The organism is Actinomadura sp. 9N407, from assembly GCF_044326315.1.
In the GTDB taxonomy this organism is placed as follows: Bacteria; Actinomycetota; Actinomycetes; order Streptosporangiales; family Streptosporangiaceae; genus Spirillospora.
On record NZ_JBIRAW010000002.1, the window covers coordinates 282,066 to 394,865 of the forward strand.

At 72.5% G+C, this 112,800-nt stretch carries 103 protein-coding genes (2 of these 103 running past the window's edge); 29 read left to right on the top strand and 74 right to left on the bottom strand.

Annotated elements, in window-relative coordinates; all coding sequences use genetic code 11:
- The 8 genes from ACH34Q_RS04000 to ACH34Q_RS04035 all read right to left on the bottom strand — a co-directional run.
- Nucleotides 1–326 carry the 5' portion of a RidA family protein gene (locus ACH34Q_RS04000; RefSeq protein WP_395981338.1) on the bottom strand. It extends 61 nt beyond the left edge of the window, so the window shows 326 of its 387 coding nt (coding positions 1–326); its start codon is at nt 324–326; its stop codon lies beyond the left edge, outside the window.
- Complete coding sequence (priA, locus tag ACH34Q_RS04005) at nt 323–1,078, bottom strand: bifunctional 1-(5-phosphoribosyl)-5-((5-phosphoribosylamino)methylideneamino)imidazole-4-carboxamide isomerase/phosphoribosylanthranilate isomerase PriA (protein ID WP_395981339.1); 756 nt, start codon at nt 1,076–1,078, stop codon at nt 323–325. Before priA ends, ACH34Q_RS04000 begins: the two co-directional genes overlap by 4 nt.
- Before the next feature lie 78 nt (nt 1,079–1,156).
- Nucleotides 1,157–1,813 (bottom strand): imidazole glycerol phosphate synthase subunit HisH, encoded by a 657-nt coding sequence (gene hisH / locus ACH34Q_RS04010; protein ID WP_395981340.1) that lies wholly within the window; start codon nt 1,811–1,813, stop codon nt 1,157–1,159.
- Nucleotides 1,810–1,980, bottom strand: a complete 171-nt coding sequence (locus ACH34Q_RS04015; RefSeq protein ID WP_395981341.1) for a hypothetical protein — start codon at nt 1,978–1,980, stop codon at nt 1,810–1,812. Before ACH34Q_RS04015 ends, hisH begins: the two co-directional genes overlap by 4 nt.
- 2 nt (nt 1,981–1,982) lie before the next feature.
- The gene (hisB, locus tag ACH34Q_RS04020; RefSeq protein WP_395981342.1) at nt 1,983–2,576 is read right to left on the bottom strand and encodes an imidazoleglycerol-phosphate dehydratase HisB; all 594 of its coding nucleotides are present in this window, start codon (nt 2,574–2,576) and stop codon (nt 1,983–1,985) included.
- Nucleotides 2,573–3,688: a histidinol-phosphate transaminase gene (locus ACH34Q_RS04025; RefSeq protein ID WP_395981343.1), complete on the bottom strand. Its 1,116-nt coding sequence runs from the start codon at nt 3,686–3,688 to the stop codon at nt 2,573–2,575. Before ACH34Q_RS04025 ends, hisB begins: the two co-directional genes overlap by 4 nt.
- The gene (gene hisD / locus ACH34Q_RS04030) at nt 3,685–5,013 is read right to left on the bottom strand and encodes a histidinol dehydrogenase (RefSeq protein ID WP_395981344.1); all 1,329 of its coding nucleotides are present in this window, start codon (nt 5,011–5,013) and stop codon (nt 3,685–3,687) included. The genes ACH34Q_RS04025 and hisD overlap by 4 nt, the downstream gene beginning before the upstream one ends.
- A gap of 84 nt (nt 5,014–5,097) precedes the next feature.
- A complete protein-coding gene (locus ACH34Q_RS04035; RefSeq protein WP_395981345.1) occupies nt 5,098–5,913 on the bottom strand; it encodes a PhzF family phenazine biosynthesis protein in 816 nt (271 codons plus the stop codon).
- A 231-nt stretch (nt 5,914–6,144) separates the two neighbouring features.
- Here ACH34Q_RS04035 and ACH34Q_RS04040 point away from each other — a divergent pair, with 231 nt between their 5' ends.
- Together ACH34Q_RS04040 and ybaK are read left to right on the top strand one after the other, a co-directional pair.
- Nucleotides 6,145–6,807 (top strand): LON peptidase substrate-binding domain-containing protein, encoded by a 663-nt coding sequence (locus tag ACH34Q_RS04040; RefSeq protein ID WP_395981346.1) that lies wholly within the window; start codon nt 6,145–6,147, stop codon nt 6,805–6,807.
- Nucleotides 6,808–6,873: 66 nt separating this feature from the next.
- Complete coding sequence (gene ybaK / locus ACH34Q_RS04045; protein ID WP_395981347.1) at nt 6,874–7,431, top strand: Cys-tRNA(Pro) deacylase; 558 nt, start codon at nt 6,874–6,876, stop codon at nt 7,429–7,431.
- On the opposite strand, the gene ACH34Q_RS04050 is transcribed toward ybaK, so the two are convergent.
- Nucleotides 7,315–7,902, bottom strand: coding sequence for a hypothetical protein (locus ACH34Q_RS04050; protein WP_395981348.1), 588 nt, complete (start codon nt 7,900–7,902; stop codon nt 7,315–7,317). The genes ybaK and ACH34Q_RS04050 overlap by 117 nt on opposite strands.
- 143 nt (nt 7,903–8,045) lie before the next feature.
- Here ACH34Q_RS04050 and ACH34Q_RS04055 point away from each other — a divergent pair, with 143 nt between their 5' ends.
- Nucleotides 8,046–8,753: a DUF6882 domain-containing protein gene (locus tag ACH34Q_RS04055; RefSeq protein WP_395981349.1), complete on the top strand. Its 708-nt coding sequence runs from the start codon at nt 8,046–8,048 to the stop codon at nt 8,751–8,753.
- Between the two features lie 176 nt (nt 8,754–8,929).
- Here the strand turns inward: ACH34Q_RS04055 and dnaE are convergent, their stop codons facing one another.
- Nucleotides 8,930–12,460 carry a DNA polymerase III subunit alpha gene (gene dnaE / locus ACH34Q_RS04060; protein ID WP_395981350.1) on the bottom strand — a complete coding sequence of 1,177 codons (3,531 nt, stop codon included), beginning with the start codon at nt 12,458–12,460 and terminating at the stop codon, nt 8,930–8,932.
- Between the two features lie 124 nt (nt 12,461–12,584).
- Entirely contained in the window at nt 12,585–13,472 is an 888-nt protein-coding gene (locus ACH34Q_RS04065) for an AraC family ligand binding domain-containing protein (protein ID WP_395981351.1), read from the bottom strand.
- Nucleotides 13,473–13,790: 318 nt separating this feature from the next.
- Between ACH34Q_RS04065 and ACH34Q_RS04070 the strand changes: the two genes are divergently transcribed.
- Genes ACH34Q_RS04070 through ACH34Q_RS04080 form a run of 3 tightly spaced genes read left to right on the top strand, consistent with a single transcriptional unit; the run spans nt 13,791 to nt 15,293 of the window.
- Nucleotides 13,791–14,216, top strand: coding sequence for a chorismate mutase (locus ACH34Q_RS04070; RefSeq protein ID WP_395981352.1), 426 nt, complete (start codon nt 13,791–13,793; stop codon nt 14,214–14,216).
- A 10-nt stretch (nt 14,217–14,226) separates the two neighbouring features.
- Nucleotides 14,227–14,985, top strand: coding sequence for an AzlC family ABC transporter permease (locus tag ACH34Q_RS04075; protein ID WP_395981353.1), 759 nt, complete (start codon nt 14,227–14,229; stop codon nt 14,983–14,985).
- A complete protein-coding gene (locus tag ACH34Q_RS04080; protein ID WP_395981354.1) occupies nt 14,982–15,293 on the top strand; it encodes an AzlD domain-containing protein in 312 nt (103 codons plus the stop codon). Before ACH34Q_RS04075 ends, ACH34Q_RS04080 begins: the two co-directional genes overlap by 4 nt.
- A 15-nt stretch (nt 15,294–15,308) precedes the next feature.
- Here ACH34Q_RS04080 and ACH34Q_RS04085 read toward each other — a convergent pair whose 3' ends face one another.
- The 3 genes from ACH34Q_RS04085 to ACH34Q_RS04095 all read right to left on the bottom strand — a co-directional run bounded on the left by ACH34Q_RS04085 (nt 15,309) and on the right by ACH34Q_RS04095 (nt 17,352).
- Nucleotides 15,309–16,238 (bottom strand): RluA family pseudouridine synthase, encoded by a 930-nt coding sequence (locus ACH34Q_RS04085; protein ID WP_395981355.1) that lies wholly within the window; start codon nt 16,236–16,238, stop codon nt 15,309–15,311.
- A complete protein-coding gene (locus ACH34Q_RS04090; RefSeq protein WP_395981626.1) occupies nt 16,238–16,873 on the bottom strand; it encodes a signal peptidase II in 636 nt (211 codons plus the stop codon). Before ACH34Q_RS04090 ends, ACH34Q_RS04085 begins: the two co-directional genes overlap by 1 nt.
- Nucleotides 16,874–16,950: 77 nt before the next feature.
- The gene (locus ACH34Q_RS04095; RefSeq protein WP_395981627.1) at nt 16,951–17,352 is read right to left on the bottom strand and encodes a TraR/DksA family transcriptional regulator; all 402 of its coding nucleotides are present in this window, start codon (nt 17,350–17,352) and stop codon (nt 16,951–16,953) included.
- Between the two features lie 915 nt (nt 17,353–18,267).
- Here ACH34Q_RS04095 and ileS point away from each other — a divergent pair.
- Together ileS and ACH34Q_RS04105 are read left to right on the top strand one after the other, a co-directional pair.
- Nucleotides 18,268–21,501 (top strand): isoleucine--tRNA ligase, encoded by a 3,234-nt coding sequence (gene ileS / locus ACH34Q_RS04100; RefSeq protein WP_395981356.1) that lies wholly within the window; start codon nt 18,268–18,270, stop codon nt 21,499–21,501.
- Nucleotides 21,502–21,707: 206 nt separating this feature from the next.
- Entirely contained in the window at nt 21,708–22,544 is an 837-nt protein-coding gene (locus tag ACH34Q_RS04105) for a DUF1707 domain-containing protein (protein ID WP_395981357.1), read from the top strand.
- A gap of 70 nt (nt 22,545–22,614) precedes the next feature.
- Here the strand turns inward: ACH34Q_RS04105 and ACH34Q_RS04110 are convergent, their stop codons facing one another.
- The 19 genes from ACH34Q_RS04110 to mraZ all read right to left on the bottom strand — a co-directional run bounded on the left by ACH34Q_RS04110 (nt 22,615) and on the right by mraZ (nt 45,028).
- Nucleotides 22,615–23,952, bottom strand: coding sequence for a hypothetical protein (locus ACH34Q_RS04110; RefSeq protein ID WP_395981358.1), 1,338 nt, complete (start codon nt 23,950–23,952; stop codon nt 22,615–22,617).
- A gap of 145 nt (nt 23,953–24,097) precedes the next feature.
- Nucleotides 24,098–25,036 carry a DivIVA domain-containing protein gene (locus ACH34Q_RS04115; RefSeq protein ID WP_395981359.1) on the bottom strand — a complete coding sequence of 313 codons (939 nt, stop codon included), beginning with the start codon at nt 25,034–25,036 and terminating at the stop codon, nt 24,098–24,100.
- A 49-nt stretch (nt 25,037–25,085) separates the two neighbouring features.
- Nucleotides 25,086–25,370 (bottom strand): YggT family protein, encoded by a 285-nt coding sequence (locus ACH34Q_RS04120; RefSeq protein WP_395981360.1) that lies wholly within the window; start codon nt 25,368–25,370, stop codon nt 25,086–25,088.
- A 23-nt stretch (nt 25,371–25,393) separates the two neighbouring features.
- Nucleotides 25,394–25,936, bottom strand: coding sequence for a cell division protein SepF (locus ACH34Q_RS04125; protein ID WP_395981361.1), 543 nt, complete (start codon nt 25,934–25,936; stop codon nt 25,394–25,396).
- A 134-nt stretch (nt 25,937–26,070) separates the two neighbouring features.
- A complete protein-coding gene (locus ACH34Q_RS04130; RefSeq protein ID WP_395981628.1) occupies nt 26,071–26,775 on the bottom strand; it encodes a YggS family pyridoxal phosphate-dependent enzyme in 705 nt (234 codons plus the stop codon).
- 16 nt (nt 26,776–26,791) lie between these two features.
- Nucleotides 26,792–27,637: a peptidoglycan editing factor PgeF gene (pgeF, locus tag ACH34Q_RS04135; protein WP_395981362.1), complete on the bottom strand. Its 846-nt coding sequence runs from the start codon at nt 27,635–27,637 to the stop codon at nt 26,792–26,794.
- 71 nt (nt 27,638–27,708) lie between these two features.
- On the bottom strand, nt 27,709–29,208 hold the full coding sequence (gene ftsZ / locus ACH34Q_RS04140; RefSeq protein WP_395981363.1) for a cell division protein FtsZ: 1,500 nt from the start codon (nt 29,206–29,208) through the stop codon (nt 27,709–27,711).
- Between the two features lie 491 nt (nt 29,209–29,699).
- A complete protein-coding gene (locus ACH34Q_RS04145; protein ID WP_395981364.1) occupies nt 29,700–30,476 on the bottom strand; it encodes a cell division protein FtsQ/DivIB in 777 nt (258 codons plus the stop codon).
- Nucleotides 30,477–30,571: 95 nt separating this feature from the next.
- Nucleotides 30,572–32,002 carry a UDP-N-acetylmuramate--L-alanine ligase gene (gene murC, locus ACH34Q_RS04150; RefSeq protein WP_395981365.1) on the bottom strand — a complete coding sequence of 477 codons (1,431 nt, stop codon included), beginning with the start codon at nt 32,000–32,002 and terminating at the stop codon, nt 30,572–30,574.
- Between the two features lie 22 nt (nt 32,003–32,024).
- A complete protein-coding gene (gene murG / locus ACH34Q_RS04155) occupies nt 32,025–33,116 on the bottom strand; it encodes an undecaprenyldiphospho-muramoylpentapeptide beta-N-acetylglucosaminyltransferase (protein ID WP_395981366.1) in 1,092 nt (363 codons plus the stop codon).
- 142 nt (nt 33,117–33,258) lie between these two features.
- Complete coding sequence (ftsW, locus tag ACH34Q_RS04160; protein ID WP_395981367.1) at nt 33,259–34,518, bottom strand: putative lipid II flippase FtsW; 1,260 nt, start codon at nt 34,516–34,518, stop codon at nt 33,259–33,261.
- A 4-nt stretch (nt 34,519–34,522) separates the two neighbouring features.
- A complete protein-coding gene (murD, locus tag ACH34Q_RS04165; protein ID WP_395981368.1) occupies nt 34,523–35,989 on the bottom strand; it encodes a UDP-N-acetylmuramoyl-L-alanine--D-glutamate ligase in 1,467 nt (488 codons plus the stop codon).
- Nucleotides 35,986–37,047: a phospho-N-acetylmuramoyl-pentapeptide-transferase gene (gene mraY / locus ACH34Q_RS04170; protein ID WP_395981369.1), complete on the bottom strand. Its 1,062-nt coding sequence runs from the start codon at nt 37,045–37,047 to the stop codon at nt 35,986–35,988. Before mraY ends, murD begins: the two co-directional genes overlap by 4 nt.
- Nucleotides 37,044–38,465 (bottom strand): UDP-N-acetylmuramoyl-tripeptide--D-alanyl-D-alanine ligase, encoded by a 1,422-nt coding sequence (gene murF / locus ACH34Q_RS04175; RefSeq protein ID WP_395981370.1) that lies wholly within the window; start codon nt 38,463–38,465, stop codon nt 37,044–37,046. The genes mraY and murF overlap by 4 nt, the downstream gene beginning before the upstream one ends.
- Nucleotides 38,462–40,072, bottom strand: a complete 1,611-nt coding sequence (locus tag ACH34Q_RS04180; RefSeq protein WP_395981371.1) for a UDP-N-acetylmuramoyl-L-alanyl-D-glutamate--2,6-diaminopimelate ligase — start codon at nt 40,070–40,072, stop codon at nt 38,462–38,464. Before ACH34Q_RS04180 ends, murF begins: the two co-directional genes overlap by 4 nt.
- Before the next feature lie 93 nt (nt 40,073–40,165).
- Nucleotides 40,166–42,367, bottom strand: coding sequence for a penicillin-binding transpeptidase domain-containing protein (locus tag ACH34Q_RS04185; RefSeq protein ID WP_395981372.1), 2,202 nt, complete (start codon nt 42,365–42,367; stop codon nt 40,166–40,168).
- Between the two features lie 253 nt (nt 42,368–42,620).
- Nucleotides 42,621–43,349, bottom strand: a complete 729-nt coding sequence (locus ACH34Q_RS04190; RefSeq protein ID WP_395981373.1) for a hypothetical protein — start codon at nt 43,347–43,349, stop codon at nt 42,621–42,623.
- Entirely contained in the window at nt 43,346–44,326 is a 981-nt protein-coding gene (rsmH, locus tag ACH34Q_RS04195) for a 16S rRNA (cytosine(1402)-N(4))-methyltransferase RsmH (protein WP_395981374.1), read from the bottom strand. The genes ACH34Q_RS04190 and rsmH overlap by 4 nt, the downstream gene beginning before the upstream one ends.
- 270 nt (nt 44,327–44,596) lie before the next feature.
- Nucleotides 44,597–45,028, bottom strand: a complete 432-nt coding sequence (gene mraZ, locus ACH34Q_RS04200; protein ID WP_395981375.1) for a division/cell wall cluster transcriptional repressor MraZ — start codon at nt 45,026–45,028, stop codon at nt 44,597–44,599.
- Nucleotides 45,029–45,615: 587 nt separating this feature from the next.
- On the opposite strand from mraZ, the gene ACH34Q_RS04205 reads away from it, so the two are divergent.
- The 3 genes from ACH34Q_RS04205 (at nt 45,616) to ACH34Q_RS04215 (ending at nt 50,617) form a co-directional block, all read left to right on the top strand.
- Nucleotides 45,616–46,608, top strand: coding sequence for an AAA family ATPase (locus tag ACH34Q_RS04205; RefSeq protein ID WP_395981629.1), 993 nt, complete (start codon nt 45,616–45,618; stop codon nt 46,606–46,608).
- A 158-nt stretch (nt 46,609–46,766) separates the two neighbouring features.
- Entirely contained in the window at nt 46,767–48,032 is a 1,266-nt protein-coding gene (locus ACH34Q_RS04210; RefSeq protein ID WP_395981376.1) for a DUF58 domain-containing protein, read from the top strand.
- A complete protein-coding gene (locus tag ACH34Q_RS04215; protein WP_395981377.1) occupies nt 48,029–50,617 on the top strand; it encodes a DUF3488 and DUF4129 domain-containing transglutaminase family protein in 2,589 nt (862 codons plus the stop codon). The genes ACH34Q_RS04210 and ACH34Q_RS04215 overlap by 4 nt, the downstream gene beginning before the upstream one ends.
- A gap of 55 nt (nt 50,618–50,672) precedes the next feature.
- Here the strand turns inward: ACH34Q_RS04215 and ACH34Q_RS04220 are convergent, their stop codons facing one another.
- The 6 genes from ACH34Q_RS04220 to ACH34Q_RS04245 form a co-directional block, all read right to left on the bottom strand.
- Nucleotides 50,673–51,095, bottom strand: a complete 423-nt coding sequence (locus tag ACH34Q_RS04220) for a DUF3040 domain-containing protein (RefSeq protein ID WP_395981378.1) — start codon at nt 51,093–51,095, stop codon at nt 50,673–50,675.
- 150 nt (nt 51,096–51,245) lie between these two features.
- The gene (locus tag ACH34Q_RS04225) at nt 51,246–52,508 is read right to left on the bottom strand and encodes a DNA polymerase IV (protein WP_395981379.1); all 1,263 of its coding nucleotides are present in this window, start codon (nt 52,506–52,508) and stop codon (nt 51,246–51,248) included.
- Nucleotides 52,509–52,528: 20 nt separating this feature from the next.
- Complete coding sequence (locus ACH34Q_RS04230) at nt 52,529–53,287, bottom strand: methyltransferase domain-containing protein (protein ID WP_395981380.1); 759 nt, start codon at nt 53,285–53,287, stop codon at nt 52,529–52,531.
- Between the two features lie 65 nt (nt 53,288–53,352).
- Nucleotides 53,353–53,775 carry a transcription antitermination factor NusB gene (gene nusB / locus ACH34Q_RS04235; RefSeq protein WP_395981382.1) on the bottom strand — a complete coding sequence of 141 codons (423 nt, stop codon included), beginning with the start codon at nt 53,773–53,775 and terminating at the stop codon, nt 53,353–53,355.
- A complete protein-coding gene (gene efp, locus ACH34Q_RS04240) occupies nt 53,775–54,332 on the bottom strand; it encodes an elongation factor P (protein WP_395981383.1) in 558 nt (185 codons plus the stop codon). Before efp ends, nusB begins: the two co-directional genes overlap by 1 nt.
- A gap of 80 nt (nt 54,333–54,412) precedes the next feature.
- The gene (locus ACH34Q_RS04245; RefSeq protein WP_395981384.1) at nt 54,413–55,489 is read right to left on the bottom strand and encodes a M24 family metallopeptidase; all 1,077 of its coding nucleotides are present in this window, start codon (nt 55,487–55,489) and stop codon (nt 54,413–54,415) included.
- Nucleotides 55,490–55,656: 167 nt separating this feature from the next.
- On the opposite strand from ACH34Q_RS04245, the gene ACH34Q_RS04250 reads away from it, so the two are divergent.
- Nucleotides 55,657–57,162 carry a flavin monoamine oxidase family protein gene (locus ACH34Q_RS04250; RefSeq protein WP_395981385.1) on the top strand — a complete coding sequence of 502 codons (1,506 nt, stop codon included), beginning with the start codon at nt 55,657–55,659 and terminating at the stop codon, nt 57,160–57,162.
- Nucleotides 57,163–57,222: 60 nt separating this feature from the next.
- On the opposite strand, the gene ACH34Q_RS04255 is transcribed toward ACH34Q_RS04250, so the two are convergent.
- The 3 genes from ACH34Q_RS04255 to ACH34Q_RS04265 form a co-directional block, all read right to left on the bottom strand.
- Complete coding sequence (locus ACH34Q_RS04255) at nt 57,223–58,263, bottom strand: LLM class F420-dependent oxidoreductase (protein ID WP_395981386.1); 1,041 nt, start codon at nt 58,261–58,263, stop codon at nt 57,223–57,225.
- A 115-nt stretch (nt 58,264–58,378) separates the two neighbouring features.
- Nucleotides 58,379–59,044 (bottom strand): enoyl-CoA hydratase/isomerase family protein, encoded by a 666-nt coding sequence (locus ACH34Q_RS04260; RefSeq protein ID WP_395981387.1) that lies wholly within the window; start codon nt 59,042–59,044, stop codon nt 58,379–58,381.
- 79 nt (nt 59,045–59,123) lie between these two features.
- Nucleotides 59,124–59,567 (bottom strand): PaaI family thioesterase, encoded by a 444-nt coding sequence (locus ACH34Q_RS04265; protein WP_395981388.1) that lies wholly within the window; start codon nt 59,565–59,567, stop codon nt 59,124–59,126.
- A gap of 116 nt (nt 59,568–59,683) precedes the next feature.
- On the opposite strand from ACH34Q_RS04265, the gene ACH34Q_RS04270 reads away from it, so the two are divergent.
- Nucleotides 59,684–60,259 (top strand): TetR/AcrR family transcriptional regulator, encoded by a 576-nt coding sequence (locus ACH34Q_RS04270; protein ID WP_395981389.1) that lies wholly within the window; start codon nt 59,684–59,686, stop codon nt 60,257–60,259.
- 58 nt (nt 60,260–60,317) lie between these two features.
- On the opposite strand, the gene aroQ is transcribed toward ACH34Q_RS04270, so the two are convergent.
- The 4 genes from aroQ to aroC all read right to left on the bottom strand — a co-directional run bounded on the left by aroQ (nt 60,318) and on the right by aroC (nt 63,643).
- Nucleotides 60,318–60,758, bottom strand: a complete 441-nt coding sequence (aroQ, locus tag ACH34Q_RS04275; protein ID WP_395981390.1) for a type II 3-dehydroquinate dehydratase — start codon at nt 60,756–60,758, stop codon at nt 60,318–60,320.
- Nucleotides 60,759–60,789: 31 nt separating this feature from the next.
- Complete coding sequence (gene aroB / locus ACH34Q_RS04280) at nt 60,790–61,881, bottom strand: 3-dehydroquinate synthase (RefSeq protein ID WP_395981391.1); 1,092 nt, start codon at nt 61,879–61,881, stop codon at nt 60,790–60,792.
- Nucleotides 61,878–62,381, bottom strand: coding sequence for a shikimate kinase (locus ACH34Q_RS04285; RefSeq protein WP_395981392.1), 504 nt, complete (start codon nt 62,379–62,381; stop codon nt 61,878–61,880). Before ACH34Q_RS04285 ends, aroB begins: the two co-directional genes overlap by 4 nt.
- 83 nt (nt 62,382–62,464) lie before the next feature.
- Complete coding sequence (gene aroC / locus ACH34Q_RS04290; RefSeq protein WP_395981393.1) at nt 62,465–63,643, bottom strand: chorismate synthase; 1,179 nt, start codon at nt 63,641–63,643, stop codon at nt 62,465–62,467.
- Nucleotides 63,644–63,868: 225 nt separating this feature from the next.
- On the opposite strand from aroC, the gene ACH34Q_RS04295 reads away from it, so the two are divergent.
- On the top strand, nt 63,869–64,843 hold the full coding sequence (locus ACH34Q_RS04295) for a hypothetical protein (RefSeq protein WP_395981394.1): 975 nt from the start codon (nt 63,869–63,871) through the stop codon (nt 64,841–64,843).
- Between the two features lie 121 nt (nt 64,844–64,964).
- Here the strand turns inward: ACH34Q_RS04295 and ACH34Q_RS04300 are convergent, their stop codons facing one another.
- From ACH34Q_RS04300 to ACH34Q_RS04330, 7 genes are all read right to left on the bottom strand, one after another.
- On the bottom strand, nt 64,965–67,991 hold the full coding sequence (locus ACH34Q_RS04300) for a glycine--tRNA ligase (RefSeq protein ID WP_395981630.1): 3,027 nt from the start codon (nt 67,989–67,991) through the stop codon (nt 64,965–64,967).
- A gap of 55 nt (nt 67,992–68,046) precedes the next feature.
- Nucleotides 68,047–68,817 carry a phytanoyl-CoA dioxygenase family protein gene (locus ACH34Q_RS04305; protein WP_395981395.1) on the bottom strand — a complete coding sequence of 257 codons (771 nt, stop codon included), beginning with the start codon at nt 68,815–68,817 and terminating at the stop codon, nt 68,047–68,049.
- Nucleotides 68,818–68,956: 139 nt separating this feature from the next.
- Nucleotides 68,957–69,652 carry an SseB family protein gene (locus ACH34Q_RS04310; RefSeq protein ID WP_395981396.1) on the bottom strand — a complete coding sequence of 232 codons (696 nt, stop codon included), beginning with the start codon at nt 69,650–69,652 and terminating at the stop codon, nt 68,957–68,959.
- A gap of 92 nt (nt 69,653–69,744) precedes the next feature.
- A complete protein-coding gene (locus ACH34Q_RS04315; RefSeq protein WP_395981397.1) occupies nt 69,745–70,848 on the bottom strand; it encodes a ring-opening amidohydrolase in 1,104 nt (367 codons plus the stop codon).
- A 92-nt stretch (nt 70,849–70,940) separates the two neighbouring features.
- Entirely contained in the window at nt 70,941–71,894 is a 954-nt protein-coding gene (locus tag ACH34Q_RS04320) for a carbamate kinase (RefSeq protein ID WP_395981398.1), read from the bottom strand.
- 278 nt (nt 71,895–72,172) lie between these two features.
- Nucleotides 72,173–72,691, bottom strand: coding sequence for a hypothetical protein (locus tag ACH34Q_RS04325; RefSeq protein WP_395981399.1), 519 nt, complete (start codon nt 72,689–72,691; stop codon nt 72,173–72,175).
- Nucleotides 72,692–72,723: 32 nt separating this feature from the next.
- Nucleotides 72,724–73,887 carry a pyridoxal phosphate-dependent aminotransferase gene (locus ACH34Q_RS04330; protein ID WP_395981400.1) on the bottom strand — a complete coding sequence of 388 codons (1,164 nt, stop codon included), beginning with the start codon at nt 73,885–73,887 and terminating at the stop codon, nt 72,724–72,726.
- An 83-nt stretch (nt 73,888–73,970) separates the two neighbouring features.
- Here ACH34Q_RS04330 and ACH34Q_RS04335 point away from each other — a divergent pair, with 83 nt between their 5' ends.
- Nucleotides 73,971–75,359, top strand: coding sequence for an amino acid permease (locus ACH34Q_RS04335; protein ID WP_395981401.1), 1,389 nt, complete (start codon nt 73,971–73,973; stop codon nt 75,357–75,359).
- Between the two features lie 113 nt (nt 75,360–75,472).
- On the opposite strand, the gene ACH34Q_RS04340 is transcribed toward ACH34Q_RS04335, so the two are convergent.
- Nucleotides 75,473–75,769 (bottom strand): hypothetical protein, encoded by a 297-nt coding sequence (locus ACH34Q_RS04340; protein ID WP_395981402.1) that lies wholly within the window; start codon nt 75,767–75,769, stop codon nt 75,473–75,475.
- Between the two features lie 224 nt (nt 75,770–75,993).
- Between ACH34Q_RS04340 and ACH34Q_RS04345 the strand changes: the two genes are divergently transcribed.
- Nucleotides 75,994–77,310: a helix-turn-helix domain-containing protein gene (locus ACH34Q_RS04345; protein ID WP_395981403.1), complete on the top strand. Its 1,317-nt coding sequence runs from the start codon at nt 75,994–75,996 to the stop codon at nt 77,308–77,310.
- Nucleotides 77,307–77,837, top strand: a complete 531-nt coding sequence (locus ACH34Q_RS04350; RefSeq protein WP_395981404.1) for a GNAT family N-acetyltransferase — start codon at nt 77,307–77,309, stop codon at nt 77,835–77,837. The genes ACH34Q_RS04345 and ACH34Q_RS04350 overlap by 4 nt, the downstream gene beginning before the upstream one ends.
- Before the next feature lie 31 nt (nt 77,838–77,868).
- Here ACH34Q_RS04350 and ACH34Q_RS04355 read toward each other — a convergent pair whose 3' ends face one another.
- The 7 genes from ACH34Q_RS04355 to ACH34Q_RS04385 form a co-directional block, all read right to left on the bottom strand.
- Nucleotides 77,869–78,279, bottom strand: coding sequence for a hypothetical protein (locus tag ACH34Q_RS04355; RefSeq protein WP_395981405.1), 411 nt, complete (start codon nt 78,277–78,279; stop codon nt 77,869–77,871).
- The gene (locus ACH34Q_RS04360; RefSeq protein WP_395981406.1) at nt 78,276–78,713 is read right to left on the bottom strand and encodes a YbaB/EbfC family nucleoid-associated protein; all 438 of its coding nucleotides are present in this window, start codon (nt 78,711–78,713) and stop codon (nt 78,276–78,278) included. Before ACH34Q_RS04360 ends, ACH34Q_RS04355 begins: the two co-directional genes overlap by 4 nt.
- A gap of 82 nt (nt 78,714–78,795) precedes the next feature.
- Complete coding sequence (locus ACH34Q_RS04365; RefSeq protein WP_395981407.1) at nt 78,796–79,401, bottom strand: response regulator; 606 nt, start codon at nt 79,399–79,401, stop codon at nt 78,796–78,798.
- A complete protein-coding gene (locus ACH34Q_RS04370) occupies nt 79,398–80,561 on the bottom strand; it encodes a sensor histidine kinase (protein WP_395981408.1) in 1,164 nt (387 codons plus the stop codon). The genes ACH34Q_RS04365 and ACH34Q_RS04370 overlap by 4 nt, the downstream gene beginning before the upstream one ends.
- Before the next feature lie 48 nt (nt 80,562–80,609).
- Nucleotides 80,610–81,368, bottom strand: coding sequence for an ABC transporter permease (locus tag ACH34Q_RS04375; RefSeq protein ID WP_395981409.1), 759 nt, complete (start codon nt 81,366–81,368; stop codon nt 80,610–80,612).
- A complete protein-coding gene (locus ACH34Q_RS04380) occupies nt 81,365–82,306 on the bottom strand; it encodes an ABC transporter ATP-binding protein (protein WP_395981410.1) in 942 nt (313 codons plus the stop codon). Before ACH34Q_RS04380 ends, ACH34Q_RS04375 begins: the two co-directional genes overlap by 4 nt.
- Nucleotides 82,307–82,391: 85 nt before the next feature.
- On the bottom strand, nt 82,392–83,030 hold the full coding sequence (locus ACH34Q_RS04385) for an NAD(P)-dependent oxidoreductase (protein WP_395981411.1): 639 nt from the start codon (nt 83,028–83,030) through the stop codon (nt 82,392–82,394).
- Between the two features lie 79 nt (nt 83,031–83,109).
- Here ACH34Q_RS04385 and ACH34Q_RS04390 point away from each other — a divergent pair, with 79 nt between their 5' ends.
- Entirely contained in the window at nt 83,110–83,688 is a 579-nt protein-coding gene (locus ACH34Q_RS04390) for a helix-turn-helix domain-containing protein (RefSeq protein WP_395981412.1), read from the top strand.
- A 133-nt stretch (nt 83,689–83,821) separates the two neighbouring features.
- Nucleotides 83,822–84,160 carry a hypothetical protein gene (locus ACH34Q_RS04395; RefSeq protein WP_395981413.1) on the top strand — a complete coding sequence of 113 codons (339 nt, stop codon included), beginning with the start codon at nt 83,822–83,824 and terminating at the stop codon, nt 84,158–84,160.
- Between the two features lie 52 nt (nt 84,161–84,212).
- On the opposite strand, the gene ACH34Q_RS04400 is transcribed toward ACH34Q_RS04395, so the two are convergent.
- Both ACH34Q_RS04400 and ACH34Q_RS04405 read right to left on the bottom strand, forming a co-directional pair.
- Nucleotides 84,213–85,340 carry a hypothetical protein gene (locus ACH34Q_RS04400; RefSeq protein ID WP_395981414.1) on the bottom strand — a complete coding sequence of 376 codons (1,128 nt, stop codon included), beginning with the start codon at nt 85,338–85,340 and terminating at the stop codon, nt 84,213–84,215.
- Nucleotides 85,337–86,236 (bottom strand): SDR family oxidoreductase, encoded by a 900-nt coding sequence (locus ACH34Q_RS04405; protein ID WP_395981416.1) that lies wholly within the window; start codon nt 86,234–86,236, stop codon nt 85,337–85,339. Before ACH34Q_RS04405 ends, ACH34Q_RS04400 begins: the two co-directional genes overlap by 4 nt.
- A gap of 99 nt (nt 86,237–86,335) precedes the next feature.
- Here ACH34Q_RS04405 and ACH34Q_RS04410 point away from each other — a divergent pair, with 99 nt between their 5' ends.
- Nucleotides 86,336–86,977 (top strand): TetR/AcrR family transcriptional regulator, encoded by a 642-nt coding sequence (locus ACH34Q_RS04410; RefSeq protein ID WP_395981417.1) that lies wholly within the window; start codon nt 86,336–86,338, stop codon nt 86,975–86,977.
- 67 nt (nt 86,978–87,044) lie between these two features.
- Here ACH34Q_RS04410 and ACH34Q_RS04415 read toward each other — a convergent pair whose 3' ends face one another.
- Both ACH34Q_RS04415 and ACH34Q_RS04420 read right to left on the bottom strand, forming a co-directional pair.
- Nucleotides 87,045–88,442: an acyl-CoA synthetase gene (locus tag ACH34Q_RS04415; protein WP_395981418.1), complete on the bottom strand. Its 1,398-nt coding sequence runs from the start codon at nt 88,440–88,442 to the stop codon at nt 87,045–87,047.
- The gene (locus tag ACH34Q_RS04420) at nt 88,442–89,587 is read right to left on the bottom strand and encodes a CaiB/BaiF CoA transferase family protein (protein WP_395981419.1); all 1,146 of its coding nucleotides are present in this window, start codon (nt 89,585–89,587) and stop codon (nt 88,442–88,444) included. Before ACH34Q_RS04420 ends, ACH34Q_RS04415 begins: the two co-directional genes overlap by 1 nt.
- A gap of 76 nt (nt 89,588–89,663) precedes the next feature.
- On the opposite strand from ACH34Q_RS04420, the gene ACH34Q_RS04425 reads away from it, so the two are divergent.
- The gene (locus ACH34Q_RS04425; protein WP_395981420.1) at nt 89,664–90,302 is read left to right on the top strand and encodes a uridine kinase; all 639 of its coding nucleotides are present in this window, start codon (nt 89,664–89,666) and stop codon (nt 90,300–90,302) included.
- A gap of 145 nt (nt 90,303–90,447) precedes the next feature.
- Nucleotides 90,448–91,419 (top strand): DUF6745 domain-containing protein, encoded by a 972-nt coding sequence (locus tag ACH34Q_RS04430; protein WP_395981421.1) that lies wholly within the window; start codon nt 90,448–90,450, stop codon nt 91,417–91,419.
- Nucleotide 91,420: 1 nt separating this feature from the next.
- Here ACH34Q_RS04430 and ACH34Q_RS04435 read toward each other — a convergent pair whose 3' ends face one another.
- Nucleotides 91,421–93,229, bottom strand: a complete 1,809-nt coding sequence (locus ACH34Q_RS04435) for a hydantoinase B/oxoprolinase family protein (protein WP_395981422.1) — start codon at nt 93,227–93,229, stop codon at nt 91,421–91,423.
- A 35-nt stretch (nt 93,230–93,264) separates the two neighbouring features.
- Nucleotides 93,265–95,346 (bottom strand): hydantoinase/oxoprolinase family protein, encoded by a 2,082-nt coding sequence (locus ACH34Q_RS04440; protein WP_395981423.1) that lies wholly within the window; start codon nt 95,344–95,346, stop codon nt 93,265–93,267.
- Between the two features lie 141 nt (nt 95,347–95,487).
- Here ACH34Q_RS04440 and ACH34Q_RS04445 point away from each other — a divergent pair, with 141 nt between their 5' ends.
- The gene (locus ACH34Q_RS04445) at nt 95,488–95,862 is read left to right on the top strand and encodes an FKBP-type peptidyl-prolyl cis-trans isomerase (RefSeq protein WP_395981424.1); all 375 of its coding nucleotides are present in this window, start codon (nt 95,488–95,490) and stop codon (nt 95,860–95,862) included.
- A gap of 62 nt (nt 95,863–95,924) precedes the next feature.
- On the opposite strand, the gene ACH34Q_RS04450 is transcribed toward ACH34Q_RS04445, so the two are convergent.
- Together ACH34Q_RS04450 and ACH34Q_RS04455 are read right to left on the bottom strand one after the other, a co-directional pair.
- A complete protein-coding gene (locus ACH34Q_RS04450; RefSeq protein WP_395981425.1) occupies nt 95,925–96,839 on the bottom strand; it encodes a carbon-nitrogen hydrolase family protein in 915 nt (304 codons plus the stop codon).
- Between the two features lie 39 nt (nt 96,840–96,878).
- A complete protein-coding gene (locus tag ACH34Q_RS04455) occupies nt 96,879–97,607 on the bottom strand; it encodes a carbon monoxide dehydrogenase subunit G (protein ID WP_395981426.1) in 729 nt (242 codons plus the stop codon).
- Between the two features lie 295 nt (nt 97,608–97,902).
- Here ACH34Q_RS04455 and ACH34Q_RS04460 point away from each other — a divergent pair, with 295 nt between their 5' ends.
- On the top strand, nt 97,903–98,757 hold the full coding sequence (locus ACH34Q_RS04460; protein ID WP_395981427.1) for a polysaccharide deacetylase family protein: 855 nt from the start codon (nt 97,903–97,905) through the stop codon (nt 98,755–98,757).
- A 113-nt stretch (nt 98,758–98,870) separates the two neighbouring features.
- On the opposite strand, the gene cutA is transcribed toward ACH34Q_RS04460, so the two are convergent.
- From cutA to ACH34Q_RS04485, 5 genes are all read right to left on the bottom strand, one after another.
- Nucleotides 98,871–101,291 (bottom strand): aerobic carbon-monoxide dehydrogenase large subunit, encoded by a 2,421-nt coding sequence (cutA, locus tag ACH34Q_RS04465; protein WP_395981428.1) that lies wholly within the window; start codon nt 101,289–101,291, stop codon nt 98,871–98,873.
- Nucleotides 101,292–101,339: 48 nt separating this feature from the next.
- On the bottom strand, nt 101,340–101,873 hold the full coding sequence (locus ACH34Q_RS04470) for a (2Fe-2S)-binding protein (RefSeq protein ID WP_395981429.1): 534 nt from the start codon (nt 101,871–101,873) through the stop codon (nt 101,340–101,342).
- Nucleotides 101,873–102,772, bottom strand: a complete 900-nt coding sequence (locus tag ACH34Q_RS04475; RefSeq protein WP_395981430.1) for an FAD binding domain-containing protein — start codon at nt 102,770–102,772, stop codon at nt 101,873–101,875. Before ACH34Q_RS04475 ends, ACH34Q_RS04470 begins: the two co-directional genes overlap by 1 nt.
- Complete coding sequence (locus ACH34Q_RS04480) at nt 102,769–104,355, bottom strand: uracil-xanthine permease family protein (RefSeq protein WP_395981431.1); 1,587 nt, start codon at nt 104,353–104,355, stop codon at nt 102,769–102,771. The genes ACH34Q_RS04475 and ACH34Q_RS04480 overlap by 4 nt, the downstream gene beginning before the upstream one ends.
- 199 nt (nt 104,356–104,554) lie before the next feature.
- The gene (locus tag ACH34Q_RS04485) at nt 104,555–106,264 is read right to left on the bottom strand and encodes a PucR family transcriptional regulator (RefSeq protein ID WP_395981432.1); all 1,710 of its coding nucleotides are present in this window, start codon (nt 106,262–106,264) and stop codon (nt 104,555–104,557) included.
- A gap of 584 nt (nt 106,265–106,848) precedes the next feature.
- Between ACH34Q_RS04485 and ACH34Q_RS04490 the strand changes: the two genes are divergently transcribed.
- The 5 genes from ACH34Q_RS04490 to ACH34Q_RS04510 form a co-directional block, all read left to right on the top strand.
- Nucleotides 106,849–107,796, top strand: a complete 948-nt coding sequence (locus ACH34Q_RS04490; protein ID WP_395981433.1) for a DUF2877 domain-containing protein — start codon at nt 106,849–106,851, stop codon at nt 107,794–107,796.
- Between the two features lie 141 nt (nt 107,797–107,937).
- Nucleotides 107,938–109,416, top strand: a complete 1,479-nt coding sequence (locus ACH34Q_RS04495; RefSeq protein WP_395981434.1) for an FdrA family protein — start codon at nt 107,938–107,940, stop codon at nt 109,414–109,416.
- Between the two features lie 28 nt (nt 109,417–109,444).
- Nucleotides 109,445–110,869 (top strand): DUF1116 domain-containing protein, encoded by a 1,425-nt coding sequence (locus ACH34Q_RS04500; RefSeq protein ID WP_395981435.1) that lies wholly within the window; start codon nt 109,445–109,447, stop codon nt 110,867–110,869.
- 31 nt (nt 110,870–110,900) lie between these two features.
- The gene (locus ACH34Q_RS04505) at nt 110,901–111,884 is read left to right on the top strand and encodes an aldose 1-epimerase family protein (protein WP_395981436.1); all 984 of its coding nucleotides are present in this window, start codon (nt 110,901–110,903) and stop codon (nt 111,882–111,884) included.
- A protein-coding gene (locus ACH34Q_RS04510) for a DUF6986 family protein (protein ID WP_395981437.1) crosses the window boundary here: on the top strand, nt 111,881–112,800 show its 5' portion. The gene runs 307 nt beyond the window's last position; the window shows 920 of its 1,227 coding nt (coding positions 1–920); the start codon lies at nt 111,881–111,883; the stop codon falls past the right edge of the window. The genes ACH34Q_RS04505 and ACH34Q_RS04510 overlap by 4 nt, the downstream gene beginning before the upstream one ends.

The window sequence follows — 112,800 nt, forward strand, 5'->3', positions numbered from 1 at the left end:
CCCGCCACCACGAGCATGGTCGCCGCCGGGCGGACGTGCTTGAACAGGCTGCCGTGCGCCCGGCCGACATCGGCGGCGTCGCTGGCGCGGGTGATGAACATCCGGGTGCGGACGACGTCGTTGCGGGTCAGGCCGAGGCGTTCCAGCGACCACAGCGCGATCTGGAACGCTGTACGGGTCTGCTCGTACGGGTCGCCGACGTGCACGACCTTGCCGTCCACGGTGGCGGTGCAGCCGGCGACCAGCGCGAGGTTCCCGGCCATGACGGCCCGGGAGTAGCCGAACTCGTCCTCCCAGGGGCCGCCGGACGAGATGCGCTCGATCACTTAACGGCCTCGAGCGCCTCTTCGAGACTGAACGCCTGCGCGTACAGCGCCTTGCCGACGATGGCACCCTCGAGTCCGCCCCGACCAACCGACCCCGACCGACCTCCCGGACCGTCGGACACCAGGGTGGCCAGGGCGCGCAGGTCGTCCAGGGACGAGACGCCGCCGGAGGCGATCACGGGCTTGTCGGTACGGGTGCAGACCTCGCGCAGCAGCTCGACGTTGGGGCCGCGCAGGGTGCCGTCCTTGGTCACGTCGGTGACCACGTAGCGGGGGCAGCCGTCGTCCTCCAGGCGGGCCAGGACGTCCCACAGGTCGCCGCCCTCGCGGGTCCAGCCGCGTGCGGCCAGCGTGGTGCCGCGCACGTCGAGACCGACCGCGATCTTGTCGCCATGGGAGGCGATGATCTTGCGGCACCACTCGGGGTCCTCCAGCGCGGCGGTACCGATGTTGACCCGGGCGCAGCCGGTGGCCAGCGCGGCCTCCAGCGACGCGTCGTCGCGGATGCCGCCCGACAGCTCCACCTGCACGTCCAGCCGCCCGGTCACCTCGGCCAGCAACTCCCGGTTGGAGCCGCGCCCGAACGCGGCGTCCAGGTCGACCAGATGGATCCACTCCGCTCCCGCGCTCTGCCAGGCCAGAGCGGCGTCCAGGGGGGCACCGTAGGAGGTCTCGGTACCGGCCTCGCCCTGCACCAGGCGCACGGCCTGGCCATCGGCGACGTCGACTGCGGGAAGGAGCGTGAGAGTCATGAAGGAGACCTTATCGACGGCGTGATCGGGATCGGCGGGTGGCTCGAACGGCGGTGGACCGGACGGCGGGACGGCGGCTCAGGCGACGGTGGCGAGCCAGTTCCGCAGGACGTGGGCGCCGGCGTCGCCGGACTTCTCCGGGTGGAACTGGGTCGCGCACAGCGGCCCGTTCTCGACGGCGGCGACGAACCGGTCGCCGTGCTCGGCCCATGTGACCAGCGGCGGCCTGATCAGGCCGGTCGGGTCGGGCTCCAGCTCCCAGCGCCGGGCGGCGTAGGAGTGCACGAAGTAGAACCGGGTGCCGGGGTCGATGCCGTCGAACAGCTCGGTCCCGGCGGGCGCGTCGATGGTGTTCCAGCCCATGTGGGGCACCACGGGCGCCTCCAGGCGGTCGACGGTGCCGGGCCACTCGCCGCAGCCCTCGGTGGTGACGCCGTGCTCGATGCCCTTGGCGAACAGGATCTGCATGCCCACGCAGATGCCCAGCACGGGACGGCCGCCGGCCAGCCTGCGGCCGATGATCTGCTCGCCGCGGACCGCGCGCAGCCCCTCCATGCAGGCCGAGAACGCGCCGACGCCCGGGACGATCAGGCCGTCGGCCTCGACCGCGGTGTCCCAGTCGGAGGTGACGGTGACGTCCGCGCCGTGCCGGGCGACGGCGCGTTCGGCCGAACGCAGGTTGCCCGAGCCGTAGTCGAGGATGACGATCTTCTTGCCCGCCGCGCTCGCGCTCACAGCAGCATCACGCCCGCGGCGAAGGCCAGCGCGGTCAGGACGAGCACCACCGCGGCGGCGATCTTGAGGCCCTGCTTGATGAAGCTGATCACGCCCATCAGCAGGAAGACCGCCAGGGCGAAGATCAGGACGTTGCCGTAGGTGAACTCCAGGCCGCCGATGGTCACCGTTACAGCGCTCCCTTGGTGGAGGGGATTCCGTGCACCTTCGGGTCGAACGCGACGGCGTCGCGCAGCGCCCGGGCCAGGGCCTTGAACTGGGCCTCGACGATGTGGTGGGCGTTGCGCCCGTACGGGACGTGCACGTGCAGGGCGACCTGGGCGTTGGACACGAACGACTCGAAGATGTGCCGGGTCATCGTGGTGTCGTACTCGGGCCCGATCATCGGGGCCATGCCCTCGGGCTCGCGGTGCACCAGGTAGGGGCGGCCGGACACGTCCACGGTCACCTGCGCGAGCGCCTCGTCCAGCGGGATGGAGGCGTCGGCGAACCGCCGGATGCCCGACTTGTCGCCGAGCGCCTGCCGGAACGCCTGGCCGAGCGCGATCGAGGTGTCCTCGATCGTGTGGTGGCTGTCGATGTACAGGTCGCCGGAGGTCTTGACGGTCAGGTCGAACGACCCGTGCTTGCCCAGCTGGGCCAGCATGTGGTCGAAGAACCCGACGCCGGTGGCCACCTCCACCTCGCCGGTCCCGTCCAGGTCGATCTCGACCAGGACCCGCGTCTCCTTGGTCCCCCGCTCGATGCGGCCGGTACGACTCACGAAATCTCCTTCGATGCGGTTGGGAGGAGTGCGGTGGCGAGGGCGGCACGGAACGCGGCCATCTCCCCCGGGGTCCCGACGCTGACCCGCAGCCACTCGGGCGGCCCCACCTCCCGGATCAGCACGCCCTCGCCGAGCATGGCCTCCCAGACCCGCCTGCGGTCGGGGAAGCGCCCGAACAGGACGAAGTTGGCGTCGGAGTCGGCCACGGTGAGGCCTTCGGCGCGCAGCCAGGACACCAGGCCGTCGCGCTCGTGCCGGAGCCGGTCGACGGAGCCGAGCAGCTCCTCGCCGTGCGCGAGCGCGGTCCGGGCGACGGCCTGGGTGACGGCCGACAGGTGGTACGGCAGCCGTACCAGCAGCAGGGCCTCCAGCACGGCCGGGTCGGCGGCCAGGTAGCCCAGCCGGGTCCCGGCCATCGCGAACGCCTTGGACATCGTCCGGGTGACGATCAGCCGGGGGTTGCCGGGCAGCAGCGTCAGCGCGGACGGGGTACCGGTGCGGCGGAACTCGGCGTACGCCTCGTCGACCACGACCATCCCCGGCGCGGCCTCCAGCACCGCCCGGATCGACTCCAGCGGCAGCGCGGTGCCGGTCGGGTTGTTGGGCGAGGTCAGGAAGACGACGTCGGGCCGGTGCTCGGCGATCGCCGCGATGGCCCGCTCGGGCTCCAGGCCGAAGTCCTCGTCGCGGTGCGCGTCGATCCAGCGGGTACCCGACACCCGGGTGATGATCGGGTGCATCGAGTACGACGGCTCGAACCCGACGGCGCTGCGGCCGGGGCCGCCGAACGCCTGCAGGATCTGCTGGATGATCTCGTTGGAGCCGTTGGCCGCCCACACCCGCGCGGCGGTCAGCCCGGCGCCCGGCGTGTCGGCGTTCAGGAACGCGGCCAGGTCCTCGCGCAGCGCGACGGCGTCGCGGTCGGGATAGCGGTTGAGCCGCCCCGCCACGTCCGCGACCGCCTCGCCGAGGGCCTTCACCAGGCGCTCGGACGGCGGGTACGGGTTCTCGTTGGTGTTGAGCGCGTACGGGACGTCCAGCTGGGGCGCCCCGTACGGGGTGAGGCCGCGCAGGTCGTCGCGGATCGGCAGATCGTCGAGCGACGTCATGACAGGTCGCCTCCCTCGGCGCCCGGGACCGTCCAGTCGAAGCGGGCCCTGAGGGCGGCGCCGTGCGCGGGCAGGTCCTCGGCGTCGGCCAGCGTCACGACGCGCGCGGTGGCCTCGGCGAGCGCGGCCTGGTCGTACTCCACGACGTGCACGCCGCGCAGGAACGACTGCACCGACAGCCCCGAGGAGTGGCAGGCGCAGCCGCCGGTCGGCAGGACGTGGTTGGAGCCCGCCAGGTAGTCGCCGAGCGACACCGGGGCGTGCGGGCCGATGAAGATCGCGCCGGCGTTGCGGACCCGGGCGGCCAGCTCGCGCGCGCCTGCGGCCTGGATCTCCAGGTGCTCGGCGGCGTAGGCGTCGGCGACCTTGAGTCCGTCCTCCATGCCGGCGACGAGCACGATGCCCGACTGCCGCCCGGCCAGCGCGGCGGTGATCCGCTCGGTGTGCTTGGTCCGCTCGACCTGGGCCTTCAGCTCGGTCTCGACCGCGTCGGCCAGCGACTCGGAGTCGGTCACCAGCACGGCGGCGGCGAGCGTGTCGTGCTCGGCCTGGCTGATCAGGTCGGCGGCCACGTGCACCGGGTCGGCGGTCGCGTCGGCCAGCACCATGATCTCGGTCGGGCCGGCCTCGGAGTCGATCCCGATCACGCCCTTGAGCAGCCGCTTGGCGGCGGCCACGTAGACGTTGCCGGGCCCGGTCACCAGATCGGTGCGCGGGCAGTCCTCGGTGCCGTAGGCGAACATCGCGACCGCCTGGGCGCCGCCCGCCGCGTACACCTCGTCGACGCCCAGCAGCGCGCAGGCCGCCAGGATCGCCGGGTGCGGAAGCCCGCCGAACCCGGCCTGCGCCGGCGAGGTCACGGCCAGGGACTCGACCCCGGCCTCCTGCGCCGGCACCACGTTCATGATCACGCTGGACGGGTAGACGGCCTGGCCGCCCGGCACGTACAGGCCCACCCGGCGTACCGGCACCCACCGCTCGGTGACCGTGCCGCCGGGCACGACCTGGGTGGTGACGTCGGTCCGGCGCTGGTCGCGGTGGACCAGCCGGGTGCGGCGGATCGCCTCCTCCAGCGCGTCCCGCAGCGCCGGGTCGAGCGCGGCCAGCGCCCGCTGGATCTCCTGGACGGGGACGCGGACGCTGTCCAGCTCCACGCCGTCGAAGCTCCTGGTGTACTCCCGGACCGCCGCCGAGCCCCGATGGCGCACGTCGTCGCAGATCGGCCGCACCTTCTCAAGGGCGGCCTCGACGTCGAGCTCGGCGCGGGGCAGCACGGAGCGCAGGTCGCCGGGAAGCGAGCCGCGCAGGTCGATACGGGAAATCACCCGCCCAGTCTACGAACCACCACCGGTCCCCCGCGCATCGTCTCACGTGGCGAGATGGCCCATGCGACCAGTCTCACACCGCTCTCACGCCGTCCAGCCGCCGTCCAGTACGGTCACCGCCGTACCGGACAGGACGACCCGGCCCCCGCGTGTCGTGGTCCCGACCTCGCCGCCGCGCTCGGACGCCTGGTAGCCGGTCAGCGTGTCGCGGCCGAGCTTCCCCGTCCAGTACGGGGCGAGCGCGCAGTGCGCGGAGCCGGTGACCGGGTCCTCATCGACGCCGGCTCCCGGGCCGAACACCCGGGAGACGAAGTCGTACGGGCTCCCCGGGTCCGCCGGCGCGGTGACGATCACGCAGCGGACCCCGAACGCGCCGAGCGCCCGGTGATCGGGGACGAGCTTGCGCACCGCGTCCTCGTCCGACAGCTCCACCAGCAGGTCGGGCTGGTCGTTGCGGCCGACCCAGGCGAACGGCGCGCCGAGGGCCTCGGCCAGGCCGTCCGGAACGGCGACGGGTTCGGCCGGGCAGGCGGGGAAGTCCATATCCAGCCGTCCGGCGGCGCCCCCGTTCCCGGGCCGTACGGTCAGGATCCCGCTGCGCATCGTCCGGAACCGGATCGGCCGGCCGGCCGGGACGATGCCCGACTCGTAGAGGGCGTGACCGCTGGCGAGCGTGGCGTGACCGCACAGGCCGATCTCGACCGTGGGGGTGAACCAGCGCAGCTCGAAATCGGCGTCCGCCTCGTCCACGGGCCGTACGAAGGCGGTCTCGGAGTGCCGCATCTCGGCGGCGACCAGCTGCATCCACGAGGGGTCGGCCGGAGCGTCCAGCAGGCACACGCTCGCGGGATTGCCGGTGAAGGGGCGATCGGTGAAGGCGTCGACGACGAACATCCGCATGCCTCGACGTTAACCGGCACCCCGGCGCGGGGACATGGCCAATCGGCACGAGTGGCCCACCGGCCACCGGCCACCGGCCACCGGCCGGGCCTACCGACGTCAAGACCGGACCTACCGCTTCAGATTATGAGAATTCCGATATTTCATGATCATCGAACACGACGTACGCTGGGCCGTTGAGGCGCTCTTTCGATGACGCACGCCTGAGGCGGGCGTGTGGAGGGATGTGCGGTGACTGAGCGGCTTCCGCTGTTCCCGCTGGGCACGGTCCTGTTCCCGGGCCTGGTGCTCCCGCTGCACCTGTTCGAGGAGCGCTACCGGCTGCTGGTGCGCGACCTGCTCGAACGCCCCGAGCCGCGGCGCCTGGGCATCGTGGGCATCGAACTGGGCCACGAGGTCGGCGACACCGCCGGGCTGCGGCTGGCCGAGGTCGGCTGCGTGGCCGAGATCCACGACGTCAACGGGCATCCCGACGGGCGGTACGACATCGTCACCATCGGGGCCGCCCGGTTCCGGATCAAGGAGCTGGACCGCGCGCTGCCGTACCTGCGCGGCGAGGTCGAGTTCCTCCCCGAGGATCCCGGCGCCAAGCCGGGCCCGGCCGTACTCCGGGTCAAGGCGCTGTTCCAGCTGTACCGGCGGCGGCTGGCCGCCGTGGGCGCGGAGGTGGCCGAGCCGGTCGAACTGCCCGACGATCCGGTGCGGCTGTCCTACCTGGTCGCCGCCGCCGTCGTGCTGGACGGCCACGACAAGCAGCGGCTGCTGGAGGCCGAGGACGCCACGATCCGGCTGCGGGCCGTCCAGGACCTGCTGGCCCGCGAGAACCGGCTGCTGAGCGCGCTGGCGACCGTACCGGCCGGCCAGTTCCTGGACACCTCGTTCCACCCGAACTGACCGGCCGAGCCTTCCGGCCGCCGGAACCGCGTGGCCACCTGGTGATCATCACGGCAGACTGAGGCCATGAGTTCAGCCAAGTCCAAGGCCGCGAAGTCCAAGCCCGGTAAGGACAGAGCCGGCAAGGACAAGCCCGGTAAGAACGGGGCCGGCAAGGGGACGCCGGCGACGGTCGCGGCGGCCGAGGCGGGGATCGACTGCGCCCTGCACCCGTACGAGGCCGACCCCGCCGCCGAGTCGTACGGCCAGGCCGCGGCCGACGCGCTGGGCGTCCCGCACGAGCGGCTGTTCAAGACGCTGCTGGCCGAGGTCGACGGGAGCCTCACCGTGGCGGTCGTCCCGGTCTCGGCCACGCTCGACCTGAAGGCCCTGGCCGCGGCCACGGGCGGCAAGAAGGCCCGGATGGCCGAGCCGCGCGACGCCGAGCGCGCCACCGGGTACGTGGTGGGCGGGATCAGCCCGCTCGGCCAGCGCCGCCGGCTGCCCACCGTGGTGGACGCGTCGGCCTCAGTCTTCGCGACCGTCTACGTCTCCGCCGGCCGGCGCGGACTGCAGATCGAGCTCGCTCCCGCCGACCTCGTCCGCCTCACCGGCGCCGCGGTCGCGGGAATCGCCCGCGGGTAGCCGCTTCAGCACCGCCTCCAGCGCCCCGTACACGGCCACCGCCACCAGCGGCCAGGCGAACAGCAGCCCGGTCGCCCGCAACTGGGCGGCGCCGGTGACGGTACGGCCGTCGGGCGCGCGCCGTACGGCGTCCTGGAAGCCGCCCAGGCCGATCTGGTGGCCGAGCCGCCAGGCCAGCAGGGAGCCCGCGAGGCCGCCCACGGTCAGCGCGAACAGCAGCGCCAGGTCGTTGCGCCGGCCGCCGGCCAGGTACGCCGCCACGCCGCAGACCAGGCCCGCGACCGCGGTGATCACCGCGTACCGGCCGTCCACGCCGATCGGTCCCTGACCTTCGGGTTCGGCGAGCAGCGCGCGGCCCTGGACCACGATGTAGGTCACCTTCGGGGAGATCTCCGCCCACAGCAGCCCGGCGGGGATCCCGAGTAGTGCGATGATCAGAGTGGTGACCGCCCAGGTCCGTAAGGTCCTCACGGTCGGTCGCCGCACCTCGTACGCTCCCTTTGACGGTTGGCCGGAACAGCGAAAGCCTAGCCTGGCCCGGTCAGCCGACCGACAATGGATGGTGCCCGGTTCACGCCGCCGAGCGGCCCGACTACTGAGATAATGTGCCCGACATGTCCGGATTCAGCCCCGCGTTCGAACGCCTCGGCGCCGCCCTGGCCGCGGTCGTCCTCCAGCAGCAGGAGACGCTGGCCGAATTCCTGCCCCGCGAGGACTGGAGCGCCGACCTGACCGCCCGCAGCTACTCCAGCGGCGGGGTCACGGTCCAGGTGTCGCTGCTGGGCAGCTACGCGGCCCGCGAGCGCACCTGGCTGTGGGGGTGGGCCAACCCGCAGTTCGGCGACGGCCATCCGGCGGTCGAGCCCATCCTGGCCATCCGCGGCCTCGGCCGCCGGCTCGGCATCCCCGAGTTCACCACCCCCGAGGTCGACCTGAGCTGGTACGACGGCCCGGCCGGGCACGGCGGCGAGCTGATCGCCATGGCCGCCGGCGGCGTGCTGGGCGGCGGCGGCTACATCGGCGCCGGGTACGACGGCGGCTCGGCCTATCTCCACGTGGACGACCCGCAGGCTCCGCCCGCGGTCTGGGACCCCGTTCCGGTCCCCCGGCTCCTGATGAACGCCGTCAGCCTCTTCCCGCGCGATCCCCGGCTGACCCTGGCCCGGCTGCTCAGCCGGCACCGGATCGGCTACCGCGAGGACGACGGCTTCACCGAGGTCGCCCTCCCCGGCGGCGGCACCGCCCGCGCCCAGTTCGACGGACTGGGCCGATTCATCGACTGGGCCGAGCTTTCTGTCGACGCCCTTGGCGTCGGGCGCTGAACGCCCTCCTTCGGCGGGCGTCGCGGCGATCGCTGGCATCGCTCCGAACTCGCCTGACGGCTCGCTGCGCGATCAGTTCCTCGCAGGCTCGGAACTGGCTTCGCACGCGATCGCAACGGTTGGGCCCGTTGGTGGTTGAGCAGCCGGTCGAGGTCAGTGCGGCCCTATAGCCGCGGCTAGCTCAGGCAGGATGGGCCTAGTAGTTGCTTCAGGTCGCCCATGAGGGCGGGGGACGGGGCTACGCGGAGTTTGTCGTCGAGGCGGACGACCGTCGTCCTGGGGCCGTTCTGGAGGTGCAGGTGGACCTCGGCGCTGCCCGGGTGGGTGACCAGGACCTCCTTGAGGCGTGACACCAGGGGCGGGGTGCAGCGGCCGATCTGGAGGGTGACCGAGAGCGGGCCGGACGCGTCGGTGACGGTGAGGTCGGGCTGGGTCACCTCCATCGCGATGATCTTGGCGACGTCCTCGCGGCGGTCCAGCCGGCCCTTGACCACCAGGACCGCGTCCTCGGCCAGCAGCGTGGAGCACAGCTGGTAGGACGAGGGGAAGCACATCACCTCGATCGCCCCGGCCAGGTCCTCCAGCTGGAACATGGCCCAGGAGTTGCCCTGCTTGGTGACCTTGCGCTGCAGCCCGCCCAGCAGGCCGGCCACGATGACCACCTGGCCGTCGGGCCGCTCGCCCTGGTTGAGCGAGGCGATCGTGCAGTCGGCCTCGCGCTCCAGGATGTGCTCCACGCCCAGCAGCGGGTGGTCGGACACGTACAGGCCGAGCATCTCCCGCTCGAAGGCCAGCAGGGTGGTCTTGTCCCACTCCTCGTCCTCGGGGATGGCCACCGAGAACGCGTCCTCGCCGCCGTCGTTCTCCATCGCGCCGAACAGCGAGTCCTGCCCGATGGCCTCCTTGCGCTTGATGTCGATCACCGAGTCGATGGCCGGCTCGTGCACCATCAGCAGCGCCTTGCGCTGGTGCCCGAGGTCGTCGAAGGCGCCGGCCTTGATCAGCGACTCCACCACGCGCTTGTTGCACACGATCGGCGGGACCTTGGCCAGGAAGTCGTTGAAGTCGGCGTAGGCGCCCTTCTCCTTGCGGGCGGCGACGACGCCGTCGACCACGTTGGTGCCGACGTTGCGGACCGCCGAAAGGCCGAAGCGGATCTCGGAGTCGCCCAGCGGGGTGAAGTCGGCCTCGGAGGTGTTGACGTCCGGCGGCAGCACCGTCAGCTTCATCCGGCGGCACTCGTTGAGGTAGAGCGCGCTCTTGTCCTTGTCGTCGCCGACCGAGGTGAGCAGCGCCGCCATGTACTCGGCCGGGTAGTTGGCCTTGAGGTAGGCGGTCCAGTACGACACCAGCCCGTAGGCGGCGCTGTGCGCCTTGTTGAACGCGTAGTCGGAGAACGGGACCAGGATCTCCCACAGGGTCTTGACGGCCTCCTTGGAGAAGCCGTTGTCGACCATGCCCTGCTCGAAGCCGACGAACTGGGCGTCCAGCTCGGCCTTCTTCTTCTTGCCCATGACCCGGCGGAGCAGGTCGGCCTTGCCGAGCGTGTAGCCCGCGACCTTCTGCGCGATCGCCATGACCTGCTCCTGATAGACGATCAGGCCGTGGGTGGTGCCGAGGATCTCCTTGAGCGGCTCCTCCAGCTCGGGGTGGATCGGGGTGATCTCCTGCTGGCCGTTCTTGCGGAGCGCGTAGTTGGTGTGCGAGTTGGCGCCCATCGGGCCGGGCCGGTACAGGGCGCCGACGGCGGAGATGTCCTCGAAGTTGTCGGGCTTCATCAGCCGCAGCAGCGAGCGCATCGGGCCGCCGTCGAACTGGAACACCCCGAGGGTGTCGCCGCGGCCCAGCAGCTCGTAGGTCTTCGGGTCGTCCAGCGTCAGGGCGAGCAGGTCGACGTCGATGCCCCGGTTCTTCTTGATGCCGTGCAGCGCGTCGTCGATGATCGTCAGGTTGCGCAGGCCCAGGAAGTCCATCTTGAGCAGGCCGAGCGTCTCGCAGGTCGGGTAGTCGAACTGCGTGATGATCGCGCCGTCGGCGTCCCGGCGCATGATCGGCACATGGTCGGTGATCGACTCGCCGGACATGATGATCCCGGCGGCGTGCACCCCGGTCTGCCGGATCAGGCCCTCCAGGCCCTGCGCCAGATCCATGATCTGCTTGACGTCGGTCTCTTCCTCGTACAGCTTGCGCAGCTCGCCCGCCTCGCCGTGGCGGGGATGCTTGTCGTCGAAGATCCCCGACAGCGGGATGTCCTTGCCCATGACGGCGGGCGGGAACGCCTTGGAGATGCGGTCGCCCAGCGCGTACGGGAAGCCCAGCACGCGGCCGGCGTCCTTGATGGCCGCCTTGGCCTTGATGGTGCCGAACGTGGCGATGAACGAGACCTTGTCCGCACCCCACTTCTCGGTGGTGTAGCGGATCACCTCGGCCCGCCGGTCTTCAGGGAAGTCGATGTCGATGTCGGGCATCGACGCGCGCTCGGGGTTGAGGAAGCGCTCGAAGAACAGCCCGTGCGGAATCGGGTCCAGGTCGGTGATGCCCATCGCGTACGCGACCAGCGAGCCGGCGGCGCTGCCGCGGCCCGGCCCGACCAGGATCCCGTTCTCCTTGGCCCACATGATGAAGTCGGCCACGACGAGGAAGTAGGACGGGTAGCCCTTGCCGAGGATGACGCCCATCTCGTACTCGGCCTGCCGCTCGTACCCGTCGGGCAGGCCCTGCGGGAAGCGGCGGTGCAGGCCCTTCCAGACCTCCTTGCGGAACCAGCTCTCCTCGGTCTCGCCCTCGGGGACGGGGAACCGGGGGCTGAGGTCCTGGTACTCGAACATGCCCGACGGATCGACCCGCTCGGCGATCATCAGGGTGTTGCGGCAGCCCTCGGCCCAGATGTCGGAGGAGTCGATCGACCGCATCTCGTCGGCGGTCTTGAGGTAGTAGCCGCTGCCGTTGAAGCGGAACCGGTCGGGGTCGGCCAGCTGCTTGCCCACCTGGACGCACAGCAGCGCGTCGTGCGCGGTGGCCTCGCTCTCGTGCGTGTAGTGCGAGTCGTTGGTCACCACCGGCGGGATGTCCAGCTTCTTGCCGATGTCGATCAGGCCCTGCCGGACCCGCTTCTCGATGTCCAGGCCGTGGTCCATCAGCTCGAGGAAGTAGTTGTCCTTGCCGAGGATGTCCTGGAACGTGGCGGCGGCCTTGAGCGCCTCGTCGAACTGGCCCAGCCGCAGCCGGGTCTGGACCTTGCCGGACGGGCAGCCGGTGGTGGCCATCAGGCCGTCGGCGTGTTCGGCCAGCAGCTCCTCGTCCATCCGCGCGTACTTGAAGACGAAGCCCTCGGTGAACGCCCGGCTGGAGAGCTTGAACAGGTTGTGCAGCCCGGTCCGGTTACGCGCCCACAGCGTCTTGTGGTTGATCAGCCCGCCGCCGGAGACGTCGTCCCGCTTCTGGCTCGGCTCGCCCCACTGGACCTTCTTCTTGTGGTAGCGCGACTCGGGCGCCATGTAGGCCTCGATGCCGATGATCGGGGTGACCCCGGCGGCCATCGCCTGCTTGTGGAAGTCGTAGGCGCCGTGCATGTTGCCGTGGTCGGTCATCGCGATCGCCGGCATGCCCTGCCGGCCGACCTCTTCGAACATCTGCTTCAGCCGGGCGGCGCCGTCCAGCATGGAGTACTCGGTGTGGACATGCAGATGTACGTACGAGTCGGCCATGCCTCGTGCGCCTCCTAGTCGTCGCATGCGACCGCCCACGTGCGGCCCGCACGTGGCGCGAGAGTCGGATCCGGGGGAAGATCGCCACCTCGGGACGGACCCGGGATGACGCGGTGCTGAGAGCCTAACCCTCCCCGGCGGCCGCCCGGACCCCGACACTCCGTTCTCCGGGAGAGGCGGGGGGTCGTCCGGGAGAGGCGGCGGCGCGGCCGTCGCGGTACGCGCCGGGAGGCACACCGACGGTGCGCTTGAAGTGGCGGGTCAGGTGGGCCTGGTCGGCGAATCCGGTACGGGCCGCGACCTCGGCGGGCCGCAGCCCCTCCTCCAGCAGGGCGCGGGCCCGACGCACCCGGACCTGGTTCAGGTAGGCGTGCGGCGGCAGCCCGGTCGCCGCCCGGAACGCCCGGACCAGCTGGAACGTACCGGCTCCCACGGCCCCGGCCAGGTCGTCCAGGGAGGGCGGATCCTGCAGGCTTTCGTGAAGGATCTCACGTGCGGCTCGTACGGCCCTGGGCACCCGGACCTCGCCCTGGGGCTCGGGGACGTGCCCGGCGTGCCGCAGCAGGCGCGCGGCCGCCGCGCGGAACAGCGAGGAGGTCGCCAGGGCGTCGCCGCGCTCGCCGGAGCGGTGGACGGCGCGCAGCAGCACGGCCGCCTCCGGGTCCGCGATGATGGGCTCGCGGAAGTGCGGCGTACCGGGCGGGGCGCCGAGATCGGCGGCGATGCCGCTCATCACCTCGACGGTCGGGTACAGCACGCGGTAGGCCCAGCCCTCGGGGACGCCCGCGTAGCCGGTGTGCACGACGCCCGGGTCGACCGCCAGGACCGAGCCGGGCCCGGCGCGCTCGATCCGGTCCGCGTACTCGAACTCCTCCACCCCGTCCTCGATCAGGGCGATGGCGTACTCGTCGTGGGTGTGCCGGCCGTAGCGGTGGGTCACGAAGCGGGCGCGCAGCAGGTCGACGCCGGGCAGCCCGGGATGGTTCCAGTAATGAGCCATCTCACTCTTCATACCTGACATGCTAGCCCTCTCCGGCGGCTCGCGCCCGTCTCATGCCATGAGACGTCACGTCCAGGGATTGGCGCCACCGGATCCGGGTCCCGTACCATTGCGGACATGGATCGTCGTCATTTCGGGTTTATGCGGCCGGCCCCGGTCGAGCCGGTCGGCGCCACCTGAGCGACGACCCCCGGAGCCGGCCGAGGCAGAGTCCCCCGCGGACTCTGCCTTTTTGATTCCGATGACACCGGGCACCTGGCGATACCCCTCCGGCGCGACGCCGTGATCACCCACCGCTGCCCGGAAGCGCCACCAGAGAGGGACCTCGACATGACCGACCGGACCACCACCGCCGAGACCGCCGCTGCCGCCGCCACGAGCCGCTCCACCACGGGCGCCTCGACCACGGGTGCCTCGACCACGGGGATCGACGAGCTGACGCTGGCGCTGCCCCGTACCGCGAGCCTCGCCACCCTGGCCGACGCCCGCGCGGCGATCGACGGCATCGACACCGCGATCGCCGCCCTGCTGGAACGCCGCGCCGCGGTCGCCGGAGTGGTCCAGCGCCTCAAGCCGGTGGGCGGCTTCGCCGGGCGCGACCCGGAACGCGAGCGCCTGATCGTGGCCGCCATGGCCGAGCACGCCCCCTCGCTCGCGCCCGGCCACCTCGCCCGCATCGTGAACGCGGTCATCGAGGCCGGCCTGGACGCGGCCGAGCGCAAGAACGTACAAGACCACCCGGACCCGGCCGAATAGCGTCGGCGGCATGAAGGCGACGGAATCGACAGTGCCGCCGGACGAGCAGGAACCGCCGGGCCCGGCCCCGGACCGTTCCGCGGCGGTACGGGACGGGCTGGGCGTGGGCCTGGCGGTCGGGGTCTCCGGGCTGGCCTTCGGGGCGGCCGCGATCACGGCCGGGGTCTCGGTGGCGCAGGCGTGCGTGCTCAGCCTGATCGCCTTCACCGGGGCCTCGCAGTTCGCCCTGGTCGGCGTGATCGGCGCGGGCGGCGGCCTGGTGACGGGCGTGCTGGGCGCGGTGCTGCTCGGCGGCCGCAACGCGCTGTACGGGCTGCGGCTGGCCGATCTGCTGCGGGTCCGGGGCGCCCGGCGGCTCCTCACCGCGCACGGGGTGATCGACGAGACCACGGCCGTGGCGACCGCGCAGCCCGACCGGGCCACGGCCAGGATCGGCTTCTACACCACCGCGATCAGCCTCTACATCACCTGGAACCTCGGCACGCTGCTGGGCGCGGCCGGCGCGGCCCGGCTGGGCGATCCGGAGGCGTTCGGGCTGGACGTCCTCGGCCCCGCGGTCTTCCTGGCGCTGCTGTGGCCCCGGCTCACCGCCGGGCGGACCGAGACGCGGGTGGCGGCGGGCGCCGGAGTGATCGCGATCGCGACCACACCGTTCCTGCCGGCCGGGATCCCCGTGATGGTCGCCGCGGTCGCGGCGCTGGTCGCGCTCGTCCCGTTCCGTAACCGGGCCCGTCCCCGGAACCGTTCCGAGGGGAAGGGCACGTCATGACCGTATGGATCGCGGTGATCGCCACCGGAGTCGGCTGCTACCTGCTCAAGCTGGGCGGCCTGGTCACCCCGCAGCGGGTCCTGGACGACGCCCGGGTGCGCCGGTTCACCGATCTGGTCCCGATCGCGCTGCTGAGCGCGCTGATCGCCGTCCAGGCGCTGGCCCCGGAGGGCCGGACGCTGGAGCTCGACGGGCCCCGGCTGGCCGGGCTCGCGGCGGCCGTGGCGGCACTGCTGCTCCGGGCGCCGTTCCTGGTGGTGCTGGCCGTCGCGGCCGGAGTCGCCGCGGGCCTGCGCCTGATCATCTAGCCGGCCGGAGCCGGGTCAGGACTCCGACTGGACGATCTCCAGGGCCCTGGCCAGGTCGTCCGGGTACGGGCTCTCGAACTCCACCCGCTCGCCCCGCGTCGGGTGCTCGAACCCCAGCCGCGCCGCGTGCAGCCACTGCCGCTTCAGCCCGAGCCGCGCCGAGAGCGTGGGATCGGCGCCGTACGCCAGGTCGCCCACGCAGGGATGGCGGATGGCGTTCATGTGCACCCGGATCTGGTGGGTACGGCCCGTCTCCAGGTCGATGTCCAGGAGCGTGGCCGCCCGGAAGGCCTCCACCGTGTCGTAGTGGGTCACCGAGGGCTTGCCGCCCGCCACGACGGCGAACCGGCCGTCGCCGGCGGGATGCCGGTCGATGGGGGCGTCGACCGTACCCCGGAACGGGTCGGGATGCCCCTGCACCAGCGCCTGGTAGCGCTTGTCGACGGTGCGTTCCTTGAAGGCCCGCTTCAGCCGCGAGTACGCGACCTCGCTCTTGGCGACGACCATCGCGCCCGTGGTGTTGGCGTCCAGCCGGTGCACGATGCCCTGCCGCTCGGCCGCGCCGCTGGTGGCGACGGTGTGCCCGGCCCCCAGCAGGCCGCCCAGGATGGTGGGGCCGTTCCAGCCGGTGGTCGGGTGGGCCGCGACGCCGATCGGCTTGTCGACCACGACGATGTCGTCGTCCTCGTACAGGATCCCCATGCCGGGGACCGCCTCGGCGACCGGCGCGGGGGCCGAGGGCGGCGGCGGCAGGGTGACCTCGAGCCAGGCGCCGCCGTGCACGCGGTCGGACTTGGCCACCTCGCCGCCGTCGAGCAGGACGTCGCCCGCCGCGATGATGTCGGCGGCCCGCGCGCGGGACAGGCCGAACAGCCGCGCCAGCGCGGCGTCGACCCGCTCTCCCTCCAGGCCGTCGGGGACCGGGAGGCTGCGTACGTCCGCCATCAGGCCTTCTCCCCCGACGCCTTCTCGGGGGCCTCGGATGTTTGAGGGGGCTCGGGTGTCTCGGGGGCTTCGGAGACCTCGGCCGTTCCAGGGGCCTCGGGTGCCGCAGAGGCGTCGGCGGGCTCGGCCTTCTCCGTGGGTACGGGCTCGGCCTTCTCCGGGTCCTTCGCGGACTTCTTGCCGCTGATCCGGGTGCCGTCCAGCTGCAGGCCGCGCGCCGCCAGGACGACGGCCAGGACGCCGCCGCAGACGATCGCCGAGTCGGCCAGGTTGAACACCGGCCAGTTCGGGACCTCGATCCAGTCGACCACGTGGCCCTTCAGCGGCGCGGGCGCGCGCAGGAACCGGTCGGCCAGGTTGCCGAGCGCGCCGCCCAGCATCAGCCCCAGGCAGACCGCCCAGGGGAAGCTGCGCAGGTCGCGGGCGGTGCGCAGGATGGCGATCACCACTCCGCAGGCGATCACGGTGAGGACCACGGTGTAGCCGGTCCCGATCGAGAACGCGGCGCCGCTGTTGCGCGTCTCGCGCAGCGTCAGCAGGCCGCCCAGCAGCCGGATCGGTTCGCGGTCCTGCAGCGTGGCCACCACGATGCTCTTGGTGACCACGTCCAGGGCCAGTGCGGTCAGCGCGATCATGATCAGCACGCCGACACGGCGCGGCCGGGGGGATCCCGTCGATCCCCCGGCGGCGCTCTCGGATTCTGTTGCGTCGTTCAGCGACGTTCCTCGCGTTGTTTGCATGACACGCACAGCGTCGCACGTGGAAAGGCCTGAAGGCGCGCCTTCCCCACCGGCCTGGCACAGGACTCGCACGTCCCGTAGGTGCCGGCGTCGATCCGCTGTACGGCCCGCTCGTTCTGTGTGAGCAGGTCACGCGAATTGTAGGCCAGCGAGAGCTCATGCTCGCGCTCGTAGGTCTTGGCCCCGGTGTCGGCCTGGTCGTCGCCGGCGCCGTCGGCGGTGTCGCCCTCGGCGATCTGCGTGGTGGAGGCGGCGATCTCGGCCTCCAGCCCGGCGATCTGCTCCACCAGCGCCGCGCGCACCTCGGCCAGCTCCGTACCGGTCCAGCGGTCCTCGCCCTCGCGTACCGGCAGGGTGGCGGCCCGGGCCGCCACCTCCGACCGGTCGGAACGGGCGGACCGCTTGGCCGGAGCCGCCTTGGCGGCGGGCTTGGCGCTGGGCTTGGCAGTGGGCTTGGTGCTGGGCTTGGCCGCCGGAGCGGCGCGCTTGGCCGTGCCCCGCTTGGCAGGGCTCTTCCCGGCCGCGGCCTTGGAGGCCGGGCGGGCCGCGCCCTTGCCCGTGCCCTTCGCCGCGGGCCCGGTGTTGTTGGGCGCCGTGCTGTTGGGCCCCGTGCTCTTGGGCGCCGTGCTCTTGGGCGCCGTGCTCTTGGTCCCTGTGCTTCTGGTCCCCGTGCTCTTGGCCGGGGTGTCGGCGGTGGGCGTCGCGCCCCTCCCCGCGGCCATGTCGGCCCCCCTCGCGCTGATCTTGTCGACGGGCAGTGCGGGCAGCATAGGTTCCCTTTCGGCGAGACGGCAAACAACCTGGCTCCGTTACAGGCCGCATATGCCCGGTGACGGTGCGCCGAGAACCCGGACGCCCGCACAATCTGCGAAAGAGAGTTCCGCCACACCGGCCACGGGCGCCCCCGGAGCAGGGGAAATGGAAAGAGTTTTGCGGCCGCGTGCGTTACTCTCACAGCGAGCAGTCATAGGGCAGGCCGTGATGGGGACACCTGCCGCCGTACGCAGCCATGAGCGACCCGGGGACGGTGCGAGCCCGGGGGCGAGCCCGGCGGTCCGATCACCCCGGAGCCGCCGGAGGAACCGCCGGACCCGATCTCCACGATCCGGGCCCGGCTCAGTAGACCCGGCCGCCGAGACTCGAACGAAGCGGGTCGCGCCGCGCGTGAACGTACGCACGAGCGCGGTCAAGGAGGGTGGTACCGCGGGATCCGGCCCGGCAGATCTGGGCGGGCGTCTCGTCCCTCCGGTCCACGTGCAGTACTCACGTCGATCCGGAGGTCCGCCCACGTGACCCGCAATTTCCGGCCCCTGCCGTCGCAGGTCGATCTGCCCGCCCTGGAGCGGGAGATGCTGGACCGCTGGCGGGAGGGCAAGGTGTTCGAGCGGTCGCTCGAGCGCACCGCGTCCGGTCCCCGCTGGCTGTTCTACGAAGGCCCGCCCACCGCCAACGGCATGCCCGGCGTGCACCACGTCGAGGCCCGGGCCTTCAAGGACGTCTTCCCCCGCTACCGGACCATGAAGGGCTACCACGTCCCCCGCAAGGCCGGCTGGGACTGCCACGGGCTGCCCGTCGAGGTGGCGGTGGAGAAGGAACTCGGCCTGACCGGCAAGAAGGACATCGAGGCCTACGGCATCGCCGAGTTCAACGACCGCTGCCGCGAGTCGGTGCTGCGGCACGTGGACGCCTTCGAGGAGATGTCCGAGCGGATGGGCTTCTGGGTGGACACCGCCCAGGCGTACCGCACCATGGACCCCGAGTACGTCGAGGCGGTCTGGTGGTCCCTGAAGGTCATCTTCGACAAGGGCCTGCTGTTCCGCGACTTCCGCATCACCCCGTACTGCCCGCGCTGCGGTACCGGCCTGTCCGACCATGAGCTGGGCCAGCCCGGCGGGTACGAGACGGTCACCAGCCCTTCGGTGTACGTGCGGATGCCGGCGACCTCCGGGCCGCTGGCCGAGCTGGGCGCGTCCCTGCTCATCTGGACGACCACGCCCTGGACCCTGGTCTCCAACACCGCGGTCGCCGTCCACCCCGAGGTCACCTACGTCGCGGCGCGCCCGGCGGGCTCCGACGAAGTGCTCGTGGTGGCCGAGCCACTGGTGGACGAGGTCCTCGGTGAGGGGGCCGAGCGGCTGGCCACGTTCCAGGGCACCGAACTGGAACGCACGACCTACACGCGCCCGTTCGACCTGGTGGACATCCCCGACGCGCATTACGTGGTGCTGGGCGACTACGTCACCGTCGAGGACGGCACCGGGCTGGTCCACCAGGCCCCCGCGTTCGGCGGCGACGACCTGACCGTGTGCAAGAACTACGGCATGCCGGTCGTCAACCCGATCGGCCCCGACGGCCGTTTCCTGGCCGGCGTGCCCATGGTCGGCGGCAAGTTCTTCAAGGACGCCGACGAGTCGCTGACCGACGACCTGCGCGCGCGCGGGCTGCTCTACCGCGGCGGCCACTTCGACCACAGCTACCCGCACTGCTGGCGCTGCCACACGCCGCTGCTCTACTACGCACTCCCCGCCTGGTACATCCGCACCACGGCCGTCAAGGACCGGCTGCTGGAGGAGAACGCCAAGACCAACTGGTTCCCCGAGAACGTCAAGGAGGGCCGGTACGGGGAGTGGCTGCGCAACAACGTCGACTGGTCGCTGTCCCGCAGCCGGTACTGGGGCACGCCGCTGCCGCTGTGGGTGTGCGGTGAGGACGAGAGCCACATCACCTGCGTGGGTTCGCTCCAGGAGCTGGGCGAGCTGGCCGGTCAGGACCTCTCCAACCTCGACCCGCACCGTCCCTTCGTGGACGACGTGACCCTGCCCTGCGCGCAGTGTGGTGGCGAGGCGCGGCGCGTACCCGACGTCATCGACGCCTGGTACGACTCGGGGTCGATGCCGTTCGCCCAGTGGGGCGCACCGCACCGCAACAAGGAGGTCTTCGAGGCCTCCTACCCGGCGCAGTACATCTGCGAGGCCCAGGACCAGACGCGCGGATGGTTCTACTCCCTGATGGCCGTCGGCACGCTCGTGTTCGACCGGTCGTCGTACGAGAACGTCCTGTGCCTGGGGCTCATCCTGGCCGAGGACGGCCGCAAGATGAGCAAGCACCTGGGCAACGTGCTGCGGCCCATCCCGCTGATGGACGAGCACGGCGCCGACGCGCTGCGCTGGTTCATGCTCGCCAGCGGGCTGCCCTGGGCGTCCCGGCGGGTCGGGCACGGCGCGCTGGAAGAGATCGTCCGCAAGGTGCTCCTCACGTACTGGAACACCGCCTCGTTCCTCGTCCTGTACGCGAACGCGGCGGCGTTCACCCCCGACCAGTCCGCCCCGACCGACCTCCCGGGAGGCCAGGGCGAGGCGTGGACACCGGACCGCCTGGCCGAGGCACCCGCACCGGCCGACCGGCCGATGCTGGACCGCTGGGCCCTGGCCGAGTTGCACCGCACGATCCGCGAGGTGGACGCGGCGCTGGACGGCTTCGACACCGCCGCGGCCGGCCGCCGGCTGGCCGAGTTCGTCGACGACCTGTCCAACTGGTACGTCCGGCGTTCGCGGCGGCGCTTCTGGGAGGGCCCGCAGACGCCCGGCGGCGCCGCGGCCTTCGCGACGCTCTACGAGTGCCTGGAGGGCCTGACCCGGCTCATGGCGCCCCTGACGCCCTTCCTCAGCGACTACGTCTGGGACGTGATCCGTCCCGCCGACGCGCCCGAGTCGGTCCATCTGACCGAGTTCCCGTCCGTACGGGAGGACCTGCTCGACGCCGAACTGTCGTCCCAGATGGCGCTGGTTCGGCGCCTGGTGGAGCTGGGGCGGTCCGCGAGGGCGACAAGTGGGGTACGGACCCGCCAGCCCCTGGGACGCGCTCTGGTGGGCGCGCAGGGATGGGCCGGCCTTCCGGCGGAGCTGCGCGCGCAGATCTCCGAGGAGCTCAACGTGCTGGCGTTCGAGGAACTGTCCTCGATCGGCGGCGACCTGGTCGAGTACGAGGTGAAGCCGAACTTCCGCGAGCTCGGCAAGCGCTTCGGCAAGGACACCCCCAAGGTCGCCAAGGCGGTCACCGGGGCCGGCGCCGCCGGGCTGGTGGCCGCGCTGCGGGCCGAGGGGACCGTCACGGTCGAGGCCGAGGGCGTCGGCGCGGTGGCCCTCGCCCCCGCCGAGGTGATCGTCACCGAGCGGCCGCGCAGCGGCTGGGCGGTGGAGAGCGCCGGGGGCGAGAGCGTCGCGCTGGACCTCACCGTGACGCCCGAGCTGCGCCGCGCGGGCCTGGTCCGCGAGGCCGTACGGCTCGTCCAGGACGCCCGCAAGTCCACCGGGCTCCAGGTCACCGACCGGATCGAGCTGTGGTGGCGGGCCACCAACGACGACCTGGCCGAGGCACTGCGCGCGCACGAGAGCGAGCTCGGCGCCGAGGTCCTGGCCGAGGCGGTACGGGAGGGCCGCCCCGCCGAGGGCGGCGCCGACCACGGGCTGCCCGCCCAGCAGGACGACGAGCTGGGCCTGACCTTCTGGCTCCGCAAGGCCTGAACACCCAGATGGCCAGAACACCCGTCATGCCGACCACCCTGTGGGATTGAACACCCGGTGGGCATGAAAACCCGTCAGGCATGAATCGACAGAAGGCATGAAATCGCAGGTGGGACGGGCCGCTCCGGCATCGGGCGGCCCGTCCCGCCGAGGAAACCCGGCAAAGGGCCTTCTCGCGACCTATCGCGTTTGCGATGATGAGTCGCGTGAACCCGTCTGAACCCGCCCGACCGAGCCCGGCCCCCGTCCCGTCCGCACCCGCCGCGCCGTCCGCGCCCGCCGCGCCCGCCGCGCCGGCACCGTCGGCGATGCGCGCTTCGGACGCCGACCGCGACCGGGTCGCCGACCGCCTCCGCGAGGCCCTCGCCGAAGGACGCATCACGCCGGAGGAGCACGCCGAGCGCATCGACGTGGTCTACGAGGCCCGGACCTACGCCGAACTCGAGCCCGTGCTCAGCGACCTGCCCGGCGAGCCGTCGCCCGTACCCGGCGCCGAAGCCCTGCCGCCGCGCGTACGGCTGGACAAGGAGCCGCGGCTACCCGCGCCCCAGCGGCACTCCACCTCGATCCTGGCCGTCTTCTCGGGGGCCGAGCGCCGGGGCCGCTGGCTGGTCGAGCCGTCCACCACCGTGTCGTGCATGTTCGGCGGGGCCGAGCTGGACTTCCGCCAGGCCGTCCTGTCGCAGCGCGAGGTCACCCTCAACGTGACCTGCGTCTTCGGCGGCGTCGACATCAAGATCCCGCCGGGCGTACGGGTGGTCAACTCGGTCTCGGCCGTGTTCGGCGGCGTCGACATACCCGAGGACGACACCACCGACCCGGACGCCCCGGTCATCCGGATCACCGGGCTGGTGCTGTTCGGCGGGGTGTCGGCGTCCAGGAAGGAGGCCGGCGCGACCCGGAGCGACCGCGAGCGCGAGCGGCACGACCACCATCGCGCGCTGCACGAGATGCACCGCGACGTCCGCGACCAGCACCGCGAGCTGCGCGACGAGCGGCGGGAGCACCTGCGCGAAATGCGCGAGTCCCGCCGACGCCACTGACCCGACGCCACTGACCCGACGCCACTGGATCGACGCCACTGGATCGCTGAGGTTCCGGTACCGCCCGGCGTCAGCCGCCGTCGGGCCGGCAGACCAGGCAGGGCGTGCAGCCCCGCGCCGCGGCGTCGGCCCGGCTGATCGTCTCCAGGTCGTCGGCCTCGTCGCCGATGTCCTCGATCAGCGAGCAGTCGGCGCGGTGGTAGCGCTTGGTCCCGCTGAGGATGCGCACCGGGGCGTCGTCGGCGGCGGGCGCTCCCTCGCCGGACGGGCTCGCGTCCGAGGCGGCGGGTTCGGCCTCCGGCGCGGAGTCGCTCGGGTCCGCAGGGGTACCCACCGGAATGTCGGTCACGGTGGCGGCCCCGGGGGCCGGCCACGCGGACGGCAGCGGGCCGCGGGACTGCGGGACCTCGGGCTCGGCGACCGGCTCGGCCTTGGCCTCGTCGGCGGCCGGGCCGCTCTCGTACGGCTCAGGCTTGTACGGGTCTGCCTTGTACGGCTCGGGCGTGCCCGCCGGTACGGGATCGGGCGCCGCCTTGGACGCCTTCCGCTTGGACAGGAACCCGGAGGGCGCGCTCTCGGACGCGCCCGGGGCACCGGAACTCGGCGTACCGGAACTCGGGGCGCCAGGACCGGGAAGGTCGGACGAGGGGGCACCGGTGACGGGGAGCTCGGTGGTCACGGCGGCCTCGGGCGTAGCGGGACGGGGCCCGCCCTTGCCCTGCTGGCCCGTTCCCGGCTCACCCTTGCCCAGCTCGCTCGCGCCCTTGCCCGGAGTGGCCAGGGCAGCGGGGGCACCCGAGGCGCCCGCCCGCTCCGCCGAGCCTGCGGGGACCGACACCGCGGCGCGCGCCGCCAGTGCGGTGTCGGGCATGCAGGCGGTGCAGGAGCTGAAGCCCTCTTCCCTGGCTTCGGCGTAGGTCAGTTCTTCCCGGTCACGGCCGGCCAGCTGCCGGCACGTGTCGAGGTGGTAGCGCTTGCGCCCGCGTACGACGAAGACCACGGCGTCTTCGGGGACATCGGCCGGCGGTGGCGGGATCTCCATCTCGCCGTCGGCGTCGCCGTCCTTGACGGCCGGGTCGGCCGGAACGGGAGGCTTGGCCCGCCCGGTCGCGGGCACGGGGGTCGCAGTCTTGCCGCCCTTGCCGCTCTTGGCCTTGTCGGCCTTGGCCTTGCGCCCGCCCTTGCGTGCGGAAGGGGCGGTCGCTCCCGTTCCGCGGAGCTCATCGCGCCGCAGGAACACCCCGACGGCCAGGCAGAGCGCGGACACCACACTGACGGCGATCGAAATGTAGATCACCACCAGCGCGTCCAGTCCAAGGACCTGCGCGCTCTCCGCGTTGCCGGCCACGATGCCGGCGACGAGCAGGGCGATCGCGACGATCACGAGAACGCCACTCAGGATGATCACAGGGTCTCTCCCCCTTCACGGGCCGCATGCCCCGGACCGTGCTAAGGCCGGAGGCCGCCGCCGAGGCTCCGATGCGCCGCCTGGATGGCCACGATGCCATCCGTGACGGGCGAACGGGAAGACACTATCGCCTGCGCTCGGCCGGTCAGCGCCTCTCGTGCGGCGGGTTGTCACCGCCGGCGTGGAACGCGCCGGTGGCCGAGTGCTGAACCTGCTGGGCGTGCTGCTGCTCGGCGGGCGGCGGGAAGGACCCGGGCCCGGTCTGACCGGAACCGCCGCCGGAGGCACCGTTGCGGTTGTCGTGCTGGATCGCGCTCTGCGGGCCGGTCTGCTGGCCGCCGGACTGCTGCGCGGAACCGCCGCCACCGGTCACGGCGGGGAAACCACCGGTCTCGGTGCTGCCGGCCTCGAGGTCGCGCAGCTGGCCCTCCAGGTAGACCTTCAGCCGGCTGCGGTACTCGCGCTCGAACGCGCGCAGGTTGTCGACCTCGCGCTCGAGCTCCTCGCGCTGCTGCACGAGCGAGCCCATGACCTGGCGGTGCCGCTCCTGGGCGTCGCGGTCGAGGGCCTCGGCGCGGGACCGGGCCTCGCTGACGATCTGGTCGGCCTGCCGGCGGGCCTTGCCGAGGATCTCCTCGGCCTCGCGGCGGGCGCGGCCCAGCGTCTCGTCGGCCTCGCGGCGGGCGTCGGCGATCGCCTGGTCGGCGGTCTGCTGCGCCAGCGCCAGCACGCGGGCCGCGGTGTCCATGTTGTCCTCACCGGACGGCGCGGGCGCCATGCCGAGGCCGCCGCCGAGGGCCGGCTCGGGCTCGGGCTGGTGCTGCTGCGGCTCGGGCTGCCGGGGGGGCTCGGGCATCTTGGCCACGTCGGGCTTGGGCTCGACGATCGGGGCCGCCATCGCCGGAACCTTGCCGCGCAGGCATTCGGCCAGCTTGGCCCGGAGCTCCTCGTTCTCCTGGATGAGTCGGTCGAGTTCCGCCTCGACCTCGTCGAGGAAGGCGTCCACCTCCTCCTCGTCGTACCCCGGCCTCAGCCTGGTGGTACTGAACTGCTTGTTCCGCACATCGGCGGGTGTCAGCGGCATGTTCGTCTCCTTGGCGCGCTTGGAGTCTGTCCCAAAGGACGGTATCCGATCAGAGCCTCTGCACGAAGATGATCATGACCCAGACCACAAGGATGAGGACAGTGAAGCTGAGGTCCAAGGCCACGTTACCCAGACGGATGGGCGGGATGAAACGCCTCAGGAGTTTCAGTGGCGGATCGGTGATGGTGTAGGTGATCTCAGCGATCACCAGCACCGGCCCCGTGGGCTTCCAAGACCGTGCGAACGACTGCAGTACCTCCAGGATCAGCCTCCCGATCAGGAACAGGAGGAAGAGGTAGAGGACGATCACCAGCACGGTTCCAACGTAGGTCACGGACACACTCTCACATGTGGCGGTCAGCTTTGGTTGAAGAACCCTCGTTCTGCCATCCGGGCCTTGTCCTCCGCCGTCACCTCGACGTTGGCGGGCGACAGCAGGAACACCTTGTTCGTAACACGCTCGATGCTCCCGTGCAGGCCGAACACGAGACCTGCCGCGAAGTCGACCAGACGCTTGGCGTCGCTGTCGACCATCTCGGTCAGGTTCATGATCACCGGGGTGCCCTCACGGAAGTGCTCCCCGATGGTCCTGGCCTCGTTGTAGGTCCTCGGGTGCAGCGTAGTGATACGAGCGAGGTCGGTGGTACCGGACTCGTAGAGCGCGACGGAGCGCCGCTCCGCCGCAGACGCGGTGTGATGATCGCGATCCCGCTCCGCGGTCTCGTCCGCTCGGGTAAGCTGACCGCCGGATTCGTCCTCGCGGAGCCGAGCGGACCGTCCCTGGGCGGGGTCGGCCTCATCGTCGTACACGTCGTACTCGTCGTAGTCGTACTTGTCGTCGTAGCGGTCGTCCTCCACAAGGCCGAGGTAGACCGCCATCTTGCGCATCGCGCTGGCCATATGCCCCTCCGTCGTCCTGTGGCCGCGGCGCCCTGCGCCGCCGTACGACCGCTACGTCTGTGCGGCCTGCCGTTCCGAGTGGCCTGCCGTTCCGGCGTGGCCCGCCGTTTCGGCAGGTACCCACTGGGGGGACATTACCTGACGATTGCCCGTCGGCCGCCGAGCAACGCCGTACCGACACGGACGTGTGTCGCGCCACACGCGATCGCGGCCTCCAGATCCCCGCTCATTCCCGCCGATACGACCCCGGCCGCCGGATGCGAGCCCCGTACCGCCGCGGCCGCCGCCGCGAGTCGCTCGAAGGCCGGGACCGGGTCGGCTCCCAGCGGCGCGACCGCCATCACACCGCCGAGCACCAGCGCCTCGGCGCCGGCGATCGCGTCGGCCAGCGCCGGCGCCTCGGCGGGCGCGACCCCGCCGCGTCCCCCGGACTCCTCCAGGGAGACCTGCACCAGGCAGCACAGCAGGCGCCCGGCCCGTACCGCGGCCGCCGACAGCGCGGTCACCAGCCGGGGCCGGTCGACGGACTGCACGACATCGGCGTAACCGGCCACCGACCGGGCCTTGTTGCTCTGCAACTGACCGACGAAATGCCAGGTCAGCGGGAGATCCGTGAGCTGCGCCGCCTTCGGCGCGCCCTCCTGGTCGCGGTTCTCGGCGACGTCGGTGATGCCGAGCCCGGCCAGCAGCCGTACGTCCGAGGCCGGGAAGGTCTTGGTCACCGCGACCAGCGTCACCCCGGCCGGGTCCCGTCCGGCGGCGGCGCAGGCGGACGCGATCCGCTTGCGGACGTCGGCGAGGTTGGCGGCCAGCTCCGCGCGCCGCTCCTCGTCGGGCATCGTCCCGCCGGGCGAATCAGCCACGGCCGGGCCGCCCGCCGGCGCCGTCGTCGCTGACCCGGCCGTCGTCACTGGCCCGGCCGTCGTCGCTGAGCCAGACATAGCCCGCGAACCGGCCGGTCAGGCGGTCGCGGCGGTAGGAGAACAGCTCGGGCGTCTCGATCGTGCACCGGGGATCGACCTGGACGGAGGTCACGCCCTCTGCCGCCAGCTGGGCGACGATCCCGGCGCGGATGTCCAGGCCGGGCGTGCCGCCGCGGGTGGTGGCGTGCGCGGCGGGCACCACGGCGGCGACCTCCGCCCGCATCGCCTCGGGGACCTCGTAGCAGGCACCGCAGGCCGCGGGGCCGATCGCCGCGGAGATCCGGGACGGTTCGGCGCCGTGCTCGATCATCCGTTTCACCAGCGCGGGCACCACGCCCGCCAGCGTGCCGGGACGTCCGGAGTGCGCGGCGCCCACCACGCGGGCCACCGGATCGGCCATCAGCACCGGGGCGCAGTCGGCGACCAGGACGGCCAGGGCGAGCCCCGGCACCGTGGTCACCATCGCGTCGACCTCAGGCACATCGGCCTGGGGAACATCGGCCTGGGGAACATCGCCCGCGGGTACGGAGGTGCTCCGGGACCGGGGGGCGGTGATGACCTCGACCTCGGCGCCGTGCACCTGGCGCATCCAGACGACGCGGTCCGGGACGAGCCCGAGCGCGGTCGCGGCGCGGTCCCGGTTGGCGCGAACGGTGGCGGGGTCGTCGCCGACCGCGCCACCGAGATTGAGGGAGTCGTACGGGGCCGCGCTGGAACCGCCGGCCCGGGTGGTGAACGCGGCGCCGACGCCGTCCGCCAGCGCGAGGGGGGCGATCATTGCGAGCGGCTCCGGCATTTCAGGCGTCCCCGGACGGCCGGCCTCGGCCGGTCCCGCCGGGCACGCGCGGATCACTTGAGGAAGTCGGGAACGTCGAGATCGTCGTCCTCGTCGAACACGACCGGGCGGCGGCGCGGGCCGGTCGCGGCCGAGCCGCTGTCGGCCTCGCCCGCGTGCACCCGGGTCGCCGACGACTCGCTCGGCCGCGGCGCGGGCGGGCGGGCCGCCTCCTGCTCGGCCTCGCGCTCCTGCGCCGAGGCGGAGCCGCCGGCCGGGCGGCCGGACGCCGGCTCGGCCGTACGCGAGGACTGCTGCTCGTCGGCGGCTCCGGCCGGGGCGGTGCCTCCGGCGGACCGGTCCTCGGCGGCGGCCTGCGCCACGGGCTGCGCGCGCTCGGGCTCGGCCGGCCGCTGCGGCGGGCCGGGCGGCGGCGGGGCGGGCTGGGCCGGCGCGGCGGCGGCCTGGGCCACCGACTGCTGCGGCTGCGGCGCGGCCTGCGCCGAGCCGAAGGCATCCGAGCGGCCGACGCGGCTCGGAATCGGGTTGGCCGGGGCCGCGGGCGGCGCGGGCCGGGGCGGCGGCGGGAGCCGCTTGGCCTCCGGTTCAGGCGTCGGCTTGACCGGCCGGCCCTCGTCAAAACCCGCCGCTATCACGGTCACCCTGACCTCGTCGCCGAGCGCGTCGTCGATGACCGCGCCGAAGATGATGTTGGCGTCCGGCGCCGCCGCGTTGGAGACCAGCTGGGCCGCCTCGTTGATCTCGAACAGCCCCAGGTCGGAGCCGCCCGAGATGGACAGCAGCACGCCGTGCGCGCCGTCGATGCTGGCCTCCAGCAGCGGGCTGGAGATCGCCATCTCGGCCGCCGCGACCGAGCGGTCGTCGCCGCGCGCCGAGCCGATCCCCATCAGCGCCGAGCCGGCCCCGGACATGACCGACTTCACGTCGGCGAAGTCCAGGTTGATCAGGCCGGGCGTGGTGATCAGGTCGGTGATGCCCTGCACACCGGACAGCAGCACCTGGTCGGCCGCCTTGAACGCGTCCAGCACGCTGACCTGGCGGTCGGAGATCGACAGCAGCCGGTCGTTGGGGATCACGATGAGGGTGTCGACCTCGTCGCGGAGCGTCTCGATGCCGGCCTCGGCCTGCATCGCCCTGCGCTTGCCCTCGAAACTGAACGGGCGGGTGACGACTCCTATGGTCAAAGCTCCGAGGGAGCGCGCGACATTGGCGACCACCGGGGCCCCGCCGGTGCCCGTGCCACCTCCTTCGCCCGCGGTGACGAAGACCATGTCGGCGCCCTTGAGGACCTCCTCGATCTCCTCCCGGTGATCCTCGGCGGCCTTGCGGCCCACGTCCGGGTTCGCTCCGGCGCCGAGTCCCCGGGTGAGCTCGCGGCCCACATCGAGTTTCACATCGGCGTCACTCATCAGCAGCGCCTGGGCGTCCGTGTTGATCGCGATGAATTCGACGCCCTTGAGACCCTCTTCGATCATCCGGTTGACGGCGTTGACGCCGCCGCCGCCGATGCCGACGACCTTGATGACCGCGAGGTAATTCTGCGGTGCTGCCACGACGAGGGGCCTTTCCGCTCGCTCTATCCAACCCGCCGGGCCGGCCTGCCGGCCGTCCCCGTCGCGGTGTTCCTGACCTGTGTCTTGGTTGGCAGGGATCCGGGCGATATTTCCACCCTGAACCCTCACCCTCAACTTGAGGCTTACAGTTATGTCAACCTGAGGACTGATACGGACAGTAGGGCGGGCTTACCGTCAGGGTCAACTAACCTCCCCCCAAGTGAACCGGCGTGTCGCGGGACGCGCCGGATGCCCTGGTTGGCGAAGTGCGTCGCCACATCAGCCTCATCACTCCCCTCCGCCCCTCATGATTCTCGCATTCGATAACCGCGGTGCCACCGTTCCAGCGTGCCGCATCGCGCGTCCGGAATCGCCGCGACACACGCACCGGATGCGAGTCACTGCCCATTACCCGGCCTCAAGTGCCGCACACGTCCCCCGTGTCTCGGTTTGATCACCGGGCGCGGGCGGTGGCGCGGCCGGGCCGGCCGTCACCGCGTGGTGACGAATTCGGGCGAGCTGACGTCGATGGTGCGGGCGTCGCGCCCCGCCGGCGACGCGCGCAGCGCGTCGATCAGCCGGACCTTCTCCGCCGACCGCCCGGCCGCCCCCCAGACCACGGTCAGCCCGTCGCGCAGCCGCAGCGTGACGGTGTCGGGCGAGGAGGCCTCCACCCCGTGCAGCCTCGTCCTGAGGCCGCCCGGCAGTTCCCCGATCACCTTGAGCGCCGCCAGCGTGGACGCGTCCGTGGGCCCGGGCGAGGCCGCCGACAGCGTGGGCAGGGCCGGTGGCCTGGACGGGCCGTCGGTGACCGTGACGCCGTACCGGTCGAGCTGGTGGTAGCGTCCGGCGCGCTCCACGGCGACGACCGGGACCCGCTCGCGGACGACGATCCGTACCGTGGCCGGCCACTGCCGCTCCACCGTGGCCGACTCGACCTCGCGGAGCCGTTCCAGCCGGGCCTCGACCGAACCGGTGCCCAGCCGGACCATGGGCAGGCCGAGCCGGATCCCGGCGGTGGCCACGATCCGGTCGCGCGGCGCCAGCTCGGTGCCGGTGACCTCGACGCTGCGCACCACGAGCAGGCGGGAACCGAGCAGCACCCACGCCACGGTGCCGAGCACACCGATCACCAGCAGCGCGACGCACACCGCCTTCCAGCGATGCGGCCGCCGCCCGGCGGCGGCACCGCCGGGCTCGGGTTCCCGCGGTCGGGGGTCGGGCCGTCCGGGCGCGGTCCCGCGCCGGGACGTCCGGGCCTCGTTCATGACCCAAGCTTGACAGTGTTCGGGTCCAGGACCCGGGAGCCCACGCCCACGCCGCCGAGATCACTCGCGCCCGTACGGTCCGCCGGCCGGTACGGTCAGCCGGCCGGGGCCGCCAGCCGGGCGAGGATCTCGGGGCCGAGGCGGGTGACGTCGCCCGCCCCGAGCGTGATGACGACATCACCGGGCTCGGCCAGCCGGACCACCGCGGCGGTCACCTCGGCATCGTCCGGGACGTACTCCCACACGGTGCCCTCGGGGACGTGCTCGGCGACCATGAGACCGGTCACACCCGGCTCGGGGTCCTCGCGCGCCCCGTACACGTCCAGCACCACGGCGACGTCGGCGAGGCCGAGCGCCGCCCCGAACTCGGCGGCGAAGAAGCGGGTCCGGCTGTAGAGGTGCGGCTGGAAGACCGCCACGATCCGGCCGCCGGGCCCGCCGGAGGCCTCGGCCTTCTGCTGGACGTAGTCGCGGGTGGCCGACAGGTCGGCCGTCAGCTCGGTGGGGTGGTGCGCGTAGCTGTCGAACACCTCGACGCCCGCCGCCTCGCCCTTGGGCTCCAGCCGGCGCATCGCCCCGCCGAACTCGGCCAGCCCGTCCCGTACGGCGCCCAGGTCGACGCCGAGCGCGCGCCCGACCGCGAGCACCGCCGCGGCGTTGAGCGCGTTGTGCCGGCCGGGAACGCCCAGCCGCACCTCCCCGACGCCCTCGACCTCGAACCGGGACCCCAGGCCGCGCGGAGCGAACCCGCTCACCCGCAGGTCGGCGCCCGCCGCCACGCCGTACGTGAGGACGGTCAGGCCGCGCTCGCGGGCCGGCGCGGCCAGCTCCATCGCCATCGGGTCGTCGGCGCCGAGCACCAGCGTCCCGCCCGGCTCGACGCGGTCGACGAACCGGGCGAAGTTCTCCTTGACCTCGTCGAAGCCGCCGTAGTTGTCGAGATGGTCGGCCTCGACGTTGGTCACCACCGCGATCCGCGGCGCGTACATCAGGAACGAGCCGTCGCTCTCGTCGGCCTCGGCGACGAAGATGTCGCTGCGGCCCTCGTCGGCGCCCAGCCCGGTCGTGACCAGCTGGCCGCCGATGCAGTACGACGGGTCGGCCCCGGCGTGCTGCAGCGCCACCGTCAGCATCGATGTCGTGGTGGTCTTGCCGTGCGTACCGGCCACCGCGACCGCCCGGCGGCCGGCCATCAGCGCGGCCAGCGCCGCCGACCTGTGCAGCACCCGAAGGCCCCGCTCGCGGGCCGCGACCAGCTCCGGGTTCGCCTCCCGGATCGCGGTGGAGACCACCACCGTGTCGGCGTCGCCGAGGTAGGCCGCGTCATGGCCGACGAACACCTTGGCGCCCAGATCGCCGAGCTGCGCCAGCAGCTCGGAGTCCCTGGCGTCGCTGCCGGACACCGCGATGCCGCGCTTCAGCATGATCCGCGCGATGCCGGACATGCCGGCCCCGCCGATCGCGATGAAGTGCACCCGGCCCAGCGCCTCGGCCGGCACGACCTCGCCCTGACTGATCAGGCCCATCGGCTGATCGCCGTCCCCTCGTTCACGCGCGCCCCGCCCCTCGGACCACCTCGTACACCATCTGCGCCAGCGCCGCGTCGGCGTCCCGGCGGCCCATCCGCCCGGCCGCCTCCGACATGTGCGCCACCCGTGCCGGATCGCCCAGCACCGGCAGCAGGTTGGCCGCGATCCACTCCGGCGTCAGCTCGGCGTCGTCGACCAGCAGGCCGCCGCCGGCCGCCACGATCGGCTCGGCGTTGAGCCGCTGCTCGCCGTTGCCGATCGGGAGCGGGACGTACGCCGCGGGCAGCGCCACCGCCGCCAGCTCGGCGCAGGTCATCGCCCCGGCCCGGCACATGGCCATGTCGGCCGCCGCGTAGGCCAGGTCCATCCTGTCGCAGTACGGGATCGTGACGTACTGCGGCCCGCCGGAGATCGGCTCGGGCTCCTCGGTGTTCTTGGGGCCGACGATGTGCAGCACCTGGATGCCGGCCTGCCGGAACGCGGGGGCCGCCGCCACCGAGGCGCGGTTGAGCGAGCGGGCGCCCTGCGAGCCGCCGAAGATCAGCAGCGTGGGCAGGTCGGGCAGCAGCCCGAAGTAGGACCGGGCCTTGTCGCCCATCGCCAGCCGGTCCAGGGTGGCGATCTCGCGGCGCAGCGGGATGCCGACGTACCGGGCACCGGGCAGCGGCGAGTCGTTGTGCGAGACCGCGACGTGCTCGGTGAACCGGGCGCCGAGCTTGTTGGCCAGCCCCGGCTTGGGGTTGGCCTCGTGCACGATGATCGGCACCTTGCGCTTGCGCGCGGCCAGGTAGCCGGGGGTCGCGACGTACCCGCCGAAGCCGACCAGGATGTCGGCCTGGGCCTGGTCGAGGACGTTCGCGGCGGCGTTGATGGCGCCGCGCAGCCGGCCGGGCACCGTCAGCAGCTGGGGGGTCAGCGTACGGGGCAGCGGCACGGGCGGGATCAGGGCGAGTTCGTAGCCCCGCTGCGGGACCAGCCGGGTCTCCAGCCCCCGCTCGGTGCCGAGGCAGGTGATGCCCACTTGGGGATCGTTGCGTCGCAGCGCGTCGGCAAGGGCCAGGGCGGGCTCGATGTGTCCGGCGGTGCCACCGCCGGCCAGGACAACCCTCATGCTCGTTGACAACTCCTCAGCATGTTCGTCGTGGCGGTGCCGCGGGCCCCAGGGTGGGTCGAGGCGGAAAGGGATCCGCCTCGCGCCGCGTGTCCGCGGTCCCAACCGTAGCCGGGCCGCCCGGCACCCCCGGTCGGGGGATTCAGCGCCGTGCCAGGCCCAGCCAGCTTAGGGCCCGCAGGACCGGTCCGGGACCCCGTGCGGCCAGTGCCTGCCGCGCGCCGGGCTCCCGCTTGGCGAACGCCAGCAGCATTCCGAGCGCGATCAGGGTCGGGATCAGCGCCGACCCCCCGTAGGAGACCAGCGGCAGCGGGATCCCCGTGATGGGGAGCACGCCGATCACCGCCCCGATGTTCACGATCGCCTGGACCACCAGCCAGGCGGTGGCGCCGGCCGCGGCCAGCCGGGTGAACGGGTCCTTGACCCGCCGGGCGATCCGCAGGCCCGCGTAGGCCAGCAGCCCGAAGAGGCCGAGCACCACGAGCGTACCGACGAGGCCGAACTCCTCCCCGACGATCGCGAAGATGAAGTCGGTCTCGGCATGGGGAAGGAAGTCCCATTTCGCCCGTCCCTCGCCCAGCCCCGTCCCGAACCAGCCGCCGGACGCCAGCGCGTACACGCCCTGGGTGCCCTGGTAGCGGATGCCCGAGGTGTCGGCGGACTGGTCGAGGAAGCCGGTGAGGCGCTGCATCCGGTACGGCTCGACCACGATGAGGATGGAGACCAGCATGCCCACCAGCCCCGCCATGCCGACGAACAGCCGGCCGGGGGCCCCGACCACCCACAGCAGCGCCAGGAAGATCGTCAGCAGCACCAGCGTGGTGCCGAGGTCGCTGCCCAGCATCACCAGCAGCACCAGCACGCCGGCGCCCGGCAGCAGCGGGACCAGCAGCGGCCGCCACTCGGTGAGCCGGCCGAGCCGTTCCTTGCGAGCCAGCAGGTCGGCGCCCCACAGGACGAGGGCCAGCTTGGCGGGCTCGGACGGCTGCAACTGGAACGGGCCCAGCGCGATCCACCGGGTGGCGCCGTTCGCCGACTGGCCCAGGCCCGGCACCAGCACCATCGCCAGCGCCACGGCCGACAGCAGCAGCAGCGGGTACGCCATGGCCCGGAACGTCTTGACCGGCAGCCGCGAGGCCAGCCACATGCCGGGCAGGCCGATCGCGACCCAGAGCGCCTGCTTCTGGAGCAGCGTGTAGGCCGAGCCGGTCGCCTGGATCTGGTCGACCGTGGACGCCGACAGCACCATGACCAGGCCCAGCGCCAGCAGCATGAACGTGCAGCCCAGGACGAGGTAGTACGAGGTCAGCGGGCGGTCGAGCAGGCCCAGCACGGCCGCGGCCTGCTCGCGCGGCCCCGAGCGCCGCGGCGACCGCTCCTCGGCCGGTAGCGCGGTGCTCACCCCGTCAGCCGGGCTCGCCGTTGCCCGTACCCGCGCCCGTGCCCGCGTCGCCAGGGTCGCGGGTGTCGCCCTCCAGGCGGCGTACCGCCGCGATGAACGCGTCGCCGCGCGCCGGGTAGTTGGCGAACATGTCGAAGGAGGCCCCGACCGGGGCGAGCAGCACGGTGTCGCCGGGGCGGGCCAGGGCGGCGGCTTGGTTCACGACGCGGTCCATCGCCCCAGTGTCGGTGTCCGGAACGTCCACGACCGGCACATCCGGCGCGTGTCGCGCGAGTGCCTGCGCGATCCGGGCCCGGTCACGGCCCATCAGCACCGCACCGCGCAGCCGGCCGGCGCAGGACCGGACGAGGTCGTCGACGTCCAGGCCCTTCAGCAGCCCGCCCGCGATCCACACGATGGGCTCGTACGCGGCGAGCGAGGCCGCGGCGGCGTGCGGCTGGGTGGCCTTGGAGTCGTTGATGTACGTGACGCCGCCGACCGCCGCGACATGCTGGATGCGGTGCGGGTCGGGGACGAACGCGCGCAGGCCGTCCCGTACGGCCTCGGGCGGGACGCCGAAGGCGCGGGCGAGCCCCGCGGCCGCGAGCGCGTTGGCGACGTTGTGCGGCGCGTACGGGCGTACGTCGGCGAGCGCGGCCAGTTCGGCGGCCTCGCGCTGGGTGTCCGCGGTGAACGCGCGGTCGACCAGCAGCTCCTCGACCACGCCCAGCTGCCCGGGCCGTGGCACGTCCAGGGTGAAACCGACGCGCCGCGCCGCGCTCCCGGCCAGCGCCGCCGCCCCGGGATCGCCGTCGTTGCACACGGCGATGGTGCCGGGGGCGAAGATCTTGGCCTTGGCGGCGGCGTACGCCTCCATGGAGCCGTGCCAGTCGAGATGGTCGGGCGCGAGGTTGAGCACGCTCGCCGCCAGCGGCGCGAGCGAGCTCGACCAGTAGAGCTGGTAGCTGGACAGTTCGACGGCGAGCACGTCGTGCTTCTCCAGGACCGCCTCGACGATGGGCGTGCCGACGTTGCCGACGGCGAGCGCGTCGTGCCCGGCGGCCTCCAGCATGCGGGCCAGCATCCGCACCACGGTCGTCTTGCCGTCGGTGCCGGTGATCGCCAGCCAGGGCGCCGCACCCTCGGGACGCAGCCGCCAGGCCAGCTCGACCTCGCCGTAGATCTCGGTCCCGGCGGCGGCCGCGGCCACGGCCAGCGGTGCGTCGGGGCGCCAGCCCGGGGAGATGACGACCAGCTCGGTGCCCTCGGGCAGCGTGTCGCCGTCGCCCAGCCGTACGGTGACGCCGCGGGCCTCCAGCTCGGCGGCGTGCGCGCGCTGCTCGTCGCCGTCACGGCCCTCGACCACGGTCACCAGGGCGCCGCGGTCGGCCAGGACGCGGGCCGCGGCCCGTCCCGACACCCCCGCGCCGGCGACGCAGACCCTGCGGCCCGCCCACTCCCCCGACGTGCCGTCCCCCGACTTCGCGATCAATTCTTGGGCATCCATTCCAGGTAGAACAGGCCGAGGCCGACCGCGGTGAACAGCGCCGACATCAGCCAGAAGCGGACGACGATGGTGGTCTCGGCCCAGCCCGACAGCTCGAAGTGGTGCTGCAGCGGCGCCATCTTGAAGACCCGTTTCCTGGTCATCTTGAACCCGCCGACCTGGATGATCACCGACAGCGTGATCATCACGATCAGGCCGCACAGGATGGCCAGCAGGAACTGGGTCCGGGTCAGGATCGCCAGGCCCACCAGCACGCCGCCCAGGGCCAGCGAGCCGGTGTCGCCCATGAAGATCTTGGCCGGCGGGGCGTTCCACCACAGGAAGCCGAACACGCCGCCGAGCACCGCCGCCGCGACCACCGCCAGGTCGAGCGGGTCGCGCACGCTGTAGCAGTTGGGCGCCAGCGCGAAGTCGTAGCAGCTGTTGCGCAGCTGCCAGTTCCCGATGATCACGTAGGCGGCCAGCACCATGCCGGCCGGGCCGGCGGCCAGGCCGTCCAGCCCGTCGGTCAGGTTGACGCCGTTGGACATCGCCGCGATCAGCAGCAGCGCCCACACCACGAACAGGTACGGGCCGATCGAGGGGCCGAAGTCGCGCAGGAACGACAGGTGCGGGGAGGCGGGGGTGATGTCGTACCCGTTGGGGAAGTTCAGCGACGCGATCGCGAAGATCACGCCGACCAGGATGATGCCGATCATCTTGGCGCTGCTGCGCAGGCCGAGGCTGCGCTGCTTGAACACCTTGATGTAGTCGTCCACGAAGCCGACCAGGCCGAGCCCGGTCATCAGGAACAGCACCAGCAGGCCCGACACGGTCGGCGCGGTCCCGGTGAACAGGTGCGCGGCGGCGTAGCCGGCCAGCGACCCGACGATGAACACCGTGCCGCCCATGGTGGGCGTGCCGCGCTTGCCGTGGTGCCCGGAGGGCCCCTCCTCGCGGATCATCTGGCCGTAGCCCAGCCGGTTGACGATCCGGATCCACACCGGGGTGCCGACCATGCCGATGATCAGCGCGACCCCGGCCGCGATGATGATGTTGGTCACGTGCGGTCCCCTTCGGCGGGGCCGCCGTGCAGCAGCCGCTCTGCGATCCGTTCCATCCCGGCGACGCGAGAGCCCTTCACCAGTACGACGTCCCGCGGCCTGAGCCGCCCGCTGAGCGCGGTCACCGCCGCGCCGACGTCATCCACCTGTACGCACTCTCCCGTCCATGACGCCACCTGGCCGGCCCCCTGGGCCATCGGCGCGGCGTTCGCGCCGACGACCACGAGGCCGGCGATGCCGCTGCGCGCGACATGCTGCCCGATCTTGGCATGTTCCGCCACAGAACCGGACCCGAGTTCGGCCATCTCGCCGAGCACCGCGAACGCGCGGCGGCCCTTGGCCATGTGCGTCAGCACGTCGACGGCGGCCCGGGTCGACTCCGGATTGGCGTTGTAGGCGTCGTTGACGATCGTGACGCCGTCGGCCCGCTCGGTGACCTCCATCCGCCACCGGCTGGCCGGCCGGGCCCGCGACAGCGCCCCCGCCACCACGTCGGCGGGCAGGCCCGCGGCGCGTCCCGCGGCGGCCGCGGCCAGCGCGTTGGCGACCGCGTGCGAGCCGTGCAGGCACAGCTCGACCGGGGCCGTTCCCTCGGGCGTGACCAGCGAGAACCTGGGCCGGCCCGCCTCGTCCAGCCACTCGTCCTCGGCCCGTACGGTGGCCTCGGCGGCGCGGCCGAACGTCACGACGCCGGCCTCGGTACGGGCCGCCATCGCGTGCACGAGCGGGTCGTCGGCGTTGAGGATCGCGGTGCCGCCGGCGGGCACGGCCTCGGCCATCTCGCCCTTGGCGGCCGCGATGCCCTCCCGGCTGCCGAACTCGCCGATGTGCGCGGAGCCCACGTTCAGCACCACGCCGACACCGGGCGGGGCGATGCCGGTGAGGTAGGAGATGTGACCGACCCCACGCGCGCCCATCTCCAGGACGAGGTACCGGGTCGACTCGTCGGCGCGCAGCACGGTCAGCGGCAGCCCGATCTCGTTGTTGAACGAGCCCGGCGGCGCGATCGTGGGCCCGGCGTGCTCCACGATCTGGGCGATGAGGTCCTTGGTGGAGGTCTTGCCGGCCGAGCCGGTGACCGCGATGACGGTGACGTCGGGCAGCCGTTCCAGAACGCCCCGGGCGAGCAGCCCGAGCGCGCGCTGCACGTCGTCGACGACGACGGTGGGCCCGTTCAGCGGCCGTTCGGCCAGCACCCCGGCGGCACCGGCCGCGAACGCGGCGGCGGCGAAGTCGTGCCCGTCGACGCGCTCACCCCGGAACGCCGCGAACAGCGCGCCGGGCCCGGCGAGCCGGGAGTCGATGACCACCGGCCCCGTCACTGTGATCGGTGGATCGCCGGGAGCGCTCGCGGCGGTGGCACCCGCCAGGGTGCCGCCCGTCAGCTTCGCGACCTCCGACAGCGGAAGTGGGATCACGCCTGCGTCCCGTCCCCTCTCACGTCCTGCCCGCCCGGACCCTGCCGGCCCTGACCTTGCCGGCCCTCCGGCCCGCCCGCGTCGTGCGCGGTGGCCGCGGCGCGGCGCCGCAGCGCCTCCCGGACGACCTCGCGGTCGTCGAAGGGGAACACCTCGCCCGCCACGTACTGACCCTGCTCGTGCCCCTTGCCGGCGACGACGATCACGTCGCCGCGGCGGGCCCGTTCGATCGCCAGCCCGATCGCGGCGGCCCGGTCGGGCTCGATCACCAGGCGGGCCCGGTGCGGCTGCGGCACCTTGAGCCCGCCCTCGACCATAGCGGCGAGGATCGCCAGCGGATCCTCGGACCGGGGATTGTCGTCGGTGAAGTAGGCCAGGTCGGCCAGCCGCGCCGCGGCCTCGCCCATCAGCGGCCGCTTGCCGCGGTCGCGGTCGCCGCCGCAGCCGAGCACGATCGACAGCCGGCCCTCGGTGACCGGGCGCAGCGCCGTGAGCACGGCCTCCACCGCGCCCGGCTTGTGCGAGTAGTCGACGAGCGTGACGAACTCCTGGCCCTCGTCCACCCGTTCCAATCGCCCCGGCACCCCGGCGGGCGCGGCCACACCGTGCACCGCCGTCTGCAGCGGGATGCCCGCCTCCACCAGCGCCACGATCGCCGACAGCGCGTTGGCCACGTTGAACGGCCCGGTCAGCTGGACGGCCGCGTCGGCCTCGATCCCGCCGGGACCGACCACCCGGAACACGCTGCCGTCGGCGCCCACCCGCACGTCCTCGGCGCGCCAGTCGGCGGCCGGGTCACCGCCCGCCGAGAACGTGGTCAGCGGTATCCCGGCGATCGCGATCAGCTCGCGGCCGTAGTGGTCGTCGAGGTTGACCACGCCGACGCGGGAGTACTCCGGCGTGAACAGCCGGGCCTTGGCCGCGAAGTAGTCGCGCATGGTCGGGTGGTAGTCCAGGTGGTCCTGGGACAGGTTGGTGAAGATCGCGACGTCGTAGTGCGCGCCGCCCACGCGGCCCTGCTCCAGCGCGTGGCTGGAGACCTCCATGGCGGCGGCGCCGACCCCGCGCTCGCGCATCATCGCGAAGATCGCGTGCAGGTCGGTGGCCTCCGGCGTGGTCAGCGAGCTGGGCAGCCGGGCGTCCTGGATCCGCATCTCCACGGTGCCGACCACGGCGGTCTCCACCCCGGCCGCGCGCAGCCCCGCCTCCAGCAGGTACACCGTCGTGGTCTTGCCGCTGGTGCCGGTCACCCCGATCAGCGTCAGATCGCGGGCGGGCTCCCCGTACACCCAGGCCGCGGCGGCGCCCAGGCAGGCCCGCGGGTCGCCGGTGACCAGCACCGGCAGCCCGGTCGCGGCGGCGCGGTCGCGGCCCGCCGGGTCGGTCAGGATCGCCGCCGCACCCGCCTTGGCGGCCTGGGCGGCGAACTGGGCGCCGTGCGCGCGGGCGCCGGGCAGCGCCGCGTACAGGTCGCCCGCCCGCACCGCGCGCGAGTCGTGCGTGATGCCGGTGACCGCGACGCCGTCCGGGTCGCCGCCACGGCTCGCGGCGCCGAGCAGCGCCACGAGCCCGGAGAGCGGACGGGCCGGGTTGGTCGTCGGGCGCATGGCGTTTCTTTCGGTACGGGTCGAGGGGGCCGGCGACGTTGCCGGCCTGGACACGGATGCTGGGCTCACGGCGAGAGAGAGTACTCGCTGCGCTCAGTCGCGGGCGCGGATCTTGACAGTCGGCGGTTCGCTCCCGGTCGGCGGGATCTTGCGGCTCTGCAGCGCGAAGCCCATCACGTCCTTGAAGACCGGAGCCGCCGCATCGCCACCATAGTGGTTCCCCTTCCTGGGCTCCTGCAGGACGACCTGGACGACCAGCTGGGGATCGTCGGCCGGCGCGAACCCGGTGAACGAGGCGGTGTAGCGGGTGCCGTCGTACTGGCCGTTGCCCGGGTTGACCATCTCGGCGGTACCGGTCTTGCCCGCCACCCGGTAGCCGGGGATCCGCGCCTTCGGGGCGGTGCCCTCCTTGGAGATGACGCCCTCCAGCATGTCCCGGATCTGCTTGGCGGTCTCGGCGCTGATCACCTGCTTGCTCTCCGGCCGCGGCGCCGCGGTGAACGCCCCGTCCTCGCCGGTGGTCCCGGCGATCAGGCTGGGCTTCACCCGTACGCCGTCGTTGGCGATGGTGGCGTACACGCTGGCCATCTGCAGCGCGTTCACCGACATGGACTGGCCGAACGCGATCGGGTAGCGGTCGGTGCCCGACCATTTGGCGGGCGGCTGCAGGTTTCCCGCGGTCTCGGCGGGCAGCCCGATCCCGGTCTTCTCGCCGAAGCCGAAGTCGCGCAGGAACTGGTAGAGCGTCTGCGGCGAGATCCGCTCACTGGCCAGGATCGTGCCGACGTTGCTGGACGTGGCCAGCACCCCGGCGAACGTGAGCCGCTCGGTCGGGTGCGGATGCGAGTCGCTGAAGGTGCGGTCGTACTTCTTGATGCTGTCGGGCACCGTGAACGGGGTGTCGGGACGTACCCCGCCCTTCTCCAGCACGGCGGCGGCGGTGACGACCTTGCCGGTGGAGCCCGGCTCGTACGCCTCCTGGACGATGGGGCTGCCCCACCGGTCGGGGTCGGAGTCGCCGTAGTCGTTGGGATCGAAGCCGGGCGCGGAGGCCATCGCCACCAGCCGGCCGTCGCGCGGGTCCATCACGATGACGCTGCCGCTGCGCGCGCCGGTCGCCTTGACCTGCTTCTCGATCGCCCGCTGCGCATGGAACTGGACATCGCGCATCAGCGTGAGCCGCAGCCCCTGGCCGGGCACCGGCGGCTGCTTCTGGTCCTCGCCCATCGGGATGTGCTGGCCGTTCAGGCCGATCTCGACCCGGTGCCAGCCGTCGCGCCCCGCGAGCCGGTCGTTCATCGAGTACTCGAGGCCGGCCGCGCCCTTGCCCTCCGCGTTCACGAACCCTACGACGCTGGCCGCCAGCGAGTCGTTCGGATACTGCCGGCGGTACTCCGGCAGCGTGCCGATGCCGGGGAACTCGAAGCCGGTCACCAGCCGCGCCTGGTCGGGGCGGACGCCGTGCGCCAGGTACTCGAACCGGGTGTCGGGCCTGCTGATGACCTTCAGCACGTACGCGGGGTCGAGCCCGAGCACCGGGGCCAGCGCGTCCACGATCTTCTGCCGCTTGTCCGGCTTGATGATGTACGGGTCGGCGAAGATCGCCTTCGCCTCCATCGTGATCGCCAGCGGGTTGCCCTGCGCGTCGGTGATGTCGCCGCGGCCCGCGGGCAGGTCGATCTTCTGCATCCGCTGCTGCATCGCCAGCCGGCTGTAGGTCCCGGACTCGATCGTCTGCAGCTGGACCAGCCGCCCGGCGAACAGCGACAGCACGAACGCCACGACCAGCAGCCCCACGTTCAGCCGCTTGACCGGATCGCGGCGGTGGAACGGGACGCGCGGGCGCGGCGGCCTGCGCCTCGGCGGCCCGCCACCGGAACCGCCCCCGCCGGGCCTGGGCCGGCGCGGGACCGGCGGCTCCTGGCGGCTGGACGTGCCGCGGCCGGAGGCGGCCTGGCCGGGACGGCGCAGCCGGGGGCCGGTCCTCGGGGTCCTGGGGATCTTCGGGGTCTTGGGGGGTGCGGTCTTCGGCGGTGCCGCCTTGCCCGCGGGGCGCTTGCCGGGGGCGGTCTTCTTGGCCTCGCCCCTCTTCGCGCTGCTCCGTGCCGGCGCCGCCTTCTTGGGCGCGCGCTCGGGAGCGGGCTTCCTGGCGCCCGGACGCTTGGTACCGGCGTCCTGCTTCCGCGCTTCCTGCTTCCGCGTGTCCTTCTTACCGGGGTCCGCCTTCTTGCCGGCTTCCGGCTTGCCGGCGCCCTTCGTACCGCTGCCGCCGCTCTTGCGCTGCGGCGGCACCATGCCGTTACGGGCCGGTCGCCGGGCACCCGAGGCACTCGAGCCGCCCGGCGACCGGGATGGGTTGCCCGTAGGGCGCCCGGACGCGCGCGCCGCGCCCGGGCCGCTCTTGTCGTCCCCGCCTTTGGAGCCACCGGCCGGGCCCCGGGACGTCCGTCCCTGGGTACCGCGCTTGCGGCCAGGCGGCGGGCCCGCCGCTCCGCGTCCCGGCCCCGCCGTCACCCGGTCCCCCGCTCCATCTCGCGCCCGGCGCCCGTCACGGCGTCCCGGTCGCCGGGGCGGTCACGCCCTCCAGGGGCACGATCGCACCGGGGAAGCCGAGCACGCCCGCCGCTGCGGCGGCCGCCGCCGTGGAATGCGGGATCGGCCGCCCCGAGCCGTCCACCACCCGGCTGGTGTTGGGATCGACGTACGCCAGCCGGACCGGCCGCTGCATGTCGAGCGCCTCGGCCTTGTCGGCCAGGCTCTCGGGCGACTCCTCGCGGGCGATGTGCTCCTGCAGCGCCTGCTCCTGCTGGCCGAGGAGCTTGTTGTCCTGCTGGAGCCGGCTCATCGTGAACGCGTCCTCGGCGAGCACGGTGTTGAGCAGCAGCAGGCTCACCAGCGCGCCGCCCATGAGCCCGCAGATGAGCAGCACGAAGGGGGTGCGCGGCGGCGCCGCGACGCGGCCGGAGCGGCGCCCCGACGGCTGCGCCGCCCGGGACGGAGCGCTCTTGACCGCCTTGGCCGTCTTGGCCGAGCTCGTGGCCTTGGTCGCGCTCGTGGCCTTGGTGCTCTTGGCCGGGGCCGTGCTCTTGGCCGGGCCCGCGGCCTTCGTCTTCTTGGCCGGAGCGGCCGGCGGTGCGGGCTTGGCCGGCTTGACCGGCGCCCCCCTGGTGCCGGTCGCGGCGGGCTTGGCGGGCGCTGCGGCGGATCCGGTGCGCTTGCGTGCCGGGGCCTTGCCCGGCGGACGCCCCGTGGCCGGCCGGCCGGTCGTCGTCGTCATGTCGCCTCCCGGAGCCGCTCGGCGGCGCGCAGCCGCACCGATCCGGCCCGTGGATTGGTCGTGGTCTCCGTCTCGGAGGGCACCTCGGCACCGCGGGTGAGCAGCCGGAATCGCGGCTCGTGCGCGGGCAGTGGAACGGGCAGCCCCGGCGGTGTGGTGTCGGCCGCCTGCGCGACCAGGGTCCGCTTGGTGATGCGGTCTTCGAGGGAGTGGTAGGCCAGCACGACGATCCGGCCGCCGACCGGCAGTGCGCCGAGCGCGGCGGGCAGTGCCCGCCGCCAGGTGTCCAGCTCCCCGTTCACCTCGATGCGCAGCGCCTGGAAGGTCCGCTTGGCGGGGTTGCCCCCGGTACGGCGGGTGGCGGCGGGGATCGAGGTGCGCACCAGGTCGGCGAGCCGGCTGGTGGAGTCGAGTGGGGCGCGCTCGCGCTCGCGGGCGATGGCGGCGGCGATCCGCTGGGCGAACCGCTCCTCGCCGTACTCGCGCAGGATGCGGGCGAGCTCGGCGGGCGGGTAGCCGTTGACCACCTCGGCCGCCGTCAGGCTCTGGGTACGGTCCATCCGCATGTCGAGCGGGGCGTCCTGCGCGTAGGCGAAGCCGCGCTCGGCCTCGTCCAGCTGCGGGGAGGACACCCCGAGGTCGAACAGCGCGGCGTCGACGTGCGGGACGCCCAGCCGGTCGAGGATCTCGGGCAGCTCGTCGTAGACGGCGTGCTCGAGCGTGACCCGGTCGCCGAAGCGCGCCAGCCGGCGGGCGGAGCGGTCCAGGGCCGTGGTGTCGCGGTCGAGCCCGATCAGGCGCAGCCCGGGATGGGCGTCGAGCATGGCCTCGGCGTGGCCGCCGAGCCCGAGGGTGCCGTCGAGATAGACCGGCGCGCGGCCGGACACCCGCAGAACGGCCGGGCCCAGGAGTTCCCGTACGCGATCGAGCATGACCGGTACGTGACCGGCCCCGGTCACAGGGTCGCCCCCGTCCATGTTCCACCCCCTCGTGCTGCCACTACGCTCGCGGACTGCGTGGCATCGCCCGTCCGATGTGTCCCGCCCGGCCGTGTCCTGCTCGGCGCGGGGCCCCCTCCGGCGGCCTCGCCCGGCCAGGTCCCCATCCGCTGCCCGTGAGGAAGATCACCGCGTGTCCGCGGGGGGTCGCCGTCTGGCGCCGGGGAAGCTGCGCCAGCTGGCCGGAGAGCGGCTGGAGACCTGGCCGAACGTGGGCCAGTGCCGGTCATCGGACCGACGAGTGAATGCTCAGAGGATCCCGGGCAACACCTCCTCCGAGACATCGGCGAAGGCCTGCTCCTCCTGCTCGAGATAGGCCTCCCAGGCCGCGCCGTCCCAGATCTCCAGGCGCGTGTTGGCCCCGATGACGGTGCAGTCCCGGGTCAGCCCCGCGTACGCGCGCAGCGGTGGCGGGATCGTGATGCGTCCCTGCTTGTCGGGGACCTCGTCGGAGGCGCTGGCGAAGAAGACCCGGCTGTAGGCCCGCACCGCCTTCTCGGTGACCGGCGCGGACCGCAGCGCCTCGGTGATGCGCTGGAACTCCGCCATGGGGAAGACGTACAGGCAGCGTTCCTGGCCCTTCGTGATCACCAATCCCCCCGACAGCTCCTCGCGGTATTTCGCCGGCAGGAACAGTCGTCCCTTGTCGTCGAGACGCGGTGAGTGGGTGCCGAGAAACACCGCCCCACCTCCCACGCCGCGGTGGGCGCCACTGCTCCCCCACGGCGCCCCACTCTACTCCACTCTTCCCCACCGTCAACTACGAAAACATCTCGCTCGCGCGGTAACGCGCCGGAAAGCCGCAGGTCAGAGGCGGTGGTGCGGAGTGGGGCGCGCGGAGGCCCACCGCGCGTGCCCGGTTCGGGACGCGCCGCGCGGGCGCATCCCTGGACGCTCTGTCAACAAACGGTCAGGGCGGTGCGCGCCACGGGCCACACCACGGGCGCCGTTTCGGGGCGGCCGGTGCTGTCCGGTACGGCTTTGGAGCACAATGGGCTCCCGTTCGACATGAACATCGCGACACAGTGCCCGACGACGTACTGTCGTGGGAAACACGTTGTCGTGGGAAACAAGCATCAGGCCCGTCATTGGAACAGGGCACACGGCCGGGGCATGTGAACCAGGGCGGGAGCCATGCCGTACCGGGTCTCGCCAGGGAGTCCCGCGCCGCCGGTGGCACCGGTCCCCGGCGCGGCCGGTGCCGAGACGCGCGGCCGTTCGGCTGAGGAGGGTTGCTGGTGGCAGTAGGCACGCACGGCGAGTCGTTCATGGAGGCGCCCGCCGGACCCGGGGCGCCCCCGGCCCGTCCAGCGGGGCTCGACGGGCTGGTCCAGGTCGCGGGCAAGATCCGGGACGCGGTCGAGTCCGTGATCGAGGGCAAGCCCTCGGTGGTGCGGCTGGCGCTGACGGTGCTGCTGGCCGAGGGGCACCTGCTGATCGAGGACGTGCCCGGGGTCGGCAAGACGATGCTGGCCAAGGCGCTCGCCCGGTCCGTCGACTGCTCGGTACGGCGCGTCCAGTTCACCCCCGACCTGCTGCCCAGCGACATCACCGGGGTCAGCGCCTACAACCAGGAGCTGCGCGAGTTCGAGTTCAAGCCGGGCCCGGTGTTCGCCAACATCGTGGTCGGCGACGAGATCAACCGCGCGTCCCCCAAGACCCAGTCGGCGCTGCTGGAGTGCATGGAGGAGCGGCAGGTCACGGTGGACGGCACCACCTACCCGCTGGAGCGGCCGTTCATGGTGATCTCCACCCAGAACCCGGTGGAGATGGAGGGCACCTATCCCCTGCCGGAGGCGCAGCGCGACCGGTTCACCGCCCGGATCTCGATGGGCTATCCCGACCCGGTCGCCGAGCTGGAGATGCTGGACGTGCACGGGCAGTCCTCGCCGCTCGACCGGCTGAGCCCGGTGGCGCACGCCGGCGACGTGCGCCGGCTGATCGAGGTGGTCCGGCGGCAGCATGTGGCGACCCAGGTCAAGCAGTACGCCGTCGACCTGGTCACCGCCACCCGCAGCCATCCCGACCTGCGGCTGGGCGCCTCCCCCCGCGCCACCCTGCACCTGATCCGCGCCGCCCGCGCGTACGCGGCGCTCGACGAGCGCGACTACGTGCGGCCCGACGACCTGCAGGAGCTGGCGGTGCCCGTGCTGGCCCACCGGCTGCTGCCCACGGCCGAGGCCCAGGTCGAACGGCGGCGCCCCGAGCACGTCGTCACCGAGCTGGTCGGCCGCCTTCCGGTGCCCTCGCCCAGGGCGTGACGTCCTCCGCAGAACACCGTTGATCCCCAAGACACCGCTGGTCCCAGACACTGTTGGTCCCAGATGAACACCTTTGGTCCCCAGATGAATCGACCGCCTCCGGGAAGTGACCGTTGAGAAGAGCGCTGGCCGGCCTGACCACTCGGGGAAGGTCCTTCGTGGCCGCCGGGGCGACCGCGATCGTGTGCGCCTTCGTCCTGGGCGAGCGCGACCTGCTGCGGGCCGGGGTGCTCGTCCTGGTCCTGCCGCTGCTGTCCACGCTGGCGGTGTCGCGGACCCGCTACCGGCTGGCGTGCGCGCGCCGGCTGAACCCCTCGCGGCTGCCCGTCGGCCACGAGTCGCGGGTGGACCTGCGGCTGGAGAACGTCTCCCGGCTGCCCAGCGGGCTGCTGATGGTGGAGGACCAGGTCCCGTTCACCCTCGGCGGGCGGGCCAGGTTCGTGCTGGAGCGGATCGAGCCGCGCGGGTGCCGCGAGCTGAGCTACCGGATCCGGTCCGATGTGCGCGGGCGCTACCGGGTGGGGCCGCTGACCGTACGGCTGGCGGACCCGTTCGGGATGGTGGAACTGATCCGCTCGTTCAGCCTGTCCGACACGCTCACGGTCACGCCCGCGATCGTGGCGCTGCCGCCGGACCGGCTCGGCGGCGCCTGGACGGGCGGCGGCGACAGCCTGGCCCGTACGGTCGCGCTGGCCGGCGAGGACGACATCGCCCCGCGCGAGTACCGGCACGGCGACGATCTGCGGCGGGTGCACTGGCGCTCGACGGCCCGGCATGGAGAGCTGATGGTACGGCGCGAGGAGCAGCACTGGCAGAGCAGCGGCACGCTCTTCCTGGACACCCGCCGCACGGCGTACTGGGGTGAGGGGCAGGCGTCGTCGTTCGAGCAGGCGGTTTCGGTCACCGCCTCGGTGGGGTCGCATCTGGGCCGGGCCGGGATGGGCCTGCGGCTGGTGACCGACGCGGGCGAGGTGCTGCCGCGCTCGGTGGCGTACGAGGGCGCCTTCGAGGGAGCGCTGCTGGACGCGCTCGCGGTGGCCCGTACCTCCAGGAACCGCTCCCTGACGACCGGGATGGCCGCGCTGCGCGGGTCGGGCGGCCAGGGCCGCGACGGCGACGGCCTCGTCATCGCCGTGTTCGGCATCCTGAGCGTCGAGGAGGCCGGCGCGGTGGCGGCGGCGCGTCCCGGCAACGCCAGCCACGTCGCGGTCCTGATCGACGCCGTTCCTCCGGAACACGCCGGGCCGCCCGTACACGCGCCGAAGCCGGCCAGCGGACCGGGATCGGGATACGCCGCGGGGCCGGCCAGGCTGCTGCGCGCCGGGGGATGGCGGGTGGTGGTCGTCCGGTCGGCGGCCGAGCTGGCGGGGGCCTGGGCGGCCGCCGACCAGTCGGGCGAGGAGTTCGCCAGGGGTGCCTCATGAGGATCCGTATGACGATCATGGCGGGGCTGGCCACGCTGGCCGGTACGGCGGGGCTGTACCCGCTGTTCGCCCGCAGTACCTGGTTCTGGTCGGGGTTCGGGGCCGTGCTCGCGGTCGCCGCGGGCGGGCTGCTGGTCCGCCGGTTCCGCGCACCCGCGATCGTCAGCGCGCTGGGCGGGCTGGCGCTCCTGCACCTCTACCTGACCGCGCACTTCGCGGCCGGTGAGGCCTGGCTGGGCATCGTGCCCACGCCGTCCTCGCTGGGCCGGCTGGGCGAGCTGTACGGCGAGGGCTGGGACGCGGTCAACCGGTACGCGGCCCCGGTGCCGCTGGTCCCCGGGATCGCGCTGCTGGCGGCCACCGGCATCGGGCTGGTGGCCGCCGCCGTCGACCTGCTGGCGGTACGGATGCGGCGCGCCGCGCCCGCCGGGCTGCCGCTGCTGGCGATGTACAGCGTGCCCGCCGCCGTCCGCGAGGAGAGCATCGGCTGGTTCGCGTTCGGCATCGGCGCCATGGGCTACCTCGCGCTGCTGGTCACCGACTCGCGGGAGCGCGTCGGCGGCTGGGGGCGGGTGGTGCTCGGCCGGCGCTGGACCGAGGAGGTCCCGCTGGCCGGGTCCGGCGACCGGGGGCCCGCCGACGACGGCCGGCGGCGGCCCGACTCCAGCTCGCTGGCGGCCAGCGGCCGCCGGATCGGCTTCGCCGCCGTCGCGCTGGCCGTGCTGGTCCCGATCGCCGTGCCGGGCCTCAACCCGCGCGGCTTCTTCGGGCTGGGCGGCGGCGGTGGCGGCGGCAGCACCCAGAACGTGACCACCCCCGACCCGCTGGTCAGCCTGAAGCGGGAGCTGACCCGGGCCGACGACTCGGTCGTCCTCACGTACCGGACGACCGACGAGGAGCCCGACTACCTGCGGCTGTACTCGCTGGACCGGTTCGACGGCGACCGGTGGACCTACAGCCCGCTGGAGAGCACCGCGCGGGACCGCATCTCGTCCCGGGACCTGCCGAAGCCGCCGGGGCTGAGCGAGGCCGACAGCCGGCGGGTGACCACCAAGGTCGACGTGCGCCGCCAGGTCAGGAACATGACGTTCCTGCCGGTGCCGTACGCGCCGTCCCGGCTGTCCATCGACGGCGACTGGCGGGTGCACGCACCGTCGCTGATGGTCTACTCGCTGCGCGACTCGGCGGGCGGCCGCTCGTACGAGGTCAGTAGCGTCAAGGCCGAGCCGACACCGGAACAGCTGTCGAGCGGGGGCTCCTATCCCAGCGACATCGTGACGCCGTACACCGTGGTGCCGCGCAACGTCCCGGCGCAGATCCGGCAGCTGGCACAGGATGTCACCAAGGGCTCCACCACCGCCCACGGCCAGGCCGTACGGCTGCAGAAGTGGTTCACCAACGACGGCGGCTTCCAGTACGACCTGTCCGCGCCCGCGCCCCAGCACGGCAACGACCTGACCGGGTTCCTGCTGCACACCAAGCGCGGCTACTGCGAGCAGTACGCGGCCGCGATGGCGCTGATGGCCCGCATCCTGGGTATCCCGGCCCGGGTCGCCATGGGGTACACCCCCGGTACCCAGACCGCGCCCGGCCAGTGGGTGGTGCGCTCGCGCGACGCGCACGCGTGGCCGGAGCTCTACTTCCCTGGGAGCGGCTGGGTGCGGTTCGAGCCCACGCCCGCCGGGGCGGCCGGGCAGGGCACCGCGACGATGCCCTCCTACACCGACCCGGTGACCATCGGCGCCGGCTCGGAGCCGGGCGATGCCGAGGCACCGAACGCCGACGACTCACCGGCCGAGGGGCCGACCGCCGGGCCGACGGAGGCAGGGCCCCAGCGGCCCCAGGACCAGGGCCCCATGGGCGCGGCCCCGGAGCTGGAGGACGACGGCGGGCCGGGGCTGATGACCGGCCTGTTCGCCGCGGCCCTGCTGGTACTGATGCTCCTGGCCGCCCCCGTGACCGTACGGGCGGTGTCCCGGCGCCGGCGCTGGGCGGCGGCCGTCCCGCGGCGCAGGCGGTCCTCGCCCCGCCGGGACGGTCTCGGCGATCTGGAAGACGCCCTGCCCAAGCGCGGCAAGGCCGACGCCGCACGCGAGGCGGACGGTCTCGCCGGTACGGACGGCGCCGCGGCCGAGCTCGATCCCGGGCACGTCGCGCATGCGGCATGGCGGGAGCTGCGGGCGGACGCCGTGGATCATGGCCTCGTCTGGAAGCCCAGCGACACGCCCCGCGCGGCGGCGCGGCGGCTGGGCGAGCTGCTGGAGCTCGACGCCGACAGCAGCGGGGCGCTGGGACGGATCGCCCAGGCCGAGGAGCTGGCCCGGTACTCGCGGTCGCATCCCGTTCCGCCGGCCGAGTCGCTCCGGGCGGACGTGCGGACCGTACGGGAGGCGTTCGCCGCCGCCGTGAGCCGCAGGGCACGCCTGCAGGCCCGGTACCTGCCGCCGACCAGCCTGGCGGCATTCCGGTCGGCGGGTACCCGGGCGATGGAGGCGACCGTGCGGCTCGACCGGGCCAGGGCCCGGCTGTACGGCCTGCGCGAACGCCTCTCCGCCCGGATCACCCAGGCCCGCGCCCGCCGCTAGGGCGGGGAGAGGACGCGCCCCCGAGGGGCCGACCTTCGGGTCGTGCGCCCTCGGGTCATTCCCCTTCGGAGCGGCGGCGCCAACGCTCCTCCATGCGCTCCATGAAACCCGGGCGCGACCGCTCGCGGCGGCGGCCCTGGTGGCCACCGGCAGGGGGCGCGGCGCCCGGTGGGGCGGCGGCCTCGGTGCCGACCCCGGTCATGCGTTTCCAGCTGGTCAGTGCCCAGACACAGCAGATGACCATGAGCAGGAATCCGGTCACGCTCACCACGATCGTGACCGTGCCAGCGTTCATGACGAGACCGGTCATCAAGGCGCACACACCCAGCACGAAACCGAGGGCGGCCTTGACGATCCGGCGCTTGTAATGGACCTGGGGGTTGGTCGAGCGGACCGCGTGAGCGAACTTCGGATCCTCGGCGTACAACGCCTGCTCGATCTGCTCGAGCATGCGCTGCTCGTGCTCAGAGAGCGGCACAGCGCCTCCCAACGACAGCCCCGCGACGGGGTATCCGATGCAGGACAGGAACCTCAACGGTGATATGCCCAGAATACGAGGCGGAACGAGGGGACGAAAGCAAACGGCCAACCGGAGACCACAAGAAGGTCATGTCCACGTCCGCTGCCGTCATCTTGTGTCCCCGTCGTCACTGCCGTCACCGTGGTCCGCGCGGCGGACCAGTGCGGCCGGCCGGACGGCACCGCTGCCGAACCGGTGCGCGACCTGGTCCATCGCGCGTTCGGCCTCTCTCCAGCCGGTCTCGGGTTCGCCGAGTGCCAGCTGGCGGGGGGCCTGATCGGCGGGGCCCAGGTTCTCCACCCGGACGCCCACCAACCGAAGTCGTACCCGTTCCAGGCCCGCGGCCTCGTAGAGCTCGCAGGCTGTGATATAGATCACACGCGAAAGATCGGTGGGCTCGCGGAGGGTGCGCGCCCGTGTGATCGTTTTGAAGTTCGCCATCCTCAGTTTGACGCTTACCGTACGCCCGGCGTTCCCACTGCCCCGCAGCCGGGCGCCCACCTTCTCCGACAGCCGCAGCAGCTCGCGCCGGATCGTCTCCGGATCGTCGATGTCGGTGTCGAACGTCTCCTCGGCACCGATGCTCTTTTCGGGGGTGTGCGTGACGACGGCCCGGGGGTCGCGGCCCCACGACAGCTCGTGCAGGTGATTGCCCAGCGCGTTCCCCAGCTCGCGCTGGAGCGTCGCCAGGGACACCTGGGCGATCTGGCCCACGGTTCGCAGCCCCAGGCGCTTCAGGGACTCCTCCGTGCGCTCCCCGACCCCCCACAGCGCGGCGACCGGGAGCGGATGCAGGAACTCCTCGACGCCGTCGGCGGGCACCACCAGCAGCCCGTCAGGCTTGCACCGGGTGGAGGCCAGCTTGGCGACGAACTTGGTGCTGGCCACGCCGACCGAGCACGTGATGCCCTGCTGCTCGCGTACCTGCTCGCGGATCTGCCGGGCCACCGTGGCGGGCGGCCCCATCCGGCGGCCGGCACCGGCCACGTCCAGGAACGCCTCGTCCAGCGAGAGCGGCTCCACCAGCGGGGTCACGGTACGGAACAGCTCGAAGACCGCGGCCGAGACCCGGGAGTACTTCTCGTGCCGGGGCGGCAGCACCACGGCCTGCGGGCACAGCCGCAGCGCGCGGCTCATCGGCATCGCCGAGTGCACGCCGTACTCGCGGGCCTCGTACGAGGCGGCCGCGACCACCCCGCGCCCGCCCGCCCCGCCGACGACCACCGGACGTCCGCGCAGCTCGGGCCGGTCCAGCAGCTCCACGCTGACGAAGAAGGCGTCCATGTCGACGTGCAGGATCGGGCAGCCGGTGTCATCCCCAGGCGGCCCCGGCTGCGGCCCCGGCCGGTGCAGCTGCTGCTTTCGGCTCATTTCATGGCCTTGCCCTGGCGCTAAACACGATCTGCGACGACGTGGAGTTGGGTCGCGAGTTCGCGCAGGACGGGGTGGACGGCGGCGACCGACTCCAGGGCGATCAGGGCCTCGGCCGCGTCCTGCTCGGCGTCCAGCAGCCCGGCCGGCACCAGGTCGGCGAAGATCCGCACGCCGTGCAGCGCGCCGACCCGCAGGCCGGCGTTCTCCACCAGTGCCGACAGCGACTGGCGGGTGAACCGGCGCGGGGTGTGGTCGTGCTCGCCCCACCGTCCGGACGGGTCGGTCAGGGCCCGGCGCGCGTCGTCGAAGTGCCCGGCGACGGCGCGGGCCAGCGCCGCGGCCACCTGGCCGGGGACCAGCACGCTGACCGAGCCGCCCGGCCGCACCACCGTGGTGAGCGTGGCCATGACCGCGGCCGGGTCGTCGACGTACTCCAGCACGCTGTGGCACAGCACCAGGTCGGCGGCGTCCCGGCCGAGCAGGTCGGGCAGGTCGGCCGCGTCGCCCTGGACGGCGCGTACGGTGACGCCCGACTCGTCGGCGCGCCGCTCGAGGGCGGCCAGCGCGTCCAGGCTGGCGTCCACCACGGTGACCCGGTGCCCGAGCTCGGCCAGCGGCACCGCGAAACCGCCGGTGCCACCGCCGACGTCGACGATGTCCCGGGGACCCGAATCGGGGTCGATGCGGTCGAGGACCTTGCGCAGCGCGTCCCAGAGGACGGCGCTGCGCACCCGGCCGCCGCCGCCCCAGGTACGTTTTCCCTGCCGGGTCGCCACGGCCGTCCCCCTACTGTCGTGCCGGAACTACTGTCGTGCCGGAACCTGATCCACTCCCACCCTAGTCAGGTCTCCAGGGTGAGGGAGGGCTTGAGCTGCTGGAGTCTGGACAGCAGCCCGTTGACGAAGCGCGGAGACTCGTCGGTGGACAGGTCGGTGGCCAGCGCCACCGCCTCGCTGACCGCGACCCCGTCCGGGACGTCGTCGACCCACAGCAGCTCGAACGTGCCCATCCGCAGGATGTTGCGGTCGACGACCGGCATCCGGTCCAGGGTCCAGCCGGTGGCGTAGGTGGAGAGCAGCTCGTCGATCCGCTCGCCGTGCTCCTGGACGCCCTCGATCAGCCGGACCGCGTGCCCGAACTCCGACAGCTCGTCCTGGTTGGGCCGGCCGCGCTGGGCCAGCACCTCGCTCGGCCGCTCCTCGCGGAGCTCGGCGGCGAACAGGATGTCGAGCGCCAGCCTGCGGGCCTTGGTCCTAGCGCTCATCAGCCCCGGCCGAGGTAGTCGCCGGAGCGGGTGTCGACCTTGACCTTCTCGCCGGTGGTGATGAACAGCGGCACGCTGATCTGCGCGCCGGTCTCCAGCGTGGCCGGCTTGGTGCCGCCGGTGGAGCGGTCGCCCTGCAGGCCGGGCTCGGTCTCGGTCACCTGCAGCACGACGGCCGCGGGCAGCTCGACGTATAGCGGGTCCTCGTCGTTGAACGCGATCACCGCGTTCTGCTCGGGCAGCAGGTAGTCGGCGGCCGAGCCGACGATGGCGCCGGGGATGTGCGGCTGCTCGTAGGTCTCGGTGTCCATGAAGACGAAGTCCTCGCCCTCGCGGTAGAGGTACTGCATCTCCCGCTTGTCCACGCTGGCCACGTCGACCTTGGTGCCGGCGTTGAAGGTCTTGTCGACGACCTTGCCCGACCGCACGTTCTTCAGCTTGGTACGGACGAACGCGCCGCCCTTGCCGGGCTTGACGTGCTGGAACTCCGTCACGGTCCACAGCTGGCCGTCGAGGTTCAGCGTCATGCCGTTCTTCAGGTCGTTCGTCGTCGCCACAGCGTCCTCTCCTGGCGGGACCCGCCCGCCTCGGTCGTTCCGGTGCTCGCCGCCCCGTCCTCCGGTGCGGAGGGCGGGCGTCACAGAACGAGCAGGTCCTTGGTCGTCTCGGTCAGGAGTTCCGGCCCGTCCGCCCGGACGACCAGGGTGTCCTCGATACGGATCCCGCCCCGGCCCGCGAGGTAGACGCCGGGCTCGGCGGTGATCGGAACTCGGTCCGTCAGTTTACCGGTCTTGTCGTACCCCATGAGCGGTGCCTCGTGGATCTCCAGGCCGACGCCGTGCCCCAGCCCGTGCGGGAAGTCCTCGCCGTGCCCGGCCGCCACGATCAGGTCGCGCGCGGCGGCGTCGACGTCCTTGGTGTCGGCGTCCGGTACGGCCGCGGCGATCCCGGCCAGCTGGGCGCGCAGCACCAGGTCATAGAGGTCGCGCTGCCAGCCGCCGGGCGCGCCGATCGCGACCGTCCTGGTCATGTCGGCGTGGTAGCCGCCCTTGAGCGCGCCGAAGTCGATCGTGACCAGATCGCCGCGTTCCAGCACCCGGTCACCGGGACGGTGGTGCGGGATCGCGCCGTTGGGCCCGGAGGCGACGATCGTGTCGAACGCGATGGCGTCGGCGCCGAGGTCGATCATCCGGCGGTCCAGCGCGATGGCCACCTCGCGCTCGGTCAGCCCGGCCCCGAGGGTGGGCAGGACCTCGGCCAGCGCGCGGTCGGAGATCGCGCACGCCTCGCGCAGCAGCGCGATCTCGTCCTCGTCCTTGACCCGGCGCAGGTCCTCGACCTGGTGCCCGGCGGGCGCGAACGCGAGCCGGCCGTCGAGCGCGGTCAGCGCGGCGTGCTTCTCGACGGTCATCGCGTGCGCCTCGAAGGCCAGCCGCCGGACGCCGGTCTCGGCCGCCCGGGTGGTGAGGGCCTCGGCGGTGGGCCGCTCGACGATCAGGTCCAGCTCGGGGCAGACCCGGCCGGCCGTCCCCGCGTAGCGCGAGTCGGTGGCCAGCACGGCCTCGCCGCCGGCCCGTACCAGCAGCGCGGCGTTGGAGCTGGCCAGGCCGGTCAGGTAGCGGACGTTGACCAGCTTGGTGATCAGAACGGCGTCGGCGTCGGCGGCGATGCGCGCGGCGAGCGCGCCGCGCCGCCGCTGGTACTGGTCTCCCATGGGCGAACTGTATTTCACCCCGCCCGGTGCCCCGCGCGGATCATCTCGGTGCCGTCTCAGAACATGAATAAATCTCGATTTCGGTACGGAAGTGGCCTAGCGTGGCGGCGCTGGTGATCGATTCCGCGGCCGCCGACGCGGCGGCCCTTCCCCCGAGGAGAGATCCCTTGCCCGGAACCACCGGAATCAGCCGCCGCAGGATGCTCGGCACGGGCGCGCTGACCGCCGCCACGGGCGCCGCCCTCGCGGCCCTGCCCGCCGCGCCCGCCGCCGCCCGTACGGAACCGGCGGGCAACGCGTCCGTGTCCGCCGACGTGGTGGTCATCGGCGCCGGGCTGTCGGGCCTGACCGCGGCCCGGGACCTGATCGCCGCCGGCCGGTCGGTGATCGTCCTGGAGGCCAGGGAACGGCCCGGCGGCCGGGTCTACGGCCTGCCCCTCGGCGACGGCACCACCAGCGAGGGCGGCGCCGAGTTCATCGGCCCCACCCAGGACAGGATCGCGGCGCTGGCCCAGGAGCTCGGTGTCGCGACGTTCACCACGTACAACACCGGCAAGAACGTCTACTACCGCAACGGCAAGCGGTCGCTGTACGCCACCGACGGGCTGCTCGGGTCCGTACCGCCCGACTGGGGCGTGATCGACCTGCAGTTCGCGATGCTCGCGCTCGGCAACATGGCCAAGACCGTCCCGGTGGGCGAGCCCTGGAAGGCCGCCAAGGCCGAGGAATGGGACAGCCAGACGTTCCACACCTGGTCGCGGTCCAGCTCGCTCAGCTCGGGCGCGCGCTTCCTGCTGGACGCGTTCATCAGCGCGACGCTGTCGGTGCGCTCGCGGGACGTGTCGCTGCTGTACGTCCTGCACTACATCGCCGCCGCGGGCAACGAGAGCACTCCGGGCAACGTCGACCGGCTGATCAACACCAAGAACGGCGCCCAGGAGACCCGCTTCGTGGGGGGCTCCCAGGAGATCCCGGTACGGCTCGCGGCCAGGCTCGGCGACCGGGTGCGCTACAACGCGCCCGTACGGAGCGTCGTCACCGGCGAGGGCGGGGTCACGGTGACCGCCGACGGGATCACGGTCGCCGCGCAGCGGGTCGTGGTGGCGATGTCCCCCGCGATCGCCGCGAAGATCGACTTCTCGCCGGCACTGACCGCGAACCGGATGCAGCTCATGCAGCGCTACCCGATGGGCTCGGTGGCCAAGTTCGTCGGCGTGTACGACACGCCGTTCTGGCGGGCCGACGGGCTCACCGGCCAGTCGGTCGCCGACAGCGGGGCGGTCGACACGACGTTCGACAACAGCCCGCCGGACGGCTCGCGCGGCATCCTGATGGGCTTCATCAACCAGAGCAACATCCGCGCGCTGGACGACGCCTCCCCCGCCGCGATCCGCAAGGCCGGGCTCGACTCGTTCACCCTGCTCTTCGGGGAGAAGGCGGCGAACCCGGCCCGCACGGCGTACCAGCGCTGGGACAACGAGGTGTGGAGCGGCGGCGGCCCGGTCGGGATCGCGGCGCCCGGGGTGCTCACCGACTTCGGCGCCGCCCTGCGCGCCCCGTGCGGGCCCGTCCACTGGGCCGGCACCGAGACGTCCGGATTCTGGACCGGCTACATGGACGGCGCGATCCGCTCCGGCGAACGCGTCGCCAAAGAGGTCCACGCCGCCCTGTGACCGGGGCGGGTCAGAGACGTCTCCCTCGGGGGAAGACGCCCCCAGACCCCTGATCAGAGACTATTGGGCCATGTCCTTGACCTTCTCGATCAGCGCCAGGCGGCCCTTGTGGTCGCCGGCGATCGGGGTGACGTTGAGGGTGGTGATGCCGGACTCCTTCATGGCGGCCAGCCGCTCGCGGACATGGCCCTCGGAGCCGATCAGCGACATCTTCTCCAGCAACTCGGCCGGGACCTTGGCCGCGGCCTCGTCCTTCTTGCCGTCCAGGTAGAGGTCCTGGATCTCCTCGGCCTCCTTCTCGAAGCCGTACCGGCGGCAGAGGTCGTTGTAGAAGTTCTTGCCCTTGGCGCCCATGCCGCCGATGTACAGCGCGGCCATCGGGCGGCCGAACTCCAGGAAGCCCTGGACGTCGTCGCCGATCGCCAGCGTGGCCTGGCCGACCACGTCCAGCTCACCGAGGGCGGGGTCGCGCTTGGCCTTGCCCGCGGCCAGGGCGTCGCCCCAGACGTCGGCGGCCTTCTCCGGCATGTAGAAGATCGGCTCCCAGCCGTTGGCGATCTCGGCGGTCAGCTCGACGTTCTTGGGACCGATCGCGGCCACCAGCACCGGGATGTCGGACCGTACCGGATGGTTGATCAGCTTGAGCGGCTTGCCCAGCCCGGTGCCCTCACCTGCCGGCAGCGGCGCGTTGTAGTACTTGCCCTCGTGCTGGAGGCGCTCGCGCTTCCAGACCTTGCGGCAGATCTCGATGACCTCGCGGGTCCGGCCGAGCGGGGCGTGGTACGGCACGCCGTGGAAGCCCTCGATCACCTGCGGGCCGGAGGCGCCCAGGCCGAGGGTGAAGCGGCCGTCGGAGACGAAGTCCAGGCCGGCCGCGGTCATCGCCATCAGGGCGGGGGTCCGCGAGTAGATCGGCAGGATGCCGGAGGCGATCTCCAGCCGCTCGGTCTTGGCGGCGATGTAGCCCATCTGGCTCACCGCGTCGAAGCTGTAGGCCTCGGCGACGAAGACGATGTCGAGGCCGGCCTTCTCGTAGTCGGCCAGTTCCCCGACGGTCTCCTTGAAACCGCCCGCGTAGCTGAGCCCCATCCCGATGCGCATCCGGCGTCCTCTCCTCGTGCTCTGCTGATCGTCGTGCTGGACGATGAACCGTACGAAACCGAATCTGATTCCAGTCGAACGTAACCTAGTCCCCGGGCGGCCGTCCGCCCAGGGGTCAGCCCAATGCGGGCCCGTGCAGCGCGGCCAGAGCCGGGCCGTACATCCCGGTACGGATCTTGCCCACCGTCGCGCCGTCCTTGCCCGCCAGCGACGCGGCGAGTTCGACAGCGGCCGGCAGCACCTCGTCCTCGGGCGCCGCCCGGTGCGCGATCCCGGCGTCCAGCGCCTGCTCCGCCGTGTAGCGGCGCCCGGTGACCATGGCCTCGTGCGCGGTCGCCGGGGTCAGCCGGGACTGGATCAGGGCGAACATGCCGGGCGTGAAGTTCATCCCGAGATCGACCTCGGGCAGGCAGAAGTAGCCCCGGTCCGAGCGCATCACGGTGAAGTCGTGCGCCAGCGACAGCATGCCGCCGCCCGCGAACGCGTGGCCGTTGACGGCCGCGATCGTGGGGGCCGGGAACTCCAGCACGCGCGCGAACATCGCGTGCACGCGCCCCAGGTACTCCTCGAACTTGTCGCTGTTGGCGCCCAGCCAGTCGAGGTCGAGGCCGTTGGAGTAGAACTTGCCCGTTCCCACGGTGATCAGCGCGCGGGGCGAGGCCGCCTTCTCCACCTCGTCGAGGGCACCGTCCACGGCGTCCAGGAAGTCCGGGCTGAACCGGTTCTCACCGTTGTCGAACCGCAGGACGAACACGTCGCCGTCGCGCTTGAGGTCGATCACGCCGGACCCCTGCCCTTCGTATGGGTTGATCGGATTCGTGTGGGCCGATCAAATTCGTGTGGGTTGATCGGACCGCACCTTACTGGTCGGTAGCCGGCGGGAAGACCATGCAGGTCGCGGTTCCGTGCGCCACCAGTCTGCCGTCCGCGGCGGTGATCCGCCCCTCGCAGGTGGCCACCTTGCGGCCCATGTGGACGGTACGGCCCTCGCAGCGCAAGCGGCCGCCGTCCAGGGGCACCGGCCGGACGAAGTTCACCTTGAGTTCGAGGGTGGTGTAGCCGGCACCGTCCGGGAGCGAGGTGTGCACCGCGCAGCCCATCGCCGAGTCCAGCAGGGTGGACAGGATGCCGCCGTGCACGGTGCCGAGCGGGTTGCTGAACGCGGCCTTCGGCTGCATCCCGAAGACCACCAGTCCCGGCTCCAGACTCTCGGCGGTCATCCCGAGCAGGCCGCCGACCCCGATCCCCTGCTCGGCCCCCTGATCGATCAGCTCTCTGAGCTGGACAAGCCCCGCCGGCTCCATACGATGCCCTCCTGCGATGGGACGTTCTATGACGGTCGTCATACAACTTTCGGACATACTATGACGTCCGTCATGGTCAGCGCCAGAACTGTATGATGAATGTCATAATCGGTGCCATGGGGACGGACAGCCGGGAACGCATGGTGCGCAGCGCCGCCTATCTCTTCCGCGAGCGGGGCTTCAGCGGGACGGGATTCCGCGACGTGATCACGCACAGCGGCGCCCCGCGCGGGTCGATCTACCATCATTTCCCCGGCGGCAAGGTGCAGCTGGCGGAGGAGGCCGTGCGCTACGCCGGGGAGTTCCTCAACTCCGGCATCCAGGCCGCCGTCGAGGGCGGCGACGCCGCTTCGGCCGTGGACGCGTTCGTCGGCTGGTGGCGGCAGGTGCTGATCAAGAGCGAGTTCCGGGCCGGCTGCCCGGTGGTCGCGGTCACGGTCGAGTCGCACGAGGAGGCACCGCAACTGGCCACCGCGGCGGCGGCGGCGTTCGACCGCTGGCAGGACACGCTCGCCACCGGGCTGGGCAACGCCGGCGTCCCCGACGAGCGCGCGAACCGGCTGGCGACCCTGATCGTCGCCGCCGTGGAGGGCGCCACCATCATGTGCCGCGCCAAGCGGGACGTTCAGCCGCTGGACGAGGTCGTCTTCGAGCTGAAGGAGATGGCCCGCGCCGCCGCGACCGATCGCTGAGGGGCGGGCCGCCCGTGTCAGCCGCCTGTGTCAGCCGCCTGAGGCGAGCCCTTAGGGGCTACTGCTCGGCGAGGAGTTCGGCGATGGCCTGCAGGGCCAGCACGTACGACATGAAGCCGAACCCGGCGATCGTGCCGGTCGCCACGCTCGCGACCACGGAGTTGTGCCGGAACTCCTCGCGGCCCGCCGGGTTGGAGATGTGCACCTCGATCAGCGGGGCCGTGCGCTGGGCCAGTGCGTCCTTGAGCGCGTACGAGTAGTGCGTGAACGCCGCCGGGTTGAGCACGATCGGCAGCCGCGCGTCGGCCGCCTCGTGCACCCAGGCGATCATCTCGGCTTCGTCGTCGGTCTGCCGGACGTCCACCTGGAGGTCCAGGCGGCGGCCCGCGTCGCGGCACACGGCGGTCAGGTCCTCGAACGACCGCGCCCCGTACACGTCGGGCTCGCGGACGCCGAGGCGCCGCAGGTTGGGACCGTTCAGCACCAGTACCCGGCTCATGCTCGCCCTCGCTCCCGTGCTCGCCCGCGGTTCATCCGGCCACCTTCCGGTACGCGGCCTCCAGGAGGTCCTCGCCGGGACCCTCCAGGCGGCCGGGCTCGGCCAGCCCGTCCAGGACGACGAACCGCAGGAGGGAACCGCGCGACTTCTTGTCGATGGTCATCGTGGCGCGCAGCGCGGGCCAGTCCCGCGCGCCGTACGAGGTGGGCAGGCCCGTGGAGGCCAGCACGGAACGGTGCCGTTCCACCACGTCGGCGCCCAGCCGTCCGGTGAGCGCGGCCAGCTCGGCGGCGTACACCATGCCGATGGCGACGGCGTGGCCGTGCCGGAACCGGTAGTCCTCGGCCTTCTCGATCGCGTGCGCGAGCGTGTGCCCGTAGTTGAGGATCTCGCGCAGGCCGGCCTCCTTGAGGTCGGCGGAGACCACCTCGGCCTTGACCCGTACGGCGCGCTCGACCAGCTCGCGGGTGTGCGGGCCGGCCGGGGACGCGGCGCCCCGCGGGTCGTCCTCGACGAGGTCGAGGATCGCGGGGTCGGCGATGAAGCCGGCCTTGACGATCTCGGCGAGCCCGCTGATGTAGTCCTCGTGCGGCATCGTCCGCAGCGTGCCGAGGTCGCACAGGACACCGGCCGGGGGATGGAACGCGCCGACGAGGTTCTTGCCCTCGGGGATGTTGATGCCGGTCTTGCCGCCCACGGCCGCGTCCACCATGCCCAGCAGCGTGGTGGGGACGAGCACGCTCCGTACGCCGCGCAGCCAGGACGCGGCGGCGAAGCCCGCCAGGTCGGTGGTGGCGCCGCCGCCCACGCCGACGATCGCGTCCGAGCGGGTCATGCCCAGCTCGGCGAAGCGCGACCAGAGCCCGGCGAGCACGCCGGCCTCCTTGGCCGCCTCGCCGGCCGGTACGGGCAGCGCCTCGACGCGGTATCCGGCCTGCTCCAGGGCCTCGGCGGCCGGGCGGGCGATCTCGGGGAGGCTGCGGTCATGGACGAGCGCGACCGTACGGACGCCCTGGCCGACCAGGCCGGGCAGCTCGCCGAGGACGCCGGTGCCGATCACCACGTCGTACGGGTCGGCCCCGCCCACGTGCACCCGGGACGGGGCGTCCCCCGGCGTGCTCACGAGAGCTCCTTGAGGATCTCTTCGACGATCTCCCCGGGCTCGCGGCCGTCGGTGTCGACGTGCAGGGTGCCGAGCCGCTCGTAGACCGGGAGCCGTTCCTCCAGCAGCTTGCGCAGCTGGCTGCGCGGGTTGAGGACCAGCAGCGGCCGGGCCGAGGCCAGCCCGACCCGCTTGATCGCCTCGGCCAGCCCCACCCGCAGGTAGACGACCGTGTGCCCGGCCAGCAGCTCCTGTGTCTCAGCGTGCAGCACCGCGCCGCCGCCGAGCGCCAGCACGCCCTCGTGCTCGGCCAGCGCCGCGCGGACGGCCCGGTGCTCCAGCTCCCGGAAGGCGTCCTCGCCGTCGTCGATGAAGATCTCGCCGATCGGCTTGCCCGCCGCCGCCTCGGCGTCGGCGTCGGTGTCGCGCAGCGGCAGCCCGAGCCGTTCCGCCAGCGCCGCGCCGATCGTGCTCTTGCCCGAGCCGGGCGGCCCGATCAGGACCGCCTTGGGTCGCACCATGTCTCCGCTTCCAGCTGATCGCTCTGCTTGGGGCCGCTCTGCTCGAGCCGCTCTACCTGAGGCCGCTCTGATCGAGGGCTGCTCTACTTGATGGTCAGGGCCGATACGAACCCGCTCAGGTTGCGGGCGGTCTCCTCGGCCGAGTCGCCACCGAACTTCTCCAGCGCCGCGTCCGCCAGCACCAGCGCCACCATGGCCTCGGCGACCACCCCGGCCGCGGGCACGGCGGTCACGTCGCTGCGCTGGTTGATCGCTTTGGCGGGCTCGCCGGTGAGCACGTCGATGGTGTCGAGCCGGCGCGGCACGGTGGAGATCGGCTTCATCGCGGCGCGGACCCGCAGCACCTCGCCGGTGGTCATGCCGCCCTCGACGCCGCCCGCGCGGTTGGTCCGGCGGCGGATGCCCTCGGCGGTGCCGTCGATCTCGTCATGGGCCCGGGAGCCGGGCCGGCGGGCGGTGGTGAAGCCGTCGCCCAGCTCCACGCCCTTGATCGCCTGGATGCCCATCAGGGCCCCGGCGAGCCGGGAGTCCAGGCGCCGGTCCCAGTGCACGTGGCTGCCGAGGCCGGGCGGGAGCCCGTACGCCAGGACCTCGACGACGCCGCCGAGCGTGTCGCCGGACCGCTTGAGGTCGTCGATGTGCGCGACCATCGCGGCGGCCGTCTCCGGGTCGAAGCAGCGCACCGGGTCGGCGTCGACGGCGGCGAGCTCGTCCGGCTCGGGCAGCACGCCGTCCGGTGCGGCGATCTCGCCGAGCGAGATCACGTGGCTGAGCACCTCGACGCCGAGCGCCTGCCGCAGGAACTGCCTGGCGACCTCGCCGAGCGCGACCCGGGCGGCGGTCTCGCGAGCGCTGGCCCGTTCGAGGACGGGACGCGCGTCGTCGAAGCCGTACTTCTGCATGCCGACCAGATCGGCATGGCCGGGCCGCGGCTGCGACAGCGGGGCATTGCGGGCTTGTGCGGCGAGTACGTCGGCGTCGACCGGATCGGCCGACATCACCGTCTCCCACTTGGGCCACTCGCTGTTGCCGACCTCGATCGCGATCGGCCCGCCCTGCGTCACGCCGTGGCGGACGCCGCCGAGGATCGTGACCTTGTCCTGCTCGAACTTCATCCGGGCGCCCCGCCCATGCCCGAGCCGGCGGCGGCGCAGGGCCTCGGCGATATCGTCCGAGGTCACGCGCACGCCTGCCGGCAGGCCCTCCACAATGGCGGTGAGGGCCTGGCCATGGGACTCCCCCGCGGTCAACCAGCGCAGCATGGGGCCAATCCTCCCATCTCCCGTACCCCTCCCGCGCACGGGGCCGTTCAGCCTGTGAGACGGGCCGGGCCGGTCAGCGCCTCGGAGCCGGGCACGGATCTCGGCCGAACGGCGGGAACGTGACACCCGGGCGGCACGTCTCATCCCATCGACACCCCCTTGGGCGACTCGCCCGCGCGCGCATCCGCCCGGCCTCGAGGAGGACAGGTAGATGAGTGGTCGACCATGACGCGAGTTCGGATCATCGCCATCGGCATGCTGGTCGCGTTCGCACTGGCATCGCTCGCCTATCCCGCGCTTCTCATCTCCAGCCACGCCTTCGGCTATTCGGCCGGCGCGCGGGTGACCGAGTGCCACTATCGGCCCTCCTCGGGCAGCCGGACCAGCAGCGGCACCACCAGGTGCGACGGCACGTGGACGGCACCCGGCGGTGAGCCGCGCCGCGGCCACATCTCGGGTGTCGACGACGATGACGTCTCCCGCGAGGTGCCCGTGCGCGTCGGGCTGCTCGGGGCCCGCGCCGGGAACCCGGCGGCGACGCCCGGGTTCGTGATCGGTGTCGGCTGGTTCACGGTCGTGTACGGGGGAACGGGCCTGCTGCTGTGGCGCGGGCGCGCGCGGCGGAAGGCGGCCGAGGCGAGGTTCCTGGCCGTCCCGGGCGGGACGTTCCTGCGGGCGCGGCCCGCACGGGTGACGACGCTCGACGGCGGCCCGCACCTGACGCTGCGCCGATCCGAGGGCCCGCGTCCCGCACGAGGCGGTCCGGCGCCGCTGCCCAGGACGGACCGGCCGACGCCGTTCCGGTCGCCGGCGGGGATCGGCACCGGGCGGGGGGAGTTCGGCACCGCCCACGGCCCCGACGAGCGGCCGCGGTTCCACCTGTCGCTCTTCGACGACGAGGACCACGAACCGGAGTTGCACGTCCTCGATCTGGCAGGAACGACGCGGGCCGTCGTCCAGCGGTCCGCCCGGCATCCCGCCCGCTTCCGGTTCGTCTCCGCGGACGGCGAACCGCTGGGCGAGGCGCGGGCGAACCGCCTCCACAGCAGGATCACCGTGACCGACACCGAAGGTCGCGAGGTCGTCACCCTCCGCGCGGGCACGCGCAGCTGGCTCGTCCGGCTCGATCCGAACGTCCCGTCCCGCCTCGACGAGGCGATCGGCGCGTTCGCCCTCCACATCGGGCGGCTGCTCCTGTGACGAAGTCCTTCACCAAGGCTCGCGTGGCGGCCTTGATCACGTTGCCGGGGATGCCGACACTCGCCTTTCCACCGGCGGAGGACCCCGCCGCCCGCCACCCCCGTCCCGCGCACGGGGCCGTTCAGGCGATCTGCGGCCAGTCCAGGACCCCCGCCACCAGGTCGCGGATCGACGCCAGCAGGCCGAGCCGGTTGGCGCGGACGGCGGGGTCGTCGGCCATCACCATGACGTCGTCGAAGTACAGGTCGATGGGATGGGCGAGCGGGAACGCGGCCGTGGTGAACTCCGGCAGCGGGGCGCGTTCCGGCAGGACCTCCCTGACCTCGCTGAACGCCTCGTTCAGGCGGTGCTCGGCCGGCTCCTGGAACAGCGCGGGGTCGTACCCGGCCGCGGTGCCCTCGGGGACGATCCGCAGCACCCGCTGCAGGGCCGCCGTGAGCCGCAGGAAGCGGTCGTCGGTGACCAGCTTGGCCAGGTCGGCGGCGGACCGCTCGGCGTACGCGGGCGAACCTGCGTGCGGCAGGACGGCCCGGACGACCGCCACCGCGTGACCGTCGTCCAGCAGCGACTGCTCGAGCCGCCGGGCGACGAAGCGCGAGGCCTCGGCCACGGCGTCCCGCGAGGCGTCCTGCTCGCCCTTGGGGACCGCCCCGGCCGGCTGGTGCCGGGCCGCGATCGCCAGCCCCTCGTCCACGGTCAGCGGCGCGAGCCTCACGTTGGAACGCAGGATCGCGGTGACCGCCAGGGCGGCGCGGCGGAGCCCGAACGGGTCGGAGCTGCCGCTGGGCACCGAGCCCACGGCGAACAGCCCGGCCAGCAGGTCCAGCCGGTCGGCGAGGGCGAGCAGCGAACCGGCGATCCCCGCCGGCAGCCTGTCACCGGCCGACTTCGGCAGCTCCATCTCGTACAGGGCCACCGCGACGGCCTCGTCCTCGCCCGCGCGGCGCGCGTACTCGCGGGCCATCGTCCCGGCCAGCCCGGACAGCTCGATCACCATGGACGAGGCGAGGTCGAACTTGGCCAGCTCGCCGGCCCGTCCCAGCACGGCCGACTCCTCGGCGGTCAGGTCGAGCCGCCCGGCCAGCTCGGCCGCGATCGAGCGGATCCGCCCGGCGCGGTCGGCCATCGAGCCGAGCGCCTCGGTGAAGGTCAGCTTGCCGAGCCCTTCCCTGATCTGCTCCGGCGTGCTGCGCAGGTCCTGCTGGAAGAAGAACGCCGCGTCCTCGTACCGGGCGCGCAGCACGGCCTCGTTGCCCGCGCGGACGGCCTCGTGGTCGCACTCGCCGTTGGCCACGGTGACGAAGTACGGCAGCAGCCCGCCGGTGCCCGCCGCGGCGCGGACGGGCAGGTAGCGCTGGTGCTTCTTCATGACCGTGGTGAGGATCTCCTCGGGCAGCTCCAGGTAGGAGGAGTCGAACGAGCCGAGGATCGCGACCGGCTCCTCCACCAGGTTGACGATCTCCTCGACCAGCGCGCGCTCGCCGCCGAAGTCGATCGCGCCGCCCATCCCCACGGCCAGCGGCCCGGCGGTCTCGACGATCTGCGAGCGGCGCCGTTCCACCAGGGGCTCGATGCCGTGCGCGCGCAGCGCGGGCACCAGCGCGCCGGCGTCGGGGATCGACACGGCGGACGTGGTGGCGGTGCGGTGGACCTGGGTGATGCGGCCCGCGGTCATGCCGGCGACCTCGAACGGCACCTCGTGCTCGTCCAGCAGCGCCAGCAGCCAGCGGATGGGACGGGCGAACGACAGGCCCGGCGCGTTCCACCGCATGTTCTTCTCGGCGCGCAGCCCCTCGACGATCCCGGGCAGCAGCCCGGCCAGGACGGCGGCGGCGGGACGGCCGGTGATCTGCCGGACGTATCCGGCGTACTCGCCGCCGCCCACGGTGACCGTGCGGACGTCGGCGACGTCGATCTTCTGGCCGCGGGCGAAGCCCTGCAGCGCCTTGGTGGCGTTGCCGTCGCCGTCGTAGGCCGCCGCCAGCCGGGGGCCCTTGACGACCTGCTCGGTGTCGGGCTCGCGCGGCTCCAGGTCGGTGATCATCACGATCACGCGGCGCGGCGTGGCGTAGGTGTGCACCTCGCACGCGTCGGTGAACAGCCCGGTCTCCTCCAGGCCCTTCGTCAGCCGCTCGGCCACGTCGTCGGCGGTACGGGAGACCGCGTGCGGCGGCAGCTCCTCCACCCCGATCTCCAGGACGAGGGTGGCGGGCGCGACGATCTCCGGCAGGGCGGGCACGAAGTCGGGTACCTCCCCGGCCGCGCCCGCTTCGGCGGGCCGGGTGGAGGCGTCGCCGAGCGGATGGCCCAGCTCGGCGCGGCGCTCCACCCACAGCCCGGCCACATCGTGCGCGAGGCGGCGCATCCGGGCGAACGCCCTGGCCCGCTCGGTGGTGCCGATCGCGCCGCGCGCGTCGAGCACGTTGAACGCCTGGGAGCACTTGAGCACGTAGGAGTGCGCGGGCACGGGCAGCCGGGCGTCCAGCATCCGCCGCGCCTCGCCCGCGTACGACTCGAACAGCTCCCGGACCGTGCCGATGTCGGCGTCGTCGAGGTAGTACCGGCTCATCTCGTACTCGGCCTGGCCGAACGCCTCGCCGTAGGTGATGCCCGGGGCGTACGCGATGTCCTTGAAGTGCGCGACGCCCTGGAGCGCCATGATGATGCGCTCCATCCCGTACGTGATCTCCACCGCGACCGGGTCGAGGGTGAGCCCGCCGGACTGCTGGAAGTAGGTGAACTGGGTGATCTCCAGCCCGTCCAGCCACACCTCCCAGCCCAGCCCCCAGGCGCCCAGCGCGGGCGAGGCCCAGTCGTCCTCGACGAACCGCACGTCGTGCGCGCGCAGGTCGATGCCCAGCGCCTCCAGGCTGCCCAGGTAGAGCTCCTGGGCGTCGCCGGGCTCGGGCTTGAGGATCACCTGGAACTGCGTGTGGGTCTGCAGCCGGTTGGGGTTGTCGCCGTACCGCGCGTCGTCGGGCCGCACGCTCGGCTCGACATAGGCCACCCGCCACGGCTCGGGACCGAGCACGCGGAGCGCGGTGGCCGGGTTGAGCGTCCCCGCACCGACCTCCGTGTTCATCGGCTGGGTGATGAGGCAGCCATGCCCCGCCCAGTAGTCGGTGAGCCGGATCAGGGCGTCCTGCATCGTCAGCACGGGTGTTCTTCCTATCGGTACGGGTCGGGTGCCCAGCCTACGGCGGTCACGACCCCAGACCGCGCCGGATCGCGACCCGTACCGGAGAGTCGTCCGCCGGCCCCTTCCCGGACGGCAGGAGCGGCGGCTGCGCCATGAAGCGCGGCCGGGTCCCGTGGTGCGGCTGCGCGGCGTGCACCAGGAACGGATGGCACAGGTAGACGTCCCCGGCGCGCCCGGCCGCGTACGCGACGGGCCTTTCCTCGCTGGCGGCCGCCGCCTGGCCCGCCAGGTCCATGAAGGCCATGCCCTTGTCACCGGCCGGCTCCAGGATCGGCGGTACGTCCAGGTGGGACCCCACCCGGATCCTGGTCGGCGCGTCCTCCTCGCCCACGTCGGAGAACAGGAACAGCATCAGCAGCGCCCGCCCCTTGGACGACACGTTCGTCCGGTAGGTCATGAAGTTCATCGGATCATCGCCCGGCAGGCTCGCCTCGACGTGCCAGCCGTCGTCGCCGGGCTCGTCCGGGCTCGGGAACCGTACGGGAACGGTACCGAGCCCGCCCTGGGGCAGCCATCCGCCGGCGCCGACCAGGTCGTCGAACGCCGCGTGCAGGCGAGGCGTGTTGGCGGCGGCCCGGAACGGCTCCTGCGCGTAGTTGCCGAGCCGTACGACCGGCTGCGTCCAGGTCGCCGGATCGTCCGGGTCGCACCCGGTGTCGCGCCACAGGATCGCCCGGCACTCGTCGGCGAGCTCGCGGGGAAAGGCCTCCTCAAGGTGGACGAAGCCGTTCTCGATGAAGGCGCCGGTGTCGATGGAGAGGTCGGTGTCGGTCATCCCCCCACCCTGCCGATCGAGAGCCGCCAGGTCGAACGATTTCCGCCCGCCGCCACCCACACCCGCGTTGACTCGTGGTGTGTTCGCCATTCCGTACCGCTGGATAGGGCGAACACGCCACGAGTCAACCGAAGAAGCCCTAGCGGCGGACGATGTTGAGCTCGACGCCGCCGACCACCCGGCCACGCAGCACCTCGGCGAGCCGGTCGGAGACGCGCTGGACGACGCCGCGCTCGTCATGGCCGGGCGCGATCGCGAACCGGATCGCCAGCTCGGCGGCCGTGCCCTCGGTGACGCGCACGCCGGTGACCGCCTCCTCCGGGCCGATCGCGGCCTCGACGGCCGCCAGCACCTCCGGGTCCTCGTGCGGCGGCGGGACCGTACGGCCCTCGGCCAGCAGGTGCAGCCGCAGCCCGTCCACCGCGAACGGCACCGGGCCCGCCACGTCCACGACCAGGGCCTGCGCGCCCTCGTCCAGCGCGGCCAGGCACGCCTCCCTGGCGTGCACCGCCACCGGGCGCGCGTCGGGCCGCCACGCGTGCATCGTCTCGACCGAGGTGAAGCCGAGCACGCCGCGGCGGCCGTCCTCGCCGATGAGGGTGGGCAGCGCCATGTCGCTCGACTTCTCGCGGCGCAGCTCGCCTGGTTCTACCTCTTCCTCTTCGGTGAGGACGGCGACGACGGGCACCAGCAGGCGCGCGTCGTGCAGCCGGCCGAGCACGCGGTGGGCGCCGACGCGCCCCGCCGCGTACCCGGCGAGCGCCTCGCGCAGCCGCGGGTCGGCGGCGCCGTCGTCCTCGGGGTACTGAGGTTCGGGAATGGTCAGTCCGGACACGGCAATGAGGCTATAACCTCCCGTCGCCGCTTACCGCGCGACTCCGGATACTCTTCGCAACGATCCTGTGACGTTCGGTGGCGGAACGGAGGTCAGGGGGCGACGATGGCGGCGACCGTTCCGCCTCCGGAAGGCCCCTGGTGGACGGCTGCGACGGAGACGAACACCGCGGGATCGCCGGTGACCGAGGCCGCGACACCACCGACGCACGCCTTGATCTGGCGGTGCCAGTGCACGTCGGAGTCGTCCAGCATGATGTTGCGGCGGCCCCGGACCGAGCCGGACGGGTCGGCCTCGCACTTGATGAACGCGTTGACCAGCCGGCCGTCCAGGTCCTCCGCGCGCGGCCGTTCCGGCAGTTCGAGACCGGCCGAGCGGATCGCCGCCCAGATGCCGTCGGCATCCAGCGCGTCCCGCATCACGCTGTGCCCGGCCCGGTAGCGCCCGCCGATGCCGCGCACGTTGCCCACCACGACGATCTGCGCCCGGTCCAGTTCCACACCGGACGAGCACGAGGCCACCGACGAATAGAGCGACAGGTCACGGTGGATCTGCCCGGCCTCCGGCATGTCGGCCTCGCCCAGCGCCACCGCGATGCCGAGCGCGGTGGTGGAGTTGGAGATGTCCATCGACTTGAGCGTGTCCTCGGTGACGACGTCGCACCCCCGCGACTTGGCGTCGTTGATGGTGTCGAGGGTGAGCAGCGGCGTCTTGGTCTGGACGTAGTGGACATCGGCCGGATCGTCGATCCCGGCGATCTTCATGGCCTCCCGGACGCCCGCCGCGACCGTCTCCACCATCGGCGGCCGCCCGATGTCCTCGGGCCGGATGATGTCGCTCATCGCCACCCCGACCGAAAGCCGCGGCTCGTCCGACGCCGGGACGGACGCCGGATCGGCGGTGGCGAACACCGTCGCGTGCGGGCTCAGCACACCGTCCGTACCGCCCGACCACACCAGCGGGACGTTCCGTACCTCCTCGGCGGTACGCGTCCCGCGTTCCACCAGGACCTCGCGGAACGCCCGGTCCGCCAGCAGCCGGGTGTAGTCGTTGACGCCGCCGTTGCCCTCGGTCTTGCCGACCACGGCCAGCACCCGGTCGGCCTCCAGCACGCCGTCGTCGATCAGCCGCGCCAGCCCGGCGGCATCGGTCACGCTCTCGATGGGGATCTTGCGGACTTCGATCGGATCCGGCACGCTCGCCACTCCTCTTACTCGTGTTGCGCGTATCAATCGTGTTGCGCGTATTGCTCGTGTTGCAGGCATCGCCCGTTACTGCTCGTTGCCCGCTACTGCTCGATGACCGTTCCGGCCTTTCCCTGCGCGGCGCCGACGATGCCGCCCAGCGAGGTGATGGCCGCCCGACGCCCGCCGGCCGCGACGAACCGCAGCAGGGCCTCCACCTTCGGGCCCATGCTGCCGCCCGCGAAATGCCCGGCCGCCGCGAGCGCCCGGAGTTCGGCGGCGGTGGTACGGCCGATCGGACGCTCCCGCTCGGTCCCGTACCCCGCCATGACATGGTCCACGTCCGTGGCGATGACCAGGGTCTCCGCACGCAGCGTCCGGGCCAGCAGCTGCGAGGCCAGGTCCTTGTCCACCACGGCCTCGATTCCGTGCGGCTCGCCGTTCGCGCCCCGTACCACCGGGACTCCCCCGCCACCGGCGGCGACGACAACGTGCCCGGCGTCCAGCAGAACGGCCACGGCCGGGGCGTCCAGGATCTCCAGCGGCTCCGGCGAGGCGACCACCCGCCGCCAGCCGCGCGCGCCGAACGACCGCCACGACTGCCCCAGGGCCATGAACCGCTCGGCCTCCGCCTCCGGGAAGGAGCGGCCGACCGGCTTCACCGGATCGGCGAACCCGGGATCGGCGGCGTCCACCAGCGTGCGCGTGACCACCGTGGACACCGGCCGGGTCGCGGCGCGCGCCGCCAGCGCCCGGCCCAGCGCGTTCATGATCAGTACGCCGATGGTGCCCTGGGTCTGCGCGCCGCACCAGTCGAGCGGTACCGGCGGCACCACATGCGCCGCCAGCTGGTTCTTGATGAGCAGGTTGCCGACCTGCGGGCCGTTGCCGTGCGTCAGCACCACCCGCGCGCCCGCCGCGATCAGATCGGCCACGCCCTCCATGGCGCCCTCGATCGCCGCCTCCTGCGCCTCCGGCGCCGCGCTCCCGTCCGGCGCGGTCATGGCGTTGCCGCCGAGCGCGATCAGGATCGGCCCCGGTCCCCCGTGCCCGTTCATGCGCGCTGTTCGTTCATATGCGCTGCCCGTTCATGCGTGCCTGCCCACGAGCCGTACCGTACCCAGGAGATCGCACGCCGCTCACCGGCGAAAACCGCCCAACCGGTACCGCACTCGTTGGCGAGTGGGTGACCTGACCTGGTTCGTCCCCGTTACCATCCCCGGCGTGCAACCGACGATCCCGGCACCGCCCGTACCCGGGCCCGGTCGTCGCCGTGTTCGCGGCCGCCCTCAGCGGCCTGCCCGTCCGCCGCTTCGGCGAGGACCAGTCGTACCGATCACGCGGGCTCCAGCGTTCGCAGCCACGTGCGGACCGCACGCGCCGAGGTGAGGCGGACCACCATCAAGCCGGGACGATCACTCAGCCGGTCATGGATTCGGCGCCGTTTCACCGCGTGCCGCGACCAAGCCCAGCGGATGGGGTGTTCGGGGTCGAGCCAGTCACGAAAGCTCTCCCTGTTGCCGTTCCACAGCACGCGTCCGGTCAGCGCCCGGCTCACCGACCTGCGAATGACACGGAACATGACGGTACGGCGAGGAAGATCAAGCCAGATGTAGACGTCGGCTCGCGCCGGCAGGAGATCACCCAGCAGAGAGTGGTACTGATCCTCAGTGACCCAGCGGGGAGCCCGCGCGATCTGCTCGACCTCGGACCTGAACTCCGCCCGCGGCTGCCAGTTCGGACCATGGTGAAGCGCATCCAGTTCATGGCACGGCAGGCCGAAGCGGGCCGCCAGACGCCTGGCCATCGTGGTCTTCCCCGCCCCGGAGATGCCGCCGACCAAGATCCGTTCCACGATCGGAAACCCTAGCCCGGCACCGGCGGGTCCTAGGCCAGCCGGCTGAGCCGCTCGACGGCCGCGTCGATGACCTCGTCCTTCTTGCAGAACGCGAACCGCACGAAATGGGCGCCCGCCTCGGGATGGTCGTAGAACACCTGGGTCGGGATCGCCACCACGCCCACCCTGCCCGGCAGTGCCTTGGCCAGCTCGACCCCGTCCGTGAAGCCGAGCGGCCGGATGTCGGCCTGCACGAAGTACGTCCCCTGCGGCCGGTAGACCTCGAACCCGGCCGCCTCCAGTCCGCCGACCAGCCGGTCGCGCTTGCCCTCCAGGGACTTACGCAGCTCCTCGACCCACGCCAGCTCGTTCCGCAGCCCGTACGCCGCCGCCCGCTGCCAGGGACCGCCCGTCGCGTACGTGAGGAACTGCTTCACCGTCTGCACGGCCCGCACGTACTTCTCCGGTGCCGTCACCCAGCCGGTCTTCCACCCGGTGACCGAGAAGCTCTTGCCCACCGAGGAGACGGTGACGGTCCGTTCCCGCATGCCCTCCAGGGTCGCCAGCGGGATGTGCTCGACTCCGTCGAACGTCAGGTACTCGTACACCTCATCGGTGATCGCGACCAGGTCGTGCTCGCGGCACACACCGGCGATCACCTCCAGCTCGTCCCGGGTGAACACCGTCCCCGCCGGGTTGTGTGGCGAGTTGACCAGGACGACCCGCGTCCGCGGCCCCACGGCCGCCCGCAGCTCGTCCGGATCGAACGTGAACCGCCCCTGCACCGGCCGCAGCATCACGGGCTTCCGGGACGCCCCCGCCAGCGCCACCGTGGCGGCGTACGAGTCGTAGTACGGCTCGAAGACGATCACTTCGTCGCCGGGCCCCGCCAGCGCCATCACCGCCGCCGCGATGCCCTCGGTCGCCCCGACCGTCACGTACACCTCGGTCGCCGGATCGAACGCCAGCCCGTACCGTTCGAGCCGCTGCGCCGCCACCGCCTCCCGCAGCTCGGGCAGGCCGGGCCCGGGCGGGTACTGGTTGCCCCCGTTCCGGATCGCCTCGACGGCCGCCTCCAGCATCGCCGGCGGCCCGTCGGTATCCGGAAATCCCTGCCCCAGATTGATCGACCCGGTCGCGACGGCCCGCGCGGACATCTCCGCGAAGATCGTCTCCCCGAACTCCCGCATCCGCGGCACCAGCGGTTCCCTCATTTTCGCCAACCTACCGGGTCTCGAATCGATGTCCCCTCCGTGAAGCGCGCATCGTCCGGCCCCTTCGCGGTGATCATCCGACGATGAAGGACACGCAGCAGACCGCCGCTCCCCCCGCCGGCGAACGCCTCCGCCGCGAACTGCGCCCCCGCCACCTCCGCATGATCGCCCTCGGCGGCATCATCGGCGCCAGCCTCTTCGTGGGCAGCGGCGCCGTGATCCACACCGTCGGCCCCGCCGCCGTCCTCTCGTACGTCATCGGCGGCCTGATGGTCGTCTTCGTGATGCGGATGCTGGGCGAGATGGCCGCCGCCCAGCCCACGCTCGGCTCGTTCATGGAGTACGCCCGCGCCTCCCTGGGCGGCTGGGCCGGCTTCACCACCGGCTGGCTCTATTGGTACTACTGGGTCGGAATCGTCGCGTTCGAGGCCGTCGTCGGTGCCCAGATCCTGCAGAAATGGATGCCCGCCGTCCCGCAGTGGACGTTCGCGCTGATCCTCATGGTGGTGCTGACCGCCACCAACCTGGTCTCGGTCCGCTCGTTCGGCGAGGCCGAGTACTGGCTGGCCTCGGTCAAGGTCGCCTGCATCACCGTGTTCCTGCTCGTCGGCACCCTGTACGTGATCGGCCTGTGGCCCGACAGCACCGGCTCGGTCGCCCACATCGCCCAGGACGGCTTCCTCGCCGAGGGCGGCTTCGCGGTCGTGCACGGCGTCGTGATCGTCGTCTTCTCGTACTTCGGCGCCGAGATCGTCACCATCGCGGCCTCCGAGTCCAAGGAGCCCGCCAAGGCCATCGCGACCGCCACCGTCACCGTCATCTGGCGCGTCCTGCTCTTCTTCGTCGGCTCGGTGACCCTGCTCGTGATGATCACTCCCTGGCGGGAGATCCCGTACGACGGCACCAGCCCGTTCGCCGCCGCGTTCGACCGCTTCGGCATCCCCGCCGCCGAGACGATCATGAACATCGTGGTGCTGACCGCCGTCGTCTCGGTCCTGAACTCCGGCCTCTACATCGCCTCCCGCATGCTGTTCGCGATGCGCGAGCACGGCTGGGCCCCGGACTGGGTCGGCGACACCAGCCGCCGCGGCGTCCCCTGGAAGGGCATCCTGCTCAGCACCGCCCTCGGCTACATCGCCGTCATCATGAGCTTCGTCTCCCCGGATCGGATCTTCTACTTCATCATCAACTCGGCCGGCGCCGTCGCCCTGTTCCTGTACGGGATCATCGCCCTCTCCCAGATCCGGATGCGCTCCCGCCTGGAACGCGAATCCCCCGGGCAACTCAAGCTCAAGATGTGGCTGCACCCCTGGCTGAGCTGGGCCACGTTCGTCTGTGTGACCCTCGTCCTGATCTCCATGGCCATCGTCGAGGACACCCGTTCCCAGCTATGGCTGAGCCTCATCAGCCTCGCCGCGTTCCTCGCCGTCTACGCCACAGTGACCTGGCGCCAGAAACGCAGTCTTGCCTGAAAGGGCCGTACGGCCGGTGCCTACGGGGGGCGAGGCACCGGCCGTACGGGTTTTCCCGGGATGCCGGGCGATGGCTTACTCGCCACCGTGCCGACGCCTGTGGAGGCGGTCGCTCATGCCGTCGGCCACCAGACCACCTGGCCGTCCGCAGCCCTCCGGGCACGGCCGACCTCGCCGAGGTCGACGTAGTCGCATTGCATGCCGAGGGCCACGCGGCGTACCGTCCCCTCGGCACCGGCGGGCGCATCGCGGAGCGCTTCCAGCACGCCCAGCGCGGCACGCGCCGCATCGTCGCTCACGCCGCCTGTACGCAGCGGCGGCACGTCCCACACGTACAACCGCCGAGGCCGGTGCGCCAGGGCCGCACGCAAGGCGGCGAGTGGTACGGGCTCGCTCCTAGAATCGGTCATGGGTCGGAACCACCTTCCGGCCAAGGCCCCGGGTCTCCTGGTGTTCACGCACCGGGCCGGGGCCGCCTTGTCTTCTGGCCGGGATACGCGGCCGCGTCATACGTCGCGCCGACGCGTATCCCGTCAGTGCCAGTGAATCCGCGTCGCAGGTCACAGGTGCAGAGGCAAAATGGGATGCAGCTGCGAGCAAACAGGTGGCACGCCGACTCGTGAGGTGCACCCGCATGACGACAGAAGAACGTCGAGCGTTCGGCCGCAGACTCGCCGCCGAGCGCGGCGCGGTCCAGATGACCCAGCGCGAGCTCGCCGAGCGCGTATACGACGCCCTGCCGGACGTGCAGCGACCCGACCTCGACACTCTGGAGGGCTACGTCAAGAGGTGGGAGGCCGGCCGGGCCGGCATTGGAAGGCGGTATCGCCGGGCCTTGGCCGACGCGCTCGGCCTCGATGAGGCATTCCTGTGCGAGGGACAGCCGTCAGCGCCCGCCGATGAGACCGACGACGAGCGCCGCCAACTGCTGGCCTGCCTCGGTGTGCTGGGCATCGAAGCCGCCGTCGCAGGCGAGGCCCTGGAGCCGATCCGGCAGGCGCTGTCCAACGCACTGCCCGGCGGGCTGCAAGGGCATGTGGTCGCCGACTGGGAAGAGGTCGCCTTCGAGCATGGGCACGCGTTCCTCACCACGGCGCCTGAAGTCCTCCTACCCCACCTGGCGCACGATCTGGTGAAGCTGCAGAGGACGATCCGCACCGTAGGCGGGGAAGGGCTTCGCCAGAGCCTGTGCGCCCCGGCGGGCAAGCTGGCCGCGCTGATCGCGATGGCGGTGGCCACCCTGGGGCAGGCACGGCAGGCGCGGGACTGGTGGAAGACCGCGCGGCACACCGCCGACGCCTCGACAGACCGCGACCTGAAGATCTGGGTCCGAGGGTACGAGGCGATGAGCGCCCTGTACTCCGGGCGTCCCCCGGCACTGGTTCTCAGGTTGGCGGACGAGGCCATCGCCATTGCCGGAGCCTCCCCGGGTGGCGCCGTACTGGAGGCCATGGCCGGCCGCGCACAGGTCTTGGCCATGCTCGGCCGTGCCGCTGAGGCCGAGGCCACCATCAACGCCATGCGGGACCGGTTCGCCCGCCTGCCGCACACCACGGCCGACGAGCGGCTGTCGACCGGCGCATGGCCGGAGACCGCTCTTCGGCACACCGCGGCCTTCACCTACACCTACACCCGCAACGCCGCCGAGGCCGAGCGTGCCCAGAGCGCCGCGCTGACCCTGTATCCGGCCGACATGCGCCGGCAGCGAGCCCAGATCGAACTGCTGCGCGCGACCTGCCTGATCCAGGGCGGTGACATAGCCACCGGCATTGCTCATGCCTCTCGAACCATGGAGTCACTCAACCGCCCCCAGCGCACCACAACCGTGCAGCGAGGCGCGCAGATGGTGCTGAACGCCGTGCCCCGGTCGCAGATGAAGCAGCCCAGTGTCCATGAGTACCGCGAGATTCTGGCGCTGCCCGGTGCCCACAGCTTGCAGGACGGGGCATGACCGTCGACCTGCGTTTCCATGACGGCCGCCGGGCCTTGGAAATGCTGGAAGAGCTGGCCGGCCTGTACGAGCGGGTTTATGCCGAGCCCCCGTACGACTCCGCTCCCAAGTTCTCCCGGGCCCGATTCCTGCAGCGAACGCGCGATCAGGCACAGGCGCCGGGCTTCGTCCTGGTCACCGCTCGGCGGGAAGAGAATCTTCTGGGACTGGCGTTCGGCTTCTCGATGGCGGCCGGTAGCTGGTGGGCCGCGGCGTCCCCGCCACCACGGAGCATCTTGGGCGCGCCCAAGCTCGCGGTGATCGAGCTGATCGTCGAGGGGACCGAACGCGGACAGGGGCTTGGGCATGCGCTTCTGGACGCGCTGTTGAAGGACCGCCCGGAGTCGTTCGCAATACTCGCTGCCGTGATCGAGGCCGACGCCTACGGCTGGTATCTGCGCAACGGGTGGCGGAAAGTGGCCGAGTTCCGCGTCGAGCCGCCCTATTCCGACGCGCTCATCCTCGACCTTCGCCAGACGCCTGGGTGACCTCTGGCCGCGCGCCGGCGTCCCCGCGAGTTCAGCGCGGGCGGCGCAGGCGCAAGCGGCGGCGCGGAGGGTCCTGCAGTTCTTGGATCCAGCGGGGAAGCACGCGCCGGGGCGGGAAGGTGTAGAGCAGGGACATGAGTATGGAGACCATCGCGAACCCGAGGAAGGGGATAAACAAGAGCGGTGGGATGGAACCCAGGACGGCATCCAGTCCCGCCGGTGCCAGCATGAACAGGAACGCCGCCGCGAACCATGATCCCGACAGCGGGGTGTACATGAGATTGAACATGTCGGGATACCAGGAACGCCAGCGGCCTGTGAAGGCGAGCACTCCGGCCACCACCGTGCCGATCAGGACCAGCACGAACAGCGCGATCACCACGAGTTGGAAAGGCGACGCCTCCAACCCTTCCGATGTTCGGGCCACCCCTGCGACGATCATCGCTTGGGATCCGGGCGCATGCCGAGGTTGCGCTGGAGTTGCTCCATCATGTTCTCCGCGTCCCGGCCGGCCTTCTGGAACATGTTCTGCATGTCGCCCAGGGACTTCTTGAGCCCGTCCTGGTCCTTGAGCATGTCCATCGGGTTGCCCGCCTCGGCGTACTCGCGGGCCGTGATCTCGCTGACCTGGTCGTCCAGGTCCTGACGGGCGAGGCGTGCGGTGGTACGGACGGTTTCGGCCAGGTCGTCGGCGGCCATCCGCATCGCCCGCGGGTCGACGGTCAGTTCGGCGAGCGGGTCCTCGGCGGTGCAGGCGACCTTGACCCGTCCGTCGGCCGATTCGGCGCGGCCGGACAGGCCCGCGATCTGCTCGCGGACGGCGGCCAGTTTCTCCATGCGCTCCTGCGAGAGCCGCAGCATTTCCGAGACGTCCACGTCCTGCTCCCGTCCTCAACGGTCATGTCAGCCGCTCATACTGCAGGAGTCAGGAGTGGTCTTCAGGGGTTAGACCGGATCGTTAGATCCAGCCCATTTCGCGGGCGGCTCGTACGGCGGCCATGCGGTTGGATTCGCCGAGTTTCGCCATTGCGGACGAGAGGTAGTTGCGGACCGTTCCCTCTGTCAGGTGCAGGAGGGTGGCGATGCGGGACGTGTCGGTGCCGGCGCCCAGGAGGCGGAGGATCTCGCGCTCGCGGGCGGTGAGGGGGTTGTCGCCGGCGGCCATGGCGCTGGCGGCGAGTTCGGCGTCCAGGTAGCGGCCGCCGGTGTGGACCTTGCGGATCGCGGCGGCGAGTTCCTCGGTGGGTGCGTCCTTGGCGACGAAGCCGCGGACGCCCGCGGACATCGCGCGGCGCAGGTAGCCGGGGCGGCCGAAGCTCGTGAGGATGCAGATGGCGCAGGGAGCGCCGGCGGCCTTCAGTTGTTCGGCGACGGTGAGGCCGTCGGCGCCGGGCATGTCGATGTCGAGGACGGCGACGTCGGGGGCGTGCTCGGTGACGGCGGCGGCGACCTCGTCGCCGCGGCCGACCTCGGCGATGACCTGGAGGTCGGGTTCCAGGTTGAGCAGGGCGGCGACGGCGCCTCTGATCAGGTGCTCGTCGTCGGCGAGCAGGATGCGGATCATGCCGGGACGACGGCGCGGAGCAGGAAGCCGTCGCGGCCCCGGCGGCCGGCGGTCAGGGTGCCGCCGAGGATCTCGACCCGCTCGGACAGCCCGGCCAGGCCGGAGCCCGGGTCGTCGTGCGGGGCGCGGGTGCCGTCGTTGCTCATCTCCAGGACCACGGAGTCACCATAGAGCGCCAGCGTGATCGTGCAGCGGCGGGCCTCGCTGTGCTTGATCACGTTGGTGGCGCCCTCGCGGATCACCCAGGCCAGGACGGAACGGACCTCGGGCGGGAGGTCGGGCGGGTCGGCGATCTCGCAGCGGACGCCGGCGGCCTCCAGTACGGCGCGTACGCCGGCCAGTTCGGCGTCCAGCTCGACGGCGCGGTAGCCGCGGACGGCGGCGCGGACCTCGCGCAGGGCGTCGCGGGCGGCGCGGCGGACGTCGGTCATCTCCTCGCGGGCGCGGACGGGGTCGTTCTCGGCCATCCGGATGGCCAGCTCGCTCTTCACGGCGATCAGGGAGAGGCTGTGCCCGAGGAGGTCGTGCAGGTCGCGGGAGAAGCGCAGGCGTTCCTCGGTGACGGCGAGGCGGGCCTGGGTTTCGCGGGCGGCGTCCGCTTCCTGGTGCAGGTCCCACATGCGGCGGTAATAGAGGTTGATGTAGAGGGCGAAGCCGCAGACCCCGAAGAAGACGACGAGCAGGACGAGGGGTTCGTACCAGCGTTCGGGTGGGCCGCCCTGCATCGAGGAGGTCCCCGCGCACACGGCCGCGCCGCCCAGGCACAGTGCGGCCTGGCGGCGCCAGGACCGTACCCACAGGGCGACCGTGGAGACCCAGAACACCGGCACCACGCACCAGAGGGGGTGGGTGAGGATCATCAGGCTGAGCAGCAGCGTGAGCGTCCCGCTGGCGACGATGTCGAGGGCCGGCAGCCTGCCGTTCAGCCCGATCCTGATCAGCCGGGCGTAGTACCAGACGAAGACCGCCGCGCCCGTTCCGGCCGCGATGGTGAGCGGGAGCCCGATCGTCCCGTCCCCGTACGCGACGGCCAGGGCGCCCGCGCACGGCGCGATCACGCCGAAGGCCGCGAACAGGAACGAGTGGTAGATCGCCCGGCGGTAGCTCTCCAGCCGGCCGGCCGCGCGTTCCTCCAGATCGGCCGTCGTCGCCGTTCCCATCAGGCCCCCCTTTCGGCGTACGGTATCTGCTTCACGTGCGCGGCCCGTTCAGGCGTGGCGGGGCTCCCAGCGGAACAGCCGGCCCGCCAGCGCGCGGCCGAGCAGCGCCCACACCGCCAGGACCGCGAACGAGCGCAGGCAGGCCACCCAGGCGTCCGCGAAGCCCAGCTCCGGGTGGGCACCGAACGTGGTGAAGTCCTGCCCGAAGTAGGCGGTCTTGGTGATCTCGACGACCGGGGTCAGCGGCACCCATCGCGCCAGTTCCTGGACGGGCGCGGACATGCCCTCCAGCGGGAACAGCACGCCGGCCATGCAGGCGAACATCAGGGGCAGGACGGTCAGCTGGGTGCTCTCTGCCGTCGGGCTGATCCCGGAGATCACGAACGCGAGCAGCGCGAAGAGGGCCACGCCGCAGGCCAGGCCCGCGATCAGGAGGAGCGGATCGGCCGGGAAGCCGCCGCCGAGCGCGGTGCCCATGACGATCAGCAGCGCCAGTGCCTGCAGCGCGTACATCCCGGCCGCGGCGAGGATGCTGCCGCCCAGGATCTCGACGTCCGAGAGGGCCGTGCCGCGCAGCCGCTTGAGCGAGTAGTCCTCGCGGCGGGCGGTGAAGACGCTGGTCAAGTGCGTGAACACGGCGAAGATCAGGAAGATGCCGAGGATCGCGGTGCCCTGGTGGAGGGCGTCGTCGCCGCCGGCCAGCAGCAGGGAGCCGAACAGCACCGGCATGCCGACGACCGTGAACATGCCGGTCTTGTTGCGCCACAGCAGGGTCAGGTCCAGCCGCGCCACGCGGATGAGGTTCATCGGGTCGCCTCCTTCTCGGCGGTACGGTCCTCGGCGGTACGGAGGAAGACGTCTTCGAGCGAGGCGCTGCGGGCCTGCAGGCCGGCCAGCTCGATGGCCTGCGCGTCCGCCCAGCGCAGCAGCTCGTACAGGTGCGGCTGGAGCGGACTGACCTGGTACGCGGCGTGGGCGCGGCCGCCGTTCACGGTGACCTCGGGACGGGTGCCCCGCAGGGCCGGCAGGTCGGCGATCTGGATCCGGTCGGGGACCTCGAAGGTGATCCGGTCGCCCCGTCCCGCGACGACCTCGGCGACCGTTCCGGCGACCTCGATCCGGCCGCGGTGCATGATCGCGAGCCGGTCGGCGAGGTGCTCGGCCTCCTCCAGGTAGTGGGTCGTGAGGACGACGGTGGTGCCCTCCGCGACCAGGTCCTTCACGGTCCGCCAGGTGGCGCGGCGGGCCTCGGGGTCCATCCCGGTGGTGGGCTCGTCGAGGAAGAGCACGCTGGGCCGTCCCAGCAGGGCCAGCGCCAGGTCGAGCCGGCGCTTCTGGCCGCCCGACAGCTGCCGGACCCGTACGCCGGCCTTGTCGTCCAGGGCGACCAGGCCGAGCGCCTCGGCGCGGGGGCGCGGCCCCGGGGTGAAGCCGCGCCAGTGGTCAACGGTCTCGGCGACGGTGAGGTCGGCGAACAGGCCGCCGTCCTGGAGCATGATGCCCAGATGCGGCCGGACGGTACGGCGCTCGCGGTACGGGTCGCGCCCGAGGACCCGGACGGACCCGCCCTGCGCGGGCTGGAAGCCCTCGAGGGTCTCCAGCGTGGTGGTCTTGCCGGCCCCGTTCGTCCCGAGCAGGGCGAACAGCTCTCCCTCGCCGACCTCGAACGAGACTCCGGCGACGGCCTCGAAGTCCCCGTACCGCCGCCGGAGGTCGGTGACCTTGATGGGTGGGTTCGTCTGCATGCCTCCAGCGTCGCGGCCGGGGGCGCGCGCCGGTAGAAGCCGCTGTCAGCGGTCGGGCATGACAGCTGTCATGCCGCCACCGATGTCATGTCGCCACCGAGACGATGTGCCGGACGGACGCGCGGTCGCCGACGAGATCGAGCAGTGCCGTCGCCAGATCGGCCCGCGGGATATGGAAGCCGCGCCGCACGTTGAGGTCGGTCGCCTTGCGGTAGGTGCCCTTGCCCGGCTTGTCGAGCAGCCGCGGGGGCCGCACGATCGTCCAGTCGAGCCCGCTGCCGCCGAGGCGGGCCTCGGCGTCGCGCATGTCGGCGAAGGCGTGCCGCAGGAGCCGCTGGACGATCAGCGGCTTGGCCACGTACCGGGTGAGCGGGCCGTCCCCGGCGTCGGCGGCGAGCCCGCTCGCGCTGACCATGAGGATCCGGCGGGCACCGGCGGCCTCGCACGCCGCCGCGATGCTGCGGATGCCGTCCGCGCAGATCGTCGTGGGGCCCTTGCCCCTCGGCCCGAGCGCGCTGAGCACGGCGTCCCGGCCCTTGACCGCGGCCTCGATCGCGGTGGGGTCCAGTACGTCGGCCTGGACGACGTCGGCCCGTTCGCGCAGCTCAGCGGGTAGCCGGGACGGATCGCGCACGACGGCGGTCACCTCGTGCCCCGCGCCGAGCGCCTGCCGGACGATCTCGACGCCCGTCCCGCCGGTGGCTCCGAACACGGTCAGCCGCATGGTCTCTCCTCAGGGGTTAGTGAATGTTCACACACCCCTAGCCTGAGTACGGTCGCGGCATCTGTCAAGCTGGGGAGCGATGAGCGCGAGAGAACGGATCCTGGACGCGGCCGCGGAGGTCATGCGGGCCCGCGGAGCCGCCGGAGCCACCACCAAGGAGATCGCCCGCGCCGCCGGGTACTCGGAGGCGCTGCTCTACAAGCACTTCCGCGACAAGGAGGAACTGCTCCTGCGCGTGCTGCACGAGCGGATGCCCGCCTTCCAGGGCGCGGCCGCGGGCGAGGGCGAGGTGGCCGCCAACCTGGCCGTCCTCACCCACCGCGCGCTGAACTTCTACCTGCGGGCCTTCCCGATGATGGCGTCGATGGCGGCCCGGCCCCGCCTCATGGCCACCACCCGCGACGCGCTCGCCAAGTACGGTTCGGGCCCGCAACTCGTCCCCGTCGCCGTGGCCGGCTACCTGCGCGACGAGCAGCGCCTCGGCCGGGTGGGCGCCGCCGCGGATCCCGACGCCGTCGCCGCGCTCCTCATGGGCGCCTGCTTCCAGCAGGGCTTCCTGCGGTACTTCGCGGACGGGCCGGACGGACCCGACATCCCCGAGTCGGAAGCGCTCCCCCTGCTCGCCCCGCTACTTCCCCACCTTGACCTTGATCCCTAGGCGCTCTTCAGGCCGCTCTTCAGGCGCCTGCGGCGGGACTTCGCGGGGTACGGCGACGCGCGCGCGGGGGGCAATGCACCGGCCACGGAACGTGCGCCGGTAGCCTCGGGAACGAATTGGAGGCACAGGAGGCATGACGGCACAGGAAACCGCGCCCGAGCCACCCGAGCCACCGCGGGGGGCACCTGGGATGGCGTCCAGCGACGACCCGGCCGAGGTCAGCGGGTTCGTGGCCGCGCAGGCGGCCCGCCATGGAGTGATCGGCAACCGCGCGGCGCTGCTGGTCATCGCCGCCGGGGACCTCGCGGCCCAGCTGCGCGACCCCGGGGCCGACGTACGCGTGTGGCGGCAGCAGGAGGGCCTGTTCTGCCGGTTCCACGCCCCCTCGGGATGGCGGGGCGCCCCGCATCCCACCCCCGGCATCGAGATCATCTCGGCCGGCCAGGTCACCACCCTCCGGCTGCCTCTCTAGGCTGTGTTTCCAAAGACCCGGCCCCGTCCGGCCGTCCGGCCGGCGGAAGCCGTCAGGTGCCGGTCGGGACGGGCCTGGCGATGGTGCCGTAGTCGAGTCCGCCGTGGCTGTGGCTCGGGACGATCGGCCACTGCCGCTTCCAGGCGGCGCATTCCGAGGACGGGATGATCTGCAGCCACCTGGGGTCGCGCGGCGAGGGCGAGGCCATCGTCTTCTCCTTGACCATCGAGTCGTACTGGTCCAGCGAGTCCTCCAGCGTGTTGGCGTTCAGGACGACCTCGCGCCCGTAGAAGGCGGCCTGCTGCCGTACCCCGGGGATCCGCGACAGTTCCGGCTGCCAGTTGTCGGCCGCCATGCCGTTCTCCGACGACACCCAGACCCCGTCCGGAGTGTTGACCACGAGCGAGTGGTTCCCGTCGGTGTGCCCGGGCGTCCAGAGCAGGCTGACGCCCACGCCGAGCTCCACGTCACCGTCGAAGACCTCCAGCCGCTCGACCGGGACGCCCTCCATGCCGCGCTCGACGTACCACGCCCACTGCATCGGGTGGATGGACTCGAACGTGCCGAGTTCCTTGCGGTGCACCAGCAGCCTGGCGTTGGGGAAGAGCGGCGGCCGCGGTGCGGACTCGCCCTCGATCGGCGTGCCGCTCCCCATGATCATGCGCACGTCCTGGACGTGCAGGTGATCGAAGCTGACGTAGTCGACGTCCTCGTTGCGCAGGCCCAGGCCGGGCAGCACCCGGTCCGGGTCGTTGTAGTACTTGACGAAGAGCCGCTCGGCGCGCACCCGGCGGGCGTACGACTGCAGCTTGCGGTAGAACGGCGCCGTCCCGGAGCCCGCGGCCACGGTCGGCTCCCACACCAGCGTCTTCAGCCGCCCGTCGAAGCCGTCGAACTGGATGACGAACATCCGGTTGATGATGCTGATCATCGGGTTGGCCTGCACGGAGTAGCCCTGGAACGCGAACCGCGCGGGGTACGGCGCGGCCGCGATGTCGATGCTCTTGATCGCCCGGACCCGCCCCTGGGCCGCGAACCGCTCGCGGTACCGCTCGGCGGCCGAGCGGACGGCCTCGAGGCGATCCCCGCGCGGCCAGATCTCGTGTACCCCGTCGAACTCGGGGATCGGCCGCACGCCCTGAATCCTGTCGGGGGCCTCGGTGTGCGCTGAATCGGTCATTCTTCCTCTCCAGGGGCATCGGTTCCAGGGGTGGTGTCGGTTTCCGGGGTATCCGTTTCCGGGGTATCGGTGCCGGTCAGGTTGCGGGACTGGTAGTCCTGCCGGAGCGACGTCCCCGCCACCGAGCGGACCTGGTCCGGCACCATGAGGCGGTGCAGGACGTCGCGGGCGCGCTGCGGGAGGGCGTTCGTCCAGCGGGTCAGGGGGCCGACGTAACCGGGGATCGTCACCTCGAACCGCGGGCGCTCGATCACCCTGGCGACGGCGCGGGCGACGTCGATCGGCTTGAGGAGCCTGGCCGCGCCGGTGGCCGTGCCCGCCGCGAGTTCGGTGTCGACCACGCCCGGCATGATCACCGAGATCCGGACTCCGCTGCCGCGCAGCTCCGCCCGGACGCCGTTGAGGTAGCCGTACACACCGTGCTTGGTCGCGGCGTAGGTGGACTCGCCGGGCGGTGAGAGCTTCGAGGCCGCCGAGGCGATGGTGACGATGTGGCCCTGGCCGCGTTCGCGCATGGCGGGCGCCGCGAGCTTCACCCCCCTGATCACGCCGTGCAGGTTGACGTCCAGCTGGTGTGCCGTGGCCGCCTCGGGCTCGTCGGCGAAGCCGCCGGCCCACATCACGCCCGCGTTGTTGATCAGCACGTCGATCGGCCCCCAGCGGTCCTCGACACCGGCGAGGAAGGCGGCGAAGGACGCCGAGTCCGTGACGTCGAGGTCGAAGGCCGCCACGCTGCCGGGCAGTTCGGCGGCGGTCGCCCGTACGCCCTCGGCGTCACGGTCGCCGAGGGCCACGCGGGCGCCGCCGCGGGCCAGCAGGGCGGCCGTCTCCCGGCCGATCCCGGCGGCGCCGCCGGTCACCGCGATCACGCGTCCCGGCGAAGGTCTCACTCTCATCGGTCCCTCCCGGCTTATTCTGACATGCGGTCATGTCAGATTACTCCGGTTAGGGTGCCAGCAGGAAGGGGGCGGCACAACGGAAGGGGGAACACAGCGGTGCAGACGCGGAACGAGGGGCGGCGCTACTCGGGGGTCGACGCGGCCGAACGCGATCGCAAGCGACGCGCGAGCTTCCTCGCCGCAGCGCTGGAACTGTTCGGCACCAGCGGGTACGCGCCGACCTCGGTCAAGCGGATCTGCCAGGAGGCCGGACTCACCGAGCGGTACTTCTACGCTTCCTTCCGCGACCGCCATGACTGCCTGGCCGGCCTCTACGCCGAGCTGACCGGCGAGCTGCGGACCGCGACCCTGGCCGCGATCGACCGGGCGGCCGGCGCGGGCCCCGACGCGATCGCCGATTCCGGCCTCGCGGCGTTCGTCGGCTACCTGACCGCCGACCCCCGGCGGGCCCGGGTCGTGCTCATCGAGGTGGTGGGCGTCTCACCGGAACTCGAGGAGCGCCGGAACGCGGTCCTGCGCGAGTTCGCCGAACTCATCACCGCGGTCTGGACGGCGACGGCCGAGCCCCCGGCGGAAGCGCCCTCCCGGGCGCAGCGGCTCACCGCGGTCGGGCTGGTCGGAGCCGTCAACCATCTCCTCGTCGACTGGCTGCACGGCGGGCGGCAGGAACAACCCGCGACGCTCGTCGATGTCTGCGCCACGCTGTTCGCCGCGGCCCGCCGGAGCCAGCGAGGTTGACTCGTGGCGAGTTCGCCTCGACGGGCGACGCCAGGGGCGAACACGCCACGAGTCAACGGGAGAGCGCCTAGCGCAGGCGGGTCTTGACGACCTTGCCCATCGCGTTGCGCGGCAGCGAGTCGACCAGGTGGACGGACCGGGGCCGCTTGTGCGCCGACAGCCGTTCGGCGACGAACTCGATCAGGCGCCGCTCGTCCACGCCGTCGGCGACCACGTAGGCGGTCACCTGCTCGCCCAGATCGGGATGCGGGGTCCCGAGCACCGCCGCCTCGCGGACGGCCGGATGGGCCAGCAGCGCGTTCTCGACCTCGCCCGCGCCGATCCGGTAGCCGCCGCTCTTGATCAGGTCGGTGGACGCGCGCCCGACGATCCGGTGCCAGCCGTCGGGCCCGACGGCCGCGATGTCGCCCGTACGGAACCACCCGTCCGGCGTGAACGACGCGGCCGTCGCCTCGGGCCGGTTGAGGTAGCCGCCGAACATCATCGGCGCCTGGACGTGCAACTCCCCCGGGGTCTCGCCGTCCGCCGGTACGGGCGTCCCGTCCTCGGCGACCAGCCTGGTCCGTACGCCGGGCAGCGGCAGCCCGACATGCCCGGGCCGCCGGTCGCCGTCGGCGCGGGCGCTGACGGTGATCAGAGTCTCGGTCATCCCGTACCGCTCGACCGGGGCGTGCCCGGTCAGCGCGGCGAGCCGTTCGAACACCGGGACGGGCAGCGGCGCGCTGCCGGAGACCAGCAGCCGCGCCCCGCGCAAGGCCCGGGCGGCGTCCTCGTCGGCGCAGACGCGCGACCACACGGTCGGAACGCCGAAGAACAGCGTGCCGCCCTCGGACGCCGCCGCCGCGTACGCCTCGGCCCGGGGCCGCCCCGTGTGAACGAGCGGTGACCCGACCCGCAGCGCGCCGAGCACGCCCAGCACCAGTCCGTGGACGTGGAACAGCGGCAGCCCGTGCACCAGGACGTCGTCGGGCGTCCAGGCCCACGCCTCCGCCAGGGCGTCCAGGCCTGCGGCGATGGCCGAACGCGAAATGAGAACGCCCTTGGGCGGCCCGGTGGTCCCGCTGGTGTAGAGGATGAACGCGGTGGCGTCGCCGAAGGTCTCGACGTTCACGGACTTCCCGGCCGGGACGTCGTCCACGGGGATCTGGCGTGGCTCCGTGCCTGAGGCACCGCCTTCGTACGCGCCGCGCGCGGCCAGCAGGAGGCTCGCGCGGGAGTCGCCCAGGATGTGCGCCCGCTCGTCCGGCCCCGAGTCGGGCGGCAGCGGCACCACCGGGACACCGGCGAGGATCCCGCCCACCACGGCGATCACGGTCTCCAGCGACGCGGTGGCGTGCACGGCCACGGCCTCGGCGCCCGCGATCTCCGCGGCCACCCCGGCGGCCCGTTCCATCAGCTCCGCGCGGTGCAGCGCCCGGCCGCCGATGCTGATCGTCTGTTCGGCGGCGTTCCCGAGCAGGTCCATCACGCGTCCCTCTCGTCGAGCCAGGCCATCACGGTGTCATTGTGCTCGCCCAGCAGCGGCGGGGCGGCGTGCTCGCGCGGCGGCGCGCCGTCGAAGCGCAGCGGCGGGCCGGGCAGTTCGATCGTGCCCAGCACCGGGTGATCGACCTCGATGACCAGGCCCTGCGAGCGGGTCTGCTCCCACTCGTACACCTCGTCGATGGAACGGATCGCGCCCGCGGGCACCCCCGCCTCCCCGAGCCGCGCCAGCCACACGTCCCGGCCCTCGCCCGCCAGCGCCCGCTCGATGTCGGCGGTCAGCCGCGCCCGGTGGGCCGAGCGGTCCGGGATCGTCGCGTACTCCGCCTGGCCGGGGTCCAGCCCCACCAGGGGCGCGAACCTGCGCCACAGATTCTGGTTGGCCACCCCGATCTGGATGTCGCCGTCCGCGCATCGGAACGTGCCATACGGGGCGATCGACGGATGGTCGTTGCCGACCGACTCCGGGACGTCCTTGGCCACCGTCCACCGGGTGCCCTGGAACATGTGCGCCCCGACCACCGAGGCGAGCAGCGAGGTCCGGACGACGGTGCCCTTGCCGGTACGGGTCCGCTCGTACAGCGCGGCCAGCACCCCGGCGACGCCGTTGCCCGCCGCCAGGATGTCGGCGATCGACAGCCCCACCTTGCTCGGCGTCCCGGGCGGGCCGGTGACGCTCATGATCCCCGCCTCGCCCTGCACGATCGCGTCGTACCCGGGCCGGCCGCCCTCGGGCCCGTCATGCCCGAAGCCGGTGATCGACAGCACCACCAGCCGCGGGTTGACCTCGTGCAGCCGCTCCACCGGGAAGCCGAGCCGGTCCAGGACCCCGGTACGGAAGTTCTCCACCAGCACGTCGCCGTGCCGGACCAGCCGTTCCAGCGTCGCGCGGCCCTCGTCGGACTTGAGGTCGAGGGTGATCGACTCCTTGTTGCGGTTGCACGACAGGTAGTAGGTGCTCACCTCGTCGACGAACGGCGGTCCCCAGCCCCGGGTCTCGTCGCCGGTGCCGGGCTGCTCGACCTTGATCACGCGGGCGCCGAGATCGGCCAGCGCCATCGTGGCCTGGGGCCCCGCCACCACGCGGCTGAGATCGATGACGACGACACCTTCGAGTGGACCGGGCAAAGAGTCCTCCTTCTCCAGGGCTTGCAGAGGGCAGGGCGAGGCCGGCGGGCGTGAGCACTGCGTTTCCTCCGGCAGTATGCCGTTCGTGCCGAATCAGAGGATGACCTACCCGGCGCTGGCCGCACGCCTGCTCGCCCTGCCCCCGTCCTGCGGCCCCGTACGGGTGGTCGCCGTGGACGGGCCGAGCGGCGCAGGGAAGTCCACGTTCGCCGATCGTCTTTCACGTTCTCTGGGCGGCACTTCCCTGGGCGCCACGTCCCTGGGCGGCACTTCCCTGGGCGGGGTGCCGCTCGTGCGTTCCGATGACTTCCGCGTTCCGTGGGACGCCGATCCCCTCACCTGGTGGCGTCCCCTGACCGAGGCCGTACTCGCCCCGATCGCCGCCGGGCACCCGGGACGGTTGCGCCGGTACGACTGGCATCACGACACGTACGGCCCCGAAAAGGAGATCCCGCCGGCGCCCGTTCTGATCCTGGAGGGCGTGGGGTCGGCCTGGAGCGGCTCGCCCGCCGCGTACCGGATCTGGATCGACGCGCCCCGCGACCTGCGCCGGGCCCGCACCCTGGAACGCGATGGCCCCGGCGTCGCCGCGGCCTGGGACACCTGGTCCAAGCGCGAGCGGCACCATTTCGCCACCGACGCCACCCGTTCCCGCGCCGACCTGCTGCTCGACGGCACCGACCTGGAGGACTCCGCGTCGTTCTCGCCACTCTGAACCGGGGCGGTGCCGCACCGGCCGGCAGGGCGGCCGTCGACAGGGCCGGCAGCGTCAGGGCCCGGTATCGACAGGGCCCAGGATTGACAGGGCGGAGCGCGGTGGGATGCTGCACGCATCAGCGTGCTCGTCACCGGGAGGCGGCATGACCTACACCGGTGCGCTCTCGGCGAGCGACCTGGAGTTCTTCGCCGCGGAATGCCGCAAGTGGCGCCGGGCGGGCCTGTCGACCGATCGCTGCGACCGGCCGCGAGCCGAGGCCGCGGTGGCCGCCGCGTACGAGGCGTGCGGGCTGCCCGAGCCGGAGACCGTGGTGTGGATGGACTCGCCGCTGGGCGGGATGCTGGCGTTCTGGGTCCTGCGGCACGGGTACGAGGACCGGCTCGACGGGCTCTTCGATCCGCGGCGGAGGCGGCGGCAGCTCCGGCCGCCGGTGAAGGTGGCGAAGGCCCTGGCCACCCCTCTGGAGGAGCGGCTGCGCGAGCAGATCATGGCGCGGGCGCGGCACGTACCGGGCGACCTTCCTCCGGTGACCGCCACGATGCGCGACTTCGCCGCGGTACGGGCGGCGGTGGAACGGCATATCGGCGGTCCCCTGCTCGACCCGGTCGATTCCGGCCAGAGCCGGCAGGCCGGCGCAGAGCCGGGTGCTCGGCTGCTGTGGCGCGAGTTACGCGAGGTCTACCGCGAGGAGCCGGTACGGCGGCTGATGGACTCGGTCGGGATCCCGGTGGAGGCGCGCCTGTGGCGGGCGCGGCGGGGACCGGTGCCCGGGGACGTACGGCAGCCGGAGCCGCGGGCCGCCGAGGGGCACACGGTTCCGCCGGCGAGCCGTGAGGAGGTGTACTTCGAGCGGGAGTTCGGCGGCCACATCGAGCCCTGGCACGGGCTGGGCGAACTGGTGCTGCGCCGGAGCGTGGTCGCGGCGGCCGGGCTGCCGCCGTCGGCCCGCCTGGAGGCACTGGACGAGGCGATGCGGCAGGTCGGCTGGTGGTGGCCGATGCGCGGCGCCGTAGTGCTGACCGATCGTCCGGTCTTCCTCAAGCACGCCCATGAGGGACCGCGGGTCCATGCCGACACGCACGCGGTCTACGCGGACGGCTTCCGGGTGCCGTGAGTCAGTCCACCTCGGCGGAGGTCTCGCCTCCGGAGAGGGTGGGATAGCCCGGGCCGCGGTCGAAGAACGGGGGCTCGCCCCGGGCCGTACGGCGCCGTTCGCGCAAGGCCGCCGTGGCCCTCGCGTCCACGGCACCGCCGGCGAGCAGGACGCCGTAGTCCTCGCGGGCGCCCTCGGGCGAGACCTTGCCGTCGCGGACGTCGGCGGCGACGCGGTCCGGATCGCGGTCGAGGGGATCGCCCCAGCCGCCTCCGCCGGTCGTCCGGATGCGGATGACCTGGCCGGCGCGGACGGGCCGGTCGTCCACCAGGCCCTCCATCTCCTCGCCGTCGATGTCGACCCGGAACGGGCGTCCCGCGCGGCCCCCGTTCACGCCCCAGCAGGACAGGATGGAGCGGTCGGCGATCGACATGTAGCTCGCGTCGCGCAGCATCCGCAGATGCTTGTCGTAGCCGAGGCCGCCGCGATGCTCGCCGGGACCGCCGGAGTCGGTGGCCAGGCCGAGCCGTTCGACGATGAAAGGCCAGCGGGCCTCGGCGAACTCGGCCGGGATGTTGCGGGAGTCGGGAACGATGTGGATCGTGTCCTCGCCGTCGGCGTAGTGGCGCCCACCGGATCCGCCGCCGAGAACCTCACGCATGAGGTACGGGCCGCGGTCGTCCTCGCCGTACACGCCGGTGTAGCGGATCGTCTCCTGGTCGGCGGGCATCCGGCCGCCGGTGGCCTTGGCCAGGACGCCCGCGAGGACGCCGAGCAGCCGGAGGATCACGAACGTCCGGGCGTTGGTCGGCGCCGGGAAGACCGGGGTGAGGAGCGTCCCCTTCTCGGGGAAGCGCATCTCGATCAGGGGGACGACGCCTTCGTTCACGTCCAGCTCGGCGGCGCGTTCGGGCGTGTCGGCGAGGTTGCGCAGGATCGGCGCGAGCCACTTCTTGAGGAAGACGCCGTCCGCGTAGTCGCCCGCGTGGTTGATCGGCCCCTTGGCCTGCGGCGACGTCCCGGTGAAGTCGATGATCAGCGGGATCTCGGCGGTGTTGTCGACGGTGAGCGTGATCCGCTGCGCGTGCAGCCGGGGCGGGTCGACGCCGTCGTGCTCGGCATAGTCCTCCCAGACATGGACGCCGTCCGGGATCTTGGACAGCAGCTCGCGGCGGAACGTCTCGGTCGTCTTGCCGATGATCGCGTCGAAGCACTCCTCGACCGCCGTACGGCCGTACCGCGCGAACAGCTCGGCCAGCCGCCGGGCGCCCATCAGGCAGGCGGAGCACTCGGCGTCGAGGTCGCCCGCCAGCGAGTCGGGCATCCGCGAGTTGCGGGTCATGATCCGCAGCGCGGCCTCGTTCGGTACGCCCCGATCCCAGAGCTTGATCGGGGGGACCATCAGGCCCTCCTCGAACGCGCTGCGCGCATGGCTCGGCATCGAGCCGGGGACCGCTCCCCCGATGTCGTCGTGGTGCCCGAACGCCTGGACGAACGCGACCACCTCGTCCTCGTGGAAGACGGGCACGGTCACGCACAGGTCCGGCAGGTGCCCGATGCCGCCCTCGGACAGGTAGACGTCGTTGTGGAAGAAGACATCGCCGGGCCGCATCGTCTCGATCGGGAAGTCGCGGGCGATCGGCTGGACCAGCGCCGAGTACGAGCGGCCGGTCAGCTTGCGCAGCCGGCGATCGTGGATCCCGGCCCGGAAGTCGTGCGCGTCCCGGATCATCGGGGACCGCGCCGTCCGCGCGATCGCCGTCTCCACCTCGCGCTCGACCGAGGCGAGGGTGCCCTCCACGATCTCCAGCAGGATCGGGTCTCTGCTCATTGCCTCGCCTCCGCTCGGCGGCACGGACTGCTCGCTCATGCGCGGGTCACCACCAGGTTGCCGAAGCCGTCCATCTCGGCGCGGAAGCCGGGGTGGAGCGGGAGGGTCGAGCCGAACTCCTGGACGACCGCCGGGCCCTCGATGACGTCGCCCGGGGCGAGGCGCTCGCGCTCGTACACAGGTGTGGGCGCCCAGCCGTCGCCGAAGTGGACCTCGCGGGTGCCGGTACGGGCACGGCCCGGGTCCTTGTCGCCCGGTGGCCGTTCCTTCAACTGGGGACGGTCGAGGGGGCCGATGCCGGAGACGCGGTAGTTGACCCACTCGACCGGGTGCCGGGCGGCGTCGTCGCGGTAGCAGTAGCCGTAGAGGGCCTCGTGGGCGTCGTGGAAGCGGCGGACGACTTCCGTACGGAAGGCCTCGGAGACCTCGCCGGTGGGGGCGGGGACGCGTACCTCGAACGCCTGGCCGTAGTAGCGCAGGTCGGCCGTACGGACGAAGCGCCGCCGCTCGGGTGCGAAGCCTTCGCGTTCGAGCGCCGCCGCGGCCTCGCCCTCCAGGCCGGTGAAGGCCTCCGCGACGGCGGCGAGGTCGAGTTCGGTGTCGCGCATGACGCGGGTACGGACGTAGTCGTTCTTGACGTCCACGGTGAGCAGGCCGAACGCCGAGAGGTTGCCGGGGTTCTCCGGGATCACGGCGGCGGGCAGGCCGAGCACGTCCAGCAGCCGGCACGCCAGCAGGGGACCCGAGCCGCCGAACGCGACCAGCGGGTAGTCGCGGACGTCCAGGCCCCGCTTGACGGTGATCTGCCGGATGGCGTTGGCCTGGTTCCAGGCGGAGATCTCCAGGATGCCGGTGGCGGTGCGTTCGAGGGTGAGGCCGAGGCGTTCCGCCAGGGCCGCGAGGCCGGTACGGGCCGCGTCCACATCCAGCGGGATCTCGCCGCCGAGCAGGTGGGGCGGGATGCGGCCGAGGACGGCGTGCGCGTCGGTCACGGCGGGCTCCCCGCCGGGACGTCCGTAGCAGAGCGGGCCGGGGTCGGCGCCGGCGCTGCGCGGGCCGACCTTCAGCGTGCCCTCCGGGGACACCCACGCGACCGAGCCGCCGCCCGCGCCCACGGTGACGATGTCGATCATCGGGATCTTGACCGGATGGCGGCCGATCGACCCCTCGGTGGTGAGGGTGGGCTCGCCGTCCAGGATCACGGCCACGTCGGTGGAGGTACCTCCGCCGTCCAGGGTGACGGCCGAGCCGCGTCCGGTACGAGCCGCCACGAAGGCCGCGCCGAGCGCGCCGGCCGCCGGGCCGGACAGCACGGTGGTGATCGGCTGGTGCGCGACCTCCTCGGCCGACAGCACCCCGCCGTTGCTCTTCATCACGTGGAGGCGGCCCGGCGCCTGCCCGGCGATCCGGGAGAGGTAGCGGGACATGACCGGCTTGACGGCGGCGTCGACCAGCGTCGTCACCGAGCGCTCGTACTCCCGGTACTCGCGCAGCACCTCGCACGACAGCGACACCACGGCGCCGGGATGCTCGCGCCGCAGCACCTCCCGCATCGCCAGCTCATGGGACGGATCGGCGTAGGAATGCAGGAAGCACACGCCGATCGCGCCGATGCCCTCGTCGCGGAACCAGCGGGCCGCCTCCGCCGCGCCCTCCTCGTCGAACGGCCACAGCTCGGCACCGGTGTGGTCGAGCCGCCCGCCGACCGTCCGTACCCGGTGGACGGGGACGATCCGCGGCGGCTTGACCCAGAAGTAGGAGTTCCCGTAGCCGTCCGGGACGCTCTGCCTCGCGATCTCCAGCACGAAGCCGAAGCCCTCGGTCGTGATGAACCCGAGGTCCTCGATCCGGTCCTCCAGCAGCCGGTTGGTCGCGACCGTCGTCCCGTGCGACAGGCCCGTGACCGTAGCCCCTTCCTGGTCCGCCGGCCCGTCCCCGCCGTCCGCCCCCTCCGGAGCCGCCGATACCTTGGCCACGGCGGTCAGGAAGCCCTCGGCCGGATCGGACGGTGTGGACGGGGTCTTGGTCGTGACGATCTCGCCGGTGTCCTCGTCCAGCGCCACGACGTCGGTGAACGTCCCGCCGGTGTCGATCCCGATCCGCAGCCTTCGCCCCATGGCTTCGGTCTACCGCATGCCGGCCGCCCGGCGAACCGTCGCGATATGCCAATGCGCGGGTCGTTCTTTGGCGAGTCGCGTCGGGTACTAGGCTGGGCGGGTTCTGTAGAGCCGCTGATCACACACTGCTGGAGCCCGCCGATGGCGCTTGAACGGCCCGAGATCGACTTCCCGGAGGGCACGCCCCCGGAATACCTCGACATCACCGACATCACCCAGGGGGACGGCCGGGAGGCCGCCAAGGGCGACACGGTGTCGATGCACTACGTCGGGGTCTCGTTCTCCACGGGCGAGGAGTTCGACGCCTCCTGGAACCGCGGCAGCACGCTGGACTTCCAGCTCGGCTCCGGCCGCGTCATCAAGGGCTGGGACATGGGCATCGCCGGCATGAAGGTCGGCGGCCGCCGCAAGCTGGTCATCCCGCCGCACCTGGCGTACGGCAACCAGAGCCCCAGCCCGGCGATCAAGCCCGGCGAGACGCTGATCTTCGTGGTGGACCTGGTCGACGTCAGCTGACGCCACCCACGCGCATGCGGCGGGCGATCCGGGGCTTCCCCGGGACGCCCGCCGTCGCCGTCTCAGCCCCGGTCCGTACGCCCGCGCTGGAACGGGGTGGCGGCGGGAGCGATCAGGTCGGCGGCGTGCTTCTCGTAAAGGGCGAGGTTGCGTTCGGCCAGATGGTCGAAGCCGTGCGGGACCGACGAGCCCGGCGTGAGCGAGCCCATCGCGGTGTCCGGGTCGAGCCGGGCGGCGGCCCAGCCCTCGTGGCTGGCGGCCCGCGCCACCACCTCCGCGATCGGCGTCACGATCATCGAGTTGCCGAAGTAGAGCGTGCCGGCCGGATCGGCTCCGACCGCGTTGGCCCCGATCACGTACACGTGCTCGTCGTACGCCCGGGCACGGCAGGTCAGCTCCCAGATGTCGGCCGAGCGCAGCAGGGCCGACGGCCGGCAGATCAGCTCCGCGCCGCGGACCGCCTGGATCCGCCACAGCTCCGGGAAGTCGCCGTCGAAGCAGATCGCCATGCCGATGCGGCCGAGGGCGGTGGGTACGACGCAGACCTCGGACCCGGGCGTGGCCCAGCCGCCGTGCCGGGAGTCCTCGACGCGGAACGGATGCGTCTTGCGGTAGACGCCGAGCACCGCGCCGTCGGGCCCGATGAGGACGGCCGAGTTGTAGACCGTTCCAGGGTCGGGGCCGCGCTCGTACGTACCGACGCACAGGTGGATGCCCAGGTCACGCGCCATCTGCTGGAACGGCTCGCTGACCGGGCCGGGGATCTCCGACATCAGCTGCCACAGCTCCTCGGCGGGCAGGCCTGGGTTGAAGCCGGTCGTGCACGTCTCCGGCAGGACGACCAGCTCGGCGCCGGACTCCCGGACGCAGCGCGCCGTCCAGTCCGTCGCCCTGCCGATGTTGGCCCGTACGGATTCGGACGTGAGCGGGCCGGGGACCGGCGCCAGCTGTACGGCGGCGGCCGTGAAGGGCCTCATGGTCATCTCCCGGTGGTCAAGGCTGGTACTGGAGACGGATCATCGCTTCGTGCGATGTCCTAGGGCGTACCCCACAACGACCCCGGCCAGCGCCACCGCGCCACCCGCGCAGAACGCGGCGATCACCGGCACGGACCGCGGTTCGCCCGAGCTCCCCGGATGGACAGAGCCCCCCGGATGGAGCGACCCGCCGGGATGGACAGACCCGCCCGGACGGACGGAACCGGCCGGATGGTCTGAGCCGCCTGGACCCACCGAGCCGGCCGGGTGAAGCGCCGTCGTCTCCGGCACTTCCGGCTCCCCCGCCTGGGCGGGTATCGCGGCGGGCTCGGCCCGCGCCAGCGCCCGCTCGACGGCGGCGAAGAACTCTCCTGCCGTCTTCCTGGCCACGGACACCACCATCCGCTGGCCGACCCCGCCGATCATCCCGCCGACGATCGCGTCCGCGTCGTAGTCGACCCGCGTGCAGCCCTCGTCCTCGGACAGCCGGACGTGCACGGTGGCGTCGACCGTTCCGGGGGCGCCCTGCCCCTGGGCGCGCAGGACGAACGAGCGCAGCGGATCCGGCTCGGCCAGCTCGACCCGGCCGACGTAGGTGCCCTTGATGGAGGCGATCCCGGCGGAGACGGTCATCTTGTACGCGTCGCGCCCGGTCTCCTCCAGGGAGTGGCAGCCCGGGATGGTCCGGGCCAGGACGGCGGGATCCTGCAGCGCGTCCCACACGCGGGGGAGCGGCGCCGCGACGGTGGCACTACCGGTGATCTTCATGTCCCGACTCTCATGTCCCGACTCTCATCTCCCGACCTTAAGGAATGCGGCCGTTCCCCCGTACGGCAACATGTGCCGAGCACACGCCGAGGGTTGGGCAGATACGCCCCGTTCGGTCCGAATAAGTGGAGAATGTTCTTACACGGACCGAACGGAACATCCGGCGGACGCGAACCCTCGTCCGCCCCCGCGCGTCAACCGTTGCGGTACCCCTGCTCTCTGCACCAGAACTGTCCTGAACCGAACCGCTGTCTTGAACCGCAGTGCTGTCTGAACCGAATGGAGAACGCGGCTGATGCGAGGAACGATGCCCGTGGTCGCGACGCTGGCCGCAGGCGTGATCGGCATTGCCGCGGGAACGTGGCCGACCGTACGGGCCCAGGCGTCCGGCGGCCAGGACGGGCCGTCGATACAGGCGCAGCTCGACTCGGTGCTCGCCGACAAGCAGTGGGCCACGCCCAAGCCGGGTTCGTGGACGCCGCCGGTGGCCGCGCCGGACGGGCTGCCGCCGGTCATCAGCCGCATCACCACCCAGGAGAAGGTCGTCTTCCTGACCATCGACGACGGCTACGAGTACGACGCCGAGTTCGTGAACCTGGTCCGCAAGGAGCAAGTGCCGATCATGACGTTCCTGACCTCGCGGTACGTCAAGGGGCAGGGCCAGTACTTCTGGGCGATGCGCAACGCCGGGTCGGTGATGGAGAACCACACGGTCAACCACCTCAACATGGCGCTGCAGACACCGGAGAAGCAGAAGCAGGAGATCTGCCAGTCGTCCGACACCATCGCCCAGCAGTACGGCCGGCGCCCGCAGATCCTCCGGCCGCCGTTCGGCAGCATGAACGAGACCACCCGCAAGATGGCCAAGGAGTGCGGGATCAAGTCGATCCTGCTGTGGTCGGCGGAGTTCTACAACGGCACGAACGGGCCGGGCGTCGGCTTCAACGGCTTCGCGCGCGGCGACGGCGGCAAGGGCTTCAAGCCGGGCGACATCGTCCTCATGCACTACCGCAAGGGCTTGGCGGAGCAGCTCAAGATGATCCTGACCTGGATCCGGCAGCAGGGCTACAAGGCCGCCGCCGTGGAGAACTACCTGCCCAAGTCCCTCGGTGGCAACGCCCCCGACAAGCCCCCGGCGACGCCGCAGTAGGCCGGACGCCCGAGCAGGCCGGACGCCCGAGCAGGCCGGACGCCCGAGCAGGCCGGACGCCTGAGTAGACCGGACACCGGAGCAGGCCGGGGCGGGCCCGCCGCGACGAACCCCTATCGGGCGGCGGTACGGCCCGCGCGGCGGGTGCGGAGGTCCTGGTCGGTCCGGGCGCGCAGGCGCAGGTGGAAGAGGGCGTCCGGGGAGAGCGGCATCGCGTCGATCCGGATGCCCTCGGCGTCCTCGACGGCGGAGGCGATCACGGCGGAGACCGGGATGACGCCCGCCTCGCCGGCGCCCTTGATGCCGAGCGGGTTCAGCGGGGACGGCGTCTCCAGGTGGTCGGTCTCGATCCGCGGGATCTCGGTCGCGTACGGCATCAGGAAGTCCATGAACGAGGCGTTCAGGAGCTGGCCGGACTCGTCGTAGGCCATCCGCTCGTACAGGGCGCCGCCGATGCCCTGCGCCACTCCCCCGTGGATCTGGCCCTCGACGACCATCGGGTTGATGAGCCGGCCGCAGTCGTGCACGACCGCGTAGCGCAGGACGGCGATCTCGGCGGTGTCCGGGTCGATCTCGACGATCGCGGCGTGCGCGCCGGCCGCGAACGTGGAGCGGATCGGCGAGTAGTAGTCGCGCCCTTCGAGGCCCGGTTCCTCGCCGCGCGGCACGGGCGGCTCGGTCGGAGCCCCGCCCACGGCGAACTGCGTGGCGCGTGCCGTCTCCTCGTCGAAGGCGTAGCGGAGGGGGTTGGACAGGACGGCGACGGTACGGAGCGGGACGGCCGCCGAACGGTCGCCGCGCACGTGCACCACGCCGTCGGTGATGTCCAGGTCGTCCGGGCTCGCCTCCAGTGCCTCGGCCGCGATCCGCAGCGCCTTGGCGCGGACCTTGCGGCACGCCAGCGCGATCGCGTTGCCGCTCATCACGGCGGCCCGCGAGGCGAACGTGCCGACCGCGTACCCGAACCGCCGGGTGTCGCCGGTCGTGACCCGCACGTCCTCGATCGGTACGCCCAGCTCCGACGCGGCGATCTGGGCGAACACCGTCTGGTGGCCCTGCCCCTGCGAGGTAAGGCCGGTCGAGACGTGTACCCGTCCGGCCGAGTCGATCTCGACGTGGCCGCCCTCGTACGGGCCGACGCCGGTGCCCTCCACGTAGCAGCCGAGACCGATCCCGATCCGGCGGCCCTTGCTCGCGGCGGCCGCCCTGGCCTGCTCGAACCCGTCCCAGCCGATCAGTTCCCTGACCTTGCGCAGCAGCTCGGGATAGTCGCCCGAGTCGTAGATGAGCGGGCGCCCGTCCTGGAACGTCAGGCCCTGGTCGTACGGGAACTCGTCCGGCCGGATCATGTTCGCCTCGCGGACCCGCGCGCGGTCGAGGCCGAGGTGGTCGGCGATGCGGTCCATCGTGCGTTCCATGCAGAAGACGCCCTGCGGACGGCCCGCGCCCCGGTACGGGGTGACGATCAGCGTGTTGGTGTAGAGGCTCACCACCTCGGCCCGGTAGGCGCCCGGCTTGTACGGGCCGAGCAACTGGGTGGAGGTGACGATCGGGATGATGATGCCGTACGGGGTGTAGGCGCCGTTGTCGTGCAGGATCCGCACGTCCAGGCCGAGCAGGTGCCCCTCGTCGTCGAAGCCGGCCCGTACGCGCTGGACCTGGCCGCGCTCGTGCGCCGACGCGACGAAGTGCTCGCGCCGGTCCTCCGCCCATTTGAGCTCCCGGCCGAGCAGCCGCGCCGCCCACGGCACCAGGATCTCCTCCGGCCAGGGATGCACGATCTTGACGCCGAAGCCGCCGCCGACATCGGGCGCGATCACCTCGACCTTGCCGGGCGCCAGGTCCAGCTTGGCCGCGATCGCGGCGCGCACGCTCGTGGACGCCTGGGTGGACGTGTAGACGCGGAGCGATTCGTCATCGGCGTCCCAGCGCGCGTACACGCCGCGGCCCTCCAAGGGCATGGACGCACTGCGCTCGATGTCGAGCCGGAATTCCAGGACGTGCGGGGCCGTCTCCAGTGCCGCGTCCACGTCACCGACGTTCTGGTGCAGGACGGCGGCGACGTTCCCTGGGACGTCGTCGTGGACGAGGTGCTCGGCGCGTTCGGCGGTCTCGATCCCGACGACGACGGGCAGCGGCTCGTACTCGACCCGGATGCGCTCGACGGCGTCCTCGGCCAGGTAGCGGTCTCGGGCGACGACCATGACGATCGGCTCGCCCACATGCCGTACGACGTCGCGTGCGAGCGGGTACCCCGTACGTCCGTGCGTGAGCGCGGGATGCGGGATGAGCAGCGGCAGTCGCTCGCCCACGCGGCCGGGGAGGTCCTCGTGGGTGTAGATCGTGACGAGGCCGTCGACGTCCAGGGCACCGGACACGTCGATGTCGACGATGCGGGCGTGGGCGTGCGGGGATCGTACGAACGCCGCCGCCAGCGCCCGCTGCCCCAGATCGTCCAGGAACCGCCCCTGGCCGGTGAGCAGCCGGGGGTCCTCGCGTCGCTGTACGGGCTGCCCGAAGTCGCGCGTCCCCATCAGGACTCCCGTCCCATCAAGACTCTCGTCCCATCAAGTCCCGTCCCATCAAGACTCCCCAGAGGACAGCTCCGAGGACAGCTCGGCGGCCCGGTGCACCGATTTGATGATGTTCTGGTAACCGGTGCAGCGGCACAGGTTGCCGGAGATGCCCTCGATGACCTCGTCCTCGGTCGGGCTCGGATTCTCGCGGAGCAGGGCGGTGACCGTACAGAGGAACCCTGGCGTGCAGAACCCGCACTGCAGCCCGTGGCACTCCTGGAACGCCCGCTGGACCGGCGACATCGTCCCGTCCGGCGCGGCCAGCCCCTCCACGGTGGTGATCTCGTGGCCGGACGCGGTGGCGGCGAACATCAGGCACGACCGCACCGGCTCGCCGTCCAGCAGGACGGTGCAGCACCCGCACACGCCGTGCTCGCAGCCGACATGCGTACCGGTCAGGCCCAGATCGTGCCGGAGCAGGTCCGACAGCAGCCGGCGGCCCGGCGCGCGCGCCGTACGGTGCACGCCGTTGACGGTCAGCGCGATCTCCCGCTGCTCCTCCCGCGACTCTCCCCGCTGCTCCTCTCGCAACTCCCCCATCAGTGCTCCCGTCGCAGTGCCTCGCTCGTCGCGGCGCGCAGCGCGCGCTCGGTCAGGATCCCGGCCAGATGGCGCCGGTACTCGGCGCTCGCGTGGATGTCGGCGTCCGGGTCCAGGCGCTCGCGCGCGTACGCGGCGACCGCAGGCCAGTCGTCGGTCCGTACGGCGGAAGCCGCGGCCTCGGTGAGGTCGATGACCTGCGGAGTGGCGGCGACGCTCAGGTATCCGGCGCGCGCGGCCGTCACGCGCAGGTCGTCGTCCAGCGTGACCGTCGCGGCGACGCCGACCAGGGCGTAGTCGCCATGCCGGCGCGCGGTCTCGGCGAACGCGGTACCGGTGAGCCCGGACGCGGCGGGGAAGAACGCCGACACCGCCAGCTCGTCGGGGCGCAGGCACGACTCCAGCGGGCCGGCGAAGAAGTCGGCGGCCGGTACGGTGCGCCGGCCGCGGGTGGAGGCGGCCTCGACCGTACCGCCGAGCACGGCCAGGACGGCGGGCAGCTCGGCGGCCGGGTCGGCGTGCGCGAGGCTGCCCACGACCGTGCCCCGGTTGCGGATGACCGGATGCGCGACATGCCGCAGTGCCTGCCGGATCAGCGGCTGCACGGCGGCGGCGTCGCGGTCGCGCTCGACCCGGGCGTGCCGGGCGAGCGCGCCGATCCGTACCCCGTCGTCGGTGGTCTCCACGGTGTCCAGCCCGGCGAGGCCGTTGATGTCGACCAGCCGGGCCGGAGCCGCGAGCCGCATGTTGAGCAGCGGGATGAGGCTCTGCCCGCCCGCGAGCACCTTGGTGCCGCCGTCACCCTCGCCATCGCCGTTCAGGCCGGCGCCGCCGGCGAGGGCGTGCAGGGCCTCGTCCAGCGTGCGCGGCATGTGGAGGTCGAACGGAGGCGGTTTCACGGCCGCGCATCACCTCCCGCCGTCGCCGCCTCCGAACCCGAGACGTCTTGCCTGGAAACACGCTGGGAGATCCAGCGCAGCAGGTGGTAGCCCGCCAGCACCACGATCGTGCCGAGCGCGATGCCCTCCAGCTTGAAGTCGTCGCTGATCTCGTGCACGACCGGGCCGAGCGCGAGGATGATCCCGGCGCCGATCGGGACCATGTTGACCGGATCGGCGAAGTCCACCCGGTTCTCGATCCAGATCTTGGCGCCGAGCAGCCCGATCATCCCGTACAGGATCACCGTGACCCCGCCCAGCACCCCGCCGGGGGTGGCCGCGACCAGTGCGCCGAACTTCGGGCAGAGGCCGAACAGGATCGCGATCAGCGCGGCCACGTAGTAGGCGGCGGTGGAGTAGATCCGGGTGGCGGCCATCACCCCGATGTTCTCGGCGTAGGTGGTGGTCGGCGAGCCGCCCACCGAGCTGGTGACGACGGTGGCGGCGCCGTCGGCGAAGATCGTGCGGCCGATCAGCGGATCGAGGTCGGTCCGCGTCATCTCGCCGACCGCCTTGACGTGCCCGGTGTTCTCGGCGATCAGCGCGATCACGGCGGGCAGCACCAGCAGGACCGCCGACATCTTGAAGTCCGGCGCGTGCATCTGCGGCAGCCCGAACCAGTCGGCCGCCTTGACGGCGTCGAAGCTCACCCGGTCGTGCGGGAACGCCGTGGCCACGCAGTACGTGCCCTCCGGCATGCAGGCCCGCCCGTCGGGCCCGATGAGGTTCTGGCCGGGCAGCACGGCCGTGATCGGCCCGGCGAGCCGGTCGAGCACCCACGAGAGCGCGAACCCGAAGACCAGCCCGAGCAGGATCGAGATCCGGCCGAGGAAGCCCCGGAACGCCACCATGACGACGAACACGAACGTCATCGTGATGATCGCGACCCAGTGGTCCTGCGGCCAGTACGTGTCGGCGACCACGAAGGCCAGCCCGAACCCGATCAGCATCACCACCGCGCCGGTGACGACCGGCGGGAACACCCGGTGGATGATCCGGGTGCCGAGGACGTGGATCAGGATGCCGCACAGCGCCAGCACCACCCCGGCGACCAGGATCGCGCCGGTCACCCAGGCGTCGGTCTGGACGGTGTCGACCCCGGCGCGGATCGCGAAGACCCCGCCCACGAACGAGGCGCTGGTGCCCAGGTAGCTCGGTACCTTCCCCTGCACGATCAGCAGGAACAGGATCGTGGCGACCCCGGACATCATCACCGCGAGGTTGGGATCGAGCCCCATGACCAGCGGGAACACGAAGGTCGCACCGAACATGGCGACGACGTGCTGGGCCCCGATGCCGGCCGTGCGCGGCCACGACAGCCGCTCGCCGGGGGCGACGACCTCACCGGGCCGCGGCGTCTTGCCGTCCCCGTGCAGGGTCCAGCCGCGCGGTCTCCAGCCGGTCAGCCTGCCGCCCGGCCGTTTCCGGCCAGGCTCCGTCCCGCCGTGCCGCTCGTCGCTGTGCCGCTCACCCCCGGGCTGCTCTCCACCGGGCTGCTCACCACCGGGCTGCTCACCACTGGGCGGCTCTCCACCGGTCGCCATCGCACCCTCCCTCGGGTGTCCCACGTCGAAGCCCGCTGTGACGGGGCGTTCACGGCCATGCGCGCAACTTGGCTTGCGCGCAACTTAGAACGTCCCTGAACAGCAGACATCGGCGACTGTTGCCAAAGCACCGCCCCCGGGTTGGGAGACGGACGGCGCCCTCGCATGATCAATAACCCGGACCCGCGGGTCTCACGCCTCAGATGCCGCGCATTCGCAGCACGTGCAGGGCCAGCGTGAGGTTGAGGCGCAGGTGCGCGTCCTCGGTGAACGGGCCGAGCATCCGTTCCAGCTTCCCGATCCGGTACCGCAGGGTGTTGTAGTGGAAGTGCAGCCTGCGTGCCGTCTCGGCCACGTTGAGGTTGGTCTCCAGCAGCACCTGGAGGGTACGGCGCAGGTCCACCAGCTCCGGCTCGTCGTCGACGGCCAGCTCGCCCAGCGTCTCGCGGACGAACGCGTGCAGCTCCGCCGGATCCGACACCAGGCTGAGCAGCCGGTAGACGCCGAGCTGGTCGAAGTGGGCACGGGCCCCGGTGCCGTGCAGCTGGCGGCCGACCCGTACCGCCTTGCCGGCCTGCTCGTACGCCTCGGGCAGCGCGGCGGGCGAGGCGACCGTACGGCTGATGCCGGTGGAGAAGGTCCGGCGGTGCTCGGCGAAGACGGCGGTGGCCTCCTTCACCATTGCCTGGACCGGTCCACTCGACTGCGCGACCGGATCGTCGCCGTCGGCCCCCACCACCGCGACCACCTCGTGCGCGAACGTGGCGACCGCGGCGCCGGGGTCGTGCCGCCGCACGGCGGTGCTCCAGGCGGCGGCGAGCCGTTCCTGGGACGAGCGCTCCTCGGCACCGCGCGACTCGCGCGTCTCGGCGCCCCGTGACTCGGAGCCCCGTGACTCAGCGCCCCGCCCCTCAGTGCCCCGGCCATCCGCCCCACGGGCGTCGCCGCGCGACCGCCCGTCCAGCTCGGCGACCAGCACCATGACGGGACGGTCCAGGTCCCAGCCGAAGCCCGAGCAGTGCGCGATGACGCGGTCGTCGTCGCCGGCCCGGCCGGCCAGGATGTCGCGCAGGAAGTCGGCGCGGTACTTGCTCTCCACCGCCGCCACGGCCTGCTGCTTGGTGATCACCAGCGCCGCGACGGTGGCGGCCCGCTCCAGGATCGTCAGATCGGCCTCGCACAGCGTCCCGTTCGGGCTGTAGGCGACGATCCTCCCGTGGTCGAACCCCCCGGCGACCACGGGCGCCACCAGATGCTCGCCGTCCTGCGCCGGGCCCCGGCCCAGCGCGCGCATCGCCTGGACGTGCTCGTGCGGGCCGGACCCGGCCAGCACGCGCTGCTCGCCGTCCAGCGCGGCGACCGCGACCTTCAGCAGCGCCGCGACCTCGTCCACGACCTCCTGCAGCCCGCCGCCGCACAGCACGATCTGCACCAGCGCCCGGTGCACCTCCTCGGTACGGGCGAGCACGGCGGCCTGCCGGTTGAGGATGTCGGTGAGGACCTGGTTCAGGATGTCGTCGAAGCCGACGTCGTCGGCCAGCAGGATCAGCGGGAACCCGCGCCGGTCCGCCTGCGCGATCATCTCGGCGGGCAGCGAGTCCAGGTACCGGCCCAGCTTGATGGCCAGCGCGGCCAGCCCCCGCTCGTCCAGGTCGGCGACCAGGTTGTCCAGCGACTGCGGGGTGTTGCGCAGCGGGTAGCCGGTGGTGAGCAGCAGCTCGTTCGGTTTGACCCACGACAGGATGTCGGGGACCTCCATCACGTTCAGCCGCTGGACGACGCGGCCGAGGCCGGACCGGCCGGCGATGAGGCGCGCGCCCTTGAGCGTGGAGACGCCGAGGACCTCGCCGACGGGCAGCCCGTAGGTGAGGGTGCCGGTACTGGCCAGCCGCAGCGCCGGCGGCTCCATGCCGTGTTGCGGGCTGGGCTGAGGGCTGTGCTGAGGCGGGGTGGGTGGTGGGGGGGTGTGCTGGGACGCGGTCTGCCGGGGCGGGCCGTGTTGATGCGGGGCGTGGGCGGGGGCTGGGTCAACGGGGATCGACATCAGATGACTCCCAACTGGGTCGGCTCCGGCGTCGAGTTCTTCGTACGCCGAGTGGCGCGGGCCCGGCTCTGGTGGAGCCTGGCCCGTTCGGCCCGGGTCGTGGCGCGTGGTCCGGGTACACGTCCTGGTGCGGAGTGCGCGCGGTCGGGTGCGGCACGAGCTGGTCGAGCGCGTGGCGGGGGCCGGTGGTCCGGCCTGTGGCCGAGTGAGGCGTTCATGGACGCTGGCTCACGGGAACGGTCACCTCTGCTCTTTGGTGCTGTCATCGCCCGTTCGGGCGTGATCGCTACCGCTATGCGATCAACCCTGACAACAAAGACGAAGGAAGACAACCAGTCTTGGCAGCTTTCTCCATACGACACCCTGCGGGCCCCGCCGTACGGTCGCGGCTAGAGAGGCCCGGCCCCGCCGGTCAGGACGGCGACGAACCCGGCCCTCGGGAGGACCCCGTGACAGCCCTCGTGCGCGACCCGATCCCGCTCGCCCCGCGGCCCGGACGGCGGCCACCGGCCGCCGGCGCGGCCAGCCTGGCGCTGCGCCCGGTGCTCGACCCGCCGCGCCGGCCGGCCCGGGTGCTCGCCGCCTTCCCGTCCGCCGTCTATCTGGAGCTGCGCGGCACGGCCGAACCCCGGGTGGTGGCCGTGGTCAGCTCCGACGCGGTACGGCTGCCGAACGCCGTGGTGATGGTGGCGACCCGCCGCGAGCGCCCGTTCCGCTCCGTACGCGAGGGCGGCGAGGCCTGGATCGGCGACGGCCGGGTCGAGGCCGAAGGACTGGAGACCAAGGTCCGGCGCTGGTGGGACCCCGCGCCGGCGCTCGGCCCGGTGACGCCGGCCGCGCTCGCGCGCGGCGTCGGCGCGCTGGAGTCCGCGCTGGGCGAGGCCGGCGACACCGCGCGCGGCGGGCTGGCCGACCACCCCGACCTGCTCCGGCTGTCCGGCCGCTGCGCGGAGGGCGACCTGGCCGGCGCGGTCGAGTCCGCCGAACGGATCGTGGGCCTCGGGCCCGGCCTGACGCCCAGCGGCGACGACATCCTCGCGGGCCTGCTCGTCTCGCTGCGCCTGATCGGCGGCGCGGCGGGCCAGGACGACCGGGCCGTGTGGCTGGCCGACTGGCTGGGCGCGGCCGTGACCGCCGACGCGGGCACCCGTACCACCTCGCTCGCCGCCACCCTGCTGCACTGCGCCGCGTCCGGCGGCGCGGGCGCGGAGGTCGCCGCGGTGCTGCGCGCCGTCGCCGGGCACGAGCCCGCCGGCCCCGCCGTACGGCGCCTGCTGGCCGCCGGCCACACCTCGGGCGCCGACCTGGCCGCCGGCGTCCACGCCGGCTGCCGCGCCGCCCTGGCACTCCGCTCCCTCCGCTCCCCAGCCGGACGTTCCCGCAAGGTATCGGCATGACCGGGTCGACATGACCGGGCCGGCATGACCAGGTCGGCATGACCGGGGAGTACGGCGCGATCGGGAGTGCGGCGCCATCAGAAGTACTGCGGCATCGGAAGTACGGCGCCATCGGGAGAACTGCGCGATCGGGGGAACCGCGTGAACGAACGTGAAGCACGAACGGAAGGCACGCTCAGGGCCTGGGTGGAGGTGCGGCGCGGGGCGTACCACGACTCGGTGACGCTGATGCGGGTCAGCCGGCGGGTCGGTGAGGTGGCCGGGGTGGCGGGGGCGATGGCCGCGATGGCGACCGAGCTCAACCTGGAGATGCTCGGGCGGATGGGCTTCGAGGTCCCGGACGGGGCGGGCCCGGCGGATCTGGTGGTGGCGATCCGGGCCGAGGACGAGGCGCTCGACGGTGCCCGCACGGCGCTGGACGATCTGCTGCGGGACTCGCGTACGGCACCGGACGGGGCGACCGGCCTGGACGCGGCGCCGCCCGCGCGGACGACGGGTTCGGCGGCGCGCCGTACCGAGGCGGGGATCGCGCTGGTGTCGGTACCGGGGCCGCACGTGTTCCCCGAGGCGATGGACGCGCTGGACGCCGGGCTGAACGTCATGGTCTTCAGCGACAACGTGCCGGTGGAGCAGGAGGTCGCGCTCAAGGAGGCGGCGGCGCGGCGCGGGCTGATCGTGATGGGGCCCGACTGCGGGACGGCGGTGGTCGGCGGCGCGGGACTGGGGTTCGCGAACGCCGTACGGCCGGGCCCGGTCGGGCTGGTCGCCGCGTCCGGAACGGGCGCGCAGCAGGTGATGTGCCTGCTGGACGAGGCGGGCGTGGGCGTCAGCCACGCGCTCGGCGTGGGCGGGCGGGACCTGTCGCCGGAGGTCAGCGGCCGCTCGGCGCTGGCCGCGCTGGCGGCGCTGGACGCCGATCCGGCCACCGAGCTCATCATCGTGGTGTCCAAGCCGCCCGCGCCGCGGGTGGCGGATCTGATCCGGGAGGCGGCGCGCCGGCTCGACACTCCGGTGGAGTTCGCGTTCCCCGGACCCGAGGACGATCTGACGCGGGCCACCGAACGCGCCCTGGTAAGGCTCGGGCGAGAGGTGCCGCAGTGGCCGGAAGGCCACCCGGGCGCGGACCCGCCGACCGCGCCGGGGACCGTGCGCGGGCTGTTCTCGGGCGGGACGCTGAAGGCCGAGGCCGAAGCCATCCTGCGGGCGGAGCTCGGCGAGGACCTCGCCGCGCGCGGCCACTCGCTGATCGACTACGGCGACGACGCGTACACCCAGGGCCGGGCCCATCCGATGATCGATCCGACCCTGCGGCTGGAGGCGATCCGGGAACAGGCCGCCGCGTCACCGCGCGGGGTCCTGTTCCTGGACGTGGTGCTCGGGTACGGGGCCGATCCCGATCCCGGCGGCCCGCTGTTCCCGCTCCTGGGCGAGGTGCTGGACGAGCATCGCGAGCTGCGCGCCGTCGTCTCGCTGTGCGGTACGCGGCAGGATCCGCAGGGTTTCGAGCGGCATATGGACGGGTTCCTGGACGCCGGCGCGGCGGTCTTCCTCTCGAACGCGCGGGCCGCCAGGCACGCGGCGGAGCTGGTCGGAACGCCGGGTGACAGGGGTACCGAGTGAGCAGAGGTGCCGAATGACAGGGGTGCCGATGGATGAGTCCCGGCCGCGGCTGAACGGGCTGCTGACCCGCGAGCCGGGCGTCGTGGCGGCCGGGGCCGGCGTGCTGGCCGAGGCGCTCGAAGGGCAGGCGGTCCCGGTGGAGCGCGTCGACTGGCGGCCGCCCCCGGACGGCATGGCGGACGCGCTGGTCGCGGTGATGGGCCGTCCCGGGTACGCCGCCGCCAACGAGCGCGCGGTGAGCCGGATGCTCGGTGCCCGGCCCCATCTGGTGGACGTACGGCCCGCCGCCGAGGTGCTCGGCCTGGAGAGTGGCACGTTCCTTCACGCGGGGCCGCCGCTGGAGTGGGAACGGGCGTCCGGGCCCATGCGCGGCGCGCTCATCGGGGCGATGCTGCTGGAAGGGCTGGCCGACTCCCCGGAGAAGGCCGAGCGGATCCTGGAGAAGGGCGCCGCGACGCTGGAGCCGTGCCACCACCACCGTACGGTCGGGCCGATGGCGGGTGTGGTGAGCCCGTCCATGTGGATGCTCGTGGTGGAGGACGCCGAGCACGGCGGCACCGCGTACTGCTCGCTGAACGAGGGGCTCGGCAAGGTCCTGCGGTACGGGGCGTACGGTCCCGAGGTCATCGACCGGCTGCGCTGGATGGGCTCCGTGCTCGGGCCCGTGCTGCGGTCGGCCGTACAGCGGCACGGCCCCGTCGACCTGCTGTCCATCATGGCGCAGGCCCTGCAGATGGGCGATGAGCTGCACAACCGCAACCGCGCGGCGACCTCGCTGCTGCTGCGCGAGCTGTCGGCCGACATCGCCGAGGCCGACGCGCCGCGCGAGCGGGTGGCCGAGGTGCTGCGGTTCGCGGCCGGTAACGACCACTTCTTCCTGAATCCGGCGATGGCGGCGGCCAAGGTCGCCGCCGACGCCGCGCGCGGCGTGCCCGGCTCGAGCATGGTCGTGGCGATGGCGCGCAACGGCACCGACTTCGGCATCCAGGTGTCGGGGACGGGCGACCGCTGGTTCACCGGCCCGGCGGGCGTGCCCGACGGCCTCTACCTCGGCGGCTACGGTCCGGCCGACGCCAATCCCGACATCGGCGACTCGACCATCACCGAGACGGCCGGGGTGGGCGGCTTCGCGCTGGCGGCGGCGCCCGCGATCGTCCGGTTCGTCGGCGGCGAGGTCCCCGACGCGCTGGCCGCGACCCGGCGGATGTACGAGATCACGCTGGCCGAGCATCCGGTCCTGCAGATCCCGCTGCTGTCGTTCCGCGGCACCCCGGCCGGGATCGACGTGGCGCGGGTGGTGCGCACCGGGATCCTGCCGGTGATCGACACCGGGATCGCGGGCCGCGAGGCCGGCACCGGCCAGGTCGGCGCGGGGCTGGTGTCGCCGCCGCCCGAGGTGTTCGGCGCGGCCCTGCGCGCGCTGGCCGGGACCGCGCCGGCCGGGACCGCGTGACACCCGGTCACCGGCGGGTACGTTCGGCTCCATGACCGAATCGATCACCGGCGGACCCGCCGGCGACCCGCTCACCGGCGATCCGTTCACCGGCGAGCACCTCACCGGCCGGCAGTACGAGATCGCCGCGGGGCCGTACCGTGCCGTGGTGACCGAGCAGGGCGCGGGGCTGCGCGAGCTGACCCACCAGGGGCTGCCCCTGATCCTGCCGCACGGCGCCGACGAGCCCGTACCGGCGGCGCTCGGGCAGCTGCTGATCCCGTGGCCCAACCGCGTCGACCGGGGCGGGTACGCCTTCGAGGGCCGCATCCACCAGCTCGACCTGTCCGAGCCGGAGAACGACTGCGCGATCCACGGCCTAGTGCGCTTCTCGCCCTGGACCGCCGTGCTGAATGAACACGGGCGGCACGAGCCGGGCCGGGTACGGATGGCGTACCGGCTGCTGGGTGCCCCCGGCTATCCGTACCGGCTCGACCTCACCGCCGACTACGCGCTCGACGCCGACGAGGGGCTCACCGTCACGCTGTCGGCGGTGAACGTGGGCTCGCGTACGGCGCCTTACGGCCACGGCGCCCATCCGTACCTGACGGTCGGCGAGCCGATCGACGACTGCACGGTGACGGTGACCGCCGACCAGTGGCTGCCGGTGGACGATCGCATGATCCCGAACGAGCCGCCGCAGGACGTCGCGGGCACCCCGTACGACATGAGGGAGGGCCGCGAGCTCGAGGGCCGGTCCATCGACAACGCCTTCACCGCTCTGCGCCGCGACGCCGGCGGGCGGGCCTGGGTACGGCTGAGCGGCGGCGGGCGGACCACCTCGCTGTGGGCGGACGAGGCGCATCCGTGGCTGGAGATCTACACCGGGGACCAGGTTCCCGGCGATCGGCGCCGGCGCGGCCTGGGCGCGGAGCCGATGACCTGCCCGCCCAACGCGTTCGGCACCGGATTCGACGTGATCCGTCTCGAACCGGGTGCACAGGCGGGGGGTTCTTGGGGGATCATGGCGGGGTGAATCTCAGCGTCCCCTCGTTCGACGACCTGTCCGCCCGGATCGCCGCGGTCCGGGACGACCACGACCAGCGCTTCCCGGGTCCCGCCACGGGCCGGCAGCCGGTGCACACGGTGTACGTCCCCGCCGACCGGTTCTCCCGCTCCACCCCGGCCGACTTCGGCGCCGAGGCGCTCCGGCTGCTCAACACCCACACGCCCGGCGCCGGCTCGTTCGGCAGCGCGTTCGGCCTCGATCCGGAGATCGCCGGCCCGGTCCGCGAGCGGGTCGCGGCCAAGCTGGCCAGCGAGCCGGTGGAGGACATCCGGATCGACTTCGAGGACGGCTACGGCGTGCGTCCCGACGACGAGGAGGACGCCCATATCGCCCAGGTCGTGGAGGCCGTGGGCGCCGCGTACCAGGTCAAGGGCCTCCCCCACTACTGGGGCATCCGCGTCAAGTCGTTCGCCGACGGCGGCCACGAGCGCTCGATGCGCACCATGGACGCCTTCCTGACCGCGCTGCGCGACCGGCTCGGCCGGCTGCCCGGCGGCTTCACCATCACGTTCCCGAAGGTGATCGCCGCCGAGCATGTCGGGCTGTTCGTGGAGTACCTGGACCGGCTGGAGACCTCGCTCGGGCTGCCCGGCGGCATCCTGCGGTTCGAGATCCAGGTGGAGACCACCGAGGCGATCATCGACCCGGACGGCCGGATCGGGCTGCGCGCGATCATCGACGCCGCCGGCGGCCGGCTGACCGCCGCGCACTTCGGCGTGTTCGACTACACCGCCGCGCTCGGGCTGCCGCCCGAGCAGCAGCGGCTCGACCACCCCGCCTGCGACTTCGCGCGGCACGCCATGCAGGTCGCGTTCGCCGGCTCCGGCATCCGGATCTCCGACGGCTCCACCAACGTCGTCCCCCGCAACGACGGCCCCGACGA

Excerpts from the sequence above, each read along its gene's own strand:
- ACH34Q_RS04215 (WP_395981377.1), top strand. The coding sequence starts at position 48,029 with ATGAGGATCCGTATGACGATCATGGCGGGGCTGGCCACGCTGGCCGGT.
- ACH34Q_RS04305 (WP_395981395.1), bottom strand. The coding sequence starts at position 68,817 with ATGACCGACACCGACCTCTCCATCGACACCGGCGCCTTCATCGAGAAC.
- ACH34Q_RS04385 (WP_395981411.1), bottom strand. The coding sequence starts at position 83,030 with ATGCGGCTGACCGTGTTCGGAGCCACCGGCGGGACGGGCGTCGAGATC.
- ACH34Q_RS04335 (WP_395981401.1), top strand. The coding sequence starts at position 73,971 with ATGAAGGACACGCAGCAGACCGCCGCTCCCCCCGCCGGCGAACGCCTC.
- aroC (WP_395981393.1), bottom strand. The coding sequence starts at position 63,643 with ATGCTGCGCTGGTTGACCGCGGGGGAGTCCCATGGCCAGGCCCTCACC.
- ACH34Q_RS04435 (WP_395981422.1), bottom strand. The coding sequence starts at position 93,229 with ATGAGCAGAGACCCGATCCTGCTGGAGATCGTGGAGGGCACCCTCGCC.
- ACH34Q_RS04370 (WP_395981408.1), bottom strand. The coding sequence starts at position 80,561 with ATGGGAACGGCGACGACGGCCGATCTGGAGGAACGCGCGGCCGGCCGG.
- ACH34Q_RS04340 (WP_395981402.1), bottom strand. The coding sequence starts at position 75,769 with ATGACCGATTCTAGGAGCGAGCCCGTACCACTCGCCGCCTTGCGTGCG.
- ACH34Q_RS04345 (WP_395981403.1), top strand. The coding sequence starts at position 75,994 with ATGACGACAGAAGAACGTCGAGCGTTCGGCCGCAGACTCGCCGCCGAG.
- ACH34Q_RS04350 (WP_395981404.1), top strand. The coding sequence starts at position 77,307 with ATGACCGTCGACCTGCGTTTCCATGACGGCCGCCGGGCCTTGGAAATG.
- nusB (WP_395981382.1), bottom strand. The coding sequence starts at position 53,775 with ATGAGCGCTAGGACCAAGGCCCGCAGGCTGGCGCTCGACATCCTGTTC.
- ACH34Q_RS04375 (WP_395981409.1), bottom strand. The coding sequence starts at position 81,368 with ATGAACCTCATCCGCGTGGCGCGGCTGGACCTGACCCTGCTGTGGCGC.
- ACH34Q_RS04460 (WP_395981427.1), top strand. The coding sequence starts at position 97,903 with ATGCGAGGAACGATGCCCGTGGTCGCGACGCTGGCCGCAGGCGTGATC.
- ACH34Q_RS04320 (WP_395981398.1), bottom strand. The coding sequence starts at position 71,894 with ATGAACGGGCACGGGGGACCGGGGCCGATCCTGATCGCGCTCGGCGGC.
- ACH34Q_RS04425 (WP_395981420.1), top strand. The coding sequence starts at position 89,664 with ATGCCGTTCGTGCCGAATCAGAGGATGACCTACCCGGCGCTGGCCGCA.
- ACH34Q_RS04145 (WP_395981364.1), bottom strand. The coding sequence starts at position 30,476 with ATGAACGAGGCCCGGACGTCCCGGCGCGGGACCGCGCCCGGACGGCCC.
- ACH34Q_RS04130 (WP_395981628.1), bottom strand. The coding sequence starts at position 26,775 with ATGCCCGACGAGGAGCGGCGCGCGGAGCTGGCCGCCAACCTCGCCGAC.
- ACH34Q_RS04025 (WP_395981343.1), bottom strand. The coding sequence starts at position 3,688 with ATGACGTCGCTCGACGATCTGCCGATCCGCGACGACCTGCGCGGCCTC.
- ACH34Q_RS04365 (WP_395981407.1), bottom strand. The coding sequence starts at position 79,401 with ATGATCCGCATCCTGCTCGCCGACGACGAGCACCTGATCAGAGGCGCC.
- ACH34Q_RS04300 (WP_395981630.1), bottom strand. The coding sequence starts at position 67,991 with ATGCAGGACGCCCTGATCCGGCTCACCGACTACTGGGCGGGGCATGGC.
- ACH34Q_RS04090 (WP_395981626.1), bottom strand. The coding sequence starts at position 16,873 with ATGATCGCGCTGACCGCACTGGCCCTGGACGTGGTCACCAAGAGCATC.
- ACH34Q_RS04265 (WP_395981388.1), bottom strand. The coding sequence starts at position 59,567 with ATGGAGCCGGCGGGGCTTGTCCAGCTCAGAGAGCTGATCGATCAGGGG.
- pgeF (WP_395981362.1), bottom strand. The coding sequence starts at position 27,637 with ATGATCGCCCCCCTCGCGCTGGCGGACGGCGTCGGCGCCGCGTTCACC.
- ACH34Q_RS04380 (WP_395981410.1), bottom strand. The coding sequence starts at position 82,306 with ATGCAGACGAACCCACCCATCAAGGTCACCGACCTCCGGCGGCGGTAC.
- dnaE (WP_395981350.1), bottom strand. The coding sequence starts at position 12,460 with ATGGCCGACTCGTACGTACATCTGCATGTCCACACCGAGTACTCCATG.
- ACH34Q_RS04080 (WP_395981354.1), top strand. The coding sequence starts at position 14,982 with ATGACCGTATGGATCGCGGTGATCGCCACCGGAGTCGGCTGCTACCTG.
- ACH34Q_RS04125 (WP_395981361.1), bottom strand. The coding sequence starts at position 25,936 with ATGGCCAGCGCGATGCGCAAGATGGCGGTCTACCTCGGCCTTGTGGAG.
- ACH34Q_RS04270 (WP_395981389.1), top strand. The coding sequence starts at position 59,684 with ATGGGGACGGACAGCCGGGAACGCATGGTGCGCAGCGCCGCCTATCTC.
- ACH34Q_RS04415 (WP_395981418.1), bottom strand. The coding sequence starts at position 88,442 with ATGGACCTGCTCGGGAACGCCGCCGAACAGACGATCAGCATCGGCGGC.
- ACH34Q_RS04405 (WP_395981416.1), bottom strand. The coding sequence starts at position 86,236 with ATGAGAGTGAGACCTTCGCCGGGACGCGTGATCGCGGTGACCGGCGGC.
- ACH34Q_RS04055 (WP_395981349.1), top strand. The coding sequence starts at position 8,046 with ATGTCCGGATTCAGCCCCGCGTTCGAACGCCTCGGCGCCGCCCTGGCC.
- ACH34Q_RS04455 (WP_395981426.1), bottom strand. The coding sequence starts at position 97,607 with ATGAAGATCACCGGTAGTGCCACCGTCGCGGCGCCGCTCCCCCGCGTG.
- ACH34Q_RS04430 (WP_395981421.1), top strand. The coding sequence starts at position 90,448 with ATGACCTACACCGGTGCGCTCTCGGCGAGCGACCTGGAGTTCTTCGCC.
- ACH34Q_RS04180 (WP_395981371.1), bottom strand. The coding sequence starts at position 40,072 with ATGCGCCCGACGACCAACCCGGCCCGTCCGCTCTCCGGGCTCGTGGCG.
- murC (WP_395981365.1), bottom strand. The coding sequence starts at position 32,002 with ATGGGCCTGATCAGTCAGGGCGAGGTCGTGCCGGCCGAGGCGCTGGGC.
- ACH34Q_RS04480 (WP_395981431.1), bottom strand. The coding sequence starts at position 104,355 with ATGGCGACCGGTGGAGAGCCGCCCAGTGGTGAGCAGCCCGGTGGTGAG.
- ybaK (WP_395981347.1), top strand. The coding sequence starts at position 6,874 with ATGAGTTCAGCCAAGTCCAAGGCCGCGAAGTCCAAGCCCGGTAAGGAC.
- ACH34Q_RS04245 (WP_395981384.1), bottom strand. The coding sequence starts at position 55,489 with ATGGGAGACCAGTACCAGCGGCGGCGCGGCGCGCTCGCCGCGCGCATC.
- ACH34Q_RS04065 (WP_395981351.1), bottom strand. The coding sequence starts at position 13,472 with ATGAAGAGTGAGATGGCTCATTACTGGAACCATCCCGGGCTGCCCGGC.
- murG (WP_395981366.1), bottom strand. The coding sequence starts at position 33,116 with ATGAGGGTTGTCCTGGCCGGCGGTGGCACCGCCGGACACATCGAGCCC.
- rsmH (WP_395981374.1), bottom strand. The coding sequence starts at position 44,326 with ATGGACGGGGGCGACCCTGTGACCGGGGCCGGTCACGTACCGGTCATG.
- ACH34Q_RS04330 (WP_395981400.1), bottom strand. The coding sequence starts at position 73,887 with ATGAGGGAACCGCTGGTGCCGCGGATGCGGGAGTTCGGGGAGACGATC.
- cutA (WP_395981428.1), bottom strand. The coding sequence starts at position 101,291 with ATGGGGACGCGCGACTTCGGGCAGCCCGTACAGCGACGCGAGGACCCC.
- ACH34Q_RS04390 (WP_395981412.1), top strand. The coding sequence starts at position 83,110 with ATGAGCGCGAGAGAACGGATCCTGGACGCGGCCGCGGAGGTCATGCGG.
- ACH34Q_RS04505 (WP_395981436.1), top strand. The coding sequence starts at position 110,901 with ATGACCGAATCGATCACCGGCGGACCCGCCGGCGACCCGCTCACCGGC.
- priA (WP_395981339.1), bottom strand. The coding sequence starts at position 1,078 with ATGACTCTCACGCTCCTTCCCGCAGTCGACGTCGCCGATGGCCAGGCC.
- ACH34Q_RS04500 (WP_395981435.1), top strand. The coding sequence starts at position 109,445 with ATGGATGAGTCCCGGCCGCGGCTGAACGGGCTGCTGACCCGCGAGCCG.
- ACH34Q_RS04470 (WP_395981429.1), bottom strand. The coding sequence starts at position 101,873 with ATGGGGGAGTTGCGAGAGGAGCAGCGGGGAGAGTCGCGGGAGGAGCAG.
- ACH34Q_RS04075 (WP_395981353.1), top strand. The coding sequence starts at position 14,227 with ATGAAGGCGACGGAATCGACAGTGCCGCCGGACGAGCAGGAACCGCCG.
- ACH34Q_RS04205 (WP_395981629.1), top strand. The coding sequence starts at position 45,616 with ATGGAGGCGCCCGCCGGACCCGGGGCGCCCCCGGCCCGTCCAGCGGGG.
- ACH34Q_RS04070 (WP_395981352.1), top strand. The coding sequence starts at position 13,791 with ATGACCGACCGGACCACCACCGCCGAGACCGCCGCTGCCGCCGCCACG.
- ACH34Q_RS04450 (WP_395981425.1), bottom strand. The coding sequence starts at position 96,839 with ATGAGGCCCTTCACGGCCGCCGCCGTACAGCTGGCGCCGGTCCCCGGC.
- ACH34Q_RS04225 (WP_395981379.1), bottom strand. The coding sequence starts at position 52,508 with ATGAGCCGAAAGCAGCAGCTGCACCGGCCGGGGCCGCAGCCGGGGCCG.
- ACH34Q_RS04445 (WP_395981424.1), top strand. The coding sequence starts at position 95,488 with ATGGCGCTTGAACGGCCCGAGATCGACTTCCCGGAGGGCACGCCCCCG.
- ACH34Q_RS04115 (WP_395981359.1), bottom strand. The coding sequence starts at position 25,036 with ATGCCGCTGACACCCGCCGATGTGCGGAACAAGCAGTTCAGTACCACC.
- ACH34Q_RS04355 (WP_395981405.1), bottom strand. The coding sequence starts at position 78,279 with ATGATCGTCGCAGGGGTGGCCCGAACATCGGAAGGGTTGGAGGCGTCG.
- ACH34Q_RS04285 (WP_395981392.1), bottom strand. The coding sequence starts at position 62,381 with ATGGTGCGACCCAAGGCGGTCCTGATCGGGCCGCCCGGCTCGGGCAAG.
- ACH34Q_RS04255 (WP_395981386.1), bottom strand. The coding sequence starts at position 58,263 with ATGCGCATCGGGATGGGGCTCAGCTACGCGGGCGGTTTCAAGGAGACC.
- ACH34Q_RS04440 (WP_395981423.1), bottom strand. The coding sequence starts at position 95,346 with ATGGGGCGAAGGCTGCGGATCGGGATCGACACCGGCGGGACGTTCACC.
- ACH34Q_RS04395 (WP_395981413.1), top strand. The coding sequence starts at position 83,822 with ATGACGGCACAGGAAACCGCGCCCGAGCCACCCGAGCCACCGCGGGGG.
- ACH34Q_RS04485 (WP_395981432.1), bottom strand. The coding sequence starts at position 106,264 with ATGGAGCCGCCGGCGCTGCGGCTGGCCAGTACCGGCACCCTCACCTAC.
- ACH34Q_RS04185 (WP_395981372.1), bottom strand. The coding sequence starts at position 42,367 with ATGGTGCCGCCGCAGCGCAAGAGCGGCGGCAGCGGTACGAAGGGCGCC.
- ACH34Q_RS04295 (WP_395981394.1), top strand. The coding sequence starts at position 63,869 with ATGACGCGAGTTCGGATCATCGCCATCGGCATGCTGGTCGCGTTCGCA.
- ACH34Q_RS04035 (WP_395981345.1), bottom strand. The coding sequence starts at position 5,913 with ATGCGGATGTTCGTCGTCGACGCCTTCACCGATCGCCCCTTCACCGGC.
- ACH34Q_RS04190 (WP_395981373.1), bottom strand. The coding sequence starts at position 43,349 with ATGACGACGACGACCGGCCGGCCGGCCACGGGGCGTCCGCCGGGCAAG.
- ACH34Q_RS04400 (WP_395981414.1), bottom strand. The coding sequence starts at position 85,340 with ATGACCGATTCAGCGCACACCGAGGCCCCCGACAGGATTCAGGGCGTG.
- aroQ (WP_395981390.1), bottom strand. The coding sequence starts at position 60,758 with ATGAGCCGGGTACTGGTGCTGAACGGTCCCAACCTGCGGCGCCTCGGC.
- ACH34Q_RS04085 (WP_395981355.1), bottom strand. The coding sequence starts at position 16,238 with ATGGCGGACGTACGCAGCCTCCCGGTCCCCGACGGCCTGGAGGGAGAG.